Origin of the sequence: Comamonas odontotermitis (genome assembly GCF_040396735.1) — a bacterium.
In the GTDB taxonomy this organism is placed as follows: domain Bacteria; phylum Pseudomonadota; class Gammaproteobacteria; order Burkholderiales; family Burkholderiaceae_C; genus Comamonas; species Comamonas odontotermitis_C.
This window is the reverse complement of the sequence record NZ_JBEBNZ010000018.1, coordinates 1-92,078: the sequence shown is the minus strand read 5'-3', so window position 1 is coordinate 92,078 and position 92,078 is coordinate 1. Positions and strand designations below refer to the sequence as shown.

Annotated in this window: 84 protein-coding genes and 1 tRNA gene; 49 read left to right on the top strand and 36 right to left on the bottom strand. The window is 61.9% G+C overall.

The genetic code is table 11. The features are described 5' to 3' along the window. Positions 1 to 352: 352 nt before the first annotated feature. From ACH2DG_RS15525 to ACH2DG_RS15510, 4 genes are read left to right on the top strand one after another with little or no spacing between them, the layout of a single operon-like run. Complete coding sequence (locus ACH2DG_RS15525) at positions 353 to 1,348, top strand: acyl-CoA dehydrogenase (protein WP_395027257.1); 996 nt, start codon at positions 353 to 355, stop codon at positions 1,346 to 1,348. Continuing rightward, positions 1,336 to 2,094, top strand: coding sequence for a PIG-L deacetylase family protein (locus tag ACH2DG_RS15520; RefSeq protein ID WP_395027256.1), 759 nt, complete (start codon positions 1,336 to 1,338; stop codon positions 2,092 to 2,094). Before ACH2DG_RS15525 ends, ACH2DG_RS15520 begins: the two co-directional genes overlap by 13 nt. Then, on the top strand, positions 2,091 to 2,669 hold the full coding sequence (locus ACH2DG_RS15515) for a methyltransferase domain-containing protein (RefSeq protein ID WP_395027254.1): 579 nt from the start codon (positions 2,091 to 2,093) through the stop codon (positions 2,667 to 2,669). The genes ACH2DG_RS15520 and ACH2DG_RS15515 overlap by 4 nt, the downstream gene beginning before the upstream one ends. 9 nt (positions 2,670 to 2,678) lie before the next feature. Beyond that, positions 2,679 to 3,350 carry a glycosyltransferase gene (locus ACH2DG_RS15510; protein ID WP_395027252.1) on the top strand — a complete coding sequence of 224 codons (672 nt, stop codon included), beginning with the start codon at positions 2,679 to 2,681 and terminating at the stop codon, positions 3,348 to 3,350. Positions 3,351 to 3,589: 239 nt separating this feature from the next. Here the strand turns inward: ACH2DG_RS15510 and ACH2DG_RS15505 are convergent, their stop codons facing one another. From ACH2DG_RS15505 to ligD, 3 genes are all read right to left on the bottom strand, one after another. Further along, positions 3,590 to 5,767, bottom strand: a complete 2,178-nt coding sequence (locus ACH2DG_RS15505; RefSeq protein ID WP_395027250.1) for a catalase — start codon at positions 5,765 to 5,767, stop codon at positions 3,590 to 3,592. 123 nt (positions 5,768 to 5,890) lie between these two features. Next, positions 5,891 to 6,523 (bottom strand): response regulator, encoded by a 633-nt coding sequence (locus ACH2DG_RS15500; protein ID WP_395027248.1) that lies wholly within the window; start codon positions 6,521 to 6,523, stop codon positions 5,891 to 5,893. A 454-nt stretch (positions 6,524 to 6,977) separates the two neighbouring features. Beyond that, positions 6,978 to 9,575 carry a DNA ligase D gene (gene ligD / locus ACH2DG_RS15495; protein ID WP_395027247.1) on the bottom strand — a complete coding sequence of 866 codons (2,598 nt, stop codon included), beginning with the start codon at positions 9,573 to 9,575 and terminating at the stop codon, positions 6,978 to 6,980. Between the two features lie 201 nt (positions 9,576 to 9,776). Here ligD and ACH2DG_RS15490 point away from each other — a divergent pair, with 201 nt between their 5' ends. The 3 genes from ACH2DG_RS15490 (at position 9,777) to ACH2DG_RS15480 (ending at position 12,404) form a co-directional block, all read left to right on the top strand. Then, a complete protein-coding gene (locus ACH2DG_RS15490; RefSeq protein ID WP_395027245.1) occupies positions 9,777 to 10,778 on the top strand; it encodes a Ku protein in 1,002 nt (333 codons plus the stop codon). Between the two features lie 258 nt (positions 10,779 to 11,036). Next, positions 11,037 to 11,876, top strand: a complete 840-nt coding sequence (locus ACH2DG_RS15485; protein WP_395027244.1) for an alpha/beta fold hydrolase — start codon at positions 11,037 to 11,039, stop codon at positions 11,874 to 11,876. Positions 11,877 to 12,014: 138 nt separating this feature from the next. Then, on the top strand, positions 12,015 to 12,404 hold the full coding sequence (locus ACH2DG_RS15480; protein ID WP_395027243.1) for a nuclear transport factor 2 family protein: 390 nt from the start codon (positions 12,015 to 12,017) through the stop codon (positions 12,402 to 12,404). Positions 12,405 to 12,668: 264 nt separating this feature from the next. Here ACH2DG_RS15480 and ACH2DG_RS15475 read toward each other — a convergent pair whose 3' ends face one another. Next, positions 12,669 to 13,589 (bottom strand): LysR family transcriptional regulator, encoded by a 921-nt coding sequence (locus ACH2DG_RS15475; protein WP_395027241.1) that lies wholly within the window; start codon positions 13,587 to 13,589, stop codon positions 12,669 to 12,671. Between the two features lie 105 nt (positions 13,590 to 13,694). Between ACH2DG_RS15475 and ACH2DG_RS15470 the strand changes: the two genes are divergently transcribed. Further along, the gene (locus ACH2DG_RS15470; protein WP_395027240.1) at positions 13,695 to 14,714 is read left to right on the top strand and encodes an aldo/keto reductase; all 1,020 of its coding nucleotides are present in this window, start codon (positions 13,695 to 13,697) and stop codon (positions 14,712 to 14,714) included. A 30-nt stretch (positions 14,715 to 14,744) separates the two neighbouring features. Then, on the top strand, positions 14,745 to 15,167 hold the full coding sequence (locus tag ACH2DG_RS15465) for an SRPBCC family protein (protein WP_395027239.1): 423 nt from the start codon (positions 14,745 to 14,747) through the stop codon (positions 15,165 to 15,167). 574 nt (positions 15,168 to 15,741) lie between these two features. Here ACH2DG_RS15465 and ACH2DG_RS15460 read toward each other — a convergent pair. Then, entirely contained in the window at positions 15,742 to 16,653 is a 912-nt protein-coding gene (locus tag ACH2DG_RS15460; protein WP_395027238.1) for a LysR family transcriptional regulator, read from the bottom strand. Positions 16,654 to 16,806: 153 nt separating this feature from the next. On the opposite strand from ACH2DG_RS15460, the gene ACH2DG_RS15455 reads away from it, so the two are divergent. The 4 genes from ACH2DG_RS15455 (at position 16,807) to ACH2DG_RS15440 (ending at position 20,578) form a co-directional block, all read left to right on the top strand. After that, complete coding sequence (locus ACH2DG_RS15455; protein WP_395027237.1) at positions 16,807 to 17,727, top strand: alpha/beta hydrolase; 921 nt, start codon at positions 16,807 to 16,809, stop codon at positions 17,725 to 17,727. Between the two features lie 31 nt (positions 17,728 to 17,758). Continuing rightward, positions 17,759 to 18,685 carry an alpha/beta hydrolase gene (locus tag ACH2DG_RS15450; RefSeq protein ID WP_395027236.1) on the top strand — a complete coding sequence of 309 codons (927 nt, stop codon included), beginning with the start codon at positions 17,759 to 17,761 and terminating at the stop codon, positions 18,683 to 18,685. Positions 18,686 to 18,699: 14 nt separating this feature from the next. Next, on the top strand, positions 18,700 to 19,335 hold the full coding sequence (locus tag ACH2DG_RS15445; RefSeq protein WP_395027234.1) for an SDR family oxidoreductase: 636 nt from the start codon (positions 18,700 to 18,702) through the stop codon (positions 19,333 to 19,335). Positions 19,336 to 19,408: 73 nt separating this feature from the next. Then, on the top strand, positions 19,409 to 20,578 hold the full coding sequence (locus tag ACH2DG_RS15440; RefSeq protein ID WP_395027233.1) for an NADH-dependent flavin oxidoreductase: 1,170 nt from the start codon (positions 19,409 to 19,411) through the stop codon (positions 20,576 to 20,578). 608 nt (positions 20,579 to 21,186) lie between these two features. On the opposite strand, the gene hutC is transcribed toward ACH2DG_RS15440, so the two are convergent. Next, positions 21,187 to 21,915, bottom strand: a complete 729-nt coding sequence (gene hutC, locus ACH2DG_RS15435) for a histidine utilization repressor (protein WP_395027231.1) — start codon at positions 21,913 to 21,915, stop codon at positions 21,187 to 21,189. 142 nt (positions 21,916 to 22,057) lie between these two features. Between hutC and ACH2DG_RS15430 the strand changes: the two genes are divergently transcribed. From ACH2DG_RS15430 to ACH2DG_RS15360, 15 genes are all read left to right on the top strand, one after another. After that, positions 22,058 to 23,527 (top strand): purine-cytosine permease family protein, encoded by a 1,470-nt coding sequence (locus tag ACH2DG_RS15430; protein WP_395027230.1) that lies wholly within the window; start codon positions 22,058 to 22,060, stop codon positions 23,525 to 23,527. A 42-nt stretch (positions 23,528 to 23,569) separates the two neighbouring features. Then, complete coding sequence (gene hutU, locus ACH2DG_RS15425; RefSeq protein WP_395027229.1) at positions 23,570 to 25,294, top strand: urocanate hydratase; 1,725 nt, start codon at positions 23,570 to 23,572, stop codon at positions 25,292 to 25,294. A 55-nt stretch (positions 25,295 to 25,349) separates the two neighbouring features. Continuing rightward, complete coding sequence (gene hutH / locus ACH2DG_RS15420; protein ID WP_395027228.1) at positions 25,350 to 26,882, top strand: histidine ammonia-lyase; 1,533 nt, start codon at positions 25,350 to 25,352, stop codon at positions 26,880 to 26,882. Positions 26,883 to 26,898: 16 nt separating this feature from the next. Further along, positions 26,899 to 27,123 (top strand): arginase family protein, encoded by a 225-nt coding sequence (locus ACH2DG_RS15415; RefSeq protein ID WP_395027227.1) that lies wholly within the window; start codon positions 26,899 to 26,901, stop codon positions 27,121 to 27,123. 18 nt (positions 27,124 to 27,141) lie between these two features. Then, positions 27,142 to 27,726 carry a HutD family protein gene (locus ACH2DG_RS15410; protein WP_395027225.1) on the top strand — a complete coding sequence of 195 codons (585 nt, stop codon included), beginning with the start codon at positions 27,142 to 27,144 and terminating at the stop codon, positions 27,724 to 27,726. Between the two features lie 51 nt (positions 27,727 to 27,777). Then, positions 27,778 to 29,037, top strand: coding sequence for an imidazolonepropionase (gene hutI, locus ACH2DG_RS15405; protein WP_395027223.1), 1,260 nt, complete (start codon positions 27,778 to 27,780; stop codon positions 29,035 to 29,037). Positions 29,038 to 29,303: 266 nt separating this feature from the next. Then, positions 29,304 to 29,564, top strand: coding sequence for a hypothetical protein (locus ACH2DG_RS15400; RefSeq protein ID WP_395027222.1), 261 nt, complete (start codon positions 29,304 to 29,306; stop codon positions 29,562 to 29,564). After that, complete coding sequence (locus ACH2DG_RS15395; RefSeq protein WP_395027221.1) at positions 29,561 to 29,851, top strand: hypothetical protein; 291 nt, start codon at positions 29,561 to 29,563, stop codon at positions 29,849 to 29,851. Before ACH2DG_RS15400 ends, ACH2DG_RS15395 begins: the two co-directional genes overlap by 4 nt. Further along, the gene (locus ACH2DG_RS15390; protein WP_395027219.1) at positions 29,848 to 31,350 is read left to right on the top strand and encodes a PepSY-associated TM helix domain-containing protein; all 1,503 of its coding nucleotides are present in this window, start codon (positions 29,848 to 29,850) and stop codon (positions 31,348 to 31,350) included. Before ACH2DG_RS15395 ends, ACH2DG_RS15390 begins: the two co-directional genes overlap by 4 nt. An 83-nt stretch (positions 31,351 to 31,433) precedes the next feature. Next, entirely contained in the window at positions 31,434 to 33,584 is a 2,151-nt protein-coding gene (locus ACH2DG_RS15385) for a TonB-dependent receptor (protein WP_395027217.1), read from the top strand. Between the two features lie 96 nt (positions 33,585 to 33,680). After that, the gene (locus ACH2DG_RS15380) at positions 33,681 to 33,917 is read left to right on the top strand and encodes a hypothetical protein (protein WP_395027215.1); all 237 of its coding nucleotides are present in this window, start codon (positions 33,681 to 33,683) and stop codon (positions 33,915 to 33,917) included. A gap of 135 nt (positions 33,918 to 34,052) precedes the next feature. Further along, a complete protein-coding gene (locus ACH2DG_RS15375; protein ID WP_395027214.1) occupies positions 34,053 to 34,583 on the top strand; it encodes a hypothetical protein in 531 nt (176 codons plus the stop codon). Beyond that, positions 34,580 to 35,053, top strand: a complete 474-nt coding sequence (locus ACH2DG_RS15370; protein WP_395027213.1) for a hypothetical protein — start codon at positions 34,580 to 34,582, stop codon at positions 35,051 to 35,053. Before ACH2DG_RS15375 ends, ACH2DG_RS15370 begins: the two co-directional genes overlap by 4 nt. 47 nt (positions 35,054 to 35,100) lie before the next feature. Continuing rightward, positions 35,101 to 35,727, top strand: coding sequence for a superoxide dismutase (locus ACH2DG_RS15365; RefSeq protein ID WP_395027212.1), 627 nt, complete (start codon positions 35,101 to 35,103; stop codon positions 35,725 to 35,727). 30 nt (positions 35,728 to 35,757) lie between these two features. Beyond that, on the top strand, positions 35,758 to 36,666 hold the full coding sequence (locus tag ACH2DG_RS15360) for a ZIP family metal transporter (protein ID WP_395027211.1): 909 nt from the start codon (positions 35,758 to 35,760) through the stop codon (positions 36,664 to 36,666). Positions 36,667 to 36,741: 75 nt separating this feature from the next. On the opposite strand, the gene ACH2DG_RS15355 is transcribed toward ACH2DG_RS15360, so the two are convergent. Then, a complete protein-coding gene (locus ACH2DG_RS15355; protein ID WP_395027210.1) occupies positions 36,742 to 37,146 on the bottom strand; it encodes a DUF4440 domain-containing protein in 405 nt (134 codons plus the stop codon). Next, positions 37,127 to 38,494 carry an MFS transporter gene (locus tag ACH2DG_RS15350; RefSeq protein WP_395027208.1) on the bottom strand — a complete coding sequence of 456 codons (1,368 nt, stop codon included), beginning with the start codon at positions 38,492 to 38,494 and terminating at the stop codon, positions 37,127 to 37,129. Before ACH2DG_RS15350 ends, ACH2DG_RS15355 begins: the two co-directional genes overlap by 20 nt. Before the next feature lie 89 nt (positions 38,495 to 38,583). On the opposite strand from ACH2DG_RS15350, the gene ACH2DG_RS15345 reads away from it, so the two are divergent. Then, entirely contained in the window at positions 38,584 to 39,510 is a 927-nt protein-coding gene (locus tag ACH2DG_RS15345) for a LysR family transcriptional regulator (RefSeq protein ID WP_395027207.1), read from the top strand. A gap of 247 nt (positions 39,511 to 39,757) precedes the next feature. Here ACH2DG_RS15345 and ACH2DG_RS15340 read toward each other — a convergent pair whose 3' ends face one another. Further along, the gene (locus ACH2DG_RS15340; RefSeq protein WP_395027206.1) at positions 39,758 to 40,003 is read right to left on the bottom strand and encodes a hypothetical protein; all 246 of its coding nucleotides are present in this window, start codon (positions 40,001 to 40,003) and stop codon (positions 39,758 to 39,760) included. A 152-nt stretch (positions 40,004 to 40,155) separates the two neighbouring features. On the opposite strand from ACH2DG_RS15340, the gene ACH2DG_RS15335 reads away from it, so the two are divergent. Continuing rightward, positions 40,156 to 41,115: a LysR family transcriptional regulator gene (locus ACH2DG_RS15335; RefSeq protein ID WP_395027204.1), complete on the top strand. Its 960-nt coding sequence runs from the start codon at positions 40,156 to 40,158 to the stop codon at positions 41,113 to 41,115. Between the two features lie 57 nt (positions 41,116 to 41,172). Here the strand turns inward: ACH2DG_RS15335 and ACH2DG_RS15330 are convergent, their stop codons facing one another. Further along, positions 41,173 to 41,367: a hypothetical protein gene (locus ACH2DG_RS15330; RefSeq protein WP_395027202.1), complete on the bottom strand. Its 195-nt coding sequence runs from the start codon at positions 41,365 to 41,367 to the stop codon at positions 41,173 to 41,175. 192 nt (positions 41,368 to 41,559) lie between these two features. Then, positions 41,560 to 42,261: a GDSL-type esterase/lipase family protein gene (locus ACH2DG_RS15325; protein WP_395027200.1), complete on the bottom strand. Its 702-nt coding sequence runs from the start codon at positions 42,259 to 42,261 to the stop codon at positions 41,560 to 41,562. 240 nt (positions 42,262 to 42,501) lie between these two features. Between ACH2DG_RS15325 and ACH2DG_RS15320 the strand changes: the two genes are divergently transcribed. Next, a tRNA-Ser gene (locus ACH2DG_RS15320) sits at positions 42,502 to 42,592 on the top strand. Positions 42,593 to 43,250: 658 nt separating this feature from the next. On the opposite strand, the gene ACH2DG_RS15315 is transcribed toward ACH2DG_RS15320, so the two are convergent. The 3 genes from ACH2DG_RS15315 to ACH2DG_RS15305 form a co-directional block, all read right to left on the bottom strand. Further along, a complete protein-coding gene (locus tag ACH2DG_RS15315) occupies positions 43,251 to 45,077 on the bottom strand; it encodes a diguanylate cyclase (RefSeq protein ID WP_395027199.1) in 1,827 nt (608 codons plus the stop codon). Between the two features lie 156 nt (positions 45,078 to 45,233). After that, complete coding sequence (locus tag ACH2DG_RS15310; RefSeq protein WP_395027198.1) at positions 45,234 to 45,761, bottom strand: hypothetical protein; 528 nt, start codon at positions 45,759 to 45,761, stop codon at positions 45,234 to 45,236. Positions 45,762 to 45,787: 26 nt separating this feature from the next. Next, positions 45,788 to 47,269, bottom strand: a complete 1,482-nt coding sequence (locus ACH2DG_RS15305; protein ID WP_395027259.1) for a short-chain fatty acyl-CoA regulator family protein — start codon at positions 47,267 to 47,269, stop codon at positions 45,788 to 45,790. A gap of 194 nt (positions 47,270 to 47,463) precedes the next feature. On the opposite strand from ACH2DG_RS15305, the gene prpC reads away from it, so the two are divergent. The 5 genes from prpC (at position 47,464) to ACH2DG_RS15280 (ending at position 54,016) form a co-directional block, all read left to right on the top strand. Then, the gene (gene prpC / locus ACH2DG_RS15300) at positions 47,464 to 48,648 is read left to right on the top strand and encodes a 2-methylcitrate synthase (RefSeq protein WP_395027196.1); all 1,185 of its coding nucleotides are present in this window, start codon (positions 47,464 to 47,466) and stop codon (positions 48,646 to 48,648) included. Between the two features lie 27 nt (positions 48,649 to 48,675). After that, positions 48,676 to 49,110 carry a GntR family transcriptional regulator gene (locus tag ACH2DG_RS15295; protein ID WP_395027195.1) on the top strand — a complete coding sequence of 145 codons (435 nt, stop codon included), beginning with the start codon at positions 48,676 to 48,678 and terminating at the stop codon, positions 49,108 to 49,110. Positions 49,111 to 49,131: 21 nt separating this feature from the next. Further along, entirely contained in the window at positions 49,132 to 51,759 is a 2,628-nt protein-coding gene (acnD, locus tag ACH2DG_RS15290) for a Fe/S-dependent 2-methylisocitrate dehydratase AcnD (protein ID WP_395027194.1), read from the top strand. A 90-nt stretch (positions 51,760 to 51,849) separates the two neighbouring features. Continuing rightward, entirely contained in the window at positions 51,850 to 53,067 is a 1,218-nt protein-coding gene (gene prpF, locus ACH2DG_RS15285) for a 2-methylaconitate cis-trans isomerase PrpF (RefSeq protein WP_395027193.1), read from the top strand. An 88-nt stretch (positions 53,068 to 53,155) separates the two neighbouring features. Then, positions 53,156 to 54,016, top strand: a complete 861-nt coding sequence (locus ACH2DG_RS15280; protein WP_395027192.1) for an oxaloacetate decarboxylase — start codon at positions 53,156 to 53,158, stop codon at positions 54,014 to 54,016. A 124-nt stretch (positions 54,017 to 54,140) separates the two neighbouring features. On the opposite strand, the gene ACH2DG_RS15275 is transcribed toward ACH2DG_RS15280, so the two are convergent. Continuing rightward, positions 54,141 to 54,749 (bottom strand): TetR/AcrR family transcriptional regulator, encoded by a 609-nt coding sequence (locus ACH2DG_RS15275; RefSeq protein WP_395027191.1) that lies wholly within the window; start codon positions 54,747 to 54,749, stop codon positions 54,141 to 54,143. 148 nt (positions 54,750 to 54,897) lie between these two features. Between ACH2DG_RS15275 and ACH2DG_RS15270 the strand changes: the two genes are divergently transcribed. Further along, entirely contained in the window at positions 54,898 to 56,112 is a 1,215-nt protein-coding gene (locus ACH2DG_RS15270; RefSeq protein WP_395027190.1) for an MFS transporter, read from the top strand. A gap of 33 nt (positions 56,113 to 56,145) precedes the next feature. On the opposite strand, the gene ACH2DG_RS15265 is transcribed toward ACH2DG_RS15270, so the two are convergent. Next, the gene (locus ACH2DG_RS15265) at positions 56,146 to 57,039 is read right to left on the bottom strand and encodes a LysR family transcriptional regulator (RefSeq protein ID WP_395027189.1); all 894 of its coding nucleotides are present in this window, start codon (positions 57,037 to 57,039) and stop codon (positions 56,146 to 56,148) included. 136 nt (positions 57,040 to 57,175) lie between these two features. Here ACH2DG_RS15265 and metE point away from each other — a divergent pair, with 136 nt between their 5' ends. Beyond that, positions 57,176 to 59,533, top strand: coding sequence for a 5-methyltetrahydropteroyltriglutamate--homocysteine S-methyltransferase (gene metE / locus ACH2DG_RS15260; RefSeq protein WP_395027188.1), 2,358 nt, complete (start codon positions 57,176 to 57,178; stop codon positions 59,531 to 59,533). Between the two features lie 48 nt (positions 59,534 to 59,581). Here metE and ACH2DG_RS15255 read toward each other — a convergent pair whose 3' ends face one another. The 3 genes from ACH2DG_RS15255 to ACH2DG_RS15245 form a co-directional block, all read right to left on the bottom strand. Beyond that, complete coding sequence (locus tag ACH2DG_RS15255) at positions 59,582 to 60,013, bottom strand: helix-turn-helix domain-containing protein (RefSeq protein ID WP_395027186.1); 432 nt, start codon at positions 60,011 to 60,013, stop codon at positions 59,582 to 59,584. A gap of 79 nt (positions 60,014 to 60,092) precedes the next feature. After that, the gene (locus ACH2DG_RS15250) at positions 60,093 to 60,908 is read right to left on the bottom strand and encodes an MlaE family ABC transporter permease (RefSeq protein WP_395027185.1); all 816 of its coding nucleotides are present in this window, start codon (positions 60,906 to 60,908) and stop codon (positions 60,093 to 60,095) included. Between the two features lie 199 nt (positions 60,909 to 61,107). Next, on the bottom strand, positions 61,108 to 61,569 hold the full coding sequence (locus ACH2DG_RS15245) for a Cd(II)/Pb(II)-responsive transcriptional regulator (protein WP_395027184.1): 462 nt from the start codon (positions 61,567 to 61,569) through the stop codon (positions 61,108 to 61,110). A 40-nt stretch (positions 61,570 to 61,609) separates the two neighbouring features. Here ACH2DG_RS15245 and ACH2DG_RS15240 point away from each other — a divergent pair, with 40 nt between their 5' ends. Further along, positions 61,610 to 63,844 carry a heavy metal translocating P-type ATPase gene (locus ACH2DG_RS15240; protein WP_395027180.1) on the top strand — a complete coding sequence of 745 codons (2,235 nt, stop codon included), beginning with the start codon at positions 61,610 to 61,612 and terminating at the stop codon, positions 63,842 to 63,844. A 308-nt stretch (positions 63,845 to 64,152) separates the two neighbouring features. Here the strand turns inward: ACH2DG_RS15240 and ACH2DG_RS15235 are convergent, their stop codons facing one another. Continuing rightward, a complete protein-coding gene (locus tag ACH2DG_RS15235; protein WP_395027178.1) occupies positions 64,153 to 64,707 on the bottom strand; it encodes a peroxiredoxin in 555 nt (184 codons plus the stop codon). Between the two features lie 274 nt (positions 64,708 to 64,981). Between ACH2DG_RS15235 and ACH2DG_RS15230 the strand changes: the two genes are divergently transcribed. Beyond that, positions 64,982 to 65,968, top strand: a complete 987-nt coding sequence (locus ACH2DG_RS15230) for a Bug family tripartite tricarboxylate transporter substrate binding protein (RefSeq protein WP_395027176.1) — start codon at positions 64,982 to 64,984, stop codon at positions 65,966 to 65,968. Positions 65,969 to 66,058: 90 nt separating this feature from the next. Here ACH2DG_RS15230 and ACH2DG_RS15225 read toward each other — a convergent pair whose 3' ends face one another. Together ACH2DG_RS15225 and ACH2DG_RS15220 are read right to left on the bottom strand one after the other, a co-directional pair. Further along, positions 66,059 to 66,808 (bottom strand): 2OG-Fe dioxygenase family protein, encoded by a 750-nt coding sequence (locus ACH2DG_RS15225; RefSeq protein WP_395027174.1) that lies wholly within the window; start codon positions 66,806 to 66,808, stop codon positions 66,059 to 66,061. A 441-nt stretch (positions 66,809 to 67,249) separates the two neighbouring features. Then, positions 67,250 to 67,687 carry a universal stress protein gene (locus ACH2DG_RS15220; protein WP_395027172.1) on the bottom strand — a complete coding sequence of 146 codons (438 nt, stop codon included), beginning with the start codon at positions 67,685 to 67,687 and terminating at the stop codon, positions 67,250 to 67,252. A 332-nt stretch (positions 67,688 to 68,019) separates the two neighbouring features. Between ACH2DG_RS15220 and ACH2DG_RS15215 the strand changes: the two genes are divergently transcribed. Next, on the top strand, positions 68,020 to 68,982 hold the full coding sequence (locus ACH2DG_RS15215) for an aldo/keto reductase (protein ID WP_395027170.1): 963 nt from the start codon (positions 68,020 to 68,022) through the stop codon (positions 68,980 to 68,982). A gap of 57 nt (positions 68,983 to 69,039) precedes the next feature. Here the strand turns inward: ACH2DG_RS15215 and ACH2DG_RS15210 are convergent, their stop codons facing one another. Beyond that, complete coding sequence (locus ACH2DG_RS15210; protein WP_395027168.1) at positions 69,040 to 69,810, bottom strand: NAD-dependent deacetylase; 771 nt, start codon at positions 69,808 to 69,810, stop codon at positions 69,040 to 69,042. Positions 69,811 to 69,930: 120 nt separating this feature from the next. Then, a complete protein-coding gene (locus ACH2DG_RS15205) occupies positions 69,931 to 70,557 on the bottom strand; it encodes a TetR/AcrR family transcriptional regulator (protein WP_395027166.1) in 627 nt (208 codons plus the stop codon). Positions 70,558 to 70,750: 193 nt separating this feature from the next. Here ACH2DG_RS15205 and ACH2DG_RS15200 point away from each other — a divergent pair, with 193 nt between their 5' ends. The 8 genes from ACH2DG_RS15200 to ACH2DG_RS15165 all read left to right on the top strand — a co-directional run bounded on the left by ACH2DG_RS15200 (position 70,751) and on the right by ACH2DG_RS15165 (position 75,835). Further along, positions 70,751 to 71,197, top strand: a complete 447-nt coding sequence (locus ACH2DG_RS15200; RefSeq protein WP_395027165.1) for a VOC family protein — start codon at positions 70,751 to 70,753, stop codon at positions 71,195 to 71,197. Between the two features lie 32 nt (positions 71,198 to 71,229). Next, complete coding sequence (locus ACH2DG_RS15195; RefSeq protein ID WP_395027164.1) at positions 71,230 to 72,051, top strand: DUF899 domain-containing protein; 822 nt, start codon at positions 71,230 to 71,232, stop codon at positions 72,049 to 72,051. Positions 72,052 to 72,139: 88 nt separating this feature from the next. Further along, on the top strand, positions 72,140 to 72,526 hold the full coding sequence (locus tag ACH2DG_RS15190; protein ID WP_395027162.1) for a VOC family protein: 387 nt from the start codon (positions 72,140 to 72,142) through the stop codon (positions 72,524 to 72,526). Between the two features lie 98 nt (positions 72,527 to 72,624). After that, the gene (locus ACH2DG_RS15185) at positions 72,625 to 72,969 is read left to right on the top strand and encodes a GFA family protein (protein WP_395027160.1); all 345 of its coding nucleotides are present in this window, start codon (positions 72,625 to 72,627) and stop codon (positions 72,967 to 72,969) included. A gap of 16 nt (positions 72,970 to 72,985) precedes the next feature. Then, on the top strand, positions 72,986 to 73,438 hold the full coding sequence (locus ACH2DG_RS15180) for an SRPBCC domain-containing protein (RefSeq protein ID WP_395027159.1): 453 nt from the start codon (positions 72,986 to 72,988) through the stop codon (positions 73,436 to 73,438). Positions 73,439 to 73,459: 21 nt separating this feature from the next. Next, positions 73,460 to 74,905 carry a DHA2 family efflux MFS transporter permease subunit gene (locus ACH2DG_RS15175; RefSeq protein WP_395027158.1) on the top strand — a complete coding sequence of 482 codons (1,446 nt, stop codon included), beginning with the start codon at positions 73,460 to 73,462 and terminating at the stop codon, positions 74,903 to 74,905. Between the two features lie 41 nt (positions 74,906 to 74,946). Further along, on the top strand, positions 74,947 to 75,426 hold the full coding sequence (locus ACH2DG_RS15170; protein ID WP_395027156.1) for an SRPBCC family protein: 480 nt from the start codon (positions 74,947 to 74,949) through the stop codon (positions 75,424 to 75,426). Positions 75,427 to 75,466: 40 nt separating this feature from the next. Further along, a complete protein-coding gene (locus ACH2DG_RS15165) occupies positions 75,467 to 75,835 on the top strand; it encodes a DUF1428 domain-containing protein (protein WP_184708595.1) in 369 nt (122 codons plus the stop codon). 29 nt (positions 75,836 to 75,864) lie between these two features. Here the strand turns inward: ACH2DG_RS15165 and rlmB are convergent, their stop codons facing one another. From rlmB to ACH2DG_RS15105, 12 genes are all read right to left on the bottom strand, one after another. Continuing rightward, on the bottom strand, positions 75,865 to 76,617 hold the full coding sequence (rlmB, locus tag ACH2DG_RS15160; RefSeq protein WP_395027155.1) for a 23S rRNA (guanosine(2251)-2'-O)-methyltransferase RlmB: 753 nt from the start codon (positions 76,615 to 76,617) through the stop codon (positions 75,865 to 75,867). A gap of 261 nt (positions 76,618 to 76,878) precedes the next feature. Beyond that, positions 76,879 to 77,601: a DUF3011 domain-containing protein gene (locus tag ACH2DG_RS15155; RefSeq protein ID WP_395027154.1), complete on the bottom strand. Its 723-nt coding sequence runs from the start codon at positions 77,599 to 77,601 to the stop codon at positions 76,879 to 76,881. Positions 77,602 to 77,832: 231 nt separating this feature from the next. Further along, positions 77,833 to 78,972, bottom strand: coding sequence for an FMN-dependent L-lactate dehydrogenase LldD (gene lldD / locus ACH2DG_RS15150; protein ID WP_395027153.1), 1,140 nt, complete (start codon positions 78,970 to 78,972; stop codon positions 77,833 to 77,835). Beyond that, positions 78,969 to 79,739, bottom strand: a complete 771-nt coding sequence (gene lldR, locus ACH2DG_RS15145; protein ID WP_395027152.1) for a transcriptional regulator LldR — start codon at positions 79,737 to 79,739, stop codon at positions 78,969 to 78,971. Before lldR ends, lldD begins: the two co-directional genes overlap by 4 nt. Before the next feature lie 15 nt (positions 79,740 to 79,754). Next, positions 79,755 to 81,434, bottom strand: coding sequence for an L-lactate permease (lldP, locus tag ACH2DG_RS15140; protein ID WP_395027151.1), 1,680 nt, complete (start codon positions 81,432 to 81,434; stop codon positions 79,755 to 79,757). Between the two features lie 502 nt (positions 81,435 to 81,936). Next, positions 81,937 to 84,561, bottom strand: coding sequence for an alanine--tRNA ligase (gene alaS, locus ACH2DG_RS15135; RefSeq protein WP_395027149.1), 2,625 nt, complete (start codon positions 84,559 to 84,561; stop codon positions 81,937 to 81,939). A gap of 199 nt (positions 84,562 to 84,760) precedes the next feature. Further along, the gene (locus tag ACH2DG_RS15130; protein ID WP_395027147.1) at positions 84,761 to 85,468 is read right to left on the bottom strand and encodes a hypothetical protein; all 708 of its coding nucleotides are present in this window, start codon (positions 85,466 to 85,468) and stop codon (positions 84,761 to 84,763) included. Between the two features lie 11 nt (positions 85,469 to 85,479). Further along, positions 85,480 to 86,583 (bottom strand): cell division protein ZapE, encoded by a 1,104-nt coding sequence (gene zapE / locus ACH2DG_RS15125; protein ID WP_395027145.1) that lies wholly within the window; start codon positions 86,581 to 86,583, stop codon positions 85,480 to 85,482. 147 nt (positions 86,584 to 86,730) lie between these two features. After that, positions 86,731 to 88,158, bottom strand: a complete 1,428-nt coding sequence (gene lpdA, locus ACH2DG_RS15120; RefSeq protein WP_395027144.1) for a dihydrolipoyl dehydrogenase — start codon at positions 88,156 to 88,158, stop codon at positions 86,731 to 86,733. Positions 88,159 to 88,160: 2 nt separating this feature from the next. Continuing rightward, entirely contained in the window at positions 88,161 to 88,667 is a 507-nt protein-coding gene (locus tag ACH2DG_RS15115; RefSeq protein WP_395027143.1) for a hypothetical protein, read from the bottom strand. 18 nt (positions 88,668 to 88,685) lie between these two features. Then, on the bottom strand, positions 88,686 to 89,951 hold the full coding sequence (odhB, locus tag ACH2DG_RS15110) for a 2-oxoglutarate dehydrogenase complex dihydrolipoyllysine-residue succinyltransferase (protein WP_395027142.1): 1,266 nt from the start codon (positions 89,949 to 89,951) through the stop codon (positions 88,686 to 88,688). A gap of 42 nt (positions 89,952 to 89,993) precedes the next feature. Next, positions 89,994 to 92,078, bottom strand: a 2,085-nt coding sequence (locus ACH2DG_RS15105) for a 2-oxoglutarate dehydrogenase E1 component (protein WP_395027141.1), incomplete at its 5' end; no start/stop codon positions are given.

Genomic DNA, 92,078 nt, shown 5'->3' with positions numbered 1-92,078 from the left:
CGCCGACAGCATTGACCAGGCGCTGCAAATGCCGCTGGCCGAGCGCATCGAGCGGTACCAAAAGCTGCTGGCCCGCATCGAGGCCGAGGATGTGCACTGGTGGTGCCAGCGCTTTTTGCATGCGCTGGACCAGTGCCAACCAGCCGTGCAGCGCAGACCACGCTTCTCTGCTGCGGCATACAGTCTAGTCCCCGTCGCAGATATCGACCCGCCAATGCGTCACCCCACGCAGGACGGCAGCCTCCCCTATCTACATGTGCTGACAGATGGGAGCACTGCACCGCGCCCGGCCGCTACAGCCCGACGCATGGGGCGATGAATGATGAATGCCTCTACCGAACTTGAGGATTGTTTGAACAACTCGAAGCTGCATGAGCCCGGTGAGACCTTGCGCGCCCTGGTTGCGCAGGGCTTGGACCAGCTGCCTCTGCCCGGCCAAGGCCAAACCTTGGCACGCTGGCGGGCCCTGGCGGCGGTGGCCGCCAAAAACCTGAGCCTCGTCAAACTGTTTGAAGGCCATACCGATGCGCTGGCCATTCTGGCAGAGCTTGGCGCGCAGGCACCAGCGGAGGCCAGGACCTGGGCAGTCTGGGGCGCCGAGCCTCCCGGCAACCGGGTGCAAGCCATCGCCGTCCGTGCCGGTGATGGCCTGGCCTCCGGCAGCCCAATGCTGCTCAATGGCACCAAGGCCTGGTGTTCGGGTGCGCACAGTGTCGACCATGCGCTGGTCACCGCCTGGCTGTCCGATACCAAACGCTGTTTGGTTGCAGTCCACCTGCTCCAAGCTGGGGTGCAAGTCTGCAACGAAGGCTGGCAAGCCGTGGGCATGGCCGACAGCGCCAGTGTGGATGTACAGCTCTACCAGGCCAGGGGCATCCTGGTCGGCGAGCCGGGGGCCTATCTGAGGCGGCCCGGCTTTCACCATGGCGGTGCAGGCATTGCCGCTTGCTGGTATGGCGCCAGCGCCCGCATTGCCGGCCAACTGCTGCTCGCCTGCCGCAAGCATGCGGAACCACATGCCTTGGCGCACCTGGGCGCGGTGGATGTGGCAATGTCAGCCACGGCTGCGCTACTCCGCGCCACGGCCGCTCATATCGATGCCCAGCCCGACCAGCCCTGGGCCCGGGAAGTGAACCGCACCCGCTTGGCCGCCGAAGCGGCCGCCCAGCAAGTGCTGCAGCATGTGCCACGCGCGCTTGGCCCAGGGCCGTTTTGCAAAGACCGCTCGCTGGCCTTGTTGTTGGCCGATCTGCCTATTTTTATCCGCCAAAGCCATGCAGAACGCGACCTGGCCGCCCTGGGGCATGACATCGCACAACAGGAGAACAACGCACCATGGAGGCTCTGATGCCACGCTGGATCGAGGGAGAAGGCACGCCTGAATTGCAATGGCAGCTTTGGCTGGCCCAGGCGACGCTCGGAACCATGTCGGCCGAGGAGCTGCTGGAAGGCAGCGAGCGGGTCGTGATTGTCTCACCCCACCCCGATGATGAAATCCTGGCCACGGCCGCCATCATGCAGCACTGTGAGGCCAATTCCCTGCCTTGCGCGGTGATTGCGGTCACCTCCGGCGAGGCCAGCCACCCAGGCTCTCGCCTGTGGACACCCGACCAACTGGCTCAGACCCGCGAGCGAGAAAGCGCCCAGGCTCTGGCCCTGCTCTGCCCCAGCAGCCAGATCATCCACCTGCGCATTCCCGACGGGCAGGTGAATAACCACAAGCCCCAGCTCGAATCGCGCTTGCAGCAACTGTTGCGCCCGACGGATACGGTCTTGTGCCCCTGGCGCTACGACGGCCACCCCGACCACGAGGCCACCGGCGAGGCCTGTGCCGCCGCCATCGCCGAGGTGGGCAGCCGCTTGTTCGAAGTTCCCATCTGGACTTGGCACTGGGCCAGCCCCGGCGACCAGCGCGTGCCGTGGCAACAGGCCGTGCGCATGCCATTGAGCGCCGAACAGTTGGACCGTAAATGCCTGGCGCTGTCCTGCTTTCGCAGCCAGCTCTTGCCCGACCCCTCCACCGGCCGCCAAGCCATCCTGCCGTACTGGGCCACAGCCCGGCTACTGCGCAATTTCGAGGTGATATTGCGATGAACCAACGCGCACATTTCGAGCAGCTCTACCAGGCTTCTGCTGATCCCTGGGCGGTGAAGACCGCCTGGTACGAGCGGCGCAAACGCCAAGTCCTGCTGGCAGCGCTGCCGTTGGAGCATTACCGCTATGGCTTTGAGCCCGGCTGCGGCAATGGCGAAACCACGATGGCCCTGCTCGAACGTTGCGACCAATTGGTCGCCGCAGATTCTGCGGAATCGGCCGTTCTGCTGTGCAACGCGCGGATCCAGCGCGAGGGTCTGCACCAGCCAAACCTGCAAAAACTGCAGTTGCCCCAGGAGTGGCCCGAAGTGCCAGCCGGCGGCTTTGACCTGTTGCTCGTCTCCGAGCTAGCCTATTACCTGGAGGATGCGGACTTGGCCCTTTTCAGCGAACGCTGCCTGTCGTCGCTCGCACGCGGCGGCCATTTGCTGATGTGCCATTGGCGCCATCAGGCGCCCGACCTGCTGCAGACCGCTGACACCATCCATGCCCAAATCGGCGCCAGCGCAGCCCTGAAGAGCGTGGTTGAACACCGCGAGACCGATTTCCTGCTTGAAGTTTGGGAAAGACTGTGAGCCACCACGATGATCGGAGTCTGCATACCCGCGCATAACGAAGAAGCCTTGATAGAGGCCTGCCTGGAAAGCGTCTTCTTTGCCAGCCTCCACCCTGAACTGGCTGCGGAAGAAGTCAAAGTCGTCGTTGTGCTCGACAGCTGCGACGACGGCACGGCTGCCATTGCCCAGCAATGGCCTTTTGCGTGCCTGGCCATCAACGCCTGCAATGTGGGCCGGTCGCGTGCCGCGGGGGCCCGCTACCTGCTTCAGCACAAGGCGCGCTGGCTGGCCTTTACCGATGCGGACACCCGCGTATCGCCCAGCTGGCTGGTGGCGCAACTCTCGCTGGCGGCCGATGTGGTATGCGGCACCGTCGAGGTCGACAGCTGGGATGCCCATGGCCGCGATGCACAAGCCGCACGCCTGCGTTTTGAAGCCAGCTATCAGGACCGAGACGGCCACCGCCATGTGCATGGCGCCAACCTGGGCCTGTCAGCCCAGTGCTACGAACAGGCCGGCGGCTTTGATGCCATTGAGTGCGGCGAAGACCAGGCGCTGGTGAACCGCCTGGCCGCCCTGGGCGCGCAGATCGCGTGGAGCGCCTTGCCACGGGTGCTGACCAGCGGCCGGCCCTACTCACGCGTGGAGCATGGCTTTGCAGGAGCCATTCGACAGCAGGCGCAGCCCAGCGTGTCTTGAGCGGCCTTCGATCGAGAGCGTCCTAAGTGTTGCATCCCCGATGATTGCTTAGTTGGAAACCATTATCCTCTGCTCGTTGCTCCCGGAGGACTAAGGGGTGCGCGAGCTTGTACAGTCAGCGCAATCCAAAGACAGGCGGAGCTCGTCTACCTGACAGGGGCAGTCCAGCTTGAAGACCTCGGAGATAGGATCAGCCTCCAAAGCATATGCGGTACTTTGGGGGGCGCCAGTGAGGGAATTTATGCCAATATGCGTACTTTCGGTTCACGTTCCCAGTGCCTCTGAATGCCAATGCTGACCAATGACGCATACGGCATAACTCCATCGTCTTTTTGAACGCCTGCTTTGTCCAACAATACTTGGGAGCCTTTGCAATGGCCAATTGCCTTGCAGTGCCAGTAGGCATCCATGAACCATTGCACTGCCGCGCTATCGGATGAGAGTTCCTGGGCTTGAGCTGGCATAAGGATACTAACCACCGCGTCAAAGAGCACCGAGGGTGAGCCTGCAAGCTGACCATCTGCTTTGAGCACTCCACCTTTAACAGGTATGGCTCCAACCTTCGGCGCCACCAGAAACACGCTGCCTCCAGCAGCTTCGATAGCTGCTTTCAATTCGTCAATTGCAGCTTTATCCGAGCCTTCTGCGTAGAGAAGTCCCACCTTCCGCCCTTGAAACGTATTTTTGGCTTGCTTTTGAATAGACAATGCGTCGGAACGCGCCATTTCGAAGGGCTCTTGTGCTGCTTTTGCCTTACCAGGCAAATTAATTGCCAGGCCCGTGGCGACCCGTCGAGCGAGACCTTCGTCGATATTGCGTAGTCGGGAGACAACGCGCTCTCGCACATGCTCCAGTGTGACTTTGGACAACTCAAAGACCAGTGCTGAGGCAATATGTGCTTGCTCATTTTCGGTCTGTGATTTGAAAAAAAGTCGTGCCTGGCTGTAGTGGTCTGCAAATAGTTCTGCGCGTATTCGCAACTTTTGCCCAGCGTCGTTGCGCTCGTCATTGGCAGTGAATGTTGTAAAGCCCGTTTCGGGACTGGCTCGAGGGCCGCTCTCCTCACCAGCCTCAGCGAGGCTATTGGGCTCATAGTTGGCGCGACCAGAAGGCACGAGTGTTTGCATCAAGCCGTCGCGTTGGAAATTTTGGAAGGGGCACTTGGGCGCGTTGATTGGAATCTGGTGAAAGTTGGTAGTTCCGAGGCGCGATTTTTGTGTATCAAGATAAGAAAAAAGGCGGCCCTGTAGCAAGGGATCATTGCTGAAGTCGATGCCCGGGATGAGATTAGATGGCAAAAAGGCGGCTTGTTCAGTTTCAGCAAAGAAGTTAGAAGGGTTGCGATTGAGTGTCATCCGTCCAACCACTTGCACTGGTATCTCTTCCTCTGGAATAAGCTTGGTTGCGTCAAGCACGTCATACGGCTGCTGGGCGGCCCAGGCCTCATCAAAGACTTGGATTCCCAGATCCCATGCGGGGAAATCGCCCTGATCAATGGCTTCGTACAAATCACGCCGCAGGAAGTCAGGGTCGGCTCCTGCGATCTTTACCGCCTCGTCCCAGGTAGTCGACTCGATGCCCAGAACTGGCTTCCAATGGAATTTGACGAATCGCCCTTCGCCCTTGGCGTTGACCAGGCGGAATGTATGTACGCCGAAGCCCTCAATCATCCGGAAGCTGCGGGGGATCGCGCGATCGGACATGGCCCACATGATCATGTGCATGCTCTCAGGCATCAGTCCAATGAAATCCCAAAAGGTGTCATGCGCCGAGGCAGCTTGTGGATAGCCTCGATCAGCTTCCATTTTTACGCTGTGTACGAGGTCCGGGAATTTGATCGCATCCTGAATGAAGAAGACAGGAATATTGTTGCCCACGAGATCCCAGTTGCCGCTATCGGTGTAGAGCTTGACTGCGAACCCACGCACATCACGAGGTGTATCAATCGAGCCAGCGCCGCCCGCTACGGTAGAAAAGCGTACGAAGACTGGGCACGTTGTTCCCTTTTTCTGAAAAATGGATGCTTTGGTAAGTTCTGGGATTGCTTTGGTGCATTCAAATACACCATGAGCGCCAGATCCACGAGCATGGACGATACGCTCAGGGATTCGCTCATGATCGAAGTGAAAGATCTTCTCGCGAAGTACAAAATCTTCTAGCAGCGTCGGCCCACGCTCGCCCGCTCGCAAAGAGTTTTGATTGTCCGAGATACGGTGCCCAAAATTGTCGGTCAGATAGTCAATCCCACTGCCCCTCGTGACATCCTCGGCAACATCCTGATGAAGCTCACCTCCGTTGCCCAAAGTTTCCTCTATTGGAGCTTTGCGGTCAGTTGGGGAGCTGGGTTTCCTGGCTACTCGCCGAGAATCGGCTGAGGTGGGTGCAGCAGACCTGCGTTCTGAGGTGGGCTTTGGCATTCCTATCTCCTTGAGTATGGACATCGATGGATAGCAACTTTCCTTAAACTGCACTGGGAGCTGGTTGCTTATTCAGGTTGCTGCTGAGGGGTTGTGGTGCGCGATTTTTGAAAATGACGAATTTCAGTTGATCAAACCATTCTTCATTGCGTAATAAGTCAAATCACAATTCGAATCTAAGTTCATCTTTTCCATCAAGCGGGTGCGGTAGGTACTAACAGTTTTCACACTAATGGATAGTTGCTCGGCCACTGCACTCACTGTATCTCCCTGAGCCAGTTTCAAGAACACTTGGAACTCTCGATCCGACAATTGCTCATGCGGAGAAACGTCACCCTTTCTCTTTACTTGTTGTGCCAGTAGTTCTGCTACTTGGGTTGTGATGTATCGATTTCCCATGGAAATCACACGGATTGCTTCCATGATGTCACCTGGATCGCAATCCTTGTTAAGGTAGCCACTAGCACCCTGCCTAAAGAGGCTTACTGCATAGTGTTCTACGGGATAGCAGCTCAGAACCAAGATACCAACGTTGGGGGCTTGAGTCCGAAGATCAGACATAGCATCGACTCCACTGTGCCCGGGCATTGAGAGATCCATGACTAAAACGTCAATCTGGTTGCTACGAACCAGATCCAGTGCTTCAATCCCATTTGCAGCTACTCCCATCACGCGCATGTCGACGTTTTCGCTTAGGAACTGAGTCAGACCCGTTCGAACGATTGCGTGGTCATCCACAATTCCGACATTGATCATGTGGCGCTCCTTTGGGTGAGTGTGTTTTGGTTGAGATGAGATACACATGATGGTGTCGTATTGACACTTGATGACGTTCTGGATGCCCTAATTGCTTGTAAGACCGTGCCTTGAATCGCCGCGGGTTTGAACTGCCTCCCCAGGCGTTGGACAAACCTCAAGGGGTCCATGAAGAAGTACAAGACTGAGTTCAAGCTCGAGGTCGTGCACAGAGCTTTCTGGCCGGTGAACGTGGCGCGAAGCTTCTTGCCCAACGGTGGTCGGTGCCCGAGGAGAAGATCCGCACATGAGTGAGTCACTACCGCCCGCATGGCATCGACCGGTTGCGCGCCAGGCGCAACGCGTCCAGCGCGCAATTTAAACTGCAGGTGCTGTCCTATCAGTACCGCGAGCAGCTCGCGAGCCGCCAGGTCGCGGCGGGCCATAACATATTGAAAGGCTGTTGTTGCGATCATCAGCCACTATCTTCCACTTGGCTGATGGCAGCCTTGAAGCCCAGAGTCTTCATGGCCGGGGTGAGGGAAACCGCCGCGCTGCCGTACGCCGCCCATGGCGAATTGCCCACCCGCAGGCGCTCGTCCACGGTCTGCATGGTCCAGTGGTCACCGCCTGCAACCTGGTCGAGCTCCGCCCAGGCGATCGGTATGGAAACGCCCATCCCCGGCCGGGCCCGGACGGTCCACGCACTCGCAGTCGTGGCGCCGAAGCCGTTGCGCAGGTAGTCGACGAAGATCCGGCCGACCCGGTTGCGAGGCCCGCTCTTGGCGACAAAGCGCTGCGGAATGGTGCGGGCCAGGTGTTGCACAGCGGCCTGCGAGAAGCCCTTGACGGCATCCCATTCGTGCAGCCGCTTGATCGGCACCACCACATGCAGGCCCTTGCCGCCGCTGGTCTTCAGGAAGGCCGGCAGCCCCAGCTCCTTCAGCAGCGCATGTACCAGTTGCGCGCCCTCCTGCACCTGCTCCCAGGGGACGCCTTCGCCGGGGTCGAGGTCAAAGGTCATCCGATCGGGCCGCAGAATCCTGTCCTTGCGGGCGTTCCAGGTGTGGTACTCGAACACGTTCATCTGGGTTCCCGACAGCAGGCCCTCGGGCCTGGCCACTTCCATCAGCGGCAGGTGCCCGGGATCGAGATCCTGGGCCAGCGCGGCGATGCCCGGCATCTCGCCCGGCTCCAGGTGCTTCTGGAAGAACTTCTCGCCCTTCACGCCCTGCGGGGCGCGCATGAATGAAACCGGGCGCCCCTTCAGGTGCTCCATCATCAGGGGCGCGACGGTGGCGTAGTAGCGCACCAGGTCGAGCTTGGTCAGTCCCGTGGAAGGGTCGATGACCCGGGTGGGGTGGGACACTTGGAGAGCGTTGGGGGTCGTCATGTCGTGGCCTGCAGGTGGGTTCGCGGATGGCGCAGAAGGTGCGGACAGCGCTACCGGCCGCTCGCGCATGATGGTGCGGGGCGATTTGTCGTCGCGCAGCCCGCGGAACACGGGGTGCCGCAGGTGCCCGCCCTGCGTCCACTCGGCGAACGAGACCTCGGCCAGCAGCCCGGGCTGCACCCAGCGGACGCCACGGGCGGTGCGGGGCAGATCGGAAAACGGGCTGTCGTCGCGGCGCAGCGCATCAAGCCTGCGTCGCAGCACATCCAGGGTTCTGGCGCTGAAGCCCGAGCCCACGTTGCCGGCATAGCGCAGCGAGCCATCTTCCGCATGCACACCCAGCAGCAGCGACCCGATCCCGGAGCGCGAGCCTTTCGGTTCGGTGAATCCGCCGATCACGAACTCCTGGCGGTGGCCGCACTTGAGCTTGACCCAATCCGCGCTGCGGCGGGATAGATAAGGCGAGGACTTGCGCTTGCCGATTACCCCCTCGAAGCCGAGCGCACACGCGGAAGCGACCAGGTCCTCCACGCGGACTTCGAACGCCTCGCTGTACCGCAGCCGGTTCGAGCGGGTGCCCTCCAGCAGCGCGCGCAGCAGTTCCCGGCGCTCGACCAGCGGCAGGCGGTGCAGGTCGCGCCCCTGGGCGAAGGGTATATCGAACAGGAAGTAGACCAGTTGCTCAGTGCCCTGGCCGTCAAAGGCGTTCTGCAACGCCTGAAAATCCGGTCTGCCCTCGTTGTCCAGCACCACAATCTCCCCGTCTAACCATCCTTCCTGCATCGGCAATTTGGCGAGCTCTTTGGTAAGCACAGACATCCTCTCGGTCCAATCGTTGCCGCTGCGGGTCAATAACCGTATGCCGTCCGGTGCAATGCGCGCGCCCAGCCGGTATCCGTCGAACTTGAGCTCCCATATCCATGCCTCGGGGTCGCCCGGCGGCGCATCGACCAGCGTGGCGAGCTGCGGCGGCAGCGCCGATGGCAAGGGTGCCTTGCGGGCCTTCTCCAGGTCCTGTGCGGCGCGGGCCGGCCGGGATGTCACCGCTGGTGCAGGAAAGGGCAAGATATCCGGCAGCGCCGAGACACTGTCCGGCATCGCGTCCACCACGTTGAACGATGAGGCTGAACGCTCCAGCCCATCGCGCTCTTTGATCAGCAGCCAGGGCGGCTGCTTCTCGTTCTCGCGCCCATGCATGCGCACCAGCGTCCACCGCCCCTGCAGCTTGTGGCCATGGATCTCGAACTTCAGCTTACCCTGGCGGTATCCTGCGGCCGCGTCGCCGACGGGCGTCCAGTAGCCCCGATCCCACACGATGACCCGGCCTCCGCCATACTGCCCGGTGGGTATCTGTCCCTCAAAGCTGTTGTACGAGATGGGGTGGTCCTCCACCTGGACCGCCATGCGCTTCTCGGTGGGATCGAAACTCGGCCCCTTGGGTACGGCCCAGCTCTTCATCGTGCCATTCAGCTCCAGCCGCAGGTCATAGTGCAGCCGGCTGGCCCAGTGCTTCTGGATCACGTAGCGCAGCGCAGTGGATCCGGGCTCTCCGCCTCCTGCCGGCTCGGGCGTAAGCGCGAAATCGCGCTTGCGCTTGTAGGCCGCCAGCGGGTCGCGTGCGCTGCGCCCTGCGCGCTCGGCAGCAACTCGGGCCTTCGCTGGGATCGCGCCCTTAACCATGGCACAGTCCCCTTCCTCCTCTGCGCGGACACCACCTGACTCTCAGCCCATCGCACCGCCATTGCTGGAACATCGCATGCACCTCCGTTATGTCTCAGGCTATCCATGCCGTCACCGTATGTCTGTAGGTCGCGGCATGGGATCGACGTACTGCATCGACTGTGCGGGCAGGCCGCACAGGCGCTTCGACCACAGACAACCTTGGCCCTGACCTACACCTGCGGCGCAGCCAGCCTCCTAGAGTGGGATGGCTATTGTTTCGGAGCCATCCATGCCCAAGAAACCAGAAGGAGGCAGGGCCCCCACCTCCACCCGCGCGCTGTGGAAAGGCGCAATTGCGTTTGGCCTAGTGCACATCCCGATCAGCCTGCATTCGGCCACGCAGGACAGCGCGCTCAACTTCGACTGGATCGACAGGCGCACGGGCGACCGCGTGGGCTACAGCGCATCAACAAGACCACCGGCAAGGAGATCGCGCCGGCCGATATCGCCAAGGGCATCGAGGTCGAGGACGGACACTATGTGCTGCTCACGCCCGAGGAGCTTGAAGCGGCTTACCCCAAAACCTTGCAGACCATCGAGATTGAAGCCTTCGTGCCGATCAACGAAATTCCATTCGTCTACCTCGAGAAGCCCTACTACATCGCGCCCATCAATAAGGGCTCGAAGGTGTATGCGCTGCTGCGTGAAACGCTGAAGGACGCAGGCAAGGTCGGTTTGTCGAAAGTGGTGATCGCCAACAACCAGCACCTGGCAGTGCTGATGCCCTGCGGACCGGCCTTGATCCTGAACCTGCTGCGCTGGGGCGAGGAGGTACGTTCCTGGCAGGGTCTGGCCCTGCCCACCGAGGGCAGGAAGGAGCTGAAGACCGCGGATCTGAAGATGGCGCAGCAACTCGTGGAAGAAATGAGCACGGACTGGCATCCCGAGGCATTCCAGGACTCGTTTCGCGAGCAGGTGATGCAATTGGTGGAAAAGAAGGCCAAGGCCGGCCAGCTTATGGAGGTGAGCCAGTTCGACACCAAGGAAACGGCTGCGCCGACCGCGACGGTACTCGATCTCACCGAGATGCTGCGCCGCAGCCTGGCATCCGGCAAGCGCACACCTCCTGCCCGCAAAGCAACCCCCGCCAAGTCCGCGAGTTCTGCCCAAAAAACCGTGGCCAGAAAGTCGGCCAAGACACGAGCCCCCAAAGCGGCCTAGCTGGAGCGCGTGCCTTTTTCGCATCGACCTGGCCGCAGAAGCGCCGGTGCAGGCCCTGAAGGCGGAGCAAAAACATCACCGCATGCACTTGCGCTGCTGCTCTATGTGCGAAGCCTTCGCACCACCGCGTATGCATGGCGCACCCGAGTCACGAAATGACGCCCTTGCTGACACAAGCAAACAGGACGACAGGGATGGCCTACACCAGCTGCCTGGAAAACGTTCCAGACTGGAAGGAATTCAGCGAAAGGAGAACCCATGCCCTACATTACCATCGCCTCATCGGATGCGAACTCCGTGCAATTGCACTACCAGGATTTCGGCAATGGGCGCCCGGTCGTTCTTATCCATGGATGGCCGCTAAGCGGGCGGACTTGGGAGCCGCAGATTTCGCCATTGGTGGAAGCTGGCTTTCGGGTCATCGCCTATGACCGCCGGGGGTTCGGCGCATCGTCCCAACCATGGACCGGCTATGACTACGACATCCTTTCCCAGGACCTCTATGCACTGCTCACCGAGCTGGCGTTGAAGAATGCCACGCTGGTCGGCTTCTCCATGGGCGGCGGAGAGGTGGCACGGTATATAGGGCGGTATGGCTCGCAGTCGATCCGCTCGGCAGTCTTTGCGGCAGCGGTGCCGCCCTCCTTGTTCAAGTCCGCAGGCAACCCGGAAGGTACGGTGACCGAGCAGGACATCCAGGCCAAGGAGGCCGCAGTGCTCGGCGACAGACTTGCCTTTCTGGATGAGTTCACGCAGAAGTTCTTCTCGGACTCATCAGGCAAGTTGCTGGTGAGCGAGGCGCAGCGCGAATACGCCAGGATGATTGCGGCGTTTGCTTCCGCCAAGGGCACGCACGACTGCATCGGGGCATTTTCCCGAACGGACTTCCGCGCGGATCTGCAAAAAATCAATGTCCCCACGCTGGTGATCCATGGTGACAGTGACCAGATCGTTCCCATCGAGGTCAGCGGTGCCAGGACCCACCAGGTCGTCAAGGGCAGCGAACTCCATGTCATTCGGAACGGTCCCCATGGCTGCAATCTCTCACATGCCGACGAATTCAACCAGGCATTGATTGCCTTCTTGAAAGCCCATTGAAAACGCAGCTATCGAGACAGGTACGGGGCTTGGGCGCTATCGAAGGAGGCCTCATGGCCAGGCAGGCCCTCACCCAGGATTTATGGCATTTGGTAACCCCCCTGCCATGCGAAGCATATCCCTCATCGGGAGATCAACATGACCACAGCAACAGATATCATGAAGCTGGAGACGGAGTTCTGGCAGTCGATGATGGACCAGAAGCCAGAAAAAGCCGCAGCCTTGCTGGCCAGCCAGGCGGCCAATGTGGCGCTGTTCGGCATCCACCATTTCAGTCCGGTAGAGTACATCAGGATGGCCCGTGAGGGCCCCGCCAAGCTCACATCCTTCGCCTTCTCCAACGAAAAGGTCATCTTCCCAACGCCGGAGGTTGCCATTGCGACCTACGAGGTGACACAGGGCTTCCTGATGCAGGGTCAGGCCCATGAGACGGTCTGCTTCGACACTACCACCTGGGTCAGAAGCGATGGCCGATGGCTGGCGGCGGTGCATACCGAGACGCCCAGGCAGAAATGCGAGGGCGGATAGTCGCTAGCCTTGCCTTGGATGTGATCAGGACAGACGTTCGCTATGCGTCTCAAAATGGCAACTGGCTGTGTCGCAGTCCGCTAGACAACCTGATCGGCAGCTTTCGTCAGCAGCGAACGGGTAGTGCCGACCCATTACGGTCGTTTGACTTCCCGCTGGCAACAACTGCTTTGCAATGAAGGGTTGACTCCGGCCAATCCATCGTTGACGAAGCTTGATCTCCAGATAGCAGCCATCCGGCTGCTCCTCAGCCCAGTGCAAACTTCACGAAGTCGTTGTCCTTCCATGCACTTCACTGCTCGCGCTGACCAAGGTCTTGCGGAACTCCTCGACCAAGGGCCGCAGATTGATTTTGTGCCAGGCCGCCCATAGCGGTGTGCGGTAGCTCAGCCAAGACAGCTCCCGCAGCATGACGCCCTCGGGCGTCTGGTGGCGCAGGCTTTGCTGGATCGTCGTCACCCCCAGCCCTGCGGCGACCAGACCAAGGGCAGCGAGCGGTTCTGTCGCCTCCATGGAGATCGCGGGGGTGAAGCCGGCTTTCGCGCATGCAGCGATCAGGGTGTCGTGCCGCAGTGCACTCTCCTTGTGCTTCACACCAATCCAGCGTTGCTGCGCAAGATCGGCCGGCTCGATGTCTTGCTTTTCTGCGAGTGGGTGCCCTTTGGGAACAGCCAGAAGCATCGGATCGTTGAGCACTTGCGCCGCTTCAAGATCGGGATCATCCGGCTGGGGTGGTTCGCAGACCAGAGCGATGTCCAGGCTGCGCTGACGAAGCCCTTCCAGTTGCACATCCGACTGCTGGTTGTACAGCGCGATATGCACCGCTGGGCGGCCTTGCCCCAGCTCGCGCAACGCATTGGGCAGCACGCCGGAGTGCATGGCGTACTCCAGATAGCCGATACAGAGCCCGCCCTCGTCACCCCGACCAAGTCTGCGCCCCAGGGACTCGAGCCGGTTGGCGTGCGTGAGCAGTGCGCGCGTCTCTGCAAGAAACGTGCGGCCGTCCCGCGTCAACCGGATGCGTTGCTGCGATCGCTCGAACAGCGCCAGCCCCAGCTTTTCTTCGAGCTGTGCAATCTGCCGGCTCAATGGCGACTGTGAGATATGGAGGCGCTCGGCAGCGCGCCCGACGTGCTCTTCCTCGGCTACGGCGACGAAGTATTGGAGTTGGCGGATATCCAGCAATTAAGACCTCAATGGACTCAAGTTGTGCAAATTATGTCTTGGACAGACTCAACTGGCAATTCTAAACTGACTTCACTTTCAACACTTTTGATGCATGGAGTGACTATGAGTCTCAAAGACAAACTGGCTGGCAACGTTCTCGGTTTCGGCTCAGCCCCCCTGGGCAATATGTTTCGCAACATCCCTGAAGCAGAGGCCCAAGCCACTGTGGACGCGGCCTGGGATCATGGCGTGCGCTACTTCGACTCCGCGCCTTTCTATGGCGCCGGCCTGTCGGAAATCCGCCTCGGCGATGCCCTGTCGCGCCACAAGCGCGACGAGTATGTGCTGAGTACCAAGGTTGGCCGCGTGATCCTGGATGAGCTGGAAGACGCCAGCGCCCGCGACCTGGGCGAGAAAGGCGGTCTGTTCGAATATGGCCGGGCCAACAAGATCGTCAACGACTACTCGGCCGATGCCACGCTGCGCTCCATCGAGGACAGCCTCAAGCGCCTGAAGACCGACCGCCTCGACATCGTGTGGGTGCATGACATCGCTCAGGATTTCTATGGCGACGAATGGCTGTCCTACTTCGAAACCGCTCGCAAGGGTGCATTCCGTGCGCTGACCCGCCTGCGTGAAGAAGGGGTCATCAAGGCCTGGGGCCTGGGCGTCAACAAGGTCGAACCCATCGAGCTGACGCTGGATCTGGCCGAAGCCCAGGCCGACGGCTTTCTGCTGGCGGGACGCTACTCCCTGCTCGACCATGAGCGCGCTTTGCAACGCCTGATGCCCAAGGCGATCGAGCGCAATGCCGAGATCGTGGTCGGCGGCCCGTACAGCTCGGGCATCCTGGCCGGTGGTGCGCACTTCGAATACCAGAAGGCCCCGCCCGAGATCATCGCCAAGGTCGAGAAGATGAAGAGCACGGCGCAACGCCATGGCGTCAGCATCAAGGCTGCAGCTTTGCAATTCGCCCTGGCCAACCCCGCCGTCGCCGCCGTGATCCCGGGAGCCAGCCGCCCCGAGCGCATTGCAGAAGACACCGCCGCGCTCAAGGAAGTCATCCCCGCCGACTTCTGGCGCGACCTGCGCGAACAGAACCTGGTGGCCGCGAATGCGCCGCTGCCTGTCGACAACGTTTGAATCTTTGAGATTGAACAAGAGGAAACCAAAATGGCACAAGCATCTGCAACCATTACCCTGGCAGTAACGCCTGACCAAGTCTGGCAACTGATCGGCGGCTTCGATTCGCTGCCCGACTGGCTGCCGTATATTCCCAAGAGCGTTTCGAGCGAAGGCGGCCGCGTGCGCAGCCTCCTCAACCCCGACGGGGATGCCATCGTCGAGCGCCTGGTGGCCTTCGACCACATCGCACGCAGCTACACGTACGCGATCCTCAAGGCTCCGTTCCCGGTGACCAACTACCTCTCCACCTTGCGTGTGGTCGGGGTCGACGGTGACAAGTCTGCCCGGGTCGATTGGTCTGGTGAGTTCAAGCCCAACGGCGTCAGCGACGAAGAGGCCTCCAAGCTGTTCGAAGGCATCTACCGCGACGGTTTGGATGCCCTGGCCGCAACCATGAAAAGCGGTGCCTAGCTGCCCAGCGGCCTGAGCTTGCATTGGCTAGAGTCAATGCAACTTGCCTGTAGCCCGTCGCCCCTTGGTCGACGGGCTTTTTGTGCTGACCAAGCCATGGGGGCATTTGGTCGTCCGCTCTAATTTCATGGTGAGAAGACCACGCCGTCGCTGGAGTAGACCGGGCGATGGGTCAGCTCCATTGCAGTTCGTTCGCGCGGCAACACGCGGGCTGTTCATTCCCAATCCGCTACAGCGAGTTACTTGTTTCTTGGAGTGGCGCACTGCGACAGGAGCTACCGCTAAATTGCATACTGCTGATTGCCAACACAACGGCGAGAAGCAGACATCCCCAAAAAAGAGGTGACAGGGTGCTTCTGGCCGATATGCGGCTGTCACCGAACTACCCAGAACAGACATAGGCCAACAGCGCTTGAACGACCGCACTGGAGTGCAGCATCTGCATTCGACGGCATAACCAGGCGGTCCGCGTCTGTAGTGCAATGAGAGGCTCTGGCTACTCTTGGCGGCATGCTGCTTACATCGGTCGCTGAGCAGCCCACTATGTTCTTCTCTATGCCTTGTGCTGTGCTGCCTAGATAGCTTCGCGTGCCTGTCGCGCAAGTAGTTCTCGTTGCTCGACGAGGAAATCCATCAGCGCCCTCGTCTTGGCCGGCATCTGCGATCGTGACGGCACGTACAGATAGAAACCCGGAAATGGCGGGCACCAGGCGTCAAGTACCCTGACCAGCGACCCATCGGCTAAATGCCGACGCACGCAGAGGTCGATATGCTGCACCAGTCCCACGCCCTGCACAGCGCCATGCAGCATGCTGTCGTCATCGTTGAAGACTGCGTTTCCCTGGGGCTCGAACACCACCGTGCGCTTTTCCTCATCGGGAGAGGTGAAAGACCAGCGGTCTATTGTGCCGCTGGAAGTGAAGCGGTAGGCGAGGCAGTTGTGCTTCATCAGGTCGGCCGGCGTTTCGGGCATACCGTACCGCTCGAAATATTCCGGTGAGCCGACGATTGCCATCTCCAAGGGAGGCGTGATCGGCACCGCCACCATGTGCTCATCCAGGCTCTCGCCCAGGCGGATGCCGGCGTCCAGGCCCTGGGCCACGATGTTGGAAAACCCATCGTCCATCACCAGTTCCAGCCGCAGCTTGGGATAACGCGCCAAGAACTTACCCATGTGCGGCTCAATCAGCAGGCGCGCGGCGACGCGCGAGGAATTCATGCGGATCAGGCCCGTGGGCTCTACATGGGTTTCTCCGATTTCTGCTACCGCTCGGTCGATGGCCGCCAGCGCCGGCTGCAGGACATCCAGCAGCCGCTGACCCTCTTCGGTCAATGACATGTCCCGCGTCGTGCGGTTGAGCAGCCGCACATTCAAGTGTTGCTCGAGCCCTTTCAAGTGCTGGGACAAGGCCGCACGTGTCACCTCCATTTCCATCGCGGCCTTGGTGAAGCTGCGATGGCGGGCGATATGGGCGAACCAGGTCAAAGAGGAAATGAGAGAGGGCTCAATGGGCATATTGGTTAGTTTAACTAAACACTCATGTCTTTGATAGATGGTTTATTAAATCCAATTCCATCTCTACCATTCAATCCAGTGCTTCACCTTTCAGCACGTTTGCTTCCACTACTGGAGATCCTCATGTCCCAAGTCACGTTCCAGAATCTCAACGGCCAGGGCGTCACCATGGCTGCCGTTATCAACTTCCCAGCGGGCTTCGATGAAAGCAGGAAATACCCGTCGATCGTCGTGTCACACCCGGGCGGCGGGGTAAAGGAGCAGACAGCTGGTTTGTATGCCCGAAAACTGGCCGAGAGCGGTGGCTTCATCACCATTGCCTACGATGCCTCCTACCAAGGCGAGAGCACCGGTCTGCCGCGCCAGCTGGAGAACCCCTACGTCCGCACGGAGGACATCAGCGCCGTCATTGACTACCTGACCACGCTGCCTTATGTGGATGCGGACCGCATTGGCGCCATGGGCATCTGCGCCGGTGCTGGCTACAGTGCCAACGCTGCCATCAATGACCGTCGCATCAAGGCGCTGGGCACCGTGAGTGCGGTGAACATCGGCCAGATGTTCCGCAACGGCTGGGAAAACACCGTCAAGGATGCCGACGCCGTGGGCTACATCGATTTCGGCTCCCAGGCCCGCACGGCGGATGCCGGCAAGGCCGAACTGGCCACCCTGCCATTGGCGCCGATGCGTGAGGAAGATGCACCCAACGCCGAGCTGCGCGAAGCCTGGGAGTACTACCACACACCCCGCTGCGAGCACCCCAATGCTCCCGGCTTCATGACTGCGCGCAGCCTCACGCAAATCATCACCTACGACGCCTACAACAAAGCCGAAGCTTTTCTGACCCAACCCATTCTGGCAGTCGCTGGAAGCGTCGCTGGCAGCAAATGGATGAGCGATGACCTGCTGGCTCGTGCCGCCAGCCAGGACAAGCAGATGCACGTCGTCGAGGGTGCCAACCACATGTCGCTGTATGACGTTCCGAAGTTCGTGGACGAGGCAGTCTCCAAGCTGGCTCCGTTCTTCCAGGTCGCGCTGAAGTAAGACCATTCTCAACCCCAAACTGGAGCCCCCCATGAGCACGACAAAGAGCATCAAGATCAAGACCACCTACTGGGACATTGCAGCCGACCTGTACTTCCCGCCCAATTTCGATGAAAGCCGGAAATATCCGGCCATCATCAGCGCCCACCCTATCGGCAGCTGCAAGGAGCAGACCGCTGGAAACGTCTATGGCAAGGCACTGGCGGAAGCGGGGTTTGTTGTCATCGCCTTCGACCGCAGCACGCAGGGGCAAAGCGGCGGCCTGCCCCGCTATACCGAAGACCCGGCCATGGCCGTCGAGGACTTCAGTCGCGTCACGGACTATCTGGTCACTTTGCCCTATGTGGATGCAGACCGCATCGGCGCGCTGGGCATCTGCGGCGGCGGTGGCTACGCCATTAACGCGACCATGATCGAACGCCGCATAAAGGCCCTGGCCAGCATTACCGGCGTCAACTACGGCCGCCTGTGCCGCGAGGGCTTCAGCGGCTTTGATCCCATCGGACAGATGGAGGCCGTGGCCCAGCAGCGCACCGCCGAGGCCCGGGGTGAGGCGCTCAAGGTCGATCAGTTCGTGCCCCCCTCGATGGATGCAGCAGTCCAAGCGGGCATGACGGACATCGATGTGCTCGGTGCGACCGACTACTACCGCAATCGCTGCGTCAACGACAACGCTGGCACACGCGGTCTGTTCTCGCGCCGCGCGGCCTCCGCCGCCTGGGATGCGTTTCATCTGGCCGAGACCCTGCTGACAACGCCGATGCTCGTGGTCGTCGGCGACAAGCCCGGTGGGTTTGGCGCCTACCGCGACGGACTGGAGATTTATGCGCGTGCTGCATCGAAAGTCAAGGAGTTGGTGGTCGTCGAGGGCGCCTCGCACTACGAGCTGTATGACCAGCCAGGCCCTGTCGGCCAGGCGTTGGCCAAGTTGGTGCCTTTTTTCCAGACCAACCTCTGATTCGGGGCGACACCATGACCAAAGTATTGATCCTGGGTGCCAGCGGCCAGATTGCCCGCTGGGCTGTCCAGATGCTGGGCGAACACAAGGATGTCGAACAGACCCTGCTGGTGCGCGACCCCAAAAAGCTGAGCGGCCACGAGCCGGCCAACGCAAAGGTTGTCATCGGCGATGTGATGGACAAGAAATTACTGGCTCAGATCATGGAGGGTCAGGACCTGGTCTATGCCAATCTGGCCGGCGAAGTGGACGCGCAAACCGAGCGCATCCTAGCCGCCATGCAGTCCAAGGGGGTCAAGCGCCTGATCTTTGTGAACTCGCTGGGAATTTATGACGAAGTGCCGGGCAAGTTCGGCGAGTGGAACCGCCGCGAGATTGGGCAGTACCTGCCGCCGTATCGCAAGTCGGCTGACCTGATCGAAGCCTCCGGCACCGACTACACCATCCTGCGCGCCGCCTGGTTGCAGGATAAGGACGAGGTGAACTACGAGACCACCGCCAGAAACGCGCCTTTCAAGGGAACCGAGGTATCGCGCAAGAGCGTGGCCTCTCTGGCAGTCGATCTGGTGCGGCATCCCGAACGGCTGCTACGCGCCAATGTGGGTGTGAACAAGCCAAACACCGAAGGCGACAAACCAGCCTTCGTTTGAGCCACCCCATGGCCTCATCCTGGCACCACCCGTGCCAGGGTCGACTCTTTGACATCCCGATTTCTCTCTACCGATGACTGACACCCTGTTCCAGCCCTTTGCCTTCGCAAATGGCCTCACGCTACGCAATCGCCTGGTGATGGCCCCCATGACCACTTGGTCAGCCAACCCAGACGAAACCATCTCCGATCAGGAGCTGGCCTATTACCGCGCCCGCAGCCAAGGCGTGGGTCTGGTGCTCACGGGTTGCACCCATGTGCAGCCCAGCGGCATTGGCTTTACCGACGAGTTCGCGGCCTATGACGACCGCTTCATCCCGAGCCTGCGCAAACTGGCTCAGGCCGCAAAAAGCGGCGGTGCACCTGCAGTGCTGCAGATCTTCCACGCCGGCAACAAGGCCGTACCCAGCCTGATCCCCCATGGCGAAGTGGTCAGCGCGAGCAGTCTGTCTGCACCCAAGGGACCGTTCAATGACGGTAAGACCCCAAGCCGGGCCTTGAGCCATGAAGAAATCCTGGGCGTAATCCGTGATTTCGGCGCAGCCACTCGCCGCGCCATCGAGGCGGGCTTTGACGGCGTGGAGCTGCATGGCGCCCATGGGTTTCTGATCCAGAACTTTCTCTCGCCTCTGTTCAATCAACGCACGGACTCATGGGGTGGCTCATTGGAGAACCGCATGCGCTTCCCGCTCGAAGTGGTTCGTGAGGTACGCCGCGTAATCGCCGCCCATGCCAAGCATCCGTTCCTGTTAGGCTATCGCATCTCTCCCGAAGAACCTGGCGAAGGCGCGCTGCGCATAGAAGATGCATTGGCGTTGGTGGACAGATTGGTCGAACAAGCGCAGATCGACTATCTGCACGCCTCGCTCTACGATCTGCTGGCAGGCAAGCCACAGAACAGCAACCATGGCGACAAGAGCGACGAGACCACTGCCGAGCGATTCATCAAGCGCGTAGCCGGGCGAGTGCCGCTGCTGGCAGCGGGCCAAATCCGCATGCCTGAGCAAGCGCGCCGTGCAATGGCTCTGGGACTTCCATTGGTAGCCGTGGGCAAGGGGCTGGTGATGAACACACAGTGGGTGGAACTGGCACAGTCCGGATGTGATGCCGAGATAGACTCAGTGTTGGATTTGTCTAACGAACCTGATGACCTTCAAATACCTGACAAGCTGTGGTCTGCAATCTTGGCGACTCCCGGCTGGTTCCCGGTACGCGACAAATCAGAGGACTTGGCCCAAGCATGACGTCGTTCGAAAGCGGCCACTTGTTCTGCAGATACCCGTGGCAGCCGAGTACGGAGGTTCAGCAGCAGTTACATGCATTGCTGAGACGGCGTGCGCAAGTCAGTGCCCATCAAGCTGCAATCAAACAAACACTCAAAGACATCTCACTACCCGGGCCGCAACTAGCCAGCCTGATGCAGTCACTCGAAGACTTGCACAACCCTTGTACGTCGTTGCTTCGCCGGGGGCGCCCAGCCTTGTCGTACGTCTGTATTGTCTGCAGCTTCGCCTACCGCGGCTCGGCCTAGCGCGGCCCGGCCTGACGCGGCCCGGCGCCTCGGCCCAACCGCAAATCTGCGATTTGCTGGGTTGTGTTAGCGGCTCTTCGGCCGATTCTTCCCCTATCCCCCACACCTAACCAAGTTCACACATTGAACTTGGCACAGCGCTGGAGTTATGCCGCACGCCCTGTGGATCCATAAAAGGAACCAGCGCAGTGATCGCGCAATAGCCGCGCTCGGGGTTTGAGAGATCGATTGATTCCAGACCGGGCCACAAAGCCCCCACTGCAGCATTGAGGATTTTGTTGTCATGCCCAGGCATCACACGTCCCGCATGAGAAGCTATTCTCAAAAGCTGCCTGTGAATTGGTAGCGCGAGGCAGGATGCCACAGTGCCGACACCGATGCCACCTGGCCCTGTGAGCGCGTGACGCGGCGCAACACCAGGCAGGGTTCACCGGTTTCAATACGCAGCATTTCGGCTACGTCGGCAACTGGCATGCTGGCCTCAATCGAGAACTGCACCCCCTGCAATGGCGCGACGCGCATCAAATAGGCGTTTGGCGTCTGGCTACCGAAGTCCTGGGCCATGTAGTCGGGCGCCACCGCCGGGTTGACATACCGGTCCTCGACCTGGATGGGCACGTCGTTCTCAAAATGGATCACTACCGAGTGGAACAACGCCTGAACGGTAGGTAGCTCGAACTGCCGCATCAGCAAGGTGTCGGCCCGATAGCGTTCGAGCTTCTGAAGCTCGCCACGGTGCTGGTGTCCTCGCGCCGCGATCTCGTCGGCAATATTGCGTAGTTGAACCAGGGTGGATTGGTACTTCTGCTGAGCCACGAAAGTGCCCGAGCCCTGAACCCGCGTCAGCGTCTGCTCGTCGCTGAGTTCCCGCAAGGCGCGATTGACCGTCATGCGAGCGACGTTGAATTGCCTGGCCAAGGCTGCTTCGCTGGGAATCGCCTCCCCCTGCTGCCATTGACCGCTATGGATCTGCTGCAGCACATGTTCCTTGATGCGCTGGAACGCCGGAATCACCGCTTTTGCCGCGGTCGCTGGAGTACGGACTGACATAGGGTTTGTGCGGATCAAAAGTCTGTAAAAGTTGATTGACGTATTGCCAAGTAAAACACGAAAATTGGTATATACAACTTATCAAATTTTACCCAATAGTTGTATGTAATTTATACAAACAGAGCAATCGGAGACCATTCCCATGAGCATTGATTCTTCCGCAGCTGCGGGGCTGGGGCGTATGGAAACACGAACCATCGACATGGTTCCCGAGCATGAGCGTCACGGCTCGCCTTTCAGCCAGTTCACCCTCTGGTTCGGCGCCAACATGCAGATCACGGCCGTGGTCGATGGTGCCCTCGCCGTGGTCTTCGGTGCCGAAGCCATGACTGCCATCCTCGGCCTGTTGATCGGCAACATCCTCGGCGGCATCGTCATGGCGCTGCACTCTGCCCAAGGGCCCCGGTTGGGCCTGCCGCAGATGATTTCGAGCCGCGTGCAGTTCGGCGTCAAGGGCGCTGCCCTTCCCCTGCTGCTGGTCATCCTCATGTACCTGGGTTTTGCGGCAACGGGTACAGTGCTCTCGGGCCAGGCCATCAACCTGATGTTCGGCTTCAGCACGCCTGCGGCCGGCATCATCATCTTCGGCGCGCTGACCGCGCTGGTTGCGCTCATTGGCTACAAGCTGATCCATGTGGTGGGCCGGATCTCCACCGTCGTGGGCATCCTGGGTTTCGGCTACCTGGCCTGGCAGTTGTGCCTTCACTACGACGTGGTCAGCGCCTTCGGCCAGAAGCCCTTTACCTGGACCAGCTTTCTGACGGCCATGGCGCTGTCTGCCGGCTGGCAGATGACGTTCGCGCCGTATGTGGCCGACTACTCGCGCTACCTGCCAAGCAAGACCTCGACGGCTTCGACCTTCTGGACCACCTTCGGCGGCAGCGTGATCAGCGCTCAACTGGCCATGACCTTCGGCGTTCTGGTGGCTGCCCTGGGCGGCAACTTCATCAAGAACCAGGTGGGATTTCTGGGTGACCTGGCAGGCCCCCTGGCCGTGGTGATCTACCTGGTCATCGTTACCGGAAAGCTCACGGTCAACTGCCTCAATGCCTATGGCGGCGTGATGACCATGCTGACCACAGTCAGCGCCTTCAATGACAAGAAGCACTTCTCGCCGGCCACCCGCCTTGCCTACATCCTGGGTTTTGTGCTGCTCACGGTGCTGGTGGCCCTGCTGGCCAGCTCCAACTTCCTGGCCACCTTTAAGAACTTCGTGCTGCTGCTGCTCACGGTGTTCGTTCCCTGGAGTGCCGTCAACCTCGTCGACTACTACCTGGTCTCCAAGGAAAAGGTAGACATCCCTGCGCTCTACGACAGCGAGGGCCGGTACGGTGCCTACAACGGCGTGGCGCTGTTCAGCTACGTGCTGGGCATCATCGTCCAGATTCCGTTCATCAACCAGGCCATGTATGAAGGCCCGCTTGCCAAGGCCATGGGCGGTGCCGATATCTCCTGGATCGTGAGCCTGATCGTCACCTCACTCGTCTACTACCCATTGGCCAAAAGGACCATGAACGTCCCCCGGCAGATGATTTACCCAGCGGAGCAGTCCGCCGCAGCCTCTGAGCACGGCAACCCCGATGGCTATCCGAATACCGCTTCCGCTGCGTAAGCGCCAGCGCCCCTAATCTATGTTTTCATGAAGGACATGACCATGAACGCCAACGACACCATTCTCCAAGCCGCGCAGCAGGATCCCCGCTACGACGCCAACCGCGTCATCCGCGCGCCCCATGGCAGCACGCTGCACTGCAAGAACTGGCTGGCCGAGGCCGCCTACCGCATGCTGCAGAACAACCTGGATCCCGATGTGGCCGAGAACCCCAAGGCCCTGGTGGTCTACGGCGGCATCGGCCGCGCGGCCCGCAACTGGGAGTGTTATGACGAAATCCTGGCCCAGCTCAAGAAGCTCGAAGCTGACGAATCGCTGCTGATCCAGTCGGGCAAGCCCGTCGGCGTATTCAAGACCCATCCTGACGCACCACGCGTGCTGCTGGCCAACTCCAACCTGGTGCCCAAGTGGGCTACTTGGGAGAAGTTCAACGAACTGGACCAGAAGGGCCTGTTCATGTACGGCCAGATGACAGCCGGCAGCTGGATCTACATCGGCAGCCAGGGCATCGTGCAGGGCACGTTCGAGACCTTTGTCGAAGCCGGCCGCCAGCACTACAACAACGATCTGACCGGCAAGTGGATTCTCACCGCCGGGCTGGGCGGCATGGGTGGCGCGCAGCCGCTGGCCGCAACGCTGGCCGGGGCCTGCTCGCTGAACATCGAGTGCAAGCAAAGCAGCATCGACTTCCGCCTGCGCACCCGCTATGTGGACAAGCAGGCCAAGGACATCGACGACGCGTTGGCCCTCATCCAGCAGCACACCGAAAAGGGCGAGGCCGTCTCCATCGCCCTGCTGGGCAACGCAGCGGAAATCCTGCCCGAGCTGGTCAAGCGCGCCAAGGCCGGTGGCCCAAAGCCTGACATCGTGACCGATCAGACCTCCGCCCACGACCTGATCAACGGCTACCTGCCCGTGGGCTGGACCGTTGCGCAGTGGGAAGCAGCCGCTGCCGATCCCGGCCAGCACGCCAAACTCAGCAAGGCCGCCGCCCAGGGCTGCGCCCAGCACGTACAGGCCATGCTGGACTTCCAGGCCATGGGCATCCCCACGGTGGACTATGGCAACAACATCCGCCAGGTGGCGTTCGACGAGGGGGTGAAGAACGCCTTCGACTTCCCAGGCTTCGTGCCAGCCTACATCCGCCCGCTGTTCTGTGAGGGCAAGGGTCCGTTCCGCTGGGTGGCGCTTTCGGGCGATCCCGAAGACATCTACAAGACCGATGCCAAGATCAAGGAACTGTTCCCGGAGAACAAGCACACCCACCGCTGGCTGGACATGGCGCGTGAGCGCATTGCCTTCCAGGGCCTGCCTTCACGCATCTGCTGGCTGGGTCTGGGCGAGCGCCACAAGGCGGCCCTGGCCTTCAATGAGATGGTCAAGAATGGCGAGCTCAAGGCGCCCGTCGTGATTGGACGAGACCACCTCGACTGCGGCTCCGTGGCAAGCCCCAACCGCGAAACCGAAGCCATGAAGGATGGCACCGACGCTGTCTCCGACTGGCCACTGCTCAATGCCCTGCTCAACACCGCAGGCGGCGCCACCTGGGTCAGCCTGCACCATGGCGGAGGCGTCGGCATGGGCTACTCTCAGCATGCTGGTGTGGTCATCGTGGCCGATGGCACGGATGAGGCCGCTGCACGCCTGGGCCGTGTGCTGTGGAATGATCCGGCGACCGGCGTGATGCGCCACGCGGATGCAGGCTATGAGATTGCCGTCGAGGCATCCAGGCGCCACGGCCTGAACCTGCCCATGGTCAAGTCCTGAAAGAGCCCGCCGACGAATCAACCGGGCGCTCCGATGAAGCGCCCAAGGAAAGCACATGACACACCTGCACATCCAACCCGGCCAATTGAGCCTCGCCGACCTGCGCCTGACCTATGAACAACCTGTAAGGCTGCAACTGGACACCAGTGCGGGCGAGGCCATTGCCGCAGCCGTGGCCTGCGTCGAGAAAATCATCGCCGAAGGCCGCACTGCCTATGGCATCAACACCGGTTTCGGCCTGCTGGCCTCCACCAAGATCGCGCCCGAAGACCTGGCCAAGCTGCAGCGCTCGCTGGTGCTGTCCCACGCCGCCGGTGTGGGCGAGGCCCTGGACGATGCCATGGTGCGGCTCATCATGGTGCTCAAGATCAACAGCCTGGCGCGCGGCATCTCCGGCATCCGCCGCGTCGTCATCGACAGCCTGATGGCTCTGGTCAACGCCGAGGTCTATCCCCATATCCCGCTCAAGGGATCGGTGGGCGCCTCGGGTGATCTGGCGCCGCTGGCCCACATGTCGCTGGTGCTGCTGGGCGAAAGCAAGGCTCGCTACCGCGGCGAATGGCTGCCCGCAAAGGAAGCCCTGGCCATCGCCGGCCTGCAGCCGCTGACGCTGGTCGCCAAGGAAGGCCTGGCATTGCTCAATGGCACTCAGGTGTCCACCGCCTATGCGCTGCGCGGTCTGTTCGAGGCCGAAGACCTGCTGGCCGCCGGGCTGGTGTGCGGCAGCCTCAGCGTGGAAGCACTGCTCGGCTCGCGCCTGCCCTTTGATGCCCGCATCCACGCCGCACGTGGCCAGAAGGGCCAGATTGACGTGGCCGCCGCCTTTCGCGATCTGCTGACACCGCACAGCGAAGTGGGCGAGTCGCACCTGGACTGCGACAAGGTGCAGGATCCTTACTCGCTGCGCTGCCAGCCGCAGGTCATGGGCGCCTGCCTGACGCAACTGCGCCAGGCGGCCGAGGTGCTGGCCGTCGAGGCCAATGCCGTGTCCGACAACCCGCTGGTGTTCGCCGAGCAGGGCGACGTCGTCTCGGGCGGCAACTTTCATGCCGAACCAGTGGCCATGGCAGCCGACAACCTGGCACTGGCGCTGGCCGAGATCGGCTCACTGTCTGAGCGTCGCATCTCGCTGATGATGGACAAGCACATGTCGCAGCTGCCACCGTTCCTGGTAAACAATGGGGGCGTGAACTCTGGCTTCATGATCGCCCAGGTCACTGCTGCGGCCCTGGCCTGCGACAACATCTCGCTGGCCCATCCCGCCAGTGTGACCAGCCTGCCCACCTCGGCCAACCAGGAAGACCATGTCTCCATGGCACCCAACGCAGGCAAGCGCCTGTGGGCCATGGCCGACAACGTGCGTGGCATCCTGGCCATCGAATGGTTGGGCGCTTGCCAGGGTCTGGATTTCCGCACCGGACTGAAGACCTCGCCCAAGCTTGAGGAAGCCCGAAGCCTGCTGCGCGCAAGCGTTCCCTTCTACCAGGAAGACCGCTTTTTCGCGCCCGACATCGAAGCGGCCAGCACCCTGCTCGCCAGCGGCCACCTGGGCCGTCTGATCACTGCGGATCTATTGCCCAGCCACTGAGATGGTGAACACGCCCATGAACCAGGCCACAGAGCGTTGGACCGCCGCCGTCATGCCCACTGTCTCGGTGCCCGTGGCCTATCGTGTACCCATGGGCGCGGTCGAGGCTATCGTCGACAGGGTGTGCCTCATCGGCAAGCTGCGCGTGGCTGACCTGGCGGAGCGCAATCCGTGCTTCGACCAGGACAGCCATGGGGCGCGAGCAGCGGCCAGGCTGGCCAGCCGCATGCTGCAGGCATAACCGAGGAGCCTCATACCCATGCATCGCTTCGATCTGAACGAAATCGCAGCCCGTCCGTGGAAGAACGGAGGCGGCAGCACGCGTGAGATTGCGTGCTGGCCACCAGGCGCAGACATGGACAGTTTCGGCTGGCGAGTGAGCATTGCCACAGTTGCCAAGGCTGGCCCATTCTCGGCATTTCCCGGCATAGACCGTCAGATCATGCTGTTGGATGGCAATGGGTTGCAACTGGTCGGTGCAGCAGCAGGCATCGATCACACATTGCAGCAACGATGGCAGCCGTTTGCTTTTTCTGGTGATGCGGCATTGGAATGCAGCATGCTGGGCGGCATATGCACCGATTTCAACGTCATGACACGGCGCGGCCAGTGGTCCGCCGAAGTACTGATCCAAGGCACTGAGGCTCTACCCGGGCACAGCGCCGCAGGTCTGTGCATGGTGCTGCAGGGCAGCTTTCTTCAGGACGATGCCCTGCTGTGCACCGGCCAGGGCCTTCTGTGGTGGGACATGGGCGATGACCAGATCCGAAGCCCCGCCCCTTTGCTGCCGCGCGATGCAGACAGCCGCCTGGTACTTGTCAACCTGAGGCAGGCCGGACGATGACGCTGGCCCATCGATCACTATTCAACCAGAATTTTCAAAGGATCCCATGCCATGACCATAACCGCAACGCCCCCCTTTTCTGCTGACGGACGCTGGCTGGACGTGCGACTGGCACCCGGACTGTCCGCCGCCGATGTGCCAGTGGCCGAGGAGCAGCCAGCCTGCATAGTGGTTGAACAAGGCCGCATCGTATGGGTAGGTCCGCAAGATCAGGTGCCGGCCTCCTATCAGCGCATGCCCGCACATGAAGGCGGAGCTCGTCTTGCCACGCCAGGTCTGGTGGATTGCCATACCCATTTGGTCTACGGCGGAGAACGCTCCAACGAGTTTGCCATGCGCCTGGCCGGAGCCACCTACGAAGAGGTGGCGCGTGCCGGCGGCGGCATCGTCTCCAGCGTCAAGGCCACGCGTGAGGCCAGCGAGGAAGAGCTGATCGCCCAGGCCTTGCCGCGCCTGGACCAGTTGCTGGCCGAGGGCGTGACAGCCATCGAGATCAAGTCGGGATACGGCCTGTCACTGGAGCACGAGCGCAAGCAGTTGCGTGTGGCCAGGCGCCTCGCCGAGCTGCGCGGCGTGACCGTGCGCACCACCTTCCTCGGTGCCCATGCGCTGCCGCCCGAATACGGTGGCCGCAGCCAGGACTATATCGATCTGGTCTGCCGTGACATCATGCCCGCGCTGGCCGCCGAAGGCCTGATCGATGCCGTGGACGTATTCTGCGAGCGCATCGCCTTCTCGCTGGCCGAGACCGAGCAGGTTTTCAAGGCGGCGCAAGCACTGGGCCTGCCCGTGAAACTACACGCCGAGCAGTTGTCGAACATGGAAGGCGCAGCCCTCGCCGCGCGCTATGGCGCTCTGTCCTGCGATCATATTGAACACCTGTCCGACAAGGGTATTGCCGCCATGCGTCAGGCGGGCACCGTTGCCGTGCTGTTGCCCGGCGCCTTCTACACGCTACGCGACACCCAGGTGCCGCCCATCGCAGGCCTGCGGGCCGCTGGGGTGCCAATGGCCGTCTCCACGGACCACAATCCGGGCACCTCCCCCGCCCTGAGCCTGCTGCTGATGGCCAACATGGCCTGCACACTGTTCGGACTCACCGTGCCCGAGGCACTGGCCGGCATCACCCGCCATGCGGCGCGCGCGCTGGGCCTGCAGGACGAGCAAGGCCTGATCACATCGGGACGGCCCGCCAACTTCGTACTCTGGCCCGTGCGCCACGGGGCTGAACTGGCCTACTGGTTCGGCCAGAAACCCGACTGCACTGTGGTGCGCCAGGGGATGATCGCCTCGGGCCACAGATCCGCATGATGTTCTAGGAAAGGTGTCCGATCCGGCGTTGTTGCATCACAACTGCGTCTGGGATTTGGGTAGCTCGGCCTCAGGCCGATTTATGCAACAAAGCCCACCATGCGGAATGCAACCAGAGCGCAACGGTGTCGGTCTTCCGAAGCAGCCAGAAATCTGCAGCGGGCTTCTGCAAAAGATGGGTTCAAGCAACAGCGCGTGACCGGCCAAAGTCCTCATTTCATAATCGATAATATAATTGATAATTATTCTCATTATTAATTCTATTCATGTGGATTGGTATTGCGCTGGCTGCTGTATGCAGCTGGCTTTTTCTTTGTGCCACTTATCGCGTTGACGGTCCACTGCGCGGCTGGCCAGGCACCCTGCTGGGCTCCCTGGCGGCAATGCTGGCGGTATGGCTGGTGCATGCGTCCGGGCTGGGGCTGGCCGTCTCCATTGCGCTGGCGCTGTCCGTGATGATCCTGATCCTGCCCTGCCTGAGCTACTGGCAAGCGACACGTCGCCAGGCGAAGAAAGGCGCCCGATGAGTCGCACCGGCCAAGCTGCATCATTCCCACGCCATCTGCTGTTCAAGGGGCTCACAGGCTTTCTGCTGGGATTTCCACTGGCACTGTGGCTCAGTTGGTTGCTGATGTATGGCGGCTTGCTGCCCGCTTTCGTCCCCGTACGCGACCAGATTGCCATGTGGTTGGCGGTGTTGCTGTGGGCCCTTGCACCATGCCTGGCATTTCTGGCCCAGAGCCGCAGGCAATGCACGATGGCGTTCCTGCTGGCCAACGCTGCAGCCTTTGCAGCCTGGAAGGTGCTGCAATGAAGGCACAGACTGTCAAGGACTATCTGGCTGTTCACACCTGGGTCGGCATTCTCTGCGGATTGGTGCTGTATGTGGCCTTCTATGCAGGCGCTTTCTCGATGCTGGAAGCCGAAATCACGCGCTGGACGCAGCCTCCCGCACCAGCCTCCAGCGCCATCAGCGACGACGGCGACGCACTGGCCAAGGCCTTTCTGGATGCCAACCCCGGCATCAAGGGGCGCGTGCGTTTGCGCTGGCCTGGCGCCGACAATGCCCAGCCCGCGCTGGCGCACATGGTGCGCGGTGAAGACCCGGTCTGGTGGCAGCTCGGCACAGATGGTCAACTCCTGCGTATGGACAGCATGCCGCGGGATGACGACACCAGCGGTAATTTCGTGGACTACCTGCACCGCAAGGGCGGCCTGCCCATTCCCCTGGAGGTTGCCGAGCCGCTGATCGGTCTCGTCTCCCTTGCCTATGCCTTGGCGTTGGTGTCAGGCGTCGTGGTGCTGCTGCCCTCACTGGTCAAGGATCTGTTCTACCTGCGCCTGGGCGCCAACCTCAAACGCATGTGGCTGGACGTTCACAACCTGCTGGGTGTCGCCAGCCTGCCATTCCATCTGGTGATCGCACTGAGCGCGGCTGTGTTCGGCCTGCACGACATGGTGTATCTGGCACAGGACAAGTTCATTTACCAGGACGGCCTGCGCCCCACCGTGGCGCGCGACAGTGTTGCGCCGCCCAAGGTGGTTCGTACCGACTGGCTGCCGCCCAGCGAGATCAAGCACCGCGTGCAGCAACAGGTTCCGGATTTCCGGCCTCTTGCGCTGGACTATGTCATGCAGCCGACAGGGACGGTGGCAGTGGTTGGCGGCAGTGACGAGCGCAACTTTCAGCGCGCCTCGCGCTATGGCCTCGCTTTCGTGAATCTGGGCAACGGCGAAATCTATGACCGCAACTACCTGCCCGGAGCCAGCGGCGCCGTCTCCACCGCGCTGCTCAGCAGCCTGTTTTCGCTGCACTTTGGCAGCTATGGCGGCGACACGGTGCGTGTGCTGTACCTGCTGCTGGGCCTGTCGGGTGCACTGCTTTTCTACACCGGCAACCTCCTGTGGATCGAGACGCGCACCAAGCGTGCACGGCGACCGCAAGACGGAGGCGTCATGGAGCGTCCGCGTCACGTGCGCATTGTCTCTGCCCTCACACAGGGCGTCTGCCTGGGTTGCGCCGCTGCGTTGCCAGCCACCTTGGTGCTCGCCCATTGGTTTGCGCCCCGACTGGCTGATCTGAATCTTCTGCACCAGAGCGTGTTCTACGCGGTCTTTGCGGCCTGCATCACCTGGGCAATCTGGCGTGGAACCGAACGTGCAGCCCGCAGCCTGCTGTGGTTCACGGCACTGTGCAATGCATTGGTGCCCCTCGCCGTGGCGCTGAGCCCGGGCCCGGATGGCGTGCTGCTGGGCGCAACCTGCATGGTGCTAGCACTGTTCTTTGGCTGGCTGGCCTGGAGACAGCGGTGATGGCAGCGTTGTCACGCAGGCGTACGAATTCATTGCGACCCATTCTCAAATCTCAATCGATTTATTGACAGAAAGCACCTTCCATGAACGCCAACATCCGACGCCGACTGCGACTCACCCCGATTGCACTGGCCCTGACCGCCGCCGGCACCAATACGCTCGCCCAAACCGCCTCCACGCAGAATGAAGCCGCATTGCCCACGGTGACGGTGCGCAGCAAGTACGAGCGCGAAGATCTGCCCAATCGCGCGCCGGGCAACAAGGCGGCGTCGGGTGCACGTCTGGGAATCCTGGGCGCCACCTCCATCATGGAAGCGCCCGTGCATGTCAACGCCTACACGCGCGAGCTGGCCGAGGACTGGTCGGCGCTGACCTTGCAGGATGTGCTGGAGAACGAGTCTGCCGTCGTCTTCACCACCAACAAGAACCACATGCTGCAGAACTTCAATCTGCGTGGCCTGGACATGGGCGCCATCGACATCGCCACCAATGGCCTGTATGGCATTGCGCCGGCCAACTCGGTGCCGGTCGAGATGTTCGAACGCATCGAAGTGCTGCGCGGCCCCAATGTTCTGCTCTCGGGCATGCCCCCAGCGTCCAGCGTGGCCGGTACGGTCAACATGGTGACCAAGCGCGCGCTGGCGCAGCCCATTGCCGACCTGACGGTCACCTATGGCTCGCACTCCTATTTCCAGGCGCACGCCGACGTGGGCAAGCGCTTTGGCGACGAAAAGCGCCTGGGTCTGCGCTTCAACGGCGTCTATGGCGATGGCGAGATGGGTGCCAAGGATGAAAGCCAGAAGCGCCAGGTCGGCGCACTGGCGCTGGATTACCTTGGAGACAATGCCCGCTTCTCGCTGGATCTCTACAACAGCGTCAACAAGATCGACAACGGCAGCCCCGGCATGTTCAACTTTCTGGGAACTTCGGCCATTCCCGGCGTAGGTCGCCTGCTGGATCCGCCCAAGGGCGACACCAACATGTTCCGGGGCACCCATGGCAAGTATGACAACAGCGGCGTGCTGGCCCGCGCCGAGTTCGACTTCAACCAGAACTGGCAAGGCTATGCGGCCGCAGGCGGCTCCAGCTCCGAGGGCCAGGGTCTGATGTTCGGTACCCGCGCCTTTGTCACCGGTGCAGATGGCACCACACGCGGCGCCATCTACAACGTGGACACCCGCTCGCAACGCCGTACCGCCGAGGCCGGTGTGATCGGCAAGTTTGATACCGGCAGCATCAAACACAGGCTGCAGCTCTCCGCCAATGTGTTGCGGATCACCGAGGGCACCAACAACAACGCCTGCAACTACTGCTACACCACCAATATGTACGACCCGGTCACGCCCGTGTTCCCACCGGCTCCGGAATGGACAGGTTACGGATCTGCGCGCGTGGCTACAAAGAACAACTTCCGTTCGCTGGCCGTTGCCGACACCATGGGCTTTGCCGGAGACACCGTGCTGCTGACCATCGGCGGACGCCACCAGACCGTGAAGATGCCTTACTCCAGCTACAGCGAAAGCCGCTTCTCGCCCATGATTGCTGGCGTACTGCAACCCTGGGGCGACAAGGTATCGCTCTTTGGCAACTACACAGAAGGCCTGGAGCCAGGTCAGGTCGTGGGTCTGGGTTACGCCAACGAAGGGCAGGCCCTGGCACCCAAGGTCACCAAACAGGTCGAGCTGGGTGTGAAGCTGCAGACGGGTGAGCTGACCCACACCATCAGCGCCTACGAGATCAAGCGCCCTTCGTTCATCAGCGTCAACAACGGCGGAACCTTACCCACGCTGACTGGCGACGGCGAGCAACGCCTCAGAGGCCTGGAATGGAGCACTTACGGCAACCTGACCAAGGAGCTGGCACTGCTGGGTGGCATCACCCATATCAAATCGGAGCAGCGCAACACCGGCCGCGACACCTACGGCACCCCCGAGTGGCGTGCCCGCATCGGCCTGGATTGGCAAACTCCGGTACAAGGCCTCAAGGTTGGCGGACGGATGATCTACACCGGATCGCAATGGTCTGATTCGGGCAACAAGCTGCGGGTGCCATCGTGGAATCGCTTTGACCTGAACACCAGCTATGCCACCAAGTTTGGGAACACGCCAGTGCGATTCAATGCCAGCGTGGAAAACGTGACCGACAAGAAGTACTGGATCGGCATCTTTGGCGATGGCTTTGTCATGCCGGGTGCGCCACGCACCTTCAAGCTGTCGGCCACCGTGTCGTTCTAAAAGAATACGCATTGAAAGTGCGGGCCACGGTGCCTTCAGGGCTCCGCGTACGCCAACGTCCTCGTTGCCGCCGCCAGTGTCAAACCGGAGGATGTGGTGAAGCACTACGCCGCGCTGCCTGGCGCCCGGCACCTGGGCTATGGCAGCGATATCAGCGCCCACGCCCATGGCTTTGTGGTCAGCTGCCCCCGCGCCGATCTGGTCACCCGCTGGCGCATGCCCCAATCGGCTGGGCAAGCATGGTCTCTGATGGATACGACCACACTGGCAGGCGCTTACTGCGTCAGCAATGCGCGGGACTTTGCCGGTGGAGGCAAGACCGGCGACGGTTGAAAAATTCCCCATATTTGATAATGATAATCATTATTATTAAGATTCCTCCATCAGCCAATCCCGTTGCCGAAGCGTTCCGATTGCCGGTCATCGGCGTCATGCAAGGCGTCGCCTGGGTTGATGGAGAGGAATACCGTGCCCTACCCCGAGGATGACATTGAGCATGTGATGCAAGAGCATGTTGCGCTGCTGCGTCACTACGCCCAGGTGCAACAGCGCTGCTCGGCGCAGATGCAGAGCCAGTTCAACGAGATCCAGCATCTGCAAGCCCAGATTCTGCGGATGCGCGCGCAACTCGTCGTCCTCCAGAGTGCCCTTGCATGGGAATGCCCAAGGCCGCGCTCGGCGCTGGCCAATATCTCCGACAGCACCGCCCACCCACCTGCAGCAGGCCTCGCCGAGCCAGAACACTCCGTGGAGAGCGCGCCCGCTGGTGCGGAACTCGAGTGGCTGGGGCACAGCCTGCACGAAGCCGATCTGGTGATCTGCCAGACCGGCTGCATCAGCCACGGTGCCTTCTGGCGGCTGGCCAACCATTGCAAGCGCACCGGCAAGACCTGCGTACTGGTAGACCAACCCGATGCGCTGCGCATCGTACGCATCCAGCCAGCCGACCTGGGCGCACCTCGCCCCACGGAGCAGATCCCCATCAAGGATATTTCATGACCTTCCATGCCCGCGCTCACGACACCGCCAACGCATCCGTCCTTCCGCTGCTCGATGAGTGGAAGCGCCTGACCCAGGCGGGACTTCAGGCCAGCCGCGCGCATTGCGCTGCACATGCGCTGACCTGGCACGTGAAGGCGTTGCGTGTGGCAAACCGGCTGCTGCTGCAATCCTTCGATGGCGTGGCAGACGATGACCGGCTGGCAGCCTTCGTCGTTGCGCACCTCAATATCGCGGATTGCTATGCCGACATGGGACAGCTCAGCGAAGCTGCGGAATGCGTGGATTGCGCACACCATCGGCTCCTGGCGCTTCTGCAAGACGAGGCAACCCCACATCCATTGCGGCAAGCTGCCTACCGGCACCTGCACCAGACCTTTGCTGCACAAAGGCGGCACAGCCCGGCCTGCGCAGCAAAGTCGCAAATCCAACCTTCGTTCATACCACCCACCGGGTCATTGCTGCATTGACGCGCGAGCGATTCTCTTCCCATGTTCATCCCCACTGGAGACTGCCCATGCCCTACTCCCTGCCCCCTTTGAGCTATGCCTACGATGCGCTGGAGCCTCATATCGATGCGCAAACCATGGAGATTCATTACACCCGCCATCACCAGACCTATGTGAACAATCTCAACGCCGCGCTGGAAGGAACGCAGTATGCCGAGTTGCCGATCGAGACCTTGATTGCCCGGATCGACACACTTCCAGAAAAGCTGCGCTCGCCCGTGCGCAACAACGGTGGCGGTCACGCCAACCACAGTCTTTTCTGGGAAGTCATGTCCCCCCAGGGAGGCGGGACGCCCAGCGGCGACCTGGCCCGGGCCATCGACACCGATCTTGGCGGCTTTGACGCGTTCAAGACCGAGTTCACCAAAGCCGCACTCACCCGCTTCGGTAGCGGCTGGGCCTGGCTCACCGTGAACCCGCAGGGCAAACTGGCAGTGGAAAGCAGTGCCAACCAGGACAACCCCCGCATGGAGGGCATAGGCTCGGGCAACACCGCCATCCTGGGGCTCGACGTCTGGGAGCATGCCTACTACCTGAAATACCAGAACAGACGCCCTGACTACATCGCTGCGTTCTACAACGTCGTGGCGTGGCAAGAAGTCGAGCGCCGCTATACCGCAGCGCTTGGCCGCTGAAGCAACCAACAGCCCAACAGCAAAGCCTCTATGCCCACCGAAAATCCTGCCGCACTCAGCTCTCAGGTACCACGCCTGAGGATCTGGATCGGATTGACCATTTGTGCAGTCGGCCTGTTGGCGCTGTGCGGGCAGATGTGGGCTGCGCTTCAGAGCCAGCCATCGGCGCAGGCCGCCTTGCTCGGCGGAACAGTCGCGGCACTGGCCACTGCGCTGGGAACCTTGCCTGTGCTGCTGACGCAACGGCCATCGGGACGGGTGCAAGACACGCTGTTTGGATTCGGCGCTGGCGTGATGCTTGCGGCCTGTGCCTTCTCGCTGGTCATACCAGGGCTCAATGCGGCCCGCTCCGCACACCTCTTCGGCGGCGGCAATTGGGCAGCAGGTGCCATCGTCGGCATCGCCATCCTGCTCGGCGGTTTGGCTTTGCTCGCTTTGGACCATCTGCTGCCCCATGAGCATTTCATCAAAGGCCGCGAAGGCAGCGATGCCAGGCAATTGCGCCGCACATGGCTCTTTGTCTTCGCCATCGTGCTGCACAACATCCCGGAAGGATTGGCCATCGGTGTCGGCTACGCGGGCAATGAAGGTCTGCGCGCCAATGCCCTGGCCATAGGCATCGCCATACAGGATGTGCCCGAGGGATTTGTGGTTGCGGCAGCCTTGATCGCCGCCGGATATGGCCGAGGCCTCGCCATCGCACTTGGCATGGCATCAGGACTGGTGGAGCCCCTGGGAGCGGTTGTAGGCGCCACCGTTGTTGGCCACTCGGCCCTGCTCCTGCCCTGGGGCCTGGGTTTCGCCGCCGGCGCCATGCTGTTCGTGATCAGCCACGAGATCATTCCAGAGTCCCACCGCAAAGGCCACGAGGCATTCGCCACCGCCGGACTGATGACAGGATTTGTGCTGATGATGGTGCTGGACACCGCCTTGGCGTGAACGCACATGAAAAGGCATGTGCGTTCTTCGCACGACCGCATCGCAGCGCGGCCGTGCATTGGCCTGGAGCGACCGCTAGTGGCCCAAGCCCGTTTCATGCAGGTAGTGCCACAAAATGGCGTTTTCGGAGCAGGTCAGGAGTACGACCGATATGCGCGAGGTTTCAACGCCGTCACGCCGGTGGCTTTCCTTGTATCGCATGGCAATGCTTGCGCCCTGCTGCCATACGGGCTGTATTTCCGCGACCGATATCTCCAGACCAGGTCGCGTGCCTGCGGCCTGCCTGAACATCTGCGCCACTTCGTCGCGCGTGGTGACCCGCCCTGCCGTGGTGACCATGCTGAAGTCGCTCGAAAAGAACGACATGAGCTCTTGCATGGCTGGCTGGGCCGAGGGGCCCGCATGGGTGAAGATCGTGTGGATCAAGGTATGGACACGGCGGACGTTGTGCTCCGCGCGCTCAATGATGGTGTGTTGCATGACAGCCCTTTGCTGTAGTGAGTGATCCGATCCGCAGCAAGGGGGCGATGCCTGCCAGTGACGCAATGACGAAGGTCCACTGATAGGCATGGATGGCACCCAGCTGCTGGAGAAGTACGCTGAAAAGTACGAGAAAGGCCGTGGCCCCCAGGCTGAACGCCATCTGCCGGTTGATGTTCCAGATGACACTTGCCCGTTGCATCTGCGGCCCCTCGAAATCCAGCAAGGCGGTCGTCTGTGCCGTGTTGGAGCCAATACCGCCGCCAATGCCCATCAATGCATAGGCAATGACCAGGGTGGGGATATCCGCCGCCGAACTCACGAGGGCGAGAGTGGCAATACCAAGGCTGTGCAGAACCATGCCCAGGCAGAACAGCCTCTTTGCGCCGATCCGGTTGTAGACGTGGCCGCTTATCAGCATGGCGAAAAATGCGCCACAGGCATACACGAGCATGAACCGGCCCGTGACCTGGGCACCGAGATGGAGTGTGTCCTGCAGATAGAAGATGCCCAGCAGGTTCACGCCTGTGAAGACGCCCGGGATTGCGTGGTAGACCATGATCGACATGCGAAGCCTCTGGCTTCGAAGCAGGCTCAGATCCAGAATCGGGTCTTCAGACTGGCGATGGTGACGAAGGTACATGCCAACAAAAAGCAGCCCTGCAGCCAAACTCAACGACACCGACCAGACCCCGTGCCCCGCCCCATACAGGGACAGCCCCATCAACAGGCTTGCCAAGCCTCCACTTGCCAGCAGCAGCCCCTTGATGTCCGGGCGCAGGCTGGGTTGGCGGGGCGTCTCGCGCACCCATGCCCAGGCGAGAGCTGCTGCGACCAAGGCCAGCGGAATGTTGGAGTGAAACACCCAGCGCCAGGAGCCCTGATCGACGATCAGCCCCCCAAGGGTTGGCGAAACGGCCGGTGCAATCAGCGCGACGGCCATGACCAGCGTGGAAATGCGAGCGCGCTCGTGGCCCTTGAACAGATTGAATGTCAACGCCTGCCCCACCGGAATCAGCACACCGCCAGCCACCCCCTGAACAAAACGCCAGGCAATCATCTGAGAGAAAGTCGATGCCTCGCCACACGCCCACACGGCCAGACCGAACAGCAGCATCGATCCCGTCAGAATGCTCCGCGTACCAAGGCGACCTGCAAGCCAGGTACTGACCGGCGTGATCAGAGTCAGGCCCAGGATGTAGGAGTTGGCCACCCAGGCACTGGTGGCGGCATCGATATGAAACTCTGCCGACATCTTTGGAAGCGCAATGGCCGGCATGAAGATGTTGATGCAATCGATGAAGAATCCAATGAGAAAAACTGTCGCTATCCGGTATCGATAGGTCATCTTCCGTCCTTTTTGGGGGGAATCGTAGTGACCGCGACGGATGCTGTCGATGGAGCTATGCTTGAATCTTTGTTTGATCAGACTGAACAATGCATCGCACTGCAGCCGTCCATACGCAACTCAACAGGGTGCAGACCTTCCTGGCGGTGGTGGACTTTGGCTCCTACACCAGGGCTGCAGATTTTCTGGGGATCAGCAAGGCCATGGCGAGCCTGCACGTGAAGGCACTGGAAAAGGCACTATCCGTGACCTTGCTGGTACGAAACACGCGCGCAATTTCCCTGACGGAGACGGGGCAGATCTTTCACGACCAGTTTCGGGGGATCTTCAAGGATATCGATGGTGCGTTTGAAAATGCCATGCACCGGCACAACCGGGTTTCCGGAACTCTGCGCATCAGCACGACCAGCGAGTACGGGGAGAGATATATCCTCCCGCTGTTGCCGGAGTTTGTGAAGACCTATCCGGAAATCACCATCTCCTATGATGTCAACTCCTCCTTGAGCGACCTGCTCGCCGAGAAGCTGGACCTCGTGGTCCGCCTCGGAAGCCTGCCAGACTCGAATTTCCGCAGCCGCAAACTGTCGGGCTACGACATCGTACTGGTGGCTTCCGCAGAGTTTCTGAAGATCCACCCCATCGACCAGCCACTCGATCTGAACACCGTACCCTGGATCGCAAACAGCAATCTTCCCACCCCTGTGAGCTGGACATTGCGCCCGATGCAATCTTCAGCCGATGCATCCAAAGCAGTGCAGAAAGTGGCGATCCATGGTGTCGCTGCGCATGCGTCCAACTCATCCACCGCGATCCGTGCGATGGCGCTGTCATCCATGGGAGTGGCAGTTTTGCCCGCCTGGATGGTGGCGGACGATCTGGCCAGTGGCGCTCTCACGCAGATATTGCCTCCGTACGCTTTGCCCAGGCAGGCAATTAGTGTTGTCTATCCCAACAACCCGCATGTGCCTCACAAGACGCGGGTTTTCATCGATTTTCTCTGCAAGCACCTGCATTGACCCTTTGCCACATCCGGCAATCGAGCTTCCGTCTTCGGGGTGCGTGGACTGACGGGCATGGGCGCCATGGGCTTTGGTGCCAGCCATATTGAACAGACCGCACTCGGAAGGACGATGGAGTTTTCACAGACTTTAGAAGAGACACCGTCATCTCGGCTGGCTGAATACTCCATAAGCAGGCCGTCTGTCTCGCAGCTACCGACCCCATCTGCCTGATCGCGCCAAAGAGGTCGCACAGCTTCTTCCATCAGGACTCTGGGGCACCGAACGCCCCCTCGCGCGAGAGGCCGTAGCCGGCAATGAAAAACTCGTAGATCGCCCCCGTGGCCGGGTCCCGCGCACTCTCGATACCGATGTTGTCCAAAGCACCTTCCAAAATCTGCTCGCGCCTCAAGGGTTTTGCATCTATCTGCTGCGCCACCACATAACTTCCGTCGGGAACGCGAAAAACCACGTCACCCTTTGGCGTCACCGCCTCGACCACATTCTGCATACCGTCTCCTCGGACAATCCAGCCTGGGCACACACATGGCCCATGGAACTATCGGAAACTGTAAGCAGTGCAGTACTTCTGCAGAAGACGGCCAATGCTTGTTGCAGTCATAAGCTGGACTTACGAATAAATTTGGCAATATAGTCATCTCCATGCCAAATCTGCGAGCCATCGAAACCTTTGTCAAAGCCCTCGAGGGCGGCTCGATAGCTTCTGCAGCGCGCCAGCTGGGAATCTCCCCTGCCGCCGCCAGCCAGAATCTCGCGCGTTTGGAGCGCGAACTGGGTACGCGCCTCATTACACGCACGACGCGCTCGCTGGCACTCACAGAAGCCGGTGAACGCTATCTGGCCCGCGTGGCTCCGGTGCTGGACGCGCTCGAAAAGGCCCAGTCCGATGCATCCCTGGTTCAAGGAGAACTGCATGGGCGCCTGCGGGTGGCCTGCATGGCGGCGTTTGGTCGCCATATCCTTGCGCCACTGCTGCCGGCCTTCAAACATCGCCATCCCTTGTTGAGTCTGGAGTTGCTGGTCACCGATCGCCACGTGGATGTACTCAAGGAGGATGTAGACATCAGCCTCTGCTACCGCGACGTGCTGGAGCCCGGCATGTCGGTGCGGCCACTGGTGGAGGTGCCTCGAATCCTGTGCGCCTCGCCCGCATATCTGATGCAACATGGTCATCCGCAGATGGCCGAGGATCTGCTGCAGCACGATTGCCTGCTCTATCGGCGCGAGCGCGATGGCCGCACCATGCGCTGGCCCTTCTTTCGCGACGGGCGGCGCACAGATCCGCCGCTGAAGATCGCCGCCATCGGCACCGACATCGATACAGTGACCGAGCTTGCCGCAGCGGGTGGCGGCATTGCCTGGGTGGGCGCCTTCGTCGCCCGCCGCCATGTACAAGAGGGTCGGCTTGTGCCTCTGGCGCTCAAACCTGCTGGCAGAAGACAGAAGGGGCAGTTGGAGTTCCGGGCAGATACGCTGGATTTCTTTGCCTGCTTCCGGGATCGGAAATATGTGCCCGCCAAGGTGCGCGCCTTCGTGGACTTCTTGCTGGAGGCTCTGCCAGAGCACCCTTCCCTGAAGCGCCTGACCGATGACGGTGGTTGAGGAACCTAGCGCCCTTCGACACCGCGCAATGCTGAAGCACCCAAAACCCCGGAGTTGCTAGGCCGTTGGCTTCTTCCAGTCCGCCACCACAATGGGGCTGGTCAATTGCTCAATCTTTGCATCGATGAGTGAAAGCCTGGCCCGGTCGACCGTGCCTTCCGGTGGGCTTCGAATCAGAAGCTCCGCCCCTTCACCCTTGAGCTGGTCCAGATACGTGTCTTCTGGATGGTCATCCTCTTTGGATCGCTGCATGGTTCACCTCCTAATTCTAGGTAGTCAAACTTTACCGCAAAGGTAAATAAATGCTAACCGATCTATGTCAACACAATGAGAAAAGGGGAATGAGTCCTACACTCATCTCTTGAGGAGAGAACTCCATAGCGACAACCCAGGCTGCGCATAGGCCCGTCGCCTTCAAGCCTCCCCCTGATTCGTGAGCCGTTTTCAAACGCGCCGAGCTGCCCTATCAATTGCTGCAATCAACCGCGCAGTCAGTCGGTCTGTTGCAGGTTGCGTACGATGGATGTGATCGGGTTGCAGATCGCCCTCCCCCTGGTACTCCTCGTCCCAGCCCGCGTGAATGACTCCCTGCTCCTGCGCGACATCGCGCATGACTTGGTGGAACGCATCGAGATTGGCATCCTGCGCCGGATCGTAATAGCCACTGGGGATGTGGGCGAGGCCTGTAAAGACGGGCACTGCACCGGTTCCGCGAATGATCGCCAGCGCATCAAGCAATTGCTGACGGTAGCCCTCTGGAGAAAGCAGGCCGTAGGAGTCGTTCAACCCCAACCCAAGAACAATGATCTGCGAGGCATGCGGGGCATCTTTGAAGGCTGGCTGGGGCCCTGCGGGGAACATGTTGGATGGCGCACCCGGGAATGGTTCCTGGTAACCCACCATGAAATCCGCCATGCGCAACCCGCAGGCGTTGCGGTCTGTGATCGTCCATTTGGGGCGCTGGGCACGCATCTGCATGACGGGAGTGTCTGGACAATCCCAACCAAACAGAATACTGTCCCCATTCAGTTCCACAGACAGTGGGCAGCAGCGCACGCAGAACTTGCGCACAAGCCTGCAGATCAATTCACGTATACCCAATTCATTGCTCCTTACAGGGCCAGGAAATGGCCGGTCATGTGGCATGCCAAGCCTTACCCCCAGCCGGAAGATGTTTGAAATCCGATGCAGGAGCCCTGGCTGCCAGCCCAGCGAACTCCATGGCTGAAAAGCAGTCCGAAGCAGCGGTTCGCATCTACCATACACTGCTGCCTTTACGGCTTCTGTCGCACCAGCCATAGCCGGGCAGCTGTCTTGTCGCAAACGACAGAAATTTCGACGTTTTAAATTTCGTGCCCAAAAGCAGTGCTAGAATAGCGGCTTCCCGGAGAGGTGGATGAGCGGTTTAAGTCGCACGCCTGGAAAGCGTGTGTAGGTTAATAGCCTACCGCGGGTTCGAATCCCGCCCTCTCCGCCAAGATAAACAGAAGGTCAAATACCGCTTTGATTTTCTCCATAAAAATGCTGCAAGCCAAAGCTTGCAGCATTTTTTGTTTATACCCACCCTTTCAGTATTGGACGACAGGTGCCGATGCTCAAATAGGGGCGCCACCCAGCCATTGGGTTTGCGCGCATTTCCCTGCACCGGAACACAAAGCTGGCCAGACAGGCACCCACGGCAGGGCAAATCCGCTGCATTGCGATGAAGGAAGGCACGAGGCCTCTTGAAGACTTGGCATCCGAGGCCTGTACCGCCGATGTGACTGGAGGAAGTTTGACCGGCTCAAGGAGCGCTGCTTCTGCCCTCTCTTCCCAGAAAATGACAGCTGCGCCCCCATTGCAAGGCCCGCGAGGCCAACGCGGCAGAATTGACCATCACCAATCTGCACCGCACGCCACCGCATGGTGTTCCACGCCACAGGAGCCATAGTGTGGATTCTGCGCAAATGCGCATGGTGGCAGCCTGATTGTTCAGTGAACCGAAACGAAGGTCAATTGATCGAGCTGGACAAATATATTCGTCGCGAAGAGCCCTTCATTGCGCAATCCACGCGCCACCTTGTCGCAGCACAGACTTGAGGGCTGCAGACTGAAAAAAGGCAGCCCCAGCCATGCCTGTACACCTCGCACCTCATCTATGATTTGCAGGCCTCGTCAAAAATGCAGACCCGATTGCGGCCACTCGACTTGGCCTTGTAGAGCGCCATATCTGCAGAAGAGAGCAGATGGTTGATCACGTCTGTTTTTTTGAGCGTGGTGGCCACACCAACGCTGACGGTCGCTGCAATGATGCGACCGTCTTCCATTTGAATCTGGTTGTCTTCCACAAAGGAACGGATACGCTCCGCCACTTTGATAGCCTCGCTTTTCGAGCATCCTGGCAGAAGCACTGCAAACTCCTCTCCTCCGAGGCGCCCAACCAGATCCGGCGCCCGCACTGCGGCCTGAATCTTTTCGGCGGAGGCGGCCAGCACCCTGTCGCCAACGACATGCCCATAGGTGTCATTGACCACCTTGAAATGGTCGATATCCAGCATCAGAAGGCTCAGGTGCTTGCGATGCCCCTGCGCGGCACTGATCAACTGCTCGGATTGCGCAAAAAAAGCACGCCGCGTCAGAACACTGGTGAGTTGGTCTTCTGCTGCAATGCGCTCCAGCTCATGCGCAAGGCGCTCCCGCTCTTCGGTTGCCTTGTAGGCCTCATGGATGTCGGTGCTGGTACCAAACCAGCGCACGATCCGTCCTTCTTCGTCGCGGATGGGCAAGGCCATCACCCGCAACCAGCGGTATTCCCCTGAAAAATGGCGAAAGCGATAGTCAATGTCGTAGGCGCCGCCCGTGTGCAAGGCGTTTTGCCAGGTGGTCCAGACCCGATCCCAGTGCTCAGGAAAAACCAGCGTCTTCCAGGTGTGCTCGTCGGCGTCTTGCGGATTGATGCCGGTAAATTCGCTCCACCGCCTGGAGAAATAGTCATGCTGGCCTGTTTCATTGCAGCTCCAGACAATCTGGGGCAAGGCCTCCGTCAAGGTCTCGAAATGGAAGCGGCTCGCAGCCAATGCGGACGCCGTCTCCATCTGCTCCGTCACCTCCACCACCACACCCCGGAACTGGGCGGCCTCTTCATCGTCCGACCTGCTCGGCCTGCCCGAGGAAACCACCCAGCGAATCTGGCCGCCAAGATCCACCACGCGGTAGCGGCACCGGTACGCACTGGAGGTTTCGACAGACTGCACAATGGCCGCAGCGACCCGCTCCCGGTCCTCCGGATGAATGGCGTCATGGAAGCGGCTGACCGGAATGCCCCTTTTGCAGTCGTCTTCCGACAAGCCGTACATTCTTGCAACATTGGCGTCCGCTTTGCTGATTTGTGTCGCCAGATCCACGAACCAGGTGCCCACCAGACCAGACCCTTCCAGGGCATACCGCAATCCCTGTTCAGAATCCGTGAGCTGCCGAATGCGCAGCACCATGTCGGTGACATCGAATGGAATGCACAAAGCGGCAACGGTCCGGCCATCCGATCCAAGGACTGGCATGAAGTCAAAGTGAAGCCATTGCTTGTGCATCCGCCCCTGCCTTTGCACATTCAACGGCTGCTCCTGCACGCTGAATGACTCCCCTCTCATCACCCTGCTGAGTGCCGAGGAGAACAGCAAGACGTGCTGCGGCACCACCTCAAGCACCGACCGCGCGTTGCATGCGCCCTCATCCCCGGTGAAAAGATGCTGAGCGCTTTCGTTGGCAAAAAGCACCCCTTCAGTACCCAGCATCAATGCCATGGGCGAATGGGAATGCGCCATCAGATAGGCGAGCGAGACAAGTGCCTGATCCCACTGCTCGAAATCAGGCAGGCCAGCCGCATGCCAATCCAGACAGGCTTGTGCCCGCAACCAATCGGGCATGGCCGGTGCGGCATAGCTGTTATCGGAAATCTGGCGCAAATTAGGCATTTCCAACTGCACGGATCGTTTTCCCGGATGGTACTCCTATCCCGGGCCCTCCGACCCCCGAGTTGTACCTGATTTCCGATGCATCGGAATTCGCCAGGAAAGAGAAAGTTGAGGTTGCAATCAGTGCACGCAGCCAGCTCCCTACCGGTGCATTCACCTGCGATTCCATCATTTGGAAGGAGGCTGCTCATCCAGTTTTCGGCGAAGCTCTGCCCTCCAGGCCACCGCATTTTCCTGGTGTTTCTTCAGCAGAATGCCGAGAATGTATGCAGTGATCACAGCGCTGATGAGCGCAACGCCGCTCTCGTACAGAATGTCGACAACAAACTCTTTCACACCCTCCGACATGAACCCCAGCAGCAGAGAAAACTTCAGAAACTTGGCGATTGCTACAAGCACGACGCCCAGAAGCGCTCCGGCCCCCAGGAAAAAACGGTAGATGTTGAGAGGTGCGGAGACTTCGTCAATCTGTTCGGGGTGTTCTCGAAAGTACGCAATCTGCGCATCCGTGACTGACGCGGATTCGCTCAAAAACAAATCCAGATATAGCTCGTCATTGTCCTTTTTCTCATTCGGCTTCATGGTTCGCTCGCTCAGGTGGAAACTCATCCTTGAAAGGGTTTTCGGCTGTATCGCAGCATAGCCGTCTGCCAGCCTATCAATCACGCGATGTCCGCACATGGGCAGAAGTGCCAAGGGAATTTTGGTCTCATCACTGTGCCTCACTGGGCTTGCGAGCTGCCCACGGCGCCCCCTCCACCATAGGGCACAAATCCGCTTTCATGCTCGTTGACCCGCAGCGGCTTGCCCACGAAAGGAAAGGCGCGTTGCGGGCAGGCACTGCGCTCGCACACCTTGCAGCCCATGCCGATGGGCGTGGCAGCCTCCAGATTGCGCAAGTCCAGACCTTTCGAATACACGAGGCGCGCCGCGTGCTGCAGATCGCACCCCAGGCCGATGGAGAACGTCTTGCCCGGGGCACCCCAGCCGTCGCCGGTATGGCTAATGGTGCGGGCAATCCACAGGTAGATGCGGCCGTCTGGCATGCTGGCCAGTTGCGGCACGATGCGGCCCGGCTGGGTGAAGGCCTCGTACACCCCCCACAGCGGGCAGGTGCCGCCCGTCCTGGAGAAGTGAAAATGCGTGGCCGATTGGCGCTTGCTGATGTTGCCTGCGCGGTCTACGCGGATGAAGAAGAACGGCACGCCCGGCGCATCGGCCCGCTGCAAGGTCGAGAGGCGATGGCACACGGTCTCGAACCCCACCCCAAAGCGGCGCGCCAGCAGATCGATGTCATATTGCAGACTTTCCGCCGCCTGCAAAAACTCGCCATAGGGCAGTACAAACGCCCCCGCCACGTAGTTGGCCAGCCCCATGCGCGCGAGGCGCCGCGTGGCATCGTCCTGCCAATGGCTGGCGTTCAGCACTTGTTCGATCAAGCCGTCAAATTCCAGCAGCGCCAGTTGCGTGGCCAGCTGAAACGCCTGCTGGGCCGGGCGCAGCTGGGTGGCCACATGAAGGGTGCGCGTGGCGGCATCAAGGTAGCGGTGGCGCTGGTGGTTCGGAGATCGCAGCACCAGCACCTGGTGCCGCGCCTGCAAACGGTACTGCAGCCACTCCTGCTGGCTGCCGGCCTGCGAGCTGGCTTGCTCCCTGGCCTGCTGTGCCAGTTTTTCGGCTGCACGGTCCAGCGCATCAAAATGGTTGCGATGGGCAAAGAAGAAGTCGCGTACCGCCTCAAACGGCATTTGCCGGTGGGGCCCATGCATCTGGATGGCAACCGCTCCCTCGTCCAGCTCGGCACGTCCGTCACCCAGGCGCGCAGCCAGCGCCTCCAGCCGTTCGGTATCGGCCAGGTGACGCTGGTGCATGGCCAGCAGCGCCTGCGCCAGTTGCGGCAGCCGGGATGCGACCTCACGCAGCTCGGGCAGCGGCACAGCACCTTCCGGCGAGGGCATGGCGGCCATGGCATCGCGCAGCCGGGCCAGCAGGCGCGCCTCCTCATCTTCGGAGAATTGCTGAATGTCCACGCCCAGCGTCTTGTGAATCTTGAGCAGCACCGGCACGGTGAGCGGGCGCTGGTCCTGCTCAATCTGGTTGAGGTAGCTGGGCGATAGCTCCAGCGCCTGCGCCAGCGCGGCCTGGGTCATGCCGCGTTCGGCACGCAGGCTGCGCAGTCGCACGCCCATGAAGGTCTTGGCCATTTCTTCCGTCTCCACTCTGGTGAGCCATCAAAAAATTTGCAAACTTCGCAAATTCTTCATTTCTCTTTCGCAACCATTCGCCAATTCAGGTCTAGGCTTCCCGCCTGCAATTGCGTAGATTGCGAAGTATGGCAGATTCACCAGCACGTTCGAACCTGTGCTGGTCGTGACTGTCCCTACTTCAGGAGATTCGTATGCGCATCGTGGCAGAGCCCAGCATCCAGCCTGCAGCCCCGGCGGCTGGCAATTTCAAACCCAAGAAATCCGTGGCCCTGTCGGGCGTGACGGCCGGCAATACCGCGCTGTGCACCGTCGGCAAGACCGGCAACGATCTGCACTACCGCGGCTATGACATCCTCGATATCGCCGAGGTTTGCGAATTCGAGGAAATCGCCCACCTGTTGGTGCACGGCAAGCTGCCCACCCGCGCCGAGCTCAGGGCCTACAAGACCCGGCTCAAGTCGCTGCGCGGCCTGCCCGGCAGCGTGAAGGCCGCGCTCGAACAGTTGCCAGCCGCCAGCCACCCCATGGATGTGATGCGCACCGGCGTATCTGCCCTGGGCTGCGCGCTTCCCGAGAAGGACGACCACAACCTGGCAGGCAGCCGGGATATCGCCGACCGGCTGATGGCATCGCTTGGCAGCATGCTGCTGTACTGGTACCACTTCAGCAATTCAGGTCGCCGCATTGATGTGGAAACCGACGATGAATCCATCGGCGGCCATTTTCTGCACCTGCTGCATGGCACCAGGCCATCGGACAGCTGGGTGCGCGCCATGCACACATCGCTCAACCTGTATGCAGAGCACGAATTCAATGCGTCCACTTTCACCGCCCGTGTGGTGGCAGGTACCGGCAGCGATGTGTATTCGGCCATCACGGGCGCCATCGGCGCGCTGCGCGGCCCCAAGCATGGCGGTGCCAACGAGGTGGCCTTCGAGATCCAGAAACGCTATGACAACCCGGCCGAAGCAGAGGCGGATATCCGGCGGCGCGTGGAAGCCAAGGAAGTGGTGATCGGTTTCGGCCACCCGGTCTACACGGTCAGCGACCCACGCAACGTGGTGATCAAGGGCGTGGCCAGGCAGCTGTCCGATGAAGCAGGCAGCACCAAGATGTACGACATTGCCGAGCGCCTGGAATCGGTAATGTGGGAGATCAAGCAGATGTTCCCCAACCTCGACTGGTTCAGCGCCGTGAGCTACCACATGATGGGCGTGCCCACCGCCATGTTCACGCCGCTGTTCGTGATTGCGCGCACCAGCGGCTGGGCCGCCCACATCATCGAGCAGCGACAGGACAACAAGATCATCCGCCCCAGCGCCAATTACACCGGCCCGGACGACCAGCAGTTTGTGCCGATTGACGAGCGTCAATAAGTACGGAACCCCATGACGGCGTCACCCATGCAGACCCATTCCCTGTGCATTGCCATTGCCGACAAGCTGCGCACGCGCATCCTGAACCACCAGATGCTGCCCGGCAGCGACATCAACGATGGTGCGCTGGCCCAGGAATTCGGCGTGAGCCGCACGCCGGTGCGTGAAGCGATGAAGCTCCTGTGCCACGAAGGCCTGCTGACCGCGCAGCCCCGGCGAGGCATGAGCGTGACGCGGCTCACACCCGCCCAGGTGGCCGAAGCCCAGCAGCTGTGCAGCCTGCTGGCGAGCCACCTGGCCCAATTGCAGAGACAGCCCTCCGCCGCCAGCACGGGGCTGACGCGCCAGCTCTATGGCGTGGCCCACGCCCGCCTGCAACTGGCGCGCGGGCCGGATGCCTGCATGCCCCTGAACTTTTCCACCACACCATCCGCGCCGGCCCAACCCGCATTGGCCGACTGAAAACCACGAGAAGACCGAACCATGCGTACGCCCCCCAGCAGCAACCTCTACCGCCAGCCATTGGCAGGCACATCGCTGCATTACTACAACGCCCAGGCCGCAGTGGATGCGATTCGCCCCGGCGCCTGGGCCACGCTGCCCTATACCAGCCGCGTTCACGCCGAAAACCTGGTGCGCCGCTGCGACCCCGCCATCCTCACCGAATGCCTGACCCAAATCACGTTGCGCAAACGCGAACGTGATTTTCCATGGTTTCCGGCACGCGTGGTGTGCCACGACATCCTGGGCCAGACCGCGCTGGTGGATCTGGCCGGCCTGCGCGATGCCATTGCAAGCCAGGGGGGCGATCCGGCAGCGGTGAACCCGGTCGTGCCCGTACAGCTCATCGTGGACCATTCGCTCTCCGTGGAGTGCGGTGGCTCCGACCCGCAGGCCTTCGACAAGAACCGCGCCATTGAAGACCGGCGCAATGAAGACCGCTTCCACTTCATCGACTGGTGCAAGCGCGCCTTCCAGAATGTGGAGGTGATCGCACCGGGCAACGGCATCATGCACCAGATCAATCTGGAACGCATGAGCCCCGTGGTCCACGCCGTCAACGGCGAGGCCTACCCCGACACCCTGGTGGGCACCGACAGCCACACGCCGCATGTCGATGCACTGGGCGTCATCGCCGTGGGCGTGGGCGGGCTCGAAGCCGAGAGCGTGATGCTGGGCCGCGCTTCGTGGATGCGCCTGCCCGAGATCGTCGGCGTGCAGCTGCAAGGCAAGCGCCGGCCGGGCATCACCGCCACGGATATCGTGCTCGCGCTGACGCAGTTTCTGCGCCAGCAGAAAGTGGTGGGCGCCTACCTGGAATTCTTTGGCGATGGCGCGCGCAGCCTCACCATTGGCGACCGCGCCACCATCTCCAACATGGCGCCCGAGTATGGCGCCACGGCCGCCATGTTCGCCATCGACGAGCAGACCATCGACTACCTGCGCCTGACAGGCCGCGATCCCGCGCAGGTGCAACTGGTGGAAACCTATGCCCGGCAGGCAGGCCTCTGGGCCGACACGCTGGAACATGCCGAGTACGAGCGCACCCTGCACTTCGACCTGTCCTCCGTCGTGCGCAATATGGCGGGTCCGTCCAACCCCCATGCGCGGCTCCCCACCACCGATCTGGCCGCGCGAGGCATTGCCGGTGCATGGGTGGAGGAAGATGGCCGCATGCCCGACGGTGCGGTCATCATTGCTGCCATCACCAGCTGCACCAACACCAGCAACCCGCGCAACGTGATCGCCGCTGGCCTGCTGGCGCGCAATGCCCGCAACCTGGGGCTGGCGCGCAAGCCCTGGGTCAAGTCATCACTGGCTCCGGGCTCCAGAACGGTGCCGCTGTACCTGCAGCAGGCGGGGCTGCTTGGCGATCTGGAAGCGCTGGGCTTTGGCGTCGTCGCCTTTGCCTGCACCACCTGCAACGGCATGAGTGGCGCACTCAGCCCGGCCATTCAGCAGGAGATCATCGACCGCGATCTCTACACCACGGCCGTGCTCTCGGGCAACCGCAACTTTGACGGGCGCATCCATCCTTACGCCAGGCAGGCATTCCTGGCTTCGCCGCCACTGGTGGTGGCCTATGCGATTGCAGGCACCATCCGCTTTGACATCGAAAACGACGTGCTGGGCATGCACCAGGGGCGCGAGATCCGGCTCAGGGACATCTGGCCCAGCGATGAAGAGATCGACACGGTGGCAAAAGCGGCTGTCAGGCCCGAGCAGTTCCGCACCGTGTACGAGCCCATGTTCGCCATTCACCAAAACGCCAGCACCCAGGAAGAGGCGCTCTACCCCTGGCGCCCGCAAAGCACTTACATCCGCCGACCACCCTACTGGGAAGGCGCTCTGGCTGGCGAACGCTCGCTGCGCGGCATGCGGCCCCTGGCCATCCTGCCGGACAACATCACCACCGACCATCTCTCGCCCTCCAACGCCATCCTGATGGACTCTGCCGCAGGCGAGTACCTGCACCGCATGGGCCTGCCGGAAGAGGATTTCAACTCCTACGCCACCCATCGCGGCGACCACCTCACGGCCCAGCGCGCCACCTTTGCCAACCCCCAACTGTTCAACGAAATGGTGAGGAACGCCGATGGCAGCGTAAGACAAGGCTCTCTGGCACGCGTGGAGCCGGAAGGCCGCGTCATGCGCATGTGGGAAGCCATAGAAACCTATCTGGACCGCAGGCAGCCGCTCATCATCATTGCGGGCGCCGACTACGGCCAGGGCTCCAGCCGCGACTGGGCCGCCAAGGGCGTGCGCCTCGCTGGCGTGGAGGCCATCGCGGCGGAGGGCTTCGAGCGCATCCACCGCACCAACCTGATCGGCATGGGCGTGCTGCCGCTGGAGTTTGTACCCGGCACCACGCGCCTGACGCTGGGCCTCGATGGCACGGAAACCTTTGACGTGCTTGGCACGCGCGAGCCGTGTGCCCGCCTGGTATTGGCCGTGCACCGCCGCGATGGCTCCCACCTGGAGGTGCCGGTGATCTGCCGCCTCGATACCGCAGAAGAAGCCAGCATCTACGAAGCCGGTGGCGTGCTGCAGCGCTTTGCACAGGATTTTCTGGCAGAAAATGATGAAAAACTGCTGGAGCCGCAAGTGTAGAAAGCGCCAAAAGCTATCAAATTTGATACACCAGATACAGCCAATATGCGATGCGCTGCAGCCTGCACGCGCCCCATACAGAAAGAAAGCATGAGAGACAAGCAGCGGACAGCACCGCAAATCAGGATTGCCGCCACCTACCTGCGCGGCGGCACCAGCAAGGGCGTTTTCTTCCACCTGCAGGACCTGCCAGCTGCCGCCCAGCAGCCGGGCCCCGTGCGCGATGCCATCTTTCTGCGTGCGCTGGGCAGCCCCGACCCGTATGGCAAACAGATCGACGGTATGGGAAATGCGTCGTCCAGCACCAGCAAAGGCGTCATCCTGAGCCGAAGCACGCGCGAAGGCCATGATGTGGATTACCTTTTCGGCCAGGTCTCTATCGACAGGCCTTTTGTGGACTGGAGCGGCAACTGCGGCAACCTCAGCGCTGCCGTCGGCCCCTGCGCCATCCACATGGGGCTGATCAGCCCGGAGAGAATTCCGCACAACGGCATGGCCACGGTGCGCATCTGGCAGGCCAATATCGGCAAGACCATCGTGGCGCACGTTCCTATCACCGAAGGGCAGGTCCAGGAAACCGGTGATTTCGAGCTCGACGGCGTCACCTTCCCCGCCGCTGAAGTGGCGCTGGAGTTTCTGGACCCGGCCGATGAAGGCGAGGCGGGTGATGCAGGCGCCGGGATTTTCCCTACCGGCAACCTGATTGACCAGCTGGACGTGCCCGGTATCGGTCGCTTTGCCGTGACCATGGTCAATTCCGGTATCCCCACCATCTTCCTGAACGCCGGTGACCTTGGCTACAACGGCACCGAACTGCAGGACGCCATCAACAACGATGCGGACGCCCTGGCCAGGCTGGAAACCATCCGCGCCCACGGCGCGCTCCGCATGGGCCTGATTCACGATCTGGCAGAGGCGGCCACGCGCCAGCACTCGCCCAAGATTGCCTTTGTGGCACCACCGGTGGACTACCAGGCGGCAGGCGGTAAAAGCATTGACGCCAGAGACATCGACCTGAGCGTGCGCGCCCTCTCCATGGGCAAGCTGCACCACGCCATGATGGGCACCGCCGCCGTGGCCATCGGCACCGCAGCAGCGATACCCGGCACGCTGGTGAACCTGGCTGCAGGCGGGGGCGAGCGGCAGGCCGTGCGCTTTGGCCACCCAAGCGGCATGCTGAGGGTGGGCGCCGAGGCCCAACTCGTCAACGGCGAATGGCAGGTCACCAAGGCCTTGATGAGCCGCAGCGCGCGGATTCTGATGGAAGGCTGGATTCGGGTGCCCGGCGAGGTGCTGCTTGCCAAGTAGCGGGGCATCAACATACCCAACCACCATTGCGCGCTTTACACAAGCGCGCGTTGCGCTATCAAAAACTGAGAAGACGAGAGAAGAAACCATGAACTCCAGGCAACAACTCAAAGCATTGGCCGATGCACGCCGGGGCGTCATCGTACCGGGCGCCTTCAATGCCTTGTCGGCACGGCTGATCGCCGACCTGGGCTTTGAAGCCATTTACGTGACCGGCGCCGGTGTCACCAATATGTGGTTCGGCATGCCCGACCAGGGCTTCATGGGCCTGACCGACATTGCCGACCACACGGCCCGCATCCGCGATGCAGTGGAGGTGCCGCTGCTCGTCGACGCCGACACGGGCTTTGGCAACGCCGTCAACACCTACCACGCCGTGCACACGCTCGAGCGCGCAGGCGCCGACTGCATTCAGCTCGAAGACCAGGTCAGCCCCAAGCGCTGTGGCCATTTCAATGGCAAGGCAGTGATCGAGACCAGCGAGATGCTGGGCAAGATCAAGGCCGCCGTCGACGCCCGGCGCGACGAAGGCACCCTCATCATGGCCCGCACCGATGCAGCCGCCGTCCACGGTTTCGAGGCAGCCATTGAGCGCGCCCAGGCCTTTGAGGAAGCAGGCGCCGACATCCTGTTCGTCGAAGCCGTGACCGAGCAGGCGCAGGTGCGCGCCCTGCCCCAGCGGGTCAAGGCGCCCCAGCTCATGAACATGGTGATCGGCGGCAAGACCCCCATCTTCAACGCCGATGAACTGGGCCAGTTGGGCTTTGGCTTTGTGCTCTACGCCAACGCCGCCCTGCAGGGCGCCGTGGCCGGCATGCAGAAGTGCCTGACGCTGCTGCGCGATACCCATCAGGTGAACGAAGACCCCGCCATCGTCGCCCCGTTTCTGGAACGCCAGCGCCTGGTGAACAAGGATTTCTGGGATTCGCTGGAGCAGAAGTACAGGTGAGCGTCAGGGGCTATGGCGATTGAGAATCTGAATAAGGCCGGGCTATAGCATTCGTACATAAAGCGCCTGAAGCTCCTTTATCGATAGCAAACCAGGCCTCGGCAGCCACCGCGTGGGGCGGCTTCTACGGCAGCGCCACCCCGCCCCCGCGTGGCCGCCAGCCCTGCAGCATCAGCTCCAGCGCCTGCATGGCGTCGGCCAGACGTGAGGCTGGTGCGCCCTCCTCTGCTATCCAGAAGGCCGCTTCGACGAGGCAGCCGTTGAGCACGCGGGCCAGCGCCTGGGGACTTGCGCGAACGATCACGCCCTGCTCCATCAGCCCTTGCAGGTAATTGGCGACAAACTGGATGCACTTGCGGTGCTGCTCACCCTGGTCGGTGCCGGTGAGGACGGAGCGCGCGTCCTGCAGCACGATGCGGCGGATCTCTGCCTCCTGCGCCATGGCCAGATACGCGCGGCAATAGGCCAGAAAGCCCTCCCACGGATCGGCATGGGCCTGCAACTCGGCTTCAAGCCGTTCATCCATCTCGGCATCCATCTGCGCCACCACCGCCGCCAGCAGGCCGGGCTTGCCGCCAAAGTGGTGGTACAGCGCGCCACGCGTCAGCCCCGCCTGCGCGGTCAGCTCGTCCATCGAGGCCTGCGCATACCCCTGCGCCGCGAACGCACGCCTGCCCGCCGCCACCAGTTTGGCGCGGGTGGCCTCAATCATGCTGGCGCGGCTTTGGCGCATGCTGGACTCCATTCACATACAAATCGTATGCCAATGATACGTCGAGGTGCTGTCTTGCGTAGAATCACTCACATACGCCGCGTATGTATTTTCACGCGCCCCGCGCTGCGGCTGCCGCCGCCGAGTCTTTTCTGCACCGAGGTTTTTGATGTTCCACGCCTACCGCCAGCTGTTTGCCGCGCCCGGCACCGCCGGTTTTGTACTGGCCGGCCTGATTGCCCGCCTGCCCTTGTCGATGACAGGTATCGGCCTCATCACCATGCTGTCACAGCAGCGCGGTGCTTATACGCTGGCGGGCGCCGTGGCCGCCTGTTTTGCTTTGTCGATTGCCGTGCTGGCACCACGCATCTCCGCCCTGGTGGACCGCCACGGCCAGCGCAAGGTGCTGCCCGTGGCCGCGGCAACCAGCGCCAGCGCCATGTTTGCCCTGCTGGCCTGCGCCCACTGGCAAGGGCCGGACTGGCTGCTGCTGCTGCTGGCCGCGCTGGTAGGGAGCCTGCCCAGCATGCCCGCCATGGTGCGCGCGCGCTGGACGGTGCTGTACCGAGGCACGCCGCAGCTGCAGACTGCCTATGCGTTCGAAGCCGTGCTGGATGACCTGTGCTTCATCGTCGGCCCGCCACTGTCCGTGGGACTGAGCATGGTGCTGTTCCCCGAAGCAGGCCCCATGGCTGCCGCGCTGTTGCTGCTGGCGGGCGTCACCCTCTTTGTGCTGCAGCGCCGCACCGAGCCCCCCCTCAACCCCCACGACCAGCAGGTACGCCAGCGTTCGCTGGTGCGCCACCAGCCCGTGGTGCGTTCGCTCGCACTGTTCATGCTCGCCCAGGGCATCATCGTGGGCACTATCGATGTGGCGGCCGTGGCCTTTGCCACCCTGCACGGCCAGCCTGCCATGGCGAGCGTGGTGCTGTCGTTCTACGCACTGGGTTCCTGCGTGATGGGCCTGGTGTTCGGCACCCTGCGCCTGCAGATGCCGCTCCACCGCCAGATCGTCTGGGTGGGGGCTTCGGTGGCGATCACGGCCGTGCCGCTGCTGCTGGCCAGCAACCTCATCGCCCTGACCCTGGCCGTGCTGCTGGCGGGCATCACTTTCGGGCCCACGATCACCGTGGCCATGGGCCTGGTGGAGCAGCAGGTGGCGGCCAGCCGCCTGACCGAGGGCATGACCTGGCTGCTGACGGGCCTGGCCATGGGCGTGGCCCTGGGGGCGGCGGCCGCCGGCTGGGTGACCGACCACCTGGGCCCGCAGATGTCCTTTGTGGTGGCGCTGGTTGCGGGCGCTGCCATGTGGGCCTGGGGTGCGCAGGCGGGGCGGCTGGCCCGCCACGAGGCGCCTGCCGAGCGCGCCGCCTGCACGGGCTGAGCTGTTTCCTGGTCACGGGCCAGACAGCGGGCATCACCCCGCTGACAGCGGCTGGCGCGCCAGCGCAATGAAGGCCTGCAGGTAATCGATATGCAGATCAGCTTCGCGCGCGCCCAGGTAGATCTGCTTGGCGATGCCCTTGGCGCCCAGGCGCAGTGGCACCACGGCCATCTTCTGCGCGTATTCCAGCGCCAGCCAGCGCGGCAGCGCGGCTACCCCACGGCCGCTGGCCACCATCTGCATCATGATGTCGGTGGTCTCGATGGTCTTGTGGCGCCGGGGCGCAATGCCCTTGGGCAGCAGAAACTGGGTGTAGATGTCGAGCCGGTCCACCGCAACGGGGTAGGTGATCAGCACTTCACGCGCCAGATCGGCAGGGAGCACATAGCTGGCTGCAGCCAAGGGGTGTGTGGCGGCCACCACCAGCACCTGTTCGTAATCGAACACCGGCTCAAAGTGCAGGCCGGGCTTGAACAGGGGATCGGGCGTGACCAGCATGTCGATCTCGTAGCCAAAAAGCGCGCCAATGCCGCCGAACTGGAATTTCTGCTTCACGTCCACATCCACATCCGGCCATGCCGCCAGATACGGCGAGACGATCTTGAGCAGCCACTGGTAGCACGGGTGGCATTCCATGCCGATGCGCAGGCTGCCGCGCTCGCCCTGCGCAAACTGCTGCAGGCGCGCTTCGGCCAGATCGAGCTGGGGCAGCACGCGCCCTGCCACGGCCAGCAGGTACTGCCCGGCCTGCGTCAGGCGCAGGCTGCGGCCTTCGCGCAGCCAGATGGCAGTGCCCAACTGGCCCTCCAGCTTTTTCATACTGTGGCTGAGGGCCGACTGGGTCACGCACAGCACATCGGCTGCGGCGGTCAATGAGCCTTGTTTTTCAACCTCTTGAACGATGGCAAGATGGATACGCTCCAGCATAAGTGAACAAAATTCATTGATATGTGAAATAAAACCATTTTACTTCATACATCAAATCCCAGACGATGCGTCCGTCGCTCTCGGAACGTGCTCACGTTCACAGGCAGGGCCTGTTCATTGATACCGGAAGATCTGTATGACCACCATCCACAACCTCGGCTTTCCACGCATCGGCGCGCAGCGCGAACTCAAGTTCGCGCTGGAGTCCTACTGGAAGGGCGAATCCTCGCGCAGCGAGCTGACGACGCTGGGCGCCCAGTTGCGGGCACGCCACTGGGCCAGCCAGCAAGACCTCGATCTGGTGCCCGTGGGCGATTTCTCCTTCTACGACCAGGTGCTGGACATGAGCTTCACCCTGGGCAACCTGCCCGAGCGGGTACAGGGCTTTCATGGCGACGCACTGGACAACTACTTCCGCGTCGCCCGTGGTCGCTCGGCAGTTACCGCAGGAACCTCCGGCTCAGCGTCGGGGGGCCACGCAGAACACACCGCCTGCTGCGGTGGTGGCGTGGCCGCCGGCGAGATGACCAAGTGGTTTGATACGAACTACCACTACATCGTGCCCGAGTTCACGGCGAGCACCCGGTTCCAGCTCGATGCCTCACGCCTCGTGGAGCAATTGGCCGAGGCCCGGGCCCTGGGCGTGCGCGCCAAGCCGGTGATCATCGGCCCGGTGACTTACCTCTCCATCGGCAAGGCCAAGGATGGCTCCCGCAAACTGGATCTGCTGGAGGGCCTGCTGCCCGTCTATGCCGAGCTGCTGGACATGCTGGCCGCGCAGGGCGTGGAATGGGTGCAGATCGACGAGCCGATTCTGGTGACCGAGCTGGATGCCGACTGGCAGCATGCGCTCAACACCGCCTACCACCACCTCAAGGCTTGCAAGGTCAAGCTCCTGCTGTCCACCTATTTTGGCGACCTGGCCGAGAACAAATACCTGGCGGCCAACCTGCCCGTTGCAGGCCTGCACATCGATGCCATCCAGGGCCAGGGCGATGTGCAGCAACTGCTGGGGCTGCTGCCGCCCCACAAAGTGCTGTCGCTGGGCGTGATCAATGGCCGCAATATCTGGAAAACCGATCTGGGCGCCGTGCTCGACTGGGTAGAACCGCTGGCCGAACAGTTGGGCGAGCGCCTGTGGATTGCCCCCACCTGCTCCCTGCTGCATGTGCCTGTGGATCTGGACAGCGAAAAAAAGCTGGATGCCGAGGTGAAGGCCTGGCTCGCCTATGCACTGCAAAAGCTGGAGGAACTGCGCGTGCTGGGCAAGGCGCTGTCTGAGGGCCGAGCGTCCGTGGCTGCAGAGCTCGCAGCCAACGCAGCGGCGTTGCAGGCGCGGCGCAACTCGCCCCGTGTTCACAACCCGGCAGTGCGCGCCGCCGTGGCGCAGATCAATACGGCGCTGGGCCAGCGCCAAAGCGCCTACCCCGTGCGTGCAGCCAGGCAGGCGACCCGCCTTGGCCTGCCCGCCTTTCCCACCACCACCATTGGTTCGTTTCCGCAGACCGCAGAAATCCGCCATGCGCGCAGCGAATTCAAGGCGGGTCGGCTTGATCAGGAAGGCTACGAGGCCGCCATGCGCGCCGAGATTGCGCGCAGCGTGCGTGAACAGGAGGCGCTGGGTCTGGACGTGCTCGTGCATGGCGAAGCCGAGCGCAATGACATGGTCGAATACTTTGGCGAACAGCTCGACGGCTATGCCTTCAGCCAGTTTGGCTGGGTGCAGTCCTATGGTTCGCGCTGCGTGAAGCCGCCGATCCTGTTTGGCGACATCAGCCGCCCCAGGGCGATGACCGTGGAATGGACGCGGTTCGCGCAGTCGCTCACCCGCCGCCCGATGAAGGGCATGCTGACCGGCCCGGTCACCATTCTCAACTGGTCCTTCGTGCGCGATGACCAGCCACGCTGGCAGTCGTGCTACCAGTTGGCGCTGGCCATCCGAGAGGAAGTGCTTGACCTGGAAAAGGCCGGTGTGGGCATCATCCAGATCGACGAGGCCGCACTGCGCGAAGGCCTGCCGCTGCGCAAATCACAGTGGCAGCAGTACCTGCACTGGGCCGTGGAGTCCTTCCGCATCACCGTGGGTGGCGTGGGCGACGAAACGCAGATCCACACCCATATGTGCTATTCGGAGTTCAACGACATCATCGCCTCGATTGCCGACATGGATGCCGATGTGATCACCATCGAAACCTCCCGCTCGGACATGGAGCTGCTCGACGCCTTCGAGAACTTTCAATATCCCAATGAGATCGGCCCCGGCGTGTACGACATCCATTCACCCAACATTCCGACACAGGAGCACATCGTTGGCCTGATGAAGAAGGCGGCAGAACGCATTCCGGCGCAGCGCCTCTGGGTCAACCCCGACTGCGGCCTCAAGACACGCCAGTGGGCCGAAGTATTGCCTGCACTGGCGCAGATGGTGGCCGCAGCCAAGGTTTTACGCAGCGCGGCACGGGATCAAAAGGATGTGGTGAGAGCAGCCGCCTGACGGTACAGGGCGGGTGAGGCGGCAGTGCAGGCTGCTGCAATGGCCTGCTCAGCCTTCCTGCAGGCCAGCCAGAATCTGCGCCTTGCTGCGCTCCTTGAGTTCCGACAGCTTGCGCACCGTGGCGGCATGCGGCCGCGCCTTGCCCTGCTCGTACTTGTAGATGCTTTGGCCTGTTACCCCAACCAGGGCACCATACTGCGCCGCAGACAGCCCGATTCTCTGGCGGTGCGCCGCCAGTCGCGACGGGCTGAAGCGCCGCTGGATGCCCGCTTCTGCCGCATCACCCGGGCTTGCTTCTACCTTGGGTGCCTGCCCGCCTTTGCTGGCCACCTTGCGCACTTCGGCGATTTCGCGCTTGAGTGCCGCAATGGCCGAACGTTGCGCGCTCACCGCCTTGCGCAGGGATTCGATCTCTGCGCGGATTTCCTTGCGGGCCACGCGCGTGATCTCGGATTTGAGGAGTGCAGCAATGTTGGGCATGAGCCATTTTGCGGCAACTCCCCAATGTCTGGCAAATGGTGCAAGCCCCAGCCCGTCCGCACTCCCTGCAAAAACTCCGTCAAAAGTAGTTGCCGAGCAAGGAGGCGACCTCAATCAGCAGCAGCACGGCAAACATGCGCGCCAGTCCGGAAAGGTCGGATTCCGGGCCCAGCACCTCGCCATCGCGCATGCCATAGGGGCGGTACATGGCGGATGCCGTGGGTATCAGGGCGACGGCCAGGCTGAACAGCAGCGTCTTGAGGGCGAACAGCCAGGTCACCATGGGGCTGAACACATTGCCGAACATGCGCGTATACAACTCCACCCCCACCAGGCTGAAGCCATAGACACTGAAATACACCATGACCAGCGACACCACGCAGGACAGCGCTGCCAGCGTGACGGACGCATACATGCTGGCCACCACCAGCGGCAGCATCTCGCTGCGCACCGGATCGAACCCCTGCGCGCGCAGACGGTCAAAATGCCCACTCTCACGCAGCCGCGCCAGCGTGGCGCCCGCCGGAATGGAGCAGCGCATGGCCACAAACAGCGCTGCGGTGAGCGGAATCAACTCCAGCACCAGCACGCGGATCACCATCTCGACGGCCACGCGCGAGAGACCATAGCTCGTTGCTGTCACGAAGACGATGCGCGCCACCACGAGGCACAGCAGCGCGGCCAGCGCAGTAAACCCCAGCAGGATGGGAGCGGTATCCACATACATGCGCCGCAAAAGCCGCGCGCGGGTCACTGCGCCGTAGCTGCTGGGCGTGAGCAGCATCACCAGCACGACGGCGCCCAGGTACACGATGCGCGACCAGGCCACCACCCAGCGCTGCGCGGTGCGCCAGAGGCGGTGGGGCCATTGGGGTTGAAGCAGGCTTGCCAACATAGAAAGAATCATAGGCCATGGATGGGGCCGGCCAACCCGGGCGCCATTGCCACCCACACCCTGCAGAACCTGATGCGCCACGCCAGCGCCGGATGAAACCCAGGCAAAGCAGACATCCAGCGCCCATCTATACTATGCGATAAGCTATATATTTGGTAGCAAATTTGCCGCCCAACCAATGCGCGGCAACGGCACCGCGTCAGACATGCCGCTTGACGGCCGAGCCTACGGTGGCTCCCAGATCCTGCGTATCAGCACGCCGATGCAGTGCCTCGATGGTGCGGCACACGCCAGAGTGGCCATCGCAGCAATCCCTCAGGGCGACCAGCTCCTTTTCCAGGGTCTGCAGCTCCTGCAGGCGTTCGCGCACATGGTGCAGGTGCGCGTCCACCGTCGTGCGAGCGGCGGCGCAGTCTTCTGTACTGTGCCAATCGAGGGCGAGCAAAGAACGCACTTCGTCCAGGGACATGTCCATGGCCCGGCACAGGCGGATGAAGCGCAGTTGGTGAATCTCTGCATCGCTATACAAACGATAGCTGCTCTCGCTTCTGGCGCCAGCGCTGAGCAGGCCTTCCTTCTCGTAATAACGGATATTGGCAGCCGACACGCCCGAGCGCGTTGCCGCTTCGCCGATTTTGTAGAGTGCGCTGGTTGCAACCATGGCTTGACTTTAAAGTGACTTTAAGGTTTCTAATCTTCGCATGAGCGATAAAAACCTGACAGCCCCTGCCCATTTGGATCTCCACTCGGACTCCTCTTCGCACGCCCATTCACACGCCCACACCCATACCGGCGAACAGGGCCATGCCCACCGGCATGACCACCAGGCGCATGGGCACCATGGTCCGTCCACCACCAGCGCTGCGGCTGGCAGCTGCGCGCCCACCAAGGGTGCTGCGGGCTGCTGCGACTGCGGCACCATTGACCTCAGCTTTGGCAAACGCAAGGCAACCCAGGCCGATGCACACAGCCATGAAGGCCATGACCACGCCAGCGAAGGCGGCGATGACCATGGCCACGACCATGGCGCCCTGCCCGGTTGGGGCCGCATCGGCGCGGCCCTGGTGGCAGCCGTGGCAGCCGAAGCCTTTCACTGGGCGAGCGGCGAGCCCGGTGGCGCCAACTACAACGTGCTGCACTATGGCGGCATGGCGCTGGCCCTGGTAGCCATTGCGCTGTCTGGCCTGGGAGTCTACAAGGCGGGCATCAAGGGCCTGCTGCAGCTCAAGCTGGGCATCCATGCGCTGATGGCCGTTGCCGTCACTGGTGCCTTCATCATCGGCCAGTGGCCCGAAGCGGCCATGGTGATGGCGCTGTATGCCGCTGCCGAACGCATTGAAGACATGGCCATGGACCGTGCGCGAAATGCCATCCGCGACCTGCTGAACCTCGCTCCGCAGGAAGCCGATGTACTGCAGCCCGATGGCGGCACACAGCGCATGCTTGCCGCCGATGTGCCCATGGGCTCGATGGTGCGCATTGCGCCAGGTGCACGCGTGCCGCTGGACGGCACGGTCACCCAGGGCCAGAGCGCGGTCGACCAGGCGCCCATCACCGGCGAAAGCGCGCTGGCGGAAAAATCCGTGGGCGACCCGCTGTACGCCGGCAGCGTCAACCAGCAGGGCGAGCTGCAGATGCGTGTGGACGCTGCCCCCGAGCAAAGCCTGATCAGCCGCATCGTGCGCGCGGTGGAAGAAGCCCAGGCCTCCAAGGCGCCCACGCAGCGCTTTGTGGACCGTTTTGCCGCCATCTACACGCCCATCGTGCTGCTGCTGGGCATTGCACTGGCCGTGATCGCCCCGTTTGCCATGGGCTGGAGCTGGACGCAGTCCATCTACCAGGCGCTGGCGCTCCTGGTGATTGCCTGCCCGTGTGCGCTGGTCATCTCCACGCCGGTCACGGTGGTGAGCGCCCTCACCGCTGCAGCCAAGAATGGCGTGCTGATCAAGGGTGGCAGCGCGCTGGAAGGCGCCCGCAACCTGCGCGCCATTGCAATGGACAAGACCGGCACCCTGACCACCGGGCAGCCCCAGTTGATGGAGGTTCAGGTGTGGGGCAGCCTGCCCACGGGTGACGAAGAGCGCATCGCCTGGCAACTGGCAAGCCGCTCCGACCATCCGGTCTCGCGCGCCATTGCAAATGGGCTGGAATCATCCTTCGCCCACACCTCCAGCCACACTACGCAGGACGTAGAGGCGTTGCCGGGCCGGGGCATGGCGGGGACCGTTGACGGTTCGCGCTATGTGCTGGGCAATCTCCGCCTGATGCGCGAAATGGGTATTGCCAGCGAAACCCTGGAAGAAGCGCTGCAACGCCACGAACAGCAGGGTCACACTGTCACGCTGCTCGCCGATGAGCGCTCGGTACACGCCATCTTCGCCGTTGCCGACCCGCTGCGTGCGCAGGCGCCGGAGGCCGTGCGCCAGCTGCAGACGGTGGGCGTGCAGCCCGTGGTGCTGAGCGGCGACAACGGCACCACCGTGGCGACCATCGCATCGCAGGCCGGTATCTCGCAGGCCCAGGGCAATCTGCTGCCAGAAGACAAGTTGCGCATCCTCGGCGAAATGCAGGCCGGCACCGGCCCGACGGCCATGGTGGGCGACGGCATCAACGATGCCCCGGCCCTTGCCAAGGCAGACCTGGCCTTTGCCATGGGCGGCACCCACGCCACCGACATGGCGATGGAAACCGCCGATGTGGTGCTGATGAACGACGACCTGCGCCGCATTCCGCAGACCGTTGCACTGTCACGCCATGCCCACGGCGTGCTGTGGCAGAACATCACCCTGGCGCTGGGGGTGAAGGTGGTGTTTTTTGTACTGGCGCTGACGGGCAATGCCAGCATGTGGATGGCCGTGGTGGCCGACATGGGCGTGAGCCTGCTGGTGGTGGCCAATGGCCTGCGCCTGCGGCTGTGGAAGGGTTTTGCCCAGTAAGGCATCCCTCGGGAGCCCCTTACGAAAAAGCGCGGAACTATCCGCGCTTTTGTTTTTTGGCGTTAATACCCGCCACCGGCATCACTGAGCAAGCGGCAAGAGCGCGAGGCGGCGTCTCGGAACGAGTTTACGATCTCTACGCAGCCGCGTTGGAGTGCAATCGGGACAGCGCGAAGAAATCGCCCGATTTCACTCCAACCCGTAGGGACAGTGGGTTTGGGGACGCCCAGTTAGGGGCGCCCGACTTAGGGGCAGTCTGCGTTGTTGCAAAGCCACTGTCGCGGCGCGAGGAGATCGTAAACACGTTCTCAGGGCTGCTTGTGCGCAGCCTTCCACTGCTGCACGGCTTGGAGGGTCTGCCGTACATGCTCGATCGGATCGCTGCCTTCGTGCATGAACAACACCTTGCCATTGGGCGCGATCACATACGAGATGCGCGATGCAGTGCCAGGGCGTGCGGCCGATCCGGCATCGTAGGCCTGGATGGTCTTTGCATCCGGATCGGACGCCACGACAAACTGATCGCGGCAGGCCTCGGTCGAGAATTTCTGCAAGGTGGCGATATCGTCATGCGATATGCCCACCACCCGCGCACCTGAGGCGGCAAATTGCGGCGTCGCCTCGGCAAAGGCATGGGCCTCCACCGTGCAGCCCTGCGTGAACGCCTTGGGAAAGAAGTACAGCACCACCGGCCCGCCCTTGAGCGCAGCGGCCATGTCAAACGGCTGCGCCTTGCCCGCCAGGGCCGACTGCGTGGTAAAGACGGGCGCGGTGGCCCCCACCGCCAACGCGGCATGTGCCGGTGCAGCCAGCCACAGCATGCCGGTTGTGGCAAGCACCGCTGAGATCATCTTGAAAGCCATCGCCCATCCTTTCCGTACTGTTTGCACCAAGCCGCAGCCTTTGATGCGGCCTTCGTATTTGGGCAGCAGGGCCAGCGCACTTTTCGCGCACTCTCCGTAGCCATTGCATCACAGGTTCGCCGCAGCGAAGTCACCCAGTGGTCACAAACCCATAGAATACGCAACTTGGCGTGATGGCATGCATCATCACCGCATTGACTGTATATATACCCTCCCACACCCTGCAGCCCGCCTGCGGCATGCGATGGTGTGATTCCTACAGGAGACAAACCCGATGATCCAACAAGTTTTGCGCTGTGGCGCTGTGGCCGTGGCCCTGAGCGCCGCTGCCGTGGCCCAGGCCCAAGCCCCCGCCAGTGACTATCCCGGCAGCAAGCCGGTGCGCATGATCGTGCCCTTCCCACCGGGCGGCGGCACCGACATCCTCTCGCGCATCATTGCGCAGAAGCTGACCGAGCACAACCACTGGACCGTGGTGGCCGATAACCGCGCAGGCGCGGGCGGCACCATCGGCATCACCGAAGCCACCAAGGCCCAGCCCACCGGCTATGACATCGTGATGGGCCAGAAGGACAACGTGGTGCTGGGCTACTACCTGTACAAGGGCCTGCCCTGGAACCCTTCCAAGGACCTGACGCCGATTGCCCATGTCGCCTACTCGCCCGTCATCATCGCCACGGCAGAAACCAGCAAGTTCAAGACCTTGAACGATGTGATCGCTGCAGCCAAGGCCGACCCGGGCAAGATCACCTACGGCTCGCCTGGCAATGGCACCAGCATTCACATTGCGGGCGTATTGTTTGAAAAGGCTGCGGGCGTGAAGCTGACCCACGTGCCGTACAAGGGATCCAACCCGGCTCTGGTCGACACCCTCTCGGGCAATGTCGATCTGCTGGTGTCATCGGTGCCGTCCGCCATTGGCCAGATCAAGGCTGGCAAACTGCGCCCGCTCGCCGTCACCTCTGCCAAGCGCAGCTCGTCACTTCCCGATGTGCCTACCGTGGCCGAGCTGGGCATGAAGGGCTTTGACGTGAGCACCTGGTACGGCCTGTTCGGCCCCAGGAACCTGCCAGCACCCATCGTCACCAAGCTGAACACCGAGGTGAACAAGCTCCTGGCCGACAAGAGCGTGCAGGAAGCGATCCAGGCCCAGGGTGCCGAGCCTCAGGCCATGTCGGTGGCCGATTTCGACAAGTTCTTCCACCAGGATTTCAAGGATTCCAAAGCCATCGTCGAATCGTCGGGCGCAGCGATCCAGTAAAACCGACTGCTTCCCAATAGATAGCTGCCCGCGCTTGGCACTCAAGTGCGGGCAGCCTTTTTCCAACCAACAAAGAAAGCGCAGTCGGGCTCAGGCGTCATCGCCCTGAAAGGCCCGGCGCCGCAAGGTCACCACCAGTGTGTCGCGATAGCCACCCGACTCATCCAGCGGCTGGATAGGCGTGCTCTCGTGGATCATGCGGGCGTCATCGAGCAGCATCAGCGACCAGGGCTCGGTCAGGGTAAAGCGCAGGCCTTGCGGGCCGGTGGCATCGAACACACGGGTCTCACCACCTTTGATATTGGTGCGTCCCACCAGAAACACGGCCACCAGATCGACGCCGTCGCGGTGCGCGCCCTCCGGCGTCGGCCGACCAATTCCGTCAGTGGTATCAATGCGAAACTGATGTGTCTCGGTGTACCAAGCTTCCTCTGCCCCGGTACCAAACAATGCATTGGAGCTGCGCCCCAGCGCCAGTAGCAACTGCGTCCAGGCGGGGTTTTCATTGGTAGCAGGCAGCACCGGCTCGAACCAGCGCTGCATGCCGCCATGCAGGGCGTTGTACTGCACCGGCTGCCAGTGCGCCCGGTGCGCCACGGTGCGAACGGCCCCCGATTGCACCACGTAGCAGGAATGGCGGCGCTTGCGATAGCGCCCACCATCCTTCAGGTAGGCGTCGTCAGGCATGCCATTCCAGCTGTCAGCCAACTGGGGCAGCAGCGCGCCATCGCACTGCGCCCATTGCGCTACGGTGGCAGGGCTGAGCACTGCATAACCGTATGCACGCAAGGTGCTGTCTACGCTTTGCGCGTCGCAATAGGGAGGAGGAAAGGCTTGCATGTTGGTTCTTCTTCAGAATGCGAGGAGCTTAGGCTTCACACAATGGCATTGCACCACGATGGTGTTTTCCGGCCTCCACATAAAAATGTGGGGCTGCGCACACACGCAGCCCCACGCGGAGCCCTCCCTCCGCTGAAGTGTTTGGCAGCCCGGCAAGACACACTGCTTGCATTTCATCTTTGCAGACCCTGCTGCTTCGAATACAGGCTTGCAGAAGTCACCAAAACTATACGCTTCTGCCCTGTTGCCCCAACGGTATTGATTTTATGGAAATTCAAGGGATGGATTAACAATTATTAATAATTGACACGGTTTTTTATTAACTGAAATCAATAATGCAACGGCTTGGACGTAAAAAGGGCCCCTCAAGGGAGCCTTTCTGGTATAGAGGGCAGCCGCCCTGCAGCCTCAACCATACGCAGGGCGACGCGCCGCAAGCGCTTACTGGCGTACCACCAGCACCGGGATGAGACTGTCACCGAGCACGCGCTGCGTCACGCTGCCCAGCACCAGCTTTTCCAGGCCCCGGCGACCGTGGGAGCCCATCACGATCAGATCGGCACCGGTTGTCCTGGCGGCCTCCATGATGCCGTCATGTACCGAGTGGCCTTCGCCCATGACGGTGTCGACCGGGATGCCCGCCTGCTCCATGGCGGATTTGACGCTATCGAGCGCCGTATGCGCGTCTGCCGTTGCAGCTGACAGGTATTGCGCCTGACCATAGGCGAAATCGGCGCCTACGCCGGTGAACGGATAGGGGTCGATCACATAGACGGCGGTGACCTGACTGCCGAACACCTTGGCAAGCCCTGCAGCCTTGTTGACTGCCAGCATCGAGGTGGGTGAACCATCGACCGGAACCAGAATGTGTTTGAACATGGTAGCTACTCCTTCTAGTTGTTGCGCTTGTTATCGGTTGTACCGCAATTCAAAGGACAGGGCAAACTCGGAGCGCAGGAAACAATGGATGGATGCACGGTGATTGCAGCTGTCTGCGCTGTATCAAAAGCAAGCGATCCACAATCACTGAATGCCTGCCCATCGCGGGCACTCATGGTGCAGTGATGTCGAACCTCACGGCGCGCGACGGCGCTGGCGAGACCGCTGTCATGCACTTGATTGCCAATGCAAGGCGCCTCTCCATAATGTCCGCACACCGGGTACCGATGCTGCAATGGCACCCACCCCTCCTTCAGACAAAAAGGCCGATCATGTCCACCACCCTGCGCCCCCTGGGCCGTTCTCCCCTTCAAGTTTCGCCCCTGTGTTTTGGCGGCAATGTGTTTGGCTGGACAGCCGATGAATCCACCAGCTTCAGCTTGCTGGATGCCTGGCTTGACGCGGGCATGAACTTTGTCGATACCGCCGATGTGTACTCGCGCTGGGCCCCGGGCCATCAGGGCGGCGAGTCCGAGGCGGTCATTGGCAAATGGCTGCGCAAATCGGGCAAGCGTCACCAGCTCGTGCTGGCCACCAAGGTGGGCAAGGAAATGGGCGAAGGCAAGGTTGGCTTGCACCCTGACTACATCCGCCAGGCTGTTGATGCTTCGCTCAAGCGCCTGCAGACCGATTACATCGATCTGTACCAGACGCATGACGATGACCCCAATGTGCCGATCGAAGATGTGATGGGAACCTTTTGCGAACTTATCCAGCAAGGCAAGGTTCGTGCAGTCGGAGCCAGCAACTACAGCGCCGCGCGGCTGGCCCACGCCCTGGAGACCAGCGAGAAGCATCGCCTGCCGCGCTACGAAAGCCTGCAGCCCCTCTTCAACCTGTATGACCGCGCCGTGTTCGAGAAAGAGTTGCAGCCACTGTGTGTGCAAAACGGCGTGGGCGTGATCAATTTCTATTCACTGGCTGCAGGCTTTCTGACCGGCAAATACCGCACGGCAGCAGATGCCAGCAAGAGCCCCCGCGGCGCCAAGACCACCAGCCTGTACCTCAATGAACGCGGCCTGCGCATTCTGGCTGCCATGGAAGAGGTGGGCGCACGCACGGGAGCAGAGCTGGGAGAAATCGCAGTCGCCTGGGTCATGCGCCAGCCCGGCATTGCCTCGCCCATTGCCAGTGCCTCCAACATGCAGCAGATGCAATCGCTCATCAAGGCCAGCCAGCTGCAACTCGACGATGACGCCATGGCCCGCCTGAACGCCGCCAGCGCGGAAGCCTGATTGCTATCAAACAGGATCGATAGCGCACACCAGCTGTGCGCTGGCGACCGGTTTTTTCTAAATCTTCAGCAGTTGCGGCAGTAGCTCCGCCGATGTGCCTTGCAACCGCACATCGGCCACCTGGTCCAGCCCTGTAACCTGGGGGTTGACGATGACCACACGGGCACCGCCGCGCGCGGCGATATGCGCCAGCCCGGCGGCTGGGTACACATTGCCGGAGGTGCCGACCACCAACATCACATCACAGCCCTTGGCGGCATCCTGCGCCTGCTGCAGCTCGGCATGCGGCAGGCTCTCGCCAAACCAGACCACGGCAGGACGCAGGTAGTTGCCGCAGCCAGGGCACTGGGGTGGTCCATCGTCTTCGGTAAAGCGCATGTCGCAGCAGGGCTTGGGCGGCAGCAGCCAGCGGTTGTCCATCAGGTTGCCGTGCAGGCAAAGAACAACGCTGCTGCCCGCGCGCTGGTGCAGGCCATCTACATTCTGCGTCACCAGGGTGATGCGCTCGGGGTGCTGCACCTGCCACTGCGCCAGTGCGAAGTGGCCCGCATTGGGCGCCACTTCGGCCACCAGCCGGCGGCGGTACTGGTACCAATCCCACACCCGTTGCGGATGGGCCAGGTAGCCCGCTTCGCTCGCCATCTCTTCGGGGCTGAACTGCGCCCAGAAACCCGTCTGCGCATCGCGAAAAGTGGGCACGCCCGACTCGGCGCTCACGCCTGCGCCCGTCAGCACCAGCAGGTGGCGGGCATCAGCGATCCACTGGGCCACCTCTTCGATATCGGAGGCAGAAGGGTGCGGGGGGTAATGGCAAGGGGCAGCAGGCATGCAGGAAAACGAGAAAACAGGGGAGTCAGCATACGGCATGCGCAATGCACCATGGCGGCGCTATGGCACTGCAGCATCTCAGATTGCAGTGTCACTGCCCCAAGAACGCTCCGATTTCTTTTAGATGCCCTTTTCCACCATGGCCAAGAGCCGGATCCCCAAAGCCTTGCGCTGCTCTGGCGTGGCACCGCGCAGCGGCCCGTCGATGCTGAGCATGGCCATGCCGTGTACCGTGGACCAGGCGAGAAACTCCGCCCCCGGCCTGCGCTCTGGCGGCAATACGCCAGCGGCTGCCATGGCATCGAGTGCGTAGCTCAGCAGCTCATATGGATTGAGCCCTTTGTCTGCCGTGCGGCTGGCATCGGGGGGCACCTCCACATCAAAGGCTCCGGCGGCAAATGCCGTCCGGAACCAACCAGTCTCCACCTCTGCAAAACGCAGATAGCCGCGCCCCACCGCCGCCAGCAGGCCTCGTGCACGCGCAACCGCATCAGGCAGTTGCTCAGCAACCTTCATCTCCTGCTCTATCGCCTGTGCCAGCGCCCCCAGGGCAGCGGCGCGCACCGCTTCAAACAAGGCCAGGTGGTTGGCAAAGTGGCGGTAGGCCGCGTTGGGCGCGACGCCAGTCAACCGGCTCACTTCACGCAGAACAACGGCTTGGGGGCCGCCTTCGCGGGCCAATGTCAACCCTGCCGCCACCATCGCCTGGCGTAAATCACCGTGGTGGTATCTCTCTCTCGAACTCATTCGCAGTCAATCGGTCATCAAGCGGTTGTACAACGGGAAATGTCGAAAAAACGACTGCTTACACCCCGAAACCGCCTGTTTGGAAATAAATGTGGACAGTGTTCATTTTAAGCCGCAGAATGTGTGTACAGCGTCCACATCAACCTTTGTTTGCAGTCTTTGCAAGCAAAAATTTCCACCCAGGAGAGAGACCGTGCAATTCATTCCCTATCTCAATTTCGACGGTAACTGTGCAGAGGCCATGGCCTCCTACGCCAAGCTGTTTGGCGGTCAGATCGTGCACCAGTCCACCTTTGGCGAAATGCCGCCCCACGAAGGCATGCCCCCGCTGCCCGAGTCTGCCAAGAACCGCGTGATGCATGCCATGCTGCAGGTGGGCTCGCAGTCCATCATGGCTTCGGACACCATGCCGGCCATGCCCGGCCAAGGTGCCGAAGGCTGTGGCGGCGGCTACCAGAAGCCCCAGGGCCTGTGGGTTTCGATCAGCGTCGAATCGGTAGCTGAAGGCAAGCGTGTGTTTGACGGCCTGACCCAGGGCGGCCAGGTTGCCATGCCTTTTGAAGCGACCTTCTGGTCGCCCGGGTTTGGCATGGTGACCGATCGCTTCGGCACCCCCTGGATGGTGAACGTGGCGGCCTGAGCGGCTCTGCCCTTACCGCCTGGAGGCCCGACATGACCCCTCACCGCACTGCATCGCGTGAGCAATGGCTGAGCGAAAGACTGGCCTTGCTCGCAGAAGAAAAGGCGCTGACACGCCAATCGGATGAACTGGCCCGCAAGCGCGCTGCGCTGCCCTGGGTTCACATCGACAAGGACTACCGCTTTGACACCGAGCAAGGGTCTGCCTCGCTGGCCGATCTGTTTGGCGGTCGCTCGCAGCTACTGGTCTACCACTTCATGTTCGGGCCCAGCTACCAGGCCGGGTGCCCCTCCTGCTCGGCCATTGCCGATGGCTTCAACGGAACCCAGACGCATCTGCAGAACCATGATGTGGCGTTCTGGGCCGTGTCGCGCGCGCCACTGGCAATGCTGCTCGGCTACCGCGAGCGCATGGGCTGGCATTTTCCCTGGGCTTCATCGTCGGGCAGCGATTTCAATTTCGACTTCGGCGCTTCGTTCACGCCTGAGCAGCAGGAGTCGGGCATCGTCTACAACTACCAGGCTGAGCCACCGGTGCCGCGTGCAGCGATTGATGATGCGTCCATTCCCAGCCGCGCCACACCCGATGGCGCCTCGCGCGGTGCCTCATCGGCCAGCACGGACGTTGCCTCCTACGCACGCGAGCGCCCGGGCATGAGCGCCTTTGCCATGCAGGATGGCGAGGTATTCCACACCTATTCCGCCTATTCCCGCGGGCTGGATGCGCTCTGGAGCACCTATACCTGGCTCGACCGCGCCCCCCTGGGACGCAATGAGCAGGAATACTGGTGGCGCCGGCATGACGACTATGACGCCCAGCCGGCTGCAACATGCTGCTCCTGCTCGAAAGGCTGAGGCTCTCATTCAGACGGCACGGTACCGCCCAACACCACGTCAGTACGGCTTTGCCGTGCCAGTTCCTTCATTGATTCTGGAGTTCATGATGAAACCCAATCCCGTCGTCTGGTTCGAGATCTATGTCAGTGACATGGCACGGGCCAAGGCCTTCTACGAAGCAGTATTCCAGACCCGGCTGGAGCCGCTGCCAGCCCCTTCGAGTGGCGCCAGTGCCATGCAGATGCTGGCGTTCCCCAATGACATGAACACCGGCGGCGCTGGCGGCACGCTGGTCAAGATGGACGGCGTCTCACCCGGAGGCGGCGGCACCATGGTGTACTTTGGGTGTGACGATTGCGCCGTGGAGCAAGCCCGGGTCGAGAAGGCGGGCGGAAAGGTTCACCAGGGCAAGTTTGCGATTGGCGAATACGGCCACTGTGCCATCATCCTCGATACCGAGGGCAACATGATCGGCCTGCATTCCATGAAGTAGGCGATTGCCTGGCTGCCGCTGCCCCATGGCCCTTATCGCCACAGGCGGCCTTCCGGTTGCGTCTCACCCCTCTTCACCCCCTTTGCATCGGCTCTTCCATGCCCTATACCGCCAGCTGCCACTGCGGCCAGACCGCGTTTGAATTCGAAGGTGACATCCAGCAGGCTCTGGCCTGCAATTGCTCCATCTGCCAGCGGCGCGGCTCGCTGTTGTGGTTCGCGCCCCGCACGTCGCTCCGCCTGCTCAAGCCCTTGCAGGATGCCACCTACCAGTTCCACAAGCACAAGATCACGCACCATTTCTGCCCAACCTGCGGTATCCACACCTTTGGCGAAGGCACGGCACCTGATGGCACGGCCATGGCCGCCATCAATCTGTGCTGTGTCGAGAATATCGACCTGAACGCCATCCCCGTGCACCACCATGATGGCCGGGCCATGTAACTACCGGGAAACAACCATGACTCAGCGCAACGGCAATACCTTCATCAGTACACGCCACATCGCGGCCACGCCGGAGAAGGTGTTCGCCGCCATCCATTCGCCCGAGCGGCTGGCACGGTGGTGGGGCCCTGCGGGCTTTACCAACACCGTGCAGCGCTGCGACATGCGGCCCGGTGGGCACTGGGTATTTGACATGCACAGCCCGGATGGCAAGACCTATCCGAACGAAAACGTGTTCGAGACCATCGATCCGCCTCAAGGCAGCCAACCCGGAATCTTCGTGCTGCGCCATATCGCGCAACCCTTGTTTCGACTGACGCTGCGGGTACAGGCCGACGGGACAGGCACCAAGGTGGATTTCGTACAGGTATTGGACAGCGCCGAAATGGCGCAGCAGTTGGCGCCTATCGTAGAACCAGCCAATGAACAGAACCTGGATCGCCTGACGGCCGAAGTCCTGGCGCTCTGATTGCGCATCTGAACCCCACCCATGACTGACGCCCATCTTCCCTCCTCACGCCACCGTTGGCTGGCCCTCGTCGTGCTGTGCCTGGGCGAGCTGATGATCGTGCTGGATTCCACCATCGTGAATGTGGCCCTGCCCTCGATCCGTACCGACCTGGGTTTTGGCGAGACCGAGCTGGTCTGGGTGGTCAACGCCTACATGCTGACTTTTGGCGGTTGCCTGCTGCTGGGCGGGCGCTTGGGCGATCTGTACGGACACCGGCGCGTCTTCCTGGCCGGTCTGGCCTTTTTCACCCTGGCCTCGCTGGTGTGCGGCCTCGCGCAGAGCAAGGGCGTACTGGTGGCGGCCCGCGCCATTCAGGGCCTGGGCGGCGCCGTGGTTTCTGCCGTGGCACTGTCGCTCATCATGAATCTGTTCAGCGAAACCAACGAGCGCGCCCGCGCCATGGGGGTGTATGGCTTTGTCTGTGCAGGCGGCGGCAGCATTGGCGTGCTGCTGGGCGGCCTGTTGACCAGCGTGAGCTGGCACTGGATCTTTCTGGTCAACCTCCCCATTGGCGTAGCCGTGTATGTGGCCAGCCTGCGCCTGCTGGCACCCTCACCCGCTTCGGCCACCCGCCAGCGGCTCGATGTGGCGGGGGCGGTGACCGTCACGCTCTCCCTCATGCTGGCCGTCTACGGCGTGGTTGGCGGCAACGAGGCTGGCTGGTCGTCACCGCAGACCTTGGTCACCCTGGGTCTGTCGGTCGTGCTGATGCTTGCGTTTTTGGCCATTGAATCGCGCACGGCGCACCCGCTGGTGCCGCTGGGCTTGTTCAGGCGGCGCAACATCGTGGTCTCCAATATCTGTGCCGTCCTCTGGTCGGCAGGCATGTTTGCCTGGTTCTTCATGTCGGCGCTGTACCTGCAGCAGGTGTTGGGCTACACCCCCATGCAGGTAGGCCTGGCCTTTCTGCCCGCCAATCTGGTGATGGCGGCGCTGTCGCTGGGCTGGTCGGCCAAGCTGGTGATGCGCTTTGGCATCCGCACGCCGCTGGTGGCAGGCCTTGCACTGGCGGCCTTGGGTCTGCTGCTGTTTGCCCGCGCGCCGGTGGCGGGCAACTTCTGGGTGCATGTGTTTCCCGGCATGGTGCTGCTGGGCGTGGGTGCGGGCATCGCGTTCAACCCCATGCTGATGGCGGCCATGCACGATGTCGAGCCGGAGGACGCAGGCCTCGCCTCGGGCCTTGTCAATACAGCCTTCATGCTGGGCGGGGCACTGGGCCTGGCGGTACTGGCCAGCATTGCTGCGGCGCACAGCCAGTCGCTGCTCACCACCGGACACGAGGCCATCGCTGCGTTGAATGGTGGCTACCAACTCGCGTTTGCGGTTGGTGCCTTTTTTGCCCTGTTGGCGGCGGTGCTGGGCGGCGCTATGCTGCGTGCAGATGTGCGCGCCGACGCCGATACCCCTGTCATCGCCCCCCATTGACTGACACATCCTTCCATCACTCTGCAACAAGGAAACCTCTGATGTCCACGACCACCACACATCCCCAGGACCTGGTGCTGACGCGCCTGATCGACGCACCTGCTGCCACGCTCTACCGCTGCTGGACCGACCCGGAACTGATGAAACAGTGGTTTGTCCCCAAGCCCTGGACCATTGCACGGGTCGAGCTTGACCTGCGCCCGGGCGGCGGCAGCCTGGTGGTCATGCGCGACCCGGAAGGCAAGGAATACCCCAACGCCGGGGTGTACCTGGAAGTCGTTCCCGAGCGCAAGCTGGTGTTCACCGATGCCTACACCACCGGTTGGGTGCCCACCGAAAAGCCATTCATGACCGCTATCGTCACCTTCGAGCCCGAGGGCGAAGGCGGACGCCAGACCCGCTATACCGCCATTGCCCGCCACTGGACCGAAGAGACCCGCAAGCAGCACGAAGCCATGGGCTTTCACACCGGCTGGGGCATCTGCGCCGACCAGTTGGCCGCGCTGGCTGCCACGCTGTAGTGTCATGCGCAGCAAATAGATAGGAAGATAGGAGGCCACCATGCCCTACGTTGATGGATTTGTTCTACCCGTGCCCCGCGCCAACCTGGATGCCTACCGGGCCCTTGCCGAAAAGGCAGGCCGCGTCTGGCTGGAGCATGGTGCGCTGCAATACTGGGAATGCGTGGGCGACGACGTGCCGCCCGGTGAAATCACTTCGTTTGCCAAGGCCGTTCTGCTCAAGGACGACGAAGTGGCCTGCTTCTCGTGGATTGTCTACACATCGCGTGCAGAACGCGACCGGATCAACGCCGCCGTGATGGCCGATCCGCGACTGGCGGAAGTGACGCCCGAGAACATGCCGTTTGATGCCAAACGCATGTTCTTTGGCGGTTTTGCACCCATCGTGCAAATGGATGCACCCCGCTGAAAAGCGGGCTGGCGGGCAAGCGGCTGGAGTTACTGGCCGCCGCGCTGGCGCAGCGCTTCATACAGGCACACGCCACTGGCCACCGATACGTTCAGGCTCGATACAGCGCCCATCATCGGGATGCCGATCAGCTCGTCGCAGGTCTTGCGCGTCAACTGGCGCATGCCGTCGCCCTCGGCGCCCAGCACCAGGGCCACGGGGCCCTTCAGATCGACCTGGTACAAGGTCTTGGGTGCATCGTCGCTGGTGCCAATGATCCAGACGTTGCGCTCCTTCAGCTCCTTGAGGGTGCGCGCCAGGTTGGTCACCATGAAATACGGCACGGTCTCTGCCGCTCCGCTGGCCACCTTGGCGACGGTGGCGTTGATGCCGACGGCATGGTCCTTGGGGGCGATCACGGCGTGCGCGCCAGCGCCGTCGGCCACACGCAGGCAGGCCCCCAGGTTGTGCGGATCGGTCACGCCATCGAGCACCAGCAGCAGGGGCGATGCCACGCCAGCCTCTTCCAGATCGTCCAGCAGCTCGTCGAGCGTGCGGGTGTCCTTGATTTCCTCGACCCGCGCGGCCACCCCCTGGTGCCCGTGGCTGCCCGCCAGCTTGGCAATGCGCATGGCATCGGCCTCGATCAGGCGCACCCCCGCCTCCTTGGCGCGTTCGAGGAACTGGCGCATGCGTGCATCGCGGCGCGTGGACTCGAAATAGACTTCAATGATGGATTTGGGCGCCGTCTTCATGCGCACGCCCACGGCATGGAAGCCGAACAAGACTTTGGGGGATGACATAGGCCGCCATTATCCCTGCAGCCGCGATGCCGGGGCGCAGGAAGGGGACAAGCCGCATCTGGTCACCCCTCGGATTTTTGCTGTTGAGTGCGCCTGCACATCGCTGCCTTCACCACCTTGCGCCCTGGTAAGGACAGGGAGAGATGCAGAACTGGTAAAAACCAGCCAATAGAGCGCTCCCACTATGCATAACAACTCCTTATTTTGTAGCAAATGGCCACAAAAAAGGCGGCCCGAAAGCCGCCCTTCATGTTGTAGCGCTCAACTGCCGAAGCGCCCACGGCAGCCGCGCGTCACCCAGATACGGCCGGCACGGCTGTCGTAGCCCCAGGTATAGCCTTCGCGGCAGGAATCGTCGGAGAGCTGCTCCAGCAGTTGCGGACGGCCCCAGCGGGCATTCCAGCTGCAGCTGTTGTCGCGGCGATCATTGCTTTCACAGGTGATATCGCGGCCAGAGCCGTAGCCGCCGCCCTGCCCGTAACCGCCTTGCCCATAGCCGCCAGCCACGACGAATTCCGCACGGCAGCCATCGGTCACCCACAGGCTGCCACCGCGCACGCCCCAATTGCGACCCTCGACGCAGCGCGTGTCGGACAGCTGGCGGGCAATTTCCATGCGCGCACCACGGGGCACCGCGCATTCACGCGTGCGGCCGTCCTGGCTTTCGCAGCGCACCGTTCCCTGGCCCCCCATGGGCGGCTGAGGCTGCCAGCCGCCGCGCCCGTCGACAAAGCGTGCACGGCAGCCATCGGTCACCCAGATCCTGCCCCCGCCTGCATTGCCCCAGGTACGTCCTTCGATGCAAGGCGCGCTCGAAATGGTCTCGCTCACCACCGGATTGCGGAACGGTGTGCGGCACTCCCGCGTGCGACCATCCTGGCTTTCGCAGGTCACCTCGTCATTGCGTCCGTATTGGGCCTGTGCGGCAGGCGCCAGCGCCAGCAGCGCCAGGGCAATGCCCGCCAGAATGCGTTGATGAATCATGGACTCTCCTCTCTTTGTATGTACCGTGTATTCCGGCGATGTACAGGCTAGCGCAGGCACAGCACCGGTTTTGTCAGAGCGGGCCGATAGTACCTCGCTCGGCTTTCAGACGTCGCCAGTGTAATCAAGCAAACTCACTCCCTTTTCAGGAGCTGTTAGCGCCTGTTACAAGAGCCTTCCCCATGATTTGGTGCTTCAGCAATGACCGCCATGTTCAGCTGCGGGCTGTATTCAGGCGTCGCGCACCAGCAGATCGCCGGTGATCTCGGCCACATTCTTGACGCTGGTGAGCGTCATGGCCACGCGCATCTCCTTCTCCAGGAGATTCAGCAAATGGGTCACACCTGCCTCGCCGTCGGCAGCCAGTGCATAGACGAAGGCGCGGCCGATCATGGTGCAGTCGGCACCCAAGGCCAGCAGACGCACAATATCGAGCCCGTTGCGGATTCCCGAATCGGCCAGGATCTTGATCTGCCCCTTGACGGCATCGGCAATGGCCGGCAGCGCGCGGGCCGACGAGAGCACCCCGTCGAGCTGGCGGCCGCCGTGGTTGGAGACGATGATGCCGTCGGCCCCGAAACGCACCGCGTCCTTGGCGTCCTCCGGGTCGAGGATGCCTTTGATGAGCATCGGCCCTTTCCAGAAATCGCGGATCCACTCCAGGTCACTCCAGGAAATCGAGGGGTCGAAATTGGCCCCCAGGTAGCCCATGTAGTCTTCCAGGCTGACGTTCTGGCCCTTGTAGGTGGAGATATTGCCGAGCGTGTGCGGGCGGCCCAGCAGCCCCACATCCAGCGCCCACTGCGGGTGCGTGACGGCCTGCAGGTAACGGCGCATGGCGGCGTTGGGGCCGCTCATGCCCGAATGCGCGTCGCGGTAACGCGCGCCGGGCACCGGCATGTCCACCGTGAACACCAAGGTGGAGACGCCAGCCGCCTGCGCGCGCTCCAGGGCGTTCTTCATGAAGCCCCGGTCCTTGAGCACATAGAGCTGAAACCACATCGGGCGGCCCAGTTTCGGGGCCACCTCCTCGATCGGGCAGACGGAGACGCTCGACATGGTGAAGGGAATGCCCTTCTTGTCGGCAGCCTGGGCGGCCTGCACCTCACCGCGCCGGGCAAACATGCCGGTCAGGCCCACGGGCGCCAGCGCCACCGGGATGGAGAATTTCTCGCCAAACAGCTCGATGCTGGTGTCGAGCTGGCTCATGTCCTTGAGCACACGCTGGCGCAGCGCCACATCGGCCAGATCGCCCACGTTGCGGGCGAGCGTCTTCTCGGCATAGGCGCCGCCGTCGAGGTAATGGAACAGAAAGGGTGGCAGGCGCTTTTGCGCCGCTGCGCGGTAATCCGTGGTGGAGGAGATGATCATGAGAATGTCAATCCTGTCGTGGTGAGCCGGCCTTGCCGCTGCACGCGCGCGGCATCGGCATCGGCCTGGGTTAGTTTTTCGTGAACGTAGGCGAGGTGCTCGCCAATGATGGCCCTGGCCTGCTCGGGCTCTCCGCTGATCACCGCCTGCATCAGATCGTGGTGCTGCAGGGTCAGGCGCTCCAGCACCTTGGGGTCGTCGTGCACGAACATCACGCGGCGGTTCTGGGCCACGGTGCCCAGCACCATCTCGAACAGGCTGCGCATCACCTGCACCACCACCACGTTGTGCGAAGCCTCTGCAATCGCCAGATGGAACTGTGCATCGGCCCGCGCCGAGTTGGCGGCATCCTGGCTTTGCTGGTGGCGCAGCATCTCGTCGAAACAGCGGCGGATGTGGTCCTTGTCCTTCTCCGTCGCGCGCTGCGCGGCGTGCCATGCGCTGCCGATTTCGATCATCTGCCGCGCTTCGAGCACGTCGTAGCGGTACTGCGGGTCATCGCGCAGCAATGGCACCAGCGGTGCAATCGCCTGCTCATGCCATTGCTGCACCGGTGCGCAGACAAAGGTGCCCGCGCCCACGCGGCTCTCCAGCACACCCCGGCTGCCGAGCTTCTGGATCGCTTCGCGCAGCGCCGTGCGCGAAACACCCAGCTGCTCGGCCAGCACGCGTTCGGTCGGCAGCTTGGAGCCCGGCTGCAGCGAGGTGGACTGGATCAGATCCAGCACCTGCTGGGCAACGCGGTCGGACAGGCGCAAGGCTGGCATCGGCTTTCAGAAAAGTTAAGGGTGGGGAATCATCCCAGGGAATACATACGCCTGCAACGTGCAAATGATTCCGATGATGACCAGAAACGCCAGGCTGTGCTTGACCGTGAAGCGAAACAGATCCGATTCCCGGCCCGCCAGGCCTACCGCAGCGCAGGCAATGGCGATGGATTGGGGCGAGATCATCTTGCCTGTCACGCCGCCGGTGGTATTGGCAGTGACGGCCAGCACTTCCGGCAAGCCCAGCTGCGCAGCCGTCGTGGCCTGCAGCGCGCCGAACAGGGCATTGGCCGAGGTGTCCGATCCGGTGAGGAACACACCCAGCCACCCGAGGAAGGGCGAGAAGAATGCAAAGGCCTTGCCCGTATGCGCCAGCGCCAGGGCCAGGGTGGTGGACAGGCCCGAATAGTTGGCGATGAATGCAAAGGCCAGCACCATGCCGATGGAGTAGATGGGCAGGGCCAGTTCCTTGAAGGTCTCCGCCAGGGTTTTGGCAGCTACGGAAGGCTTGAGGCGCAGGAACAGAATGCTCAGCACGGCTGCAATCAGAATGGCCGTGCCAGTGGCCGACAGCCAGTTGAAGGAATACACCGCGCCATAGGGGCTGGAGGCTGCCACCACGGGCGGCACCTTCTGCACGACATTGTGCAGCAGGGGCACAGGAACGTTCAGCACCGTGCCTGCCAATGCCGCGCCCTGGACAAACAAGGCCTTGAAGGGCTTGATGCTCCAGACGGTCACCATCGCCGTGAGGATGATGAAAGGCGACCAGGCCTTGAGCACCACACCGGCGGTCAACGTGGCCGGTACGGATGCAGCCGGCTTGACGCCCGCTTCGGCAGCCGCGCCGGGCTCCGGCGCAAAGCGGAAGATGCGCTTGGGTTGCCAGAACCGGAGGAAGGCGGTGAGCACCACCAGCGCCAGAATGGCCGAGGTGATGTCCGGCAGCTCCGGCCCGATGTAGTTGGCGGTGAGAAACTGACCCAGCGCGAAGCTACCGCCCCCGACCAGCACGGCGGGCCAGGTTTCCTTGATGCCGCGCCAGCCGTCCATGATGGCCATCAGCCAGAACAGCACGATGATGGTCATGAATGGCAGCTGGCGCCCGGCCATCTGGCTGATGGCCATGGCATCCACACCCGACACCTGCCCGGCCACGATGATGGGAATGCCCATGGCGCCAAAGGCAACCGGAGCGGTATTGCCGATCAGGCACAGGCCAGCGGCATACAGCGGCTTGAAGCCCAGGCCCACCAGCAGCGCCGCCGTGATCGCCACAGGGGCGCCAAAGCCCGCAGCGCCCTCCAGAAAGGCGCCAAAGCAGAAACCCACCAGAATGAGCTGCAGGCGCTGGTCTTCGGTCACCGACAGGATCGAAGCACGGATGATGTCGAACTGACCGGTCTTGACCGACACCTTGTACAGAAACACGGCCGCCACAATGATCCAGGCAATGGGCCATAGGCCGTAGAAGAAGCCATACACCCCCGACGCCAGGGCATTGGCCACAGGCATCCTGTAGAACAGCAGCGCCACCGCGAGCGCTAAAACCACCGTGATAGTTCCCGCCACATAGCCCTTGAGGCGCAGCTTCGTCAGTGCGATGAAGAAAAAGATGATGGGTATCAACGCCACCAGCGCGGACACCCAGATATTGCCCGCCGGGTCGTAGTTCTGCGACCAGATTTCCTGCATTGTTTCGATCTCCTGATATGCGCTGCCATCTCCTTCACTGAGCAGGAGCACGCGCAATTTTCTAAAGGTTTTGTATGCAGCAAGCCCTGCGGCCAGCTGTTGCCGTCCCACTGGTATGTCACCAAATTGGTATGACCAATTTTAATCAATTGAGAGAAAAATGAATTATATGGATCGATAAAATGCTAAATAATAGGGTTTACCCTTTGTGATGTATTTATATTGGTAATACCAATTTGAGGCATGTACCCTCTCTTTAGACCCGAAACCTTCAGCCATGTACCGGTACGGGTCGAGGCAGGCGTCCCCCTATATCGCACGCCAGCCGCTGGAGAAGATTGCTTGGGGGGAGGATGTTCTGCCTTACGGTTGGCGGATTCGGTGATGGCTGCCATGCCATCCAAGACGTGTGCAGGGCCCATACCTGGGGGGGCCGCCCTCTTCTCAGGCATAAAAAAACCTCCTGCAAGGCAGGAGGTTTTCAGGCGGAAAAACCGCAGACTCAGGCGCGTTCTGCCACCCAGGCTTGCACGCCAGCCAGCGCCTGGGGCAGGGCTGATGCGTCGGTGCCACCGGCCATGGCCATGTCGGGCTTGCCACCACCCTTGCCACCCACTTGCTGGGCCACAAAGTTCACCAGTTCGCCAGCCTTGATCTTGCCGATGCTGTCCTTGGTCACACCCGCAGCCAACTGCACCTTGTCGCCGTCCACGGCGGCCAGCACGATGGCAGCGGTACCCAGCTTGTCCTTGAGCTTGTCCATGGTGTCTCGCAGGGTCTTGGCATCCGCGCCTTCCAGCGTTGCAGCGAGCACCTTGATGCCCTTGACATCCACCGCCTGGCCAGCGAGTTCATCGCCCTGGCTGGAAGCGAGCTTGCCCTTGAGCTGGGCCAGTTCCTTCTCCAGCGCCTTGATCTGGTCAAGCGCGCCGCCAATGCGGTGGTTCAGCTCCGCCACAGGCGCCTTCAGAGTCGCGGCCGCTTCGTCCACGGTCGATTCGAGCGACTGCAGATAGGCCAGTGCGTTCTCACCGGTCACGGCTTCGATACGGCGCACGCCTGCAGCCACACCGCCTTCGGCCACAACCTTGAAGAGGCCGATGTCGCCAGTACGGTGCACGTGGGTGCCGCCGCACAGTTCACGGCTGGTTCCGATGTCGAGCACGCGCACGGTTTCGCCGTACTTTTCGCCAAACAGCATCATGGCACCGGTCTTCTGCGCACTTTCGATGTCCATCACGCGGGCATCGGTAGCCGTGTTGGCCAGGATTTCGGCGTTCACGCGCTTTTCGATCTCGCGCTTTTGCGCATCGGTGACCGGGCTGTTGTGGGCAAAGTCAAAGCGGGTACGCTCGGCATTCACCAGGCTGCCCTTTTGCTGCACGTGGTCGCCCAGCACTTCGCGCAAGGCCTTGTGCATGATGTGGGTGACGGAGTGGTTGCGCATGGTGGCAGCGCGCACAGCGGTATTCACCTGCGCCTCGACCGCATCGCCCACCTTGAGGCTGCCGGATTCGAGCACGCCGTGGTGGCCGAATACATCGGCCTTGATCTTGAGCGTGTCTTCCACGCCAAAACGGTTGTCACCTGCAGCGATCACACCCTGGTCTCCGACCTGGCCACCGGATTCGGCATAGAACGGCGTCGTATCCAGAACCACTACACCACTCTGACCCGCCTTCAGCTCGTCAGCGCTCGTACCGTCTACGTACAGCGCTACGATTTTTGCAGCCTCTGCCAGCTTGTCGTAGCCGGTGAAGGTGTTGGCCGTACCGGTATACTCCAGCGCGCGGTCCATCTTGAACTTGCCTGCGGCGCGGGCTTGGTTCTTCTGCTGCTCCATGGCGGCATTGAAGCCAGCCTCGTCCACCGTCACGCCGCGCTCGCGCGCCACGTCGTTGGACAGGTCCAGCGGGAAGCCGTAGGTGTCGTGCAGCTTGAAAGCCACATCACCGGGCAGCACCTTGGCGCCACCGGCCAGCGCGCTGTCCAGAATTTCCATGCCATTGGCGAGCGTCTCGAAAAAGCGCTCTTCTTCCACCTTCAGCACATCGGTGATGCGCGCTTCCTGCTCGCGGATCTTGGGATAGGCATCGCCCATCACGGCAACCAGATCCTTGACCAGCTTGTGGAAGAACGGCGTCTTCTGGCCCAGCTTGTAGCCGTGGCGGATGGCGCGGCGCACAATGCGGCGTTGCACGTAGCCCCGGCCTTCGTTCGATGGAATCACGCCGTCGGCCACCAGGAAGGCCGTGGCGCGGATGTGGTCGGCAATCACCTTCAGCGAAGGATTGTCCAGATCGGCAGTGTGCGTTTCGCGGGCCGCAGCCTTGATGAGCGCCTGGAACAGGTCGATCTCGTAGTTGCTGTGCACATGCTGCAGAATGGCCGCCAGACGCTCCAGGCCCATGCCGGTGTCGACGCAAGGCGCAGGCAGCGGTTTGACCGAGCCGTCTTCTGCCATGTCGAACTGCATGAACACGTTGTTCCAGATTTCGATGAAGCGATCGCCGTCTTCATCGGGCGAGCCTGGAGGGCCGCCGGCAATGTGCGGGCCATGGTCGTAGAAGATCTCCGAGCAAGGGCCGCAAGGGCCGGTGTCGGCCATCATCCAGAAGTTGTCGCTCTTGTAGCGGCCACCCTTGTTGTCGCCAATGCGGATCACGCGCTCGGGTGGCAGGCCGATTTCCTTGGTCCAGATGTCGTAGGCCTCGTCATCCTCTTCGTAGACGGTGGCCAGCAGCTTTTCCGGGGGCAGCTTGTAAACGGTGGTCAGCAGCTCCCACGCCCATTTGAGCGATTCGCGCTTGAAGTAGTCACCGAACGACCAGTTGCCCAGCATCTCGAAGAAGGTGTGGTGGCGCGCGGTGTAGCCCACATTTTCCAGGTCATTGTGCTTGCCGCCCGCACGCAGGCAGGTCTGCACACTGGTGGCGCGGTTGTAGGGGCGCTTGTCCGTGCCCAGGAACACGTCCTTGAACTGCACCATGCCGGAGTTGGTGAACATCAGCGTAGGATCGTTGCCCGGCACCAGCGGGCTCGACGGAACAATGGTGTGCCCCTTGGAAGCGAAGAAGTCCAGGAAGGTCTTGCGGATTTCCGCGACGGAAAAAGTGGGTGTACTCATGGTTTGCAGCGGTGGTGGCACCTGCCTTGCAGCCTCACTGGCTGCGTTGCGGGCGCGAATCTTTCATTATAGGGTTTGGGGCTATTCCACATCATGGAGCCCGGCAGAGCGGAAACAGCGGTGTTTTTTGCCGCCACCGGCTTCACGGTGCAGGCACGCCTTCAGTGTGGCACCACCATCATCTGTCCAAAAAAGCGGATCACTCCGGTACCGGCAGCGGTGCTGCCTTGCGCGACTTGCCTTGCTCCTGCATGCGCCGTGCATGCTCTGCCTGGCGCTTGGCAGCGTCCTGCTGCTTGGCGTCGTAGTCTTCGCGGGCTTTTTCCACGTTGTCGCCCTCCTCGGCGGCGCGGCGCTGCTGGGTCCGCTGCTTGCTGCCGAGCTTTTGCTCATGCTGCGCGGCACGCTGCGCCGCGTCATGCTGGCGGCGCTGCTGCTCCGCTTCAATTTCCTGCGGGCTGCGGGCGGGCTTCTTGCTGCGGCCTGCCGCCTGCGCTTCGTGTTCGCGCTGGCGTTGCTCCAAGTCTTCCTTGTTCAAGGCGCCGCTATCGGCACCGTCGTTGCGGTGCTTGGTATCAAACTCGGCCTGCTTCTTTTGGCGGGCGCTACGCTGTTTGGCGGTGCGCTCGGCCCGCTCGTCGGCATTGATGACCAACTCGCGCTGACGCAGTTCACGGTCACGGTGGTTGGCCTCGGCCCGCACCTTTTTCAGGCAATCGGTGACTGCGAAATGTTGGTAGCAGATCTTTTCATTGTCTGCGAGCTGTTTGTCGTTGGCTGCGCGCTCCCTGGATATTTCCGCACGCGCAGCCTGACGCTCGGCAGCATCCGTTTCTGCGGCCTGGGCCACCCCCACAGAGCAGGCAACCAGCAATACAGCACCGAGCAGTTTCAAGCTTGCGTTCATCGTTTGCACTTTCAGGTCAGGGCCGTGTCCACCACGCGCCGCTCCAGCGACAGGTATTCCTGCGACTGCATTTCATTGAGGCGCGAGACCGTCCGCGGAAACTCGTGCACCAGCGGCCCTTCGGTATACAGCTGTTCGGGCGGCACTGCAGCCGACAGGATGAGCTTGACGCGGCGGTCATACAGCACATCCACCAGCCAGGTAAAACGCCGCGCAGGCGAAGCCATGTTGACTGGCATATAGGGCACATTGGACAGCAAAACCGTGTGGAACTGGCTTGCCAGCTCCAGATAGTCGTTTTGCGAGCGCGGGTTCACGCACAGCTCATGAAAATCGAACCAGATCACGCCACCGGCACGGCGCAGCGGGCGCAGCTCGCGGGATTCGATCTTGAACACCGGCTTCTCGTCCGGCACTTCGGCCAGCTGGTTGAATGCCTCCTGCATGGCTTGGTCAGCCTCCGGGCCCAGCGGGCAGTGGTAGAGGGTGACCTTCTCCAGGGTACGGCGGCGGTAGTCGGTGCCGTTGTCCACATTGACGATTTCCATGCGCGCGTTGAGCAGATCGATCGCAGGCAGGATGCGGTCGCGGTGCAGGCCGTCGGGATACAGCTCGTCAGGCTTGAAATTGGAGGTGGTGACAAAGCCTACGCCGTTGTCGAACAGCGCCAGCAGCAGGCGATAGAGGATCATCGCGTCGGTGATATCCGCCACGTGAAACTCATCAAAGCAGATCAGCTTGTATTTCTTGGCAATCTGCGCGCCCAGAACATCCAGCGGATCCTGCGTGCCCTTGAGCAGGGTGAGCTCACGCTGCACCTCGCGCATGAACTCATGGAAGTGCAGCCGCACCTTGCGCCGGATGGGCACAGCGTTGAAGAAGCAATCCATCAAAAAGCTCTTGCCCCGGCCCACACCGCCATACATGTAGACGCCCTTGGGAACATCGGGGTGGTTGATCAGCTTCTTGAGCGCATTGGAGCGCTTGTTCTTGTACTGCTCCCATTCATCGGCGCAGCGCTGCAAGGCATCGACCGCGCGCAGTTGCGCCGGATCGCTGTGAAAACCTTTGGCCGCAATCTCGGCCTCGTATGCTTCTCTTACCGCGGTGCCCATGGGTGTCTCAGTCTCTATTGCTATAAATTACATAGCCTCTACCGCGCATTGAGCGAGCGGTAGAGGCTATTTTTCTTCAAACTTCTGGTGTTTCCACGCTTTCGCCGGGCGATGCTCGAAAAGCCATCGCCAGGTCGAAAGTCGGGATCAGAAATTCAAGGTGCGCTTGTCCACAGCCAAGGCCGCTTCCTTGGTCGACTCCGACAGTGATGGGTGAGCGTGGCAGATACGGGCGATGTCTTCGCTCGATGCCTTGAACTCCATCGCCACCACGGCTTCGGAGATCAGCTCAGACACCATCGGGCCCACCATATGCACACCCAGGATTTCGTCCGTCGTGGCATCGGCCAGGAACTTGACCATACCGGTCGTGTCGCCCAGAGCGCGGGCACGGCCATTGGCCAGGAATGGGAAGGTGCCGGCCTTGTATGCCACGCCGTCGGCCTTGAGCTGCTGCTCGGTGCGACCGACCCATGCCACTTCGGGGCTGGTGTAGATCACCGATGGCAGCGTGGCAAAGTTCACGTGGCCATGCTGGCCGGCGATACGCTCGGCCACGGCAACGCCCTCTTCCTCGGCCTTGTGCGCCAGCATCGGGCCGCGCACCACATCGCCCACCGCCCACACGCCTGGCAGGTTGGTCTTGCAGTCGTCATCGACCACAATCGCACCGCGCTCGTCGAGCTTGAGGCCCACGGCTTCGGGGTTGAGGCCAATGGTGTTGGCCACGCGGCCGATCGACACGATCAGCTTGTCCACTTCCAGCTGCTGGGCTTCGCCCTTGGCGTTGGTGTAGCTGATGTTCACGCCCTTCTTGTCGGTCTTGATCTCGCCAACCTTCACGCCCAGTTCGATCTTGAGGCCCTGCTTGTCAAATGCCTTCTTCGCTTCCTTGGCGATCTGCTCGTCCACCACAGGCAGGAACTTGTCCATGCCTTCGAGCACCGTCACTTCGGTGCCCAGGCGGCGCCAGACCGAACCCATTTCCAGACCGATCACGCCAGCGCCGATCAGGCCCAGCTTCTTGGGCGTGGCGCCCAGGCGCAGCGCGCCGTCGTTCGACAGGATCTTGTCTTCGTCAAATGGCACGCCAGGCAGCGCGCGGGCGTTGGAGCCCGTGGCAACGATGATCTGCTTGCCGGTGATGGATTCTTCTTCCTTGCCAGCCACCTTGATCTCGTAGCCGCCATCGACCGCCTTCACAAAGGAGCCGCGGCCGTGGAAGAAGGTGACCTTGTTCTTCTTGAACAGGTACTGGATGCCATCGTTGTTCTGCTTGACCACGCCATCCTTGCGGGCGATCATCTTGGCCACGTCCATGGCCACCTTGCCGGTGGAGATGCCGTGGTCGGCAAAGCTGTGCGTGGCGTGTTCGAAGTATTCCGACGACTGCAGCAGCGCCTTCGAAGGAATGCAGCCTACGTTGGTGCAGGTGCCGCCCAGAGCGGGGCCGCCTGCGGCGTTCTTCCACTCGTCGATACAGGCCACAGCCATGCCCAGTTGCGCTGCACGGATGGCTGCTACGTAGCCGCCAGGGCCACCGCCGATCACGACGACATCAAATTGCTTGCTCATGATTATTCCAATGGTGTTAGTTCAAAACTGCCCTGGTGCAGGATCACACCAAACAGGCCCGTCTTGCTTGTCAGTTGCTCATCGTCCGAACGGCCGAATGAAATCGTGGCCCCTGCAGGCACGCGGCACAGAAACATGAACGCGCCCGATTCGAGGCAGGCGATCTGCCCGCTGGCACGTTGCTGCTCCCAGCCAAAATCCCGGTAGCCGTCTGCCTTGAAAGGCCTGAGCGGCAGCGGCTTGCCCGCCTCGCCCACAAACGAAATGGCCCATTGCGGGCCATTGTCCAGCCTGGCGCCCGGCACATCCTTGACGGACACGGCGGTCACCGGGCGTATCTGCACCTTTTCGGGCACGGGCACGCCACGGCGCATGGCCTGGGTATTGGCCTGCCACTGGAAGCGGTAATCCCCACTCCAGCTCTGCGCAGTCACGTCCTTGGCAGGACGCGTGGTGCCGCATGCAGCAAGCACCAGCGCAGAGGCCGCTATCACCAAGACACGCGCCATGACGAGCCGTCTGCCTGATTACAGGTCGAACAGCAGACGCGATGGATCTTCCAGCGCATCCTTCATCGCCACCAGGCCCAGCACGGCTTCGCGGCCGTCGATGATGCGGTGGTCGTACGACATGGCGAAGTAGTTCATCGGGCGAACCACGACCTGGCCGTTTTCCACCACGGCGCGGTCCTTGGTGGCGTGCACGCCCAGGATGGCCGATTGAGGCGGGTTGATGATGGGGGTGGACATCATCGAGCCGAAGGTGCCGCCATTGGAGATGGAGAAGGTACCGCCGGTCATGTCTTCGATGCCCAGCTTGCCGTCTTGCGCCTTCTTGCCGAATTCGGCAATCTTCTTTTCGATGTCGGCAAAGCTCATCTGGTCGGCATTGCGCAGGATTGGCACCACCAGGCCGCGTGGCGAGCCCACGGCGATACCGATGTCGAAGTAGCCGTGGTAGATGATGTCGGTGCCATCGACCGATGCGTTCAGCACGGGGTACTTCTTCAGTGCGTGCACTGCGGCCTTCACGAAGAAGGACATGAAGCCCAGCTTGACACCGTGTTCCTTGGTGAAGTCGTCCTGGAACTTCTTGCGCAGCGCCATCACGGGCGCCATGTTCACTTCGTTGAACGTGGTCAGGATCGCGTTGGTCGACTGCGATTGCAGCAGGCGCTCGGCGATACGGGCACGCAGGCGGCTCATCGGCACGCGCTGCTCTGGGCGCTCACCCAGGTCCTGAGAACCTGCAGGCGATGCCACCTGGGGCAGCGACTTGGCAGGCACGCCGGTAGGAATCACAGCGGCGGTGGACTTGACGCCACCGGCCACGGCGGCCAGCACATCACCCTTGGTGACACGGCCGTCCTTGCCGGAGCCAGCAACGGCTCCCACGGGCAGGTTGTTGTCGGCCAGCAGCTTGGCAGCTGCAGGCATGGCCACATCACCCTTGCTGCCACCGGTGGCGGCAGCCGGAGCTGCGGCAGCCGGCGCCGGTGCGGCAGCGGCCTGTGCAGGCGCGGCAGCAGGCGCTGCTGCAGCACCGGCCACGGCTTCGGTGTCGATCTTGGCGATCAGCTGGTCGGCCACCACGGTGGCGCCATCACCCTGCACGATCTCGGTCAGGACGCCAGCAGCCGGGGCTGGCACTTCCAGAACGACCTTGTCGGTCTCGATCTCGATCAGGATTTCGTCGACTGCAACAGCTTCGCCAGCCTTCTTCTTCCAGTTCAACATGGTGGCTTCAGCGACCGACTCGGACAGCTGAGGAACTTTGACTTCTACGATTGCCATAAGAATTCTTTCTGTGTTCGTTGATAAGAGCTGTCTGAGTGCTTACTTGGTCAGCACGAAACCCTTGAGTTTGGCAAATGCGCCTTCCACCAGAGCCTTCTGCTGCTCCTGGTGCAGGTGCGAATAACCGACGGCAGGCGATGCCGAGGCGGCACGGCCCGAGTAGCCCAGCTTCTGGCCGTCGAGCATGTTTTCGTGGATGTAGTGCTGCACGAAGAACCATGCACCCTGGTTTTGCGGCTCGTCCTGGCACCACACGATTTCCTTGGCGTTGCCGAACTTCTTGAGCTCGGCAGCGAAGGCCTTGTGCGGGAATGGATACAGCTGCTCCACGCGGATGATGGCCACGTCGGAAGCACCGTCTTCGGCACGCTTCTTGACCAGGTCATAGTACACCTTGCCCGAGCAGGCGATCACGCGCTTGACCTTGTCGGCCTTGGCAACGATGGCCTCGTCGCGCTCACCGATGACGGTCTGGAAGCCTCCGGAGGTGAACTCGGACACGGGCGAAGTCGCGTCCTTGTTACGCAGCAGCGACTTGGGCGTCATGATGATCAGCGGCTTGCGCAGCGGACGCACCATCTGGCGACGCAGCAAATGGAAGATCTGCGCAGCCGTGGTCGGCTGGGTCACTTGCATGTTTTGGTCAGCCGACAGTTGCATGAAGCGCTCCAGGCGGGCCGAGCTGTGCTCGGGGCCCTGGCCTTCGTAGCCGTGCGGCAGCATCAGCGTGATGCCGTTGACGCGGCCCCACTTCACTTCACCAGAGGCGATGAACTGGTCGATCACCACCTGCGCGCCGTTGGCAAAGTCGCCGAACTGCGCTTCCCAGATCACCAGGGTGTTGGGGTCGTTTGAGGCGTAGCCATATTCGAAGCCCAGCACTGCCTCTTCCGACAGGATGGAGTCGATGACCGTGAACGGAGCCTGGCTGTCAGCCACGTTCTGCAGAGGGATGTAGGTGCCTTCGTCCCACTTTTCGCGCTTTTGGTCGTGCACGACCGAGTGGCGATGGGTGAAGGTGCCGCGGCCGCTGTCCTCGCCGGACAGGCGGATCGGATAGCCGGAGGCCACCAGCGAAGCGTAGGCCATGGTTTCACCCATGCCCCAGTCCACATTGATGTCGCCACGGCCCATGGCGGCGCGGTCGTCGTACACCTTCTTGACCAGTTGGTGCGGGTTGACCGACTCAGGCAGGGTCGTCACGCGCTCGGCCAGACGCTTCCACTCGGCCAGAGGAATGGCGGTGTCTGCAGCGTCGGTCCACTTCTTGTGCAGGAAGGGGCTCCAATCCACGGCGTACTGGCTCTTGAAGTTGGTCAGCACCGGATCGACGGTGTGCTTGCCCGCATCCATGGCAGCGCGGTAGGCCTTGACCATGTCGTCGCCCAGGGTCTCGCCCAGGCCTTGCGTGCCCAGCTTGTCGGCATACAGCTTGCGCGTGCCGGGGTGCTGTGCAATCTTCTTGTACATCAGCGGCTGGGTCAGCGCTGGGGTGTCCTGCTCGTTGTGGCCCAGTTTGCGGTAGCAGATGATGTCCACCACGACGTCCTTGGAGAACTCCATGCGGAAATCCAAAGCCATCTGCATGGCCAGCGCCACTTCTTCCGGATCATCACCGTTGACGTGCAGCACGGGCGACTCGATCATCTTGACGATGTCGGTGCAATACGTGGTCGAACGCAGGTCGCGTGGATCGGAGGTGGTAAAACCGATCTGGTTGTTGATGATGATGTGCACCGTGCCGCCCGTGGTGTAGCCACGGGTTTCGGACAGCGCCAGGGTTTCCTGGTTCACGCCCTGGCCAGCAAAGGCCGCGTCACCGTGCACCAGCACGGGCAGCACTTGCTTGCCCTGAGGATCGTTGCGGCGGTCCATGCGCGAGCGCACCGAGCCTTCGACCACGGGGTTCACGATTTCCAGGTGCGACGGGTTGAAGGCCAGCGACAGGTGCACGGGGCCGCCTGCGGTGGTCACGTCCGAGCTGAAACCCTGGTGGTATTTCACGTCGCCCGCAGGCAGATCTTCAGGCGCGGTGTGGTCGAACTCGGCAAACAGGTCCTTGGGCATCTTGCCCAGGGTGTTCACCAGCACGTTCAGGCGGCCACGGTGGGCCATGCCGATCAC

Coding starts and splice junctions, on each gene's coding strand:
- ACH2DG_RS15520 (WP_395027256.1), top strand. CDS start 1,336: ATGGAGGCTCTGATGCCACGCTGGATCGAGGGAGAAGGCACGCCTGAA.
- ACH2DG_RS15515 (WP_395027254.1), top strand. CDS start 2,091: ATGAACCAACGCGCACATTTCGAGCAGCTCTACCAGGCTTCTGCTGAT.
- ACH2DG_RS15510 (WP_395027252.1), top strand. CDS start 2,679: ATGATCGGAGTCTGCATACCCGCGCATAACGAAGAAGCCTTGATAGAG.
- ACH2DG_RS15505 (WP_395027250.1), bottom strand. CDS start 5,767: ATGCCAAAGCCCACCTCAGAACGCAGGTCTGCTGCACCCACCTCAGCC.
- ACH2DG_RS15500 (WP_395027248.1), bottom strand. CDS start 6,523: ATGATCAATGTCGGAATTGTGGATGACCACGCAATCGTTCGAACGGGT.
- ligD (WP_395027247.1), bottom strand. CDS start 9,575: ATGGTTAAGGGCGCGATCCCAGCGAAGGCCCGAGTTGCTGCCGAGCGC.
- ACH2DG_RS15485 (WP_395027244.1), top strand. CDS start 11,037: ATGCCCTACATTACCATCGCCTCATCGGATGCGAACTCCGTGCAATTG.
- ACH2DG_RS15480 (WP_395027243.1), top strand. CDS start 12,015: ATGACCACAGCAACAGATATCATGAAGCTGGAGACGGAGTTCTGGCAG.
- ACH2DG_RS15470 (WP_395027240.1), top strand. CDS start 13,695: ATGAGTCTCAAAGACAAACTGGCTGGCAACGTTCTCGGTTTCGGCTCA.
- ACH2DG_RS15465 (WP_395027239.1), top strand. CDS start 14,745: ATGGCACAAGCATCTGCAACCATTACCCTGGCAGTAACGCCTGACCAA.
- ACH2DG_RS15455 (WP_395027237.1), top strand. CDS start 16,807: ATGTCCCAAGTCACGTTCCAGAATCTCAACGGCCAGGGCGTCACCATG.
- ACH2DG_RS15450 (WP_395027236.1), top strand. CDS start 17,759: ATGAGCACGACAAAGAGCATCAAGATCAAGACCACCTACTGGGACATT.
- ACH2DG_RS15445 (WP_395027234.1), top strand. CDS start 18,700: ATGACCAAAGTATTGATCCTGGGTGCCAGCGGCCAGATTGCCCGCTGG.
- ACH2DG_RS15440 (WP_395027233.1), top strand. CDS start 19,409: ATGACTGACACCCTGTTCCAGCCCTTTGCCTTCGCAAATGGCCTCACG.
- hutC (WP_395027231.1), bottom strand. CDS start 21,915: ATGTCAGTCCGTACTCCAGCGACCGCGGCAAAAGCGGTGATTCCGGCG.
- ACH2DG_RS15430 (WP_395027230.1), top strand. CDS start 22,058: ATGAGCATTGATTCTTCCGCAGCTGCGGGGCTGGGGCGTATGGAAACA.
- hutU (WP_395027229.1), top strand. CDS start 23,570: ATGAACGCCAACGACACCATTCTCCAAGCCGCGCAGCAGGATCCCCGC.
- hutH (WP_395027228.1), top strand. CDS start 25,350: ATGACACACCTGCACATCCAACCCGGCCAATTGAGCCTCGCCGACCTG.
- ACH2DG_RS15415 (WP_395027227.1), top strand. CDS start 26,899: ATGAACCAGGCCACAGAGCGTTGGACCGCCGCCGTCATGCCCACTGTC.
- ACH2DG_RS15410 (WP_395027225.1), top strand. CDS start 27,142: ATGCATCGCTTCGATCTGAACGAAATCGCAGCCCGTCCGTGGAAGAAC.
- hutI (WP_395027223.1), top strand. CDS start 27,778: ATGACCATAACCGCAACGCCCCCCTTTTCTGCTGACGGACGCTGGCTG.
- ACH2DG_RS15400 (WP_395027222.1), top strand. CDS start 29,304: ATGTGGATTGGTATTGCGCTGGCTGCTGTATGCAGCTGGCTTTTTCTT.
- ACH2DG_RS15395 (WP_395027221.1), top strand. CDS start 29,561: ATGAGTCGCACCGGCCAAGCTGCATCATTCCCACGCCATCTGCTGTTC.
- ACH2DG_RS15390 (WP_395027219.1), top strand. CDS start 29,848: ATGAAGGCACAGACTGTCAAGGACTATCTGGCTGTTCACACCTGGGTC.
- ACH2DG_RS15385 (WP_395027217.1), top strand. CDS start 31,434: ATGAACGCCAACATCCGACGCCGACTGCGACTCACCCCGATTGCACTG.
- ACH2DG_RS15370 (WP_395027213.1), top strand. CDS start 34,580: ATGACCTTCCATGCCCGCGCTCACGACACCGCCAACGCATCCGTCCTT.
- ACH2DG_RS15365 (WP_395027212.1), top strand. CDS start 35,101: ATGCCCTACTCCCTGCCCCCTTTGAGCTATGCCTACGATGCGCTGGAG.
- ACH2DG_RS15360 (WP_395027211.1), top strand. CDS start 35,758: ATGCCCACCGAAAATCCTGCCGCACTCAGCTCTCAGGTACCACGCCTG.
- ACH2DG_RS15355 (WP_395027210.1), bottom strand. CDS start 37,146: ATGCAACACACCATCATTGAGCGCGCGGAGCACAACGTCCGCCGTGTC.
- ACH2DG_RS15350 (WP_395027208.1), bottom strand. CDS start 38,494: ATGACCTATCGATACCGGATAGCGACAGTTTTTCTCATTGGATTCTTC.
- ACH2DG_RS15345 (WP_395027207.1), top strand. CDS start 38,584: ATGCATCGCACTGCAGCCGTCCATACGCAACTCAACAGGGTGCAGACC.
- ACH2DG_RS15340 (WP_395027206.1), bottom strand. CDS start 40,003: ATGCAGAATGTGGTCGAGGCGGTGACGCCAAAGGGTGACGTGGTTTTT.
- ACH2DG_RS15335 (WP_395027204.1), top strand. CDS start 40,156: ATGCCAAATCTGCGAGCCATCGAAACCTTTGTCAAAGCCCTCGAGGGC.
- ACH2DG_RS15330 (WP_395027202.1), bottom strand. CDS start 41,367: ATGCAGCGATCCAAAGAGGATGACCATCCAGAAGACACGTATCTGGAC.
- ACH2DG_RS15325 (WP_395027200.1), bottom strand. CDS start 42,261: ATGCCACATGACCGGCCATTTCCTGGCCCTGTAAGGAGCAATGAATTG.
- ACH2DG_RS15305 (WP_395027259.1), bottom strand. CDS start 47,269: ATGGCCAAGACCTTCATGGGCGTGCGACTGCGCAGCCTGCGTGCCGAA.
- prpC (WP_395027196.1), top strand. CDS start 47,464: ATGCGCATCGTGGCAGAGCCCAGCATCCAGCCTGCAGCCCCGGCGGCT.
- ACH2DG_RS15295 (WP_395027195.1), top strand. CDS start 48,676: ATGCAGACCCATTCCCTGTGCATTGCCATTGCCGACAAGCTGCGCACG.
- acnD (WP_395027194.1), top strand. CDS start 49,132: ATGCGTACGCCCCCCAGCAGCAACCTCTACCGCCAGCCATTGGCAGGC.
- prpF (WP_395027193.1), top strand. CDS start 51,850: ATGAGAGACAAGCAGCGGACAGCACCGCAAATCAGGATTGCCGCCACC.
- ACH2DG_RS15280 (WP_395027192.1), top strand. CDS start 53,156: ATGAACTCCAGGCAACAACTCAAAGCATTGGCCGATGCACGCCGGGGC.
- ACH2DG_RS15275 (WP_395027191.1), bottom strand. CDS start 54,749: ATGCGCCAAAGCCGCGCCAGCATGATTGAGGCCACCCGCGCCAAACTG.
- ACH2DG_RS15270 (WP_395027190.1), top strand. CDS start 54,898: ATGTTCCACGCCTACCGCCAGCTGTTTGCCGCGCCCGGCACCGCCGGT.
- ACH2DG_RS15265 (WP_395027189.1), bottom strand. CDS start 57,039: ATGCTGGAGCGTATCCATCTTGCCATCGTTCAAGAGGTTGAAAAACAA.
- metE (WP_395027188.1), top strand. CDS start 57,176: ATGACCACCATCCACAACCTCGGCTTTCCACGCATCGGCGCGCAGCGC.
- ACH2DG_RS15255 (WP_395027186.1), bottom strand. CDS start 60,013: ATGCCCAACATTGCTGCACTCCTCAAATCCGAGATCACGCGCGTGGCC.
- ACH2DG_RS15250 (WP_395027185.1), bottom strand. CDS start 60,908: ATGTTGGCAAGCCTGCTTCAACCCCAATGGCCCCACCGCCTCTGGCGC.
- ACH2DG_RS15245 (WP_395027184.1), bottom strand. CDS start 61,569: ATGGTTGCAACCAGCGCACTCTACAAAATCGGCGAAGCGGCAACGCGC.
- ACH2DG_RS15240 (WP_395027180.1), top strand. CDS start 61,610: ATGAGCGATAAAAACCTGACAGCCCCTGCCCATTTGGATCTCCACTCG.
- ACH2DG_RS15235 (WP_395027178.1), bottom strand. CDS start 64,707: ATGGCTTTCAAGATGATCTCAGCGGTGCTTGCCACAACCGGCATGCTG.
- ACH2DG_RS15230 (WP_395027176.1), top strand. CDS start 64,982: ATGATCCAACAAGTTTTGCGCTGTGGCGCTGTGGCCGTGGCCCTGAGC.
- ACH2DG_RS15225 (WP_395027174.1), bottom strand. CDS start 66,808: ATGCAAGCCTTTCCTCCTCCCTATTGCGACGCGCAAAGCGTAGACAGC.
- ACH2DG_RS15220 (WP_395027172.1), bottom strand. CDS start 67,687: ATGTTCAAACACATTCTGGTTCCGGTCGATGGTTCACCCACCTCGATG.
- ACH2DG_RS15215 (WP_395027170.1), top strand. CDS start 68,020: ATGTCCACCACCCTGCGCCCCCTGGGCCGTTCTCCCCTTCAAGTTTCG.
- ACH2DG_RS15210 (WP_395027168.1), bottom strand. CDS start 69,810: ATGCCTGCTGCCCCTTGCCATTACCCCCCGCACCCTTCTGCCTCCGAT.
- ACH2DG_RS15205 (WP_395027166.1), bottom strand. CDS start 70,557: ATGAGTTCGAGAGAGAGATACCACCACGGTGATTTACGCCAGGCGATG.
- ACH2DG_RS15195 (WP_395027164.1), top strand. CDS start 71,230: ATGACCCCTCACCGCACTGCATCGCGTGAGCAATGGCTGAGCGAAAGA.
- ACH2DG_RS15190 (WP_395027162.1), top strand. CDS start 72,140: ATGAAACCCAATCCCGTCGTCTGGTTCGAGATCTATGTCAGTGACATG.
- ACH2DG_RS15185 (WP_395027160.1), top strand. CDS start 72,625: ATGCCCTATACCGCCAGCTGCCACTGCGGCCAGACCGCGTTTGAATTC.
- ACH2DG_RS15180 (WP_395027159.1), top strand. CDS start 72,986: ATGACTCAGCGCAACGGCAATACCTTCATCAGTACACGCCACATCGCG.
- ACH2DG_RS15175 (WP_395027158.1), top strand. CDS start 73,460: ATGACTGACGCCCATCTTCCCTCCTCACGCCACCGTTGGCTGGCCCTC.
- ACH2DG_RS15170 (WP_395027156.1), top strand. CDS start 74,947: ATGTCCACGACCACCACACATCCCCAGGACCTGGTGCTGACGCGCCTG.
- ACH2DG_RS15165 (WP_184708595.1), top strand. CDS start 75,467: ATGCCCTACGTTGATGGATTTGTTCTACCCGTGCCCCGCGCCAACCTG.
- rlmB (WP_395027155.1), bottom strand. CDS start 76,617: ATGTCATCCCCCAAAGTCTTGTTCGGCTTCCATGCCGTGGGCGTGCGC.
- ACH2DG_RS15155 (WP_395027154.1), bottom strand. CDS start 77,601: ATGATTCATCAACGCATTCTGGCGGGCATTGCCCTGGCGCTGCTGGCG.
- lldD (WP_395027153.1), bottom strand. CDS start 78,972: ATGATCATCTCCTCCACCACGGATTACCGCGCAGCGGCGCAAAAGCGC.
- lldR (WP_395027152.1), bottom strand. CDS start 79,739: ATGCCAGCCTTGCGCCTGTCCGACCGCGTTGCCCAGCAGGTGCTGGAT.
- lldP (WP_395027151.1), bottom strand. CDS start 81,434: ATGCAGGAAATCTGGTCGCAGAACTACGACCCGGCGGGCAATATCTGG.
- alaS (WP_395027149.1), bottom strand. CDS start 84,561: ATGAGTACACCCACTTTTTCCGTCGCGGAAATCCGCAAGACCTTCCTG.
- ACH2DG_RS15130 (WP_395027147.1), bottom strand. CDS start 85,468: ATGAACGCAAGCTTGAAACTGCTCGGTGCTGTATTGCTGGTTGCCTGC.
- zapE (WP_395027145.1), bottom strand. CDS start 86,583: ATGGGCACCGCGGTAAGAGAAGCATACGAGGCCGAGATTGCGGCCAAA.
- lpdA (WP_395027144.1), bottom strand. CDS start 88,158: ATGAGCAAGCAATTTGATGTCGTCGTGATCGGCGGTGGCCCTGGCGGC.
- ACH2DG_RS15115 (WP_395027143.1), bottom strand. CDS start 88,667: ATGGCGCGTGTCTTGGTGATAGCGGCCTCTGCGCTGGTGCTTGCTGCA.
- odhB (WP_395027142.1), bottom strand. CDS start 89,951: ATGGCAATCGTAGAAGTCAAAGTTCCTCAGCTGTCCGAGTCGGTCGCT.